The sequence below is a fragment of the Acinetobacter higginsii genome (genome assembly GCF_000369525.1).
GTDB classification, from domain to species: domain Bacteria; phylum Pseudomonadota; class Gammaproteobacteria; order Pseudomonadales; family Moraxellaceae; genus Acinetobacter; species Acinetobacter higginsii.
The window spans coordinates 338,808-447,802 of the sequence record NZ_KB850070.1; the positions used below are offsets into that span (position 1 = coordinate 338,808).

The window sequence follows — 108,995 nt, forward strand, 5'->3', positions numbered from 1 at the left end:
TTCGAGAAATTTTTACCATTCAATCAATGAAATATTTTCGATCGATCAACCAGTAAAAATCCACACAAGTTGTTCTTCTATTCTCTTAATGATCTTCTCGATGATTCGTCATCATCAAGCTAGGTCGGCTATATTACTCTCAATTTCTTAAAAGTCAACAGGTAATTTAGATATTTAGCAAACTTATCAATCAACCCAAGAATCCAACCTTTTTAGCCAAATCCTTGTTTCTCAACAAGTTTTTATCTGCATCACCGCCGATGGATGTGCATTCTACAGCATTTCAGTTCAGGTGCAAGCACTTTTAAAAATTAAATTATTCGGTTGCTTTATTTTTAAACTTTAACTTATCTAATTTACTGATTTATATAATTTAAAATTTATTAATTATCTTAAAAGTGAATTTAAACAACGTAAACAACTGTAATTTAATGGTTTTTTAATAAATACGCTTTAATTATCAGCGGGAAAACAACTTTATTTTTATATTTAGCTTTTATTTTAGCCACCCCACTTCGCTAAAAAGCCTTTCCTGCATCCTCTGCATGCTTAAAATACACTCACCCAAATAAAAACAACGGCTTTGATACGCTCAAAACCGTTGTTTTCAATATTGCATTCAGCATTTCGATTAAGACGTTGTGCCTCTCACAATATTTAGGAAGTAAAGATGACGTTCATATTGATCAATAATGTCCTGAATCAAATCTTCTTGCGTCCAATCCATCACATCATAGTTTTGCCCACCCTCACGCAAGAACACTTCTGCCTGAAAGTAATTGGCCTCATCTTCATCTGCCCGCCCTAACATAAAACTAGGGGGAACAGTGGCATGCGAAACCACTTTATAGGTAAAGTTAATTTCATGGTGATGATCGACATGCAATTGCAGACCATTTTCGATTTCACGAATCTCCACTTCCAAGTGACGGCGTTTGAATTCGCGCTGAATACTTTCAAAAGCTTTGCGGACTTGCGTGTCAATATAGTGCTGAACTTCAGTTTCAGTATGCGGATAATGCATGATTAAACCTAAACGCTGCTGCCAACTCCTTGGATTATTAATCGCTCGCGGTGTAATTCGCGCCTCTTGAATGGCATTCATTTTGGTGACATCTAGCTTCAAGGCTTTGAGTAAGCCCCAACTCATCAGCAACATAATAAAAGTAAAAGGCAATGCACTCATAATAATAGAGGATTGCAATGCAGACAGACCACCAACCAACAGCAGGATAATGGCCAAGGCTGCCATCAAAACGGTCCAAAATAGTCTTTGCCATGTTGGAGAATTCTCAGTTTTAGCGGTCAGATAATCGGTAACCAAAGCACCCGAATCCGCAGATGTTACGAAAAAGAGCATCACCAATACGGTTGCCAGCAAACTCATCACACCCGAAAATGGCAAATGATTCAAAAACTCAAATAAAGCGACTGAAGAATCCGTTTGCACGGCATGAAGCAAACTTACATTATGCTCCTGCATAATACTAAACAGTGCGGCATTACCTAAAAAGCCCATCCAGATAATGGTAAAACCTGTCGGAATCAATAACACCCCAACAATAAATTCACGGATGGTTCGACCACGCGACACACGGGCAATAAACATGCCTACAAACGGCGACCATGAAATCCACCATGCCCAATACATAATGGTCCAACCGCCAATCCAGCCATTCGGTTGATAGGCGTAGAGGTTAAAGGTCATGCCAAAGAGGTTCGACATATACGAACCCATGTTTTGAATGGTGGTTTGAAGCAGATAGATACTTGGACCAGCAATAAATACAAAGGCCAACAATACCAACGCCAAAATTAGATTGAGTTCGGAAAGGCGTTTGACCCCTTTATCCAGACCTAAAAATACCGACATGGATGCTAAAGCACTGACAAAAATAATCAGGATCACCTGAACATTGCTGCTTTGTTCAATACCAAATAGATAATGCAAACCTGAATTGATTTGCGTCACACCAAAACCTAAAGAAGTTGCCACCCCGAAAACCGTACCAATGGTGGCAAAGGTATCAATCCCATCCCCCCAAGGGCCATAGATTTTCTTACCAATAATTGGATATAAGGCGGAACGGGTTTTTAATGGCAGATTATGCCGATAAGCAAAATAGGCCAAGGCCAATCCAACCACGGCGTAAATTGCCCATGCATGCAAGCCCCAATGGAAAAAGGTAATTCTCAAGGCTTGCTGTGCAGAAGCAACACTTTCAGGATCACCACTAGGTGGGCTAACATAGTGCATCACCGGCTCAGCCACACCGAAGAACATTAACCCGATCCCCATCCCTGCGGTAAACAGCATGGCAAACCAAGAACCATTGCTATATTCGGGTTGGCTGTGATCAGGGCCTAATTTAATTTTGCCACTGGCCGAACAGGCAATATAAATCAGTAAAATCAAAAACACCGCAACAGAGAGGACATAGAACCAGCTAAACGAGTCCGTGATCCATTGCTTCAGTTGTTGTGTCAGAAATTCAAATGAACTGGGTGCGATAATGACGATTGCGATAAAAATCGCAATAATAATCACCGTGCTTAAAAACACGTTTGGATTCACATTCGCAAACTGCGAAGATGGCTTGGAAGGCATAATTCCCTCACGTTATTCTAATGATAATGGACAGGCCATGATGGCCAAAGAAGACATTCACAATGTGAATAAAAGCGAGCTTAAAGCATGTAAAACTCGATACTAATTATAAAAAATGTGAAAAATAAAGCAGTTGTAATGCTGTAACAAAGCTATTCTTTATCATTGGCGTGTTTTGGCGCATGTGCAATATACTGTAAGGCAATGAGGCGAGACACCACCACAGCCAAATACATGACCCCACCAAACATTTGCAGCATTGCCAACACTCTGGCCGCAGGGCTGATCGGGATTAAATCCGATAATCCAGTTGCGGACTGCAGACTAAAACTCAAAAACAATAAATCGAGCCAATGTTGTAAGGCTTGAGCTTGATTGGGATTTTGAAAACTATTTGGCAGGATTAACTGACAGATACTATATAAGAAGGCAAAAGCCCAAGCGATGAGGGTAAATACTGCCCCTGCTGCAAACAATTCATCTCTGGTAAGATAGCGATCCGCAAACATATAGCGCAATAAACCATAAGCCGCATAAAAGTAAGCCAAGGCTTCAAAACTATGCGCAATAATTTGTATGGTCCGATTGCCATATCCAAGAAAAATTAAAATCGAAAATAAGAACGCACCACTGACAAAGACCAAGCCCCAAAAGGTAAATACAGGGCTTTGTCGAATCACTTTAGCGATGATCAATAAGGCCAATACGCCCAGCGACCAAGTTAAAGCACGAAATTCACTGTCGCCAGTGGTCAACATATATAAAATCAACAAGGCCAATTGAACCAGCAATAACCATGCTGATGGAAGTAAGCGAAGGCTCTGCCAAAATTGTTTTAACGTTTGCATGTTGTTATTCCTAAATCTTGTTCTGGTTTTCTTATCAATCGCATCATACTGCATCTAAAAATGAAACAATCATTTTCGAGAGTTCTTGTTGTAGTCGTTGTTCTTCAATAAGAAAAGTATTTTTACTGGCATAACGCATCATGGTAAATAGAGTACTGTTAATAATCACAAAAGACTTATGTTTTAAAGTTTCAAAATCCCACTGCGGATAGTAACGACCAAATAAATACATGCCGATTTCCAAGAAGTGTTGCTCCAACACCTGTGCCGCTTCCGAGTCACTATAGGCATGCCAGTTTTTTAAGATTTCGATAAAAAAACCTTGATCAGATTTCAAAGATTCAAAGCCAAAAGCAATACTTAATGTGATGATGTCTTGAATAGAGGTTTGTTGTTGCAGCATCACCAGTTGCTTTAGGGCTTGCCCCAAGCTTTCACTTTTACGTAACAATAGTTCTGCGATGATTTGTTCTTTATTTTCAAAATACTGATAGATCGACCCAACACTAACGCCTGATTTTTCAGAGATTTTAGGCGTAGTCACCTGCAAAACCCCATATTCAGAAATACATTTCTGCGCCCCTTCCAAAATGCTTTCGACAATCATTTTGGCACGTTGCTGCTGTGGTCTTTTTCTCATAAACAAACTCGACTGGAATGTGAATTGAATGCGAATAATTATTCATATTAAGCTTTGATTAAATAACAATCACAGGCTTTATGCAATGCAAAGCATCATTAAACCTAAACGCTTGGCTGCGTTTGAAGACATGAGTCAGTCCAATATCAAAACCAGAATTCTGAGTTATATGACTCATCAGCAGGTTCAACCAAGCTATGAAGAGTATCAGGCACTGAATACCGCTCTGCAAAGTGGTGATCAACCCATGGACCAACTGCTGCTATGGGTGCTACAGAATCCAAAACAACATCGTAAATACTTTGAAACGGCGCTATATCAAGGTCTCGATAAACTGCCACATGAAATTCCGGAACTCACTACCTTCTTTCAATTCGTTGAACAAAAACCTGCTTGGTATGATCAAAACAAAATTGATACTGCACTGAAATTTACCTATCGCTTGGGAATCAATAACGGTCTTATCCTCCGAGATTTATCCCTAATGACCGGCTATATGTACCCTGGTTTTAACCAACCCTTGGTCCTGACAGGCGCATTAAAAAAACAGGCAGGTACACGTTTAGCTGAAACCACCAAATGGTGGGTCGATATCACCGAACAAAATGGTTTTGAACGTTTTAGCAAAGGTTTTACCTCAACCATTTTTGTGCGTTTTATTCATTCACTCGTGCGTCATCAACTGCAAAAATCAGAAAAATGGGATGCCGACACTTGGGGAGTTCCGATCAATCAATATGATCAGGCCATGACCAATATCGCTTTTAGCGGTGTGGTATTGCTTGGGATACGGGCTTTAGGCATTTTTCCGAGCAAACAAGACGTCGATAGCTTTTTACATTTCTGGAAATACGCAGGCTGGCTAATGGGCGTTGAAGAAAAATGGTTGGTCGATCATGAAGCCGATGGTTGGAAACTGATGTACTGGATGCACTTCGCACATCCTCAATCTGATGACAGCAGCATTTCATTGGGTTCCAGTCTTTCCAAAGAACCTTTTGAGCGAAAATATCGCTATCTACGTTCTTTCCAACAGAAACTGGCCTATAAGCAACATTTAGAAATTACCCAGTTCTTTATTGGCCGTAACAAAATGCAGAAGCTCGGTTTAGCTCCACAATCAGCCTCTTGGTTTGCTTATTATCTGATTGGTCGTAATTTAGCCTTATATACAGGTGCTAAACATATCCCAAAGTTAAACAGCTTCCTTGAACAAAATGGACGACAGCTACAACGCATTGGTTTGTCTTTATACCGCAATCAAGGGCAGCAACTGGCCAGTATGCATCAATAAGCCATAAAAAAGCCCTCAATCAATGAGGGCTTTTTATGCTTGGTTTTGATTAGTGATCTGACGCGCCAGACGCACCGATCCCTGTCATTGAACGAACAAACTGAGCATCAAAGGCTTTACGCTCTTTCTCCGCACGTGCTGATTTGTCAGTTACAGAGAAGAACCAGCAGCAGAAGAATGAGAGTGGCATTGCAAATAATGCTGGACCATTGAATGGGTTTGGCGCAGTTTCAGAAATTGCCAAAGTATCGACCCAAACCGCTTTAGACAGAATGATTAAGCTCACCGCACCAACCAAACCAACCACGCCACCAATCACCGCACCACGTGTAGTCAAACCTTTCCAGAACATTGATAACACGAGGATTGGAAAGTTTGCACAACATGCGACTGAGAATGCTAAACCCACCATGAAGGCAACGTTTTGCTTCTCAAACAAGATACCCAAGATCATGGCAAAGATTGCTAAACCTAAAGTTGCAATTTTTGACATCTTCAATTCAGATTCAGGGGTCGTTTTGCCTTTTTTGAACACGTTGGCATACAAGTCATGTGAGATCGCTGAAGCACCTGACAGGGTCAAACCAGCAACCACTGCAAGAATTGTCGCGAATGCAACCGCTGAAATGAAGCCCATGAACAAGTCACCACCCACTGCATCACTTAAATGCACGGCAGCCATGTTGTTACCACCCACCAACTCTAATTTTCCTGTTACTGCCGCTTTTGCAACATCAAGGAATTGTGGATTGTTCGCAACAAATAGGATTGCACCAAAACCGATAATGAAGGTGAGCAGATAGAAGTAACCAATAAAGCCTGTAGCCACCACAACTGATTTACGTGCTTCTTTGGCATCTTTTACTGTAAAGAAACGCATCAAGATATGAGGTAAACCTGCCGTACCAAACATCAACGCAAGACCAAGTGATAACGCATCAATTGGGTTTGCCGCGAGTTTACCTGGCCCCATGATTTTGGATGCTTCTTCCCAGCTCATGCTATGCGCTTGGCTATACACACCAATGGCTTGGTTAAACATATTGGTGAAGCTAAAGCCAACTGCTTTCATCACCATAAAGGCCATGAAAGTCGCGCCACTGAGTAACATCACCGCTTTGATGATCTGCACCCAAGTCGTTGCCAACATACCACCAAAGATCACATAAGCCATCATCAATAGACCGACGATCACAACTGCGATGTTGTAGTTCAAACCGAATAGCAATTTGATCAACTGACCTGCACCCACCATCTGTGCAATCAGGTAGAACGCAACCACAACCAATGAGCTAAATGCTGCCAAAGTACGCACTGGCTTTTCTTCCAAACGGAATGACACCACGTCTGACAAGTTATATTTACCCAAGTTACGTAAGCGTTCCGCAACCAGGAAAAGTACAATTGGCCAACCCACCATAAAACCAAGTGAGTAAAGTAAGCCATCAAAGCCTGAACTAAAAACTAAGGCTGAAATACCCAAAAATGATGCCGCTGACATATAGTCACCCGCAATCGCCAAACCATTTTGGAAACCACTGATTCCACCACCTGCCGTATAAAAGTCTTGTGCAGATTGAGTTTGCTTTGCCGCCCATTTGGTAATGAACAATGTGAAACCGACAAAGATCGTAAACATAATGATCGCATGCCAGTTAGTCGCCTGCTGTTCAGCAGCACCTAGGTCTGGGCCCGCGAATGCAATACTTGAGCAGCAAAAACTGAGCAGCGTAAACAGTATCGCTTTAAATGATGTCCCTTTCATCTCAGTGCATCCCTTTTTCATGTGCAATGGCCTCAACTTCCTTGAGGGCTGCTTCATTCAGTTGATCAAGTTTCGTATTGGCAATATAGGAATACACACCACATAATAAAAATGACAATACGATAATGCCTAAACCAAGGGGAATTCCCCATGTGGTTACACCACCGCTAAATGAACTTGCTAAAAATTCTTTGTTATAGCCAACCAAAAGCATAAACCCAACGTAGATAAACAGCATGATTGCTGTTAATGTCCAACTTAATGTGCGCTTTTTGCTGACCATCTCTTGAAACTTTGGATTTCGTAGAATTCGATCTACCTGTGAATCATCCATAATTGACTCCTTATTTTTGTGTCCAACCGTGGACCCCTTTTTCACATGGGATTTTTCATTATCCAAAGTAACAAGATTATGCTTGACTCGTAACTTAGACTTTGGTCTCTAAATGACAATCTCTACTCCTTGCTATACCTGCACTTCGGGTATGATAAAAAATGGAATTTGATCACGTGAGCAATATGAACAGCTGGCTTATTCTTGGTGTCCTTGCCCTGTATATTGTGCTGTTATTCGGCTGCGCTTTTTTTGGTGAAAAACATGCCAGCCGTTTAAGTACCCGCGGCCGTATGCTGCTGTTTAGTTTGACTTTAGGGGTCTATTGCTCATCATGGACCTTTTACGGCGCGACGGGTGCTGCGGTACGTCAGGGGGTTATTTTTCTACCGATTTATCTTGGTCCTTTGCTGTTCATCTGGTTTGGTTATGACATCTGGAAACGCTTAGGTCGGATTCGCCAACATCATGCCATTTCTTCGATTGCCGATTTTGTCGCAGCGCGTTATGGCAAAAGTGGTAGCTTGGCCGCACTGGTGACCATCCTTGCTGTGATTGCGATCGTGCCTTATCTGGCTTTGCAACTGCGTGCCATTGCCCTCAGTGCATCGGTCATTCTTGAACAAAATGCGCATATCCATACCACCACCAATAGTGTGTTAGTGCTGACTGCGGTACTGGCAATTTTGGCGATGATTTTTGGTACCCGTCATATTGCCCATACCGAACAGCACGGCGGTTTAATGCTGGCAGTGGCGTTTGAATCCTTTGTTAAACTATTTGCACTGCTCTGCGTCGCTGCTTTCTTCTTATTACAATCACCTGACAATATCAAACAGGTCAGCAGCGATGTCAGTCAGCATTTCCATGACTTGCAACAACTGGGTGTGCCTGAGACTTTTTGGGTTCAGACTCTACTTGCAGGCTTAGCCATGATTTGCTTGCCGCGTCAATTTCATGTGGCAGTGGTCGAATTACGGGATGAAAAACATATTCGTGGCGCAAGACGCTGGTTCGCGGCCTATCTGATTCTGACTGTGATTGCGATTATTCCGATTGCCAGTTGGGCTTTACACTCTTTACCTGAATCACTTGGTACACCTGATATTGCGGTATTGGCTCTGCCTTTAAGCTATCAACAAGAATGGTTGGCTTTATTGGCCTTTTTAGGCGGCTTTTCGGCTTCGACAGGCATGCTATTAGTAGCTTCGGTCGCACTGTCGATCATGCTCAGTAATGACCTGATCATGCCCGCATTATGGCGCTTTAAAATCATTTCTCGCCATGATCAGCACCTACCTCGTGTACTCAAATTAACACGTCGCATTAGTATCGTCAGTGTGATGCTATTGGGCTTCTTATTCTTCCATTTCTTTAACGATATCAATCAACTTTCAGTCTTTGGCTTATTGGCTTTTAGTGCGGTGGCACAGTTTTCTCCAGCCTTGATTGGTGGGCTATACTGGCGTGGTGCAAGTCGCCAAGGGGTTTATGTCGGCTTACTCATGGGCTTTGCCATGTGGAGCTACACACTACTGTTTCCAACAGTATTGCGTAGCCTACCAGATCACTATCAGGAATTTGCACAACACCTATTACTATTTGGGCCTTTTGATATTAATGGTCTACGTCCAGAGGCTTTGCTTGGTTTCGAATCCTTTGCTCCCCTCACCCACGGCGTGCTGTGGTCACTGGGTCTTAATGTGGTGCTGTATATCTGGGTGTCTCGTCTATATCGTCCAAGTGTGGCAGAGCAAATTCAGGCAGAAAGCTTTTTTTATTATGAAAGTAAACCACTGCCATCAGCTCAGTCCAATACGGATTTAACCGATCTACACCTGAATGCCGCACGCCTGAAAGTCGGTGACTTATTGGCTCTGGCTAAACGGGTTACGGGCGATAAGCCAACCCTTCAAGCATTCCAGCAATTTTGTGAACAAAACCATGTGGTGTTAAATGAAAATCACGTTGCCAATGGTATGTGGTGGCGTTTCACCGAGCAGTATCTGGCAGGGATTATTGGGGCAGCCTCTGCCCGTACCTTATTGACTACTGCCATGATTAACAATGGTTTGGCACTCGGACAAGTCGCCAATATTCTCGACCAAGCCTCACAATGGCAACGTTTTAACCAAAACCTGCTCATGACCATGATCGACCATATGACTCAAGGCGTCAGTGTGGTGGATAAAAATATGTGTTTGGTGGCGTGGAACAACCAATATCTCAAGCTATTTGATTATCCTAAAGATCTGGTCTACGTCGGCTGTCCAATCGCAGATCTGATTCGCTATAACGCTGAACGCGGTGAATGTGGTCCCGGACCTGTCGAAGAACATGTGCGTAAACGCCTGCACTGGATGAAAGTGGGGAGTGCACATGAGTTTGAGCGGATTCGTAAAGATGGTCTGGTCATTCAGATGCGTGGTAATCCCATTGAAGGTGGGGGTTTCGTGACCACTTTCGCTGATATTACCGCCTTCCGTGAAAATGAAGCGGTGTTGGAAGAACGTGTCAGTGATCGAACTCAGCAGCTTGCCAATGCATTGACAGAACAACAACTCGCGCTAGAACAAGCCGATAAAGCCAATCAATCGAAAAGTCGCTTCCTTGCCGCAGCCAGTCATGACCTATTACAACCCATGCATGCGGCCCGTTTATTTAGTACCGCATTAGAGCAAAGTGTACATTCAACCGAAGACCAACAGACCTTACAACAACTGGATCGCGCACTCTATGGTGCAGAAAGTATGCTCTCTGCTCTCCTCGATATTGCCCGTTTGGAAGGCGGCACGATTCAGCCAAAACGCCAAGCTTATGCACTGCATGACTTATTAAATGATCTGGAATTACAGTTCAAATCGATTGCTGCTCAACGCAATATTCATCTGTCTGTTCACGACACTAAATTTTGGGTCGATACCGATCCGCAATGGATGCGACGTATTATCCAGAACTTTGTCAGCAATGCATTGCGTTATACCGCTCAAGGTCGTGTGGTGGTTGGCGTGTTACGTTCTGCACAACGCCCAAATCATATTCGTATCGGGGTTTGGGACACAGGACCCGGTATTCATGAACAACAACGCCTGAAACTATTCCAAGAATTCGAACGCTGTGGCCATACTTCGCCTTGGGGCGAACAAGGTCTTGGTCTCGGACTTGCCATCGTACAACGTATGACCAGCCTGCTTGATTTTCCTGTGCATGTCTATTCGGAACTGGGTAAAGGCTCTTGCTTCATGATTGAAGTACCAATCGCTGAAGCGCCAAAAATTCAAATGGCGGTACCGCATGTGCCGGCACTGCAACATACCGCCTATAAAGTGTTGTGCTTGGACAATGATGAAACCATTTTAGAAGGCATGCGCACTTTACTCAGCAAATGGGGCTATCAGATTTTTACTGCAACAGAACCTGAGCAAGCCCTGCGACTGATTGAACAAGAGGATATTCAGGTCTGGCTGATCGACCAGCATTTGAACCATGATCAACGTGGTCTAGACTTCATTGAACAACATCGACTGGCCCATATTCCAGTCGCGCTGATTACCGCAGATTCGGACCCAGAACTTCCGCAATACTTAAAACAGCAGAATATTGTATTGTTGAGAAAACCACTCAAACCAGCAGGCCTGCGTGCGTGGCTATCTGGTTTAAAAATCATGCCCATGCAATAACTAGCAAAATATTTTGCAACATAGGCCAAAATGATCAAAACAATGCACTTTGCTCGATAATGAATTGACCAAAGTGCTCAAATCATTATTGGCTATGGCAAAAACGTTCACTTACATTAGTGAACGTTTGTACACTTACTTACAATTTAACAAGTATTTGTTTTTACTATTAAATTTTACCCTTAAAATTACATCTACAACTTTAGTCGTATTCTACTTGTTTTCTCGATACCGCATAAATTGATCAAGTTCAACGAAACCTAGACCTCGGCTTGTTGGGTTTCTCATTACAAATTGTCAAAAAGGACATTGATCATGAATAACAGTCACCCTTCAACTGACCATAGCTCACAACAGTTTTATCGCCAATACAGTGCGAATGCCCTGTTACCTGAACTGGACTGGCAAACCATCTTTATACACAGCAAACTGGATGACACCCATTTACGCGCATTGAATACGCTTTACCAAGCCGCTGTTCCACTGGCACTCAATGTCTTTAATCAACTCAATTTTGATGTGTTTGCACCTGCGGCCTACCACCCACAAGGTTTAGGTTTATTTGAAAAACTGGCAGAGCAAGAAGATTCTTTCTTAGACGCACTCGAAGCAGAATCATCCCATCTTGATCATGAAACACGCCATCAAATCTGGAGCATGCTATTACGTGGCGGTGCGGTATTGGTATTTAAAGCATGGTTAGGACATGTCAAAGGGGGTGAAAACCAACTGGATAAAACCCAGTTTGATGAACTGTCAGATTTACTGTTTATCAAAACGCGCCCTGAACAATTAGCGCAACGCTTAAAAGTCGATGCCAATGCGGCTTTGACGCATATTTTCTTAATGTATGAAAATGATGTGTTCTTAGACCATTTTAATAGCTTGGAAACGGCCGCTTTATTTGTTGATTTAGGCGTTTATGATGCTGCATTCTTAAGTCTGCGTGATGATCGCGTCGCAGAATACCTCAAAGCCAAAGGCTATGTGACCCAAGAACAAATCGATGACTTGCAATGTGCATTGAATCCATTGTACTGCGATAGCTTAATGCCAAAACAAGACTGTTTGGCTTAAACTCAGAAAAAACAAGGTGGCTCAGCCACCTTGTTTTTTGTTAATTAGAACTTCATGCTCATACGCATCCAGTAGTTTCGACCCGTATTATTGAATTGCTCTTCACTGGCAAAACCAAAACCCGAACTACCGGCTTTATTCAGGTGCTCGGTATAGGTCTTATCCAAGACGTTATCTACCCCTACAGAAAGATCGATATCTTTATTGAGACTATAACTACCATTCAATGAAACCGTTGAGAAACCTGCACTTGGTTTCAAGTCATAACCCACGATGTTACCTTGATGCAAGCTGATGCGATTTTGCTGATCCACTACGCGCCACAACATACCCAGTGTATATTTATCAGCAACATAACGTAGATTCACACGACCTTCCAAAGGTGCGATTTGTGGTAACGGTGTATTGTCCGTGGTATTTTTACCCCACGCATACATCGCACTCACATCTGCTTGAATGTGATCGCTAAACTGATAACCAATGCCTGCCTCAGCACCCGCAATGGTTGCATCCACATTCTTCGCACCAGCAGTAATGCCACTGCTGCCATGCCCACCATGTCCACCTGCATGCATATGGCTATGATCGTGATAATTCATCAGAATATAGTCATCAATCAACCCTGCGTATGCCGACACCCATGAGTTAAATGCCCCCTGCTGCTGAGTAAAACCAAGATCTAACTGCAAGGTTTTCTCTGGACGTACTCCATTAAAGGTATTGCTCGAACCTGCATTACCATGTTCAGGACTGAATAACTCCCAATAATCAGGCATACGTTCCACATAGCCCAAGCCCACATAACTGTTCACGCCATGCTCGGCATTTTGATTTTCCAAACGGACAAACGCACTGGGTAAGGTTTTTTCAAGCTGGGTATTGAAACCTTTGGCTTTAGAATCCGCACGCTCATCATCAACAGTGACTTGGTCTACACGAGCACCTGTCACAATCTTGTTCTGCGGGTTCAACTGATAGCTCAACTCACCAAAAGCACCATAAGACTGGAAGCGCATATCCTGACGGAAAGGTACATTCATCGATGTCATAGTCGGCGAGAACATACTGCCACCATGCTTATTAAACTGAGAATCGACCCCAGTGATTAAGCTCCATTGATCCCATTCAGAAGTCATGGCCAAACGAGAGTTCAAGGTACGGCGTGTCACTTGCATCGCCATCGGGTTTGGCATCAACATGCTGTGTCCACCATGTTGCATTTCAACCAATGGTGGTGTCCGTAGGCTATAATTATCCATAATATGGTCGTTATAGCTGTAGTTGACCTGAGCTTCAATTTTCTTGATTACATCAGTGACATTTTTCTTTTCAAAACGTAGACCTAAGCTTTCACGGGCGAATTGTGCCCCATCCATACCACGACCAGCATATTCAGCCTCACCATCCGCTTTACCACCTGTCAATTCAAGCCAAGTGTTTTCATCTGGGGTCCAGCCCAATGCAACATCGGCATTCCAGCGCTCCCATGAGGACGGGATGGTGTTGCCATCGCCATCTTGATAACTATTCGATTCAGAGCGGTTGGCATTTAAGCGGATATATTTTTTCTCATCACCAATCGCCGCTTCAACATTCTGGTCTAAACGCCCAAATGAACCCCACAATACACTCGCCTGTCCACGATAGGGTTTGTCTTGGGTGAGCTTTTCAGGTTCACGTTCAAAGATCACCGTTGCTGCTGAACCGGTATTGGCATATTGAACCGTTTGTGGTCCTTTAATCACTGAAATTCGATCATAGCTTTCAGGAGAGATATAAGAGGTCGGTGCATCCATACGAGCAGGACATGCACCAAGGTTCTCCGTACCATCGGTTAAAATCTTGATGCGGGAACCAAACATACCACGAAAGGTCACATCTCCATTGGTGCCACCGCTTTGTATTGAGTTAAAACCCATAATACTTTGTAGATAGTCGGCACCATCTGTCGCTGGGATGGGTTGAATCGGTTTCTTAGGATCGGCTTGCACCACCAAACCATTGCTCTCATTCGGTTGTTGTGCAGTGACCACAATCGGTGCCATTGAGACATGTGCCTGCTCATGCTGAACAGGTTCTGCCCACGCCATTGCGGTATTTGAAGCAGCCAAGATCGCAACCGTCAGCGGTTGTAATAAAAATTTAGGTTGAGCCATCATCGGTCTCTCTTAAAACATAGATAAAACAGAGCCAGAGTTCCAAAAAACCCTAACGAAAAGAAAGTTTTAATTTATGCAAAGAGTGGCGGAGCCCGCCCTTGAGGCAACAAGAACAACCGTTGCAGTGCAAAATAAACATGCTTAAAGGCTTGTTGATACGCAACTAAACGGATTTGGATACGGACCAGAACCTCTTTCACCCCCAATTCAGGCGGCAATACTAGATTGGCATAGACCGTACAATACTGACATTGGTGGTTAGGATCGTGATGATCATGTTGTGGCATCGACACTTGAACATGTTCAAGCTGATGCTCGTGATGCTGAGATGCATGGACCGAATGGCTATGCGAAGCTTGTAGCTTCGGTAATAACAACGCCTGAGTAATGGTTTCACAGACAGGCGCGATTTGATATTGCTTCGGAAGTAGCGGCTGCAAGAAAACCGCAATCTGTAAACAGACCGCGGTTAAAGCAAGCAGCAAGCCACAACGAAACAAAGAGAGCATCTTTAAAAAGTGTCTATCGCTTAACGTTTGACGCTTACTTTTTCTTTTTCACGTTGACGAACCACTTTTTCCACTTTCTCACGTGCACGTTGACGCTTTAATGGCGATAAATAATCAACAAAAAGTTTGCCATTTAAGTGATCCATTTCATGTTGGATACAAACAGCGAGAAGTTCGTCAGCTTCTAACACAAATGCTTGACCTTCAAGGTTAATTGCCTCGATTTTTACGCGTGACGGACGCTCAACTTTGTCGTATATTTGAGGCACAGAGAGACAGCCTTCTTCATACGGCTGAGTATCTTCGGTCAGTGGAATGACTTTGGGGTTAATGAACACCATTGGTTGGTTTTTCTCTTCAGAGATGTCCATAACAATAAGCTGAATATGATGATCAACCTGAGTTGCCGCTAAACCTATACCCGGTGCCTCGTACATGGTTTCAAACATATCTGCTGCAAGCTGACGAATATCATCAGTGACTTCTTCGACTGGTTTGGCGATGGTACGAAGGCGGGGATCAGGAAAACTTAGAATAGGTAATAAGGCCATACAGTCGTCCTCACTTATGCCATTGATCAAAAAACCAACTAAAGGGAATACTTGATCAAAAAATTGTGTGTAAAGTCGTTATTATAACGCAACTACACACATAATTTTTAGGAATTATGATAATGAAAAAGGTTTTAAACGGCATACACTCATTTCATGCCTTGGGGTTAAAAAAACAACTGATTGCCGCTGCAATTTGTGCGGGATTAGGCATGAGCATTAATTTCGCCCACGCAGCCAGCCCAAATGTCAGTCCACCTTCAGTGAAAGTCGGTGCGCCACATGTTTATGTGGTGAAAAAAGGCGATACGCTTTGGGATATCTCAGGGAAATTTTTAAGTAAGCCTTGGCGCTGGCCAGAGATATGGGCAAGCAATAAACATGTGAAAAACCCGCACTGGATTTATCCAGGCGATCGCTTGCTGCTGTGCAGTTTGAACGGTAAACCATTGATTGGTAAAGATGAGGGCGATGGCTGTGACGGTATCATTCGTCGCTATACAGGCAATACCTCAAATTTACGTCCTCAAGTCCGTGTTGAGGCCTTGAATAATAGTGTTCCTGTTATTCCTTTGGCACACATTCAGCAATGGTTAGAGCGTACCTCGGTCCTGCCAGCAGATGCGATTGCCAATACCCCTTATATCTTGGGCACAGCAGACAACCGCGTACTTGCAGGTAAAGGTCAAAGTGTTTATGTGCGTGGTAAAGGCCTTGAAAACGGTCAACGTTATGGCGTATTCCGTGAAGGTGAGCCGTACATTGTATTGGACCAAAATGGCAAGAAACAGAATCTTGGGGTTGAGCTGACGCAAGTGGCTTCGGCTGTTGCCATTCGCAATGAAAATGACATCACTACAGTTGAACTCACCGATAGTTATAACGGTGAAGTTCGTCGTGGCGATCGGGTGATGGCTGAACAGGATGCTATGCTACCAACCTTATTCTACCCAATTGATGCCAATCAGGTAAAAGACGGCGGCAAAATCATTCGTGTGATGGGATCTATTGGTACAGCAGCCAAAAATGGCGTGGTCACCGTTGATCGTGGCACCGCTGATGGCGTTGAAATTGGTCAAGTATTCAGTGTCTATCAAGATGGTGAAGTGGTCAGAGATCCAAAAACCAAAGAGAAAGTGAAACTCCCTGGACAATACCTAGGTAGCGCCATGATCTTTAAGAGTTTTGATCGTATCAGCTACGCCTATATCCTTGAAAGCGAGTTACCGATCAAGCTTGGCTCGGATATTAAGCCACCTCGTTTAGATGACTAAGTAAACGCCTATGTTGAATCAATTATCACCTCATCACTATCACACTGTGTTGGTGTGGTACTTGGTTCAGCATTCGCTGTCGAGTTTCAGCAAAATTCAGCAGCACTTTGGTGGTTGTGAACAAGCAACACAGCCTCATCGTTTATCAGAATGGTCGCAACTGGGCTTACACGCCAATCACTTAAAACGTTTAGCAGAATTTCAAAGCCCTCTGGGTCAACAACAATTCCAACAACTACTTGATCTGGTTTGCAAATATAGCGATTTTATTTTAACGCCTGATGATATTGGCTACCCAACTCAACTGCTACCTTATGCAGATCGTCCACCCATTTTATTTGGACAAGGTCAGGCGCAAGCCTTATTACAACCACAGATTGCCATGGTCGGCAGCCGAAAACCGAGTCCACATGGACGCCAAGTCGCTTATGATTTTGCCTATTATTTAAGTGAAAAAGGCTTTTATATCAGCAGTGGTTTGGCCCATGGGATTGATCAAGCCGCACATCAAGGTGGATTAGCACATCAGCGTACGATTGCAGTGACGGGTACAGGCCTCGATAGCGTCTACCCCGCTCAGCACAAACAACTAGCACAACAAATTACCCAATCTGGGGCCATCGTAACGGAGTTTCTGCCAACGACAATGCCCTTACAACAGCACTTCCCAAGACGCAATCGGATCGTCAGTGGTCTGAGTTTGGGTGTCTTAGTGGTGGAGGCTGCACTGAAAAGTGGCTCTCTCATCACGGCAAATGAAGCAGCCAATCAAGGTAAAATGGTATTTGCGATTCCTGGGCATATTTATAGTGAACACCATCAAGGCTGTCATCAACTGATTCGCGAAGGTGCCATTCTGGTCGATCATCCCGAACAGGTCATCGAAGATTTAGCGCTACCGACGCAATGGCAAACCCAACAACACTCAACAGATGAAGCCAGTACTGCTCCTCCGCCGAGCCTGCCCGCACATTTGATTGCGTTGTATCAGAGTCTGGACTGGATTGGACAAGATTTGGATCAACTGGCGCTGCACCATCCAATTACGATTGCAGAGCTGACCGCCCAATTAATGGAATTGGAATTACTCGGTTTATGCATGCAACAAGCAGGACGCTATTTACGTTGTCGCCCAATGCATTAAACTAGTCATACTCTCCCCTATTTTCACATACATCCCATGATTACGTCCTCTATTTCTGAAGCAGCTCAACTTTTAAAACAAGGACAAGTTCTAGCTTATCCGACAGAAGCAGTTTGGGGATTGGGTTGTGACCCCTTCAATGAGCAAGCGTTTCAGAACATTTTAGAGCTCAAACATCGTCCCGTTGAAAAAGGCGTGATCTTATTGGCTGGGCATTTAGACCAAGTCGAACATTTACTGCAAGGCTTGAACGCTGACCTGCGTCAGCAAGTGATCGCCAGTTGGTCGAATCGCCTTGAGACAGAACGTGCCACAACGTGGCTACTCCCAGCTGATCAAAGTATTCCAATATGGATCAAAGGCCAACACCCTTTGGTCGCAGTTCGTGTCACGACGCATCCACTGTGCATGCAGCTATGCCAGCAATTTGGCGGCTTTATTGTCTCGACCAGCGCCAACCCAGCAGGTCTCTCACCCGCACAAAGCTTAGAAGAAGCGCAGCATTACTTCAGCACTTCATTAGATTATCTCGAAGGTGATTTAGGGTTGAGCCGAGAACCAAGTCGCATTTTGAATGCACTGACAGGTGAAGTTGTTCGCGCCTAATTAGGTGAATAGCGGACAAAAAAAAGCTCAGTTATATAGGGATAACTGAGCATAAAAAGGATGTGTATAATCACATCCAGAGGGTCCGTAAATTTGGTGAGCAACCTATTCATTCTAAAAATGAATCATCTTGCTGTGCTTGCTATTATGAGGGAATCGTCCCATTTATACAAATATATTATTTATCTAACAAAAAGTGTGAAAAGCGTACCAATTTTGTCACTTCCTCATTTTCAATAAAATTATATTTATATTTTTATTCAGCTTTTTTTTGATCATAAATTTAGTAAATCTTAAAAATATATTTGCAAATCATATAGAAAGCACAGTCACCAAAAAATATTTTTGGTGCGTTTGTTGATATTTTAAACAAACGCACCATCAACTTTCACATTTAGGATGCTGACTCAGCCAGCGGAGCCGATACTTTAACCGTTTTCTTCTGCGCCATAATGATCCCCATCAGGATCATCAGACCACCAATGGTATGATAAATTGTCCAGTGCTCTGACAACCATAAACTGGCAATAATCGCAGTGAATACCGGCATTAAATTCATGAAAATACTGGTCCGGTTTGGGCCAATCGCCTGTACGGCCACCATCCATAATAACGGGGCAATCAGTGACGGGAACATCCCTGCATACAGCACACTTGCTGCATTTTCAGCATTAATTCCATCTAGGCCAAGCCAGAGTAAAAATGGGACGTGGTACAATAGCGCAAACGCAATTTGTACGTACAGGCTGGTCATCAATGGCAATTGTAGCTGCCATTTTTTCAAGAACACGCCATAAAACGCATAGAAACCAACAGCCAGTACCATCACTGCATCGCCCCAATGTCCACCCTGCTCAAACAAACTAGAAAGATGGCCTTGGCTCATGACATAGATCAAACCCGCAAAGGACAAGAGGCTGCCAAAAATCGCAAAACGGTTTGGTGCATCTTTTAAAATGAAATAAGAGATAAAGATGGTAAAGATCGGGACAAAGGCATTCACAATGCCCATATTGGTTGCTGTGGTATAGTGCGCTGCTGTATAAGAAAGACCTTGATATAACACCATCCCAAAGGCGCTCAACGCCGCTAATTTAGGAAGATACGGCGCAATTAAAGCACGTTGTTTCCATACTTTTGGCAACATAAACGGTGTCAAAATAATAAAGGCAACAAACCAACGATAAAAACTAATACTCACAGGCGAAATATAGTCCGCCACATAGCGTGTCACGGCAATATTCAACGACCAAATCAAAACCGCAATCAAGGGCAAGACAAAAGCCCATTTTTGGTACTTACTTAACCGACCCATCATTTTCTCACCCTATCTCAGCAATGAGAGTATTGTGAAAGATGTCCAAAATAATTGAAATATCGTATTTCAGACATTTATATCGCAGTCACGACATGGGGTTTAGAACAACTCCCATCCGCGCATCGCGTGTTCAACCACCTTATGCAGTTGTTCAACAGTCGCCCCATCTCGTGCTTGAATCGTCAGCCCCTGCACAACCGTTGCATAGAAGTCGGTCATTTCCTGTAAAGGCGCTGTTGCTGGCAAATCACCGTTGGCAACGCCCTGCTCTAACCGCTCAAATAGTTTTTGCTTGGTCTGCAAACGTTTTTCCAGAATATTGTGTTGCACTGCCTGTGCATTGTCCGAGCAGTTCATGGTCGCAACAACCAACATACAACCAGTTGGTTTATTGGGTTGAGCCAAACGTTTAACGTTGTCATATAAATAAAGCTCAAATGCAACTTTAGCGGTTTTGGCTTCTAAAAAAATAGGAACAATCGGACAAGCTTCATGGGCCAAATAATAGTCGATGCATTTATAAAACAGACCCGCTTTATCACCAAAGCTACTATATAAGCTCGGTGCAGTCAGCTCTAGCGCTTGTGTTAAATCGCTGATCGACGTGGCTTCGTAACCATGCTCCCAAAATAGCAACATGGCTTTTTCCAAAGCCTGCTGCTCGTCAAAACACTTTGGACGGCCACGCTTTTTTTTCAAGCTGTCATCACAGGGTGTTGGCAGAGGATCAGGTGCATTTGTCATAACAGTCACAGGTATTTTCATAACGATCACTATCAAATTAATTGACGCAGCAACATTAATCAACTATTTTATTTTATATCGATCGTTATAAAAAATTACTACTTTTCAATTTTATTGTTATCTCACTAACAATAAAGGGAATTTTTATGGAAAATCCATCTGCAACTGACCTCAGCTCACTGGAGTCAACTCCCTCACAAGGGAACTGGCTCGCATTGCTCTCTGTTACATTTAGTGCTTTTGCCTTGGTCACAGGTGAGTTTCTTGCGATTGGTGTACTCAATGATATCGCACGAGACTTTCAAGTCTCGGTTGGAACAGCAGGTCTAACCGTTTCATTGACCGCAATCGTCGGTATGTTTGCTGCAGTGCTAATTCCAATTTCGGCGAAGACACTGGATCGACGAACTCTGTTACTGATGCTCACCTTGTTAATGATTGTTGCCAATCTTCTCACAGCATTTGCGCCTAACTTTATCCTGCTATTAATCGGACGTATCATTCTGGGCCTTGCTGTTGGCGGATTCTGGGCCACTGCGGTTGCTTTAAGCGGTCGCCTTGCACCGCCTCATTTACCGATTGCCAAGGCAACGGCTTGGGTGGCCTTCGGAGTGACCTTGGCCAGTGTATTGGGTGTCCCGATGGGCACATGGTTGGCTCAGTATAATGGTTGGCAGACCTCTTTCACCGCAATTTCATTGATGGGCGTGTTACTGTTTATCTTCCAGTATCTGTATCTGCCTCAACTCAAACCCGCCTCTTCATTGCGTTGGAAAGAACTTCCGATCCTGTTGCAACATCCTGCAGCGCGTAAAGGTCTGATCATCTTTATTTTTATGGGCTTTGCACATTTTGCGGCTTATAGTTATTTTTCTGCCTTTTTTAAGCATCAGTTGGACTTCTCTGATGGTCTAATTAGTCGTTTACTGCTGGTCTATGGAATTGCAGGGATTTTTGGCAATATTTTTGCAGGCTATCTAGGTCAGAAGAATATCCGTTATACCTTTGCAGTCAGTGGTATCACCTTCTTCTTTGCCTTTCTGTGCTTACCGCTGTCTGGAGCACATGTCGTCTCTGCAATCATCTTGACTGCTTTATGGGGCTTCGCTTATGGCATTATCCCAACCGCAGTCAACATCTGGATGTTTACCCATGCGCCTGAAGCCGTTGAAAAAGGCATGCCAATGGTGACATTGACCTTTTTAATCTTGATTGCGCTGGGCAGTATGTTTGGCGGCATTATCGTTGATTATTTTAATGGTACGGTCTTATTTTTCGCCATGCTGCCATTGGTCCTCTGCTCTTTGGTATTAATTTTTACACTGGCACGGGGCCTGAATAACCCTAAAATCCATTATCAAAAGAACGGATAAAAGCAGAGATCATACTGAATCCCCCCTGCTTAGATATTTCTTCTATCCGCATCATGACTAGTCGCCTCTACACAACCTGTTAAGGCGACTCTATTGATTCATTTCCATTTGCGCATAACTTTCCCAAGCTATGCATATTTATCATAAGCCTTACAAATATTTTTATAACGATCACTATTAAATTAATTGACGCCCTTGAATTTATCTACTATTTTATTTTATAGCGATCGTTATAAAAACTTAATTTATTCTTAACCCTTTTGTCATCTTAATGACAAATAAGGACATTCACATGGAACAATCCACTTCCTCAACTGCACGACCCATCGAAACCACGCAAGGCAGTTGGTATGCAATTTTAGCTGTTGCCATTGGTGCTTTTGCATTGGTGACCAGCGAATTCTTGCCAGTAGGCGTACTGAATAGTGTCGCGGCAGATTTAAATATTTCCGTCGGGACTGCAGGTTTAATCATTACCTTACCTGGGGTGATGGCTGCAATTGCTGCACCACTATTACCTATTTGGGTCAAACAACTTGATCGTCGCTATGTATTGATCTTATTGACTGCAATTATGGTCATAGCCAACACCATTACGGCATTTGCCGATAACTTCAATGTGTTATTACTCAGCCGTCTAGTACTCGGAATTTCAATTGGTGGTTTCTGGGCAACCGCAATCGCGCTCAGTGGTAAGCTTGCACCACCCCATTTACCTATCGCCAAAGCCACTGCAATTGTGATGGCTGGTGTTACTTTTGCCACTGTCCTAGGCGTTCCAATCGGAACATGGCTGAGTGAGTTCTATGGTTGGCGAAGTGCTTTTGGCATTACTGCGGTGATTGGACTACTGGTTTTGGTTCTACAAGTGATTTTCTTACCAAAACTGAAACCTGAGTCTGCTATTCATTTACGCGACCTACCTGCATTATTGCGTACCCCCAAAGCACGTAGCGGCATGTTAATCGTGTTACTGATTGGTCTTGCTCACTTCTGTGCCTATAGCTACTTGGCACCCTTCTTTAAAAATATTGCAGGTTTTAACGGCACCACCATTAGCTCATTGCTTCTGCTTTATGGTATTGCAGGTATTTTTGGTAATGCCTTTGCAGGCTATAGTGGCAATTTAAATGTGCGCTATACCCTTGCCTTTGTCGGGATCTGTTTTGCAATCGTCTTCTTTGGCTTTCCAATCTTTGCAGTTCATGAGTTTGGTGCGATTGTACTGACCGCCTTATGGGGTTTTGCTTTCGGTGCTTTCCCGACCTCAGCCAATATCTGGATGTTTGTGCATGCCCCTCATGCAGTGGAAAAAGGGATGCCTCTGTTCGTGGGCATGTTCCAAGTCATGATTGCCATAGGTTCACTGCTCGGTGGTTATGTGGTTGATCATTTCAATGAAAATATCTTAATTTATGGTGTAATTAGTTTTGTTGCCTTAGCTTTGATTAGTATTTTTACTTTAGCCAAAGGTCTAAACAATCCTAAAGTAACTTACGAAAACTAAAATGAGCCCCTTAAATGAAGCATGATGTTGCTGAACAATTTCCCTTTTTACATGGTATAGAAGTGCATGAATTTCTATATCAAAAAGACGATATTGTCACACCTCATTCTTCACTTTGGGGTGATTTCAATTTCAGTTTGAATGGGACTTTAGAATTTGATATTGAAGGTCAATACTACCTATCACCACCGAGTTATGGATTGTGGTTACCCTCACGCACCGAACATCAATCACTCCCTGTTGAACATGAAATTCATTATATTTGTATCCGCCTGCATCCGAAGTTTGGCGATTTCTTAGGAAATACTTGTCGTTGTTTTAGTATTGAGCCTTTCTTTCGGGCATTGGTACTGCAAATCTTAGAGCAACAAAAACAAGCTGCTCCCCCTGAATATCTCGAACACCTGCTACAAGTGCTGTTCGATCAGCTCAAACAAGCACCTGCTTATTCACATTACTTACCGCAAAGTAGCCATCCCATTTTATCGCCAATCTTAGAGAAGCTGTCTGATCCTGAGTTATTTAATAGCAGTTTACAGCAGGTATTACAGAACTTTACAGTGAGCGAGCGGCATGTGCTTCGTCTGAGCCAGCAAGAGTTACAGCTGTCGCTATCAGAATGGCGCAATCGCGCCAAGATTATTTTTGCCATTAACCAAATTCGCCAAGGAATGACCATTAAACAGTTGGCCTTTGCTTTAGGCTATCACCACAGTTCCAGTTTTATTGAGTTCTTTAAGCGCTATACGGGACAGACCCCCATTCAACTTAAAAATGCCTCCCTCTAAAATAAAGGCTTGGTTTTTCTGATTATTTGTATGGATTCATATCAAGAGCATTGCACTCTGTAGCAATAGCAGTTAAAACAAACGGGTATTGTCACAACAACAAATTAGGACGTATTCCATGAGCCAATCGGTTTATCACATTCCAGTTAAGGACATCAAAGGTCAAGAAGTCGATCTAGATCAATATCAAGGCAAAGTGCTGTTGATCGTTAACGTAGCATCAAAATGTGGTTTAACACCGCAATATGAAGGTTTGGAAAAACTGTATCAAGCCAAAAAAGATCAAGGTTTAGAAATTCTTGGTTTTCCTGCAAATAACTTCTTAGAACAAGAACCGGGATCAAATGATGAAATCCAGCAGTTCTGCTCACTGAACTATGACGTACACTTCCCGCTTTTCGCAAAAATCTCTGTTGCGGGTGAGGATAAACATGCTTTATATCAAACCCTGACCCAAGCGATTCCAGAGCGTCAAGGCGAAGGTCCATGGTGGAAAGACTTAGTCGATTATGGTTTAACGCCAAATAACCCACCAGAAGTGTTATGGAATTTTGAAAAATTCTTAGTGAATAAGAATGGTGAAATTGTTGCTCGTTTTGCACCAGATATTACTGCGGATGACGAGCGTATTGTCAGCGCAATTGAAGCAGAATTAGCGAAATAATTTTTAGAAATAAATAGAAAAGAGCATTTAATCTGCTCTTTTCTATTCAAAACCTAGAAAGTCCTTCATCTCTCTGTTTTCATCAAACTGTTGCTGAATTGCAAAAATCACTTCTTTCTCCACACTTTCTCATTATAGTGACCATCTTCTTATAATCTGGTGTCGTTCAGCCATGATGGAAAATCTATCTCTCAAAGCCATTCTCTCTGTATCTACACTTGCGGTGGCATTAACGCTCACTGGCTGTGACCAAGCTCCCCAAGATAATGAGCAAGCTGAACAAACAACTAAGTTTGAACAGGCAGACACAGCTTCTGAAAATGAAGAAAGTGCAACAACAGTCACTCAAGACCCCCAACCCTTAAGTCGTGGCAATATGTTGAACATCGCCCGTGATATTGCCAAGTTGCAAATCGAGACTGATGACTACGTCACGCTGCTTAAGCAATCACAAAGCAATCTTGAACAAGCGATTCAAGATAAAAATGTGCAGAGCCTGCAACAGACAACAGGTACTTTAAGCCAAGAATTGAATGGTTTACATGATGCCTTGCTGGCACTCAATTTAAAAAGTACGGAAGTGGATCAAATTCGCCAAAGCTTATTGAGTGCAAATCAACAATTACTGAATATGCCGCTATTGCATGGTCAAACCGATCTTTCAAAAATTGATTTCGCCAAGATAGAAAAGCAGTTGAATACGATTCAAATGGATATGGTAAAACTGGCAACATTGGTCTTAGGAAATAAAGACGAGTCAAATACTTAAAAGCATCGATTGTTTAACTTCAAATTCAGGTTTCAAAATACATGAGACATAAAAAAGCCACCTTACGGTGGCTTTTTTATGTCAAACCTGCAAATTACAATGCGCGGTTTTTTATCTTACGAATCGTTTCGAGCTGACCTGCAATCTCAGATAGAGATGCGAGTGCAGCAGCAGAGTCTAAGTCACTCTTTTGATTTGCTAGCAATGCTTCAGCTTGTTTACGAGCATCTAAAATTGCAGCTTCATCTAAATTGTCAGCACGAACTGCAGTATCTGCAAGTACGGTAACAACATGAGGTTGAACTTCTAACACACCGCCAGATACATAAACGATTTCTTCTGTACCATTTTCCAACTGAACACGAATCGGGCCCGGTTGGAGTAAAGTTACGAGTGGTGCATGCCCTGGTAAAATACCAAGTTCACCGCCCGCACCTTTTGCGATTAACATCGTAACTTGTCCAGAGTAAATTGACTCTTTAACACTTACGACATCACATTGCATAGTCGCCATGAGATGATCTCCTTAAATTAGAGTTTCTCAGCTTTAGCAATCACTTCGTCAATACCACCAACCATATAGAACGCTTGTTCTGGGATGTGATCGTATTCACCAGCTAATAGACCTTTAAAGCCACGAATCGTTTCTTTAAGCGGTACTAATTTACCAGGCGCACCAGTAAACACTTCAGCTACGTGGAATGGTTGAGAGAAGAAACGTTGGATTTTACGCGCACGGTAAACAACCAATTTGTCTTCTTCTGCTAACTCGTCCATACCCAAGATTGCGATGATGTCTTTAAGCTCTTTATAACGTTGCAATACGTTCTGTACAGAACGTGCAATTTCATAATGCTCAGCACCAACAACCAATGGATCTAACTGACGTGAAGTTGAGTCAAGTGGATCGATCGCTGGATAAATACCAGAAGATGCGATGTCACGGCTCAATACAACTGTTGCATCTAAGTGAGCAAATGTTGTCGCAGGCGATGGATCTGTTAAGTCATCGGCAGGTACGTATACTGCTTGGATCGAAGTGATCGAACCAGACTTAGTAGACGTAATACGCTCTTGAAGAACACCCATTTCTTCTGCAAGTGTCGGTTGGTAACCTACTGCAGATGGCATACGACCTAACAATGCTGATACTTCAGTACCCGCAAGTGTATAACGGTAGATGTTGTCGACGAATAATAATACGTCACGACCTTTACCATTTTCGTCTTTTTGATCACGGAAATATTCAGCCATGGTCAAACCAGTTAACGCTACGCGTAAACGGTTACCTGGTGGCTCATTCATCTGACCGTAGACCATTGCTACTTTGTCAAGAACGTTAGAATCTTTCATTTCGTGATAGAAGTCGTTACCTTCACGAGTACGCTCACCAACACCAGCAAACACAGATAGACCTGAGTGAGCTTTCGCGATGTTGTTGATCAACTCCATCATGTTAACGGTTTTACCAACACCCGCACCACCGAATAAACCAACTTTACCACCTTTCGCAAACGGGCAAAGTAAGTCGATGACTTTGATACCAGTTTCTAAAAGATCAGTAGAAGCTGCTTGTTCAGCATAAGAAGGTGCTTGACGGTGAATCGGCAAACGCTCTTCAGTCGCTACAGGACCTGCTTCATCAATTGGGCGACCCAATACGTCCATAATACGACCAAGTGTCGCTGGACCTACTGGAACAGAAATCGGTGCATTTGTGCTGGTTACATTTAGGCCACGTTTAAGACCTTCTGTAGAACCCATTGCGATGGTACGAACAACACCATCGCCAAGCTGTTGCTGAACTTCTAATGTAGTTTCAGTACCGTCAACTTGGAGAGCGTCATAGATCTTAGGAACGCTATTGCGCTCAAACTCGACGTCGATAACCGCGCCGATGATCTGAATGATACGACCGCTACTCATTGCTGTCTCCTCAATTCAAACTTAATAATGTTAAACGGCAGCGGCACCGCCAACGATCTCAGAAATTTCCTGAGTAATCGCGGCTTGACGCAGCTTGTTGTAAATGAGTTGTAGGTCTTTAATCAATTGTCCTGCGTTGTCTGTCGCTGCTTTCATCGCGACCATACGAGCTGACTGCTCACATGCAACGTTTTCAATTACACCTTGATAAACCATAGACTCGATATAGCGAACCAACAAACCATTTAACAATTCTTCTGCTTCTGGTTCGTAGAGATAGTCCCAACCATAAGTACGGTTGAGGTCATCGCTTTCTTCTGCCGGTGCTAAAGGAACAAGTTGTTCAACTTTAGGCTGCTGAGTCATTGCATTGACGAAGCCATTTGATACGAGGTAGATACGATCTAATTCGCCCTTATCAAATGCATCAAGCATAACTTGTACTGAGCCAGTTAACTGTTCCAAACTCGGCGCATCACCAAGTTGGGTCGTTGCACCAAGCACTTTACCGCCGTAATTCTTAAAAAACGAAACCGCTTTTTGACCAATCAAAGCAAATTCAACTTCAATTGACTGCTCTTGCTGTGCTTTGACATGCTGCACAACTTTCTTGAACAAGTTAATGTTCAAGCCACCTGCCAAGCCACGATCTGAAGACACCACAATATAGCCAACGCGCTTAACTGGGCGTTCAACCATATAACGGTGTTTGTATTCAGGGTTTGCTTGGACTAAGTGAGCAATTACACGGCGCATATTATCGGCATACGGACGGCCCTGAGCCATGCGCTCTTGCGCACGACGCATTTTCGAAGCAGCTACCATTTGCATCGCGCGAGTAATCTTTTGCGTGCTCTTGATACTAGCTACTTTGGCGCGAATTTCTTTTAAATTTGCCATACGCTTAACCTAGTATTCGAAAGCTCTTGCGAGCTTCCGAAGGTTGATCCGTGAACCAAACTTAACTAAAGTTTTAGCTATTGCTAAAATTAGTAAGTTTGAGTCGCTTTGAAGCTCTCAATACCTGCTTTGAATGCTGCTTCGATGTCTTTGTTGTAATCACCAGTTTCATCGATCTGTTGCATTAACGCAGCATGTTCAGAACGGAAGTAAGAGATTAACGCAGCATCAAAGTCTACGATTTTCTTCACTTCTACGTCAGCCATGTAGCCTTCGTTAGATGCATATACAGAAACAGCTTGGTCAGCAATTGAGTATGGAGCATATTGTTTTTGCTTCATTAACTCAGTTACACGTTGACCATGCTCAAGTTGCTTACGCGTTGCTTCATCAAGATCAGAAGCAAACTGAGCAAACGCAGCCAATTCACGGTATTGCGCTAGAGCGGTACGGATACCACCAGACAATTTTTTGATGATCTTCGTTTGAGCAGAACCACCAACACGAGATACCGAGATACCCGCGTTCACAGCAGGACGAATACCTGCGTTGAATAATGATGTTTCTAAGAAGATCTGACCGTCAGTAATCGAAATTACGTTGGTTGGTACGAATGCAGATACGTCACCAGCTTGAGTTTCAATGATCGGTAACGCAGTTAAAGAACCAGTTTGACCAGTTACTGCACCGTTCGTGAATTTCTCAACATAATCAGCTGAAACGCGCGAAGCACGTTCAAGAAGACGCGAGTGAAGATAGAATACGTCACCTGGATACGCTTCACGACCTGGTGGACGACGTAAAAGTAATGAAATTTGACGGTAAGCAACAGCTTGCTTAGACAAATCATCATAAATAATTAACGCATCTTCACCACGATCACGGAAGTATTCGCCCATTGTACAGCCTGAGTACGGAGCTAAATACTGCATTGCTGCAGGATCAGCGGCCGCAGCTGCGACAACAGTTGTATACGCCATAGCGCCAGTTTCTTCTAGCTTACGTACCACGTTTGCAATTGTTGATTGTTTTTGACCAATCGCAACGTATACACATTTAATGCCAGAATTTTTCTGAGCGATGATCGCATCGATCGCCATTGCTGTTTTACCAGTTTGACGGTCACCAATAATCAACTCACGCTGACCACGACCTACAGGGATCATGGTATCAACTGATTTATAACCAGTTTGAACAGGTTCGTCGACAGACTGACGCCAAATTACACCTGGTGCTACTTTTTCAACAGCATCAGTTAATTTTGCATCAATTGGGCCTTTACCATCAATTGGATTACCCAAAGCGTCTACGACACGGCCAAGAAGTTCAGGACCAACCGGAACTTCTAATACACGACCTGTGCAACGAGCTTTTTGACCTTCTTGCAGGCTTAGGTAGTTACCTAAAACAACGGCACCCACTGAATCCTGTTCTAGGTTCAGTGCCATACCAAATAAGCCGCCGTCGAATTCGATCATTTCACCGTACATTGCATCTGCAAGACCGTGAATGCGCACGATACCGTCAGATACCATGACGATGGTACCTTCATTCTTCGCGGTCGCGCTGGTGTCCAGATCGCCGATACGCTGTTTAATGAGCGCACTGATCTCGGATGGATTCAGTTGTTGCATTGCGCTATTCCTCAATCTTTTTTAAGTTCAGTCTTTTTGCTATTACGCAAGAAGACGAGTCCGCATTTTTTCAAGCTTGTTAAGCGCAGAGTCATCTATCACTTGGTCGCCTGCACGAATCACAACACCTGCGATCAACGCTGGATTAACGTTAACAGTGACATGAACTGTTCTGTTAAAACGTTTTTCAAGCGCATGAGCTAAAATATGCTCTTGTGTCGCATCCATTGGAAAAGCAGATTCAATTTCTACTTCCAATGTGTTGTTGTTCTGCGATTTAAGTAGTTCATATTCTGTTGCGATTTCAGGCAGTAAAACTAAACGATCATTATCTGCAAGCAATGTCAAAAAGTTAGACACTGATTGAGTTTGATCTTCACCTAAAACCTTGGCAAAAAGACCTACTTGTTCCGCAGGAGTCAGCTCAGGGCGATTTAAATAAGCGGAAAATGCTTCATCTTGCACCGCAGCACTGAGCAGTTGTAACGCATTTGACCAAGCGTCAGTTGCATTCTGCTCAGATGCATAAGCAAATGCTGCTTTGGCGTACGGGCGTGCTAACGTCAAGAGTTCAGCCATATTCGCCTCGCTTAAAGTTTAGCAGCCAGCTGATTCAGCATGGCATTATGAGCTTCTGCGTCAACTTGTTGGTTCAGAATTTTTTCTGCACCAGCAACTGCCAAAGCAGCAACTTGTTGACGTAATTCTTCGCGAGCAGAATTGATGTCTTGATCAACAGTTTCTTTCGCCTGTTGACGAATACGCTCACCTTCAGCAGATGCTTGGGTACGCGCTTCTTCGATCAATTGTGCTGAACGACGGTTCGCTTGTTCGATCAATTGAGCCGCTTGTGCTTTTGCTGCGTCTAATTCTGCCTTTACTTGTGCTTGCGCATCAGCAAGGTCAGCTTTTGCTTTTTCAGCAGCGTTTAAGCCATCAGCGATTTTACGCTGACGCTCACTAATCGCATTGATTAGTGGAGGCCAAACAAACTTCATGCAGAATGCGACAAAGATCGCAAATGCAATTGCTTGGCCAATCAATGTGAGGTTGATATTCATTTCGCTATTCCTCAATATGTGGATTTAGGAATTAAGCTATTAACCTACAAATGGATTAGCGAAGATGAAGAACAAGCCAATACCAACACCGATCATAGGCACAGCATCAAGAAGACCCGCAATTAAGAACATACGAGTTTGAAGTTGTGGAGCCAATTCTGGTTGACGAGCAACAGCTTCTAAGAAGCGACCGCCTAAAAGACCAAAACCAATCGCAGTACCTAAAGCACCGAAAGCGATCAAGATAGCAGATGCAATTGCAACTAGACCTAAAGTGAGTTCCATGAAAAATTCCTCAGAGGTTAGGTTATTACCAAATTAAACTAAAATTTAAGCCCAACGATCAGGTGATAGTTAGGCAATACCATTAATGCTTTTCGCTTGCCATGCTCAAGTAAACGATGGTCAGCATCATAAAGATAAATGCTTGCAGCGTGATTACAAGAATGTGGAAAATAGCCCAAGGCACAGATAACGCCCACTGGATCCAGAACGGCAATAATGCGATCAAGATGAAGATCAACTCACCCGCATACATGTTACCGAACAGTCGTAGAGCTAACGAAACTGGACGAGCAAGGAAAGTTACTAATTCCAAAATTAAGTTCACTGGAATCAATAACGCTTTTGCAAATTTGTTACTTGGGTTGAATGGGTTAAGTGCCAATTCACCGACGAAACCGCCGATCCCTTTTTCACGAATACTATAGAACAAAATTAAAACAAATACAGACAACGACATACCAAGGGTAATGTTCGGGTCAGTAGATGGAACAACTTTGAAGTAAACGTGGTGAGGGTCCATACCAAATACGTTTGCACCAATCAATTGAGCTGTATACGGGATCCAGTCAACAGGGATTAAGTCCATTGCGTTCATGAGGAAAATCCACACGAAAATGGTTAATGCCAATGGTGCAATTAAACGTGATTTGCCGTGGAAAGTATCACGAACACTTGAGTCAACAAACTCGATAATCATTTCAATCGCTGATTGGAATTTAGTTGGAACACCTGCATTCGCAGCTCTCGCAACTGTCCAAAACAACAAACAGAAAATCACACCAAGTCCGATAGACCAACCCATTGAATCCAAGTGAATTGCAGTGAACCCCATCGAATGAGCTTCTTCAGCAGTCTCAGCCAATTTCCATGTACCATCAGGCATTTTGCCATAGGTCATATTGGTCAAGTGATGCTTGATATACTCGGTCGAAGTCAGGGCATGTTCTTCAGCAGCCATAAATCACACCTGGTCAATGTCAATCATTAAAAAGAAGTAGAAACGAATCAAGCGGATGGCAAAGATCCCGCCTCTACTTCCAAAAATCTCAAAATGTGTTTACTCTCGTTTTTGTAGACGTGCCACCCAAAATGGCGCGACCCACGACATCGCTTGTACGAGAATAAATCCACAAAACAATGCAACCGGTGACAGCGGTTTAACATTGCTCAAAATTAATATAAAACCCACGATCACAATCGCAAACTTACCGAGCATTCCTCGGTACATATTCAGCATGACTTGTTTTGATGCTCTTGCGCCTGCCGTTCTAAACGACTGCCAAGCAAAATAACAATGTGCCAACCAACATACCAAAGCCCCAAGCGCAGCACTCAAAGCAGCAGTTGTATCTTTCATTGCCCATGCCAGTAAAGCTGCAATAGGAATCATACATGCTTGTAAGAAGACCAAAGCTTTTGCTAATCGTCGGTCAATCATGCGACTAGTTTGGCTCATTTTTTACCCACTTACAGCAGAACTGCTTGACAAGTTTTAATCATGATCGTTTCGAATCGCAGGCATTATAGAGTTACACCCCTGAACATGCAATCTTTTCTCGACTTAAGTCTGCTTTTTTCGTTACCATATTTTTTGACGTTAGAGTCAATTGATTTTTATTTTTTTGATCAATTTTGTGCACTTATTACGCATTTATCGGTTTTTAAAGCCAATTTTTGCCATGCTGTTACAAAATTGTCTTCACCGCGCATGCTTTCATCGACCGATTGGAAAACTACTGGGTTCATTTTTTGGTACTGACTGGCACTTGCTGTCGTTTCGGCCAATAAACACATTTTATTTTGCGGACGATTGTCTCTTAAGTACTTAATCTGAGCTGCCGTCGGTGCAATATGTGGATCATCTGTTAGTGCACCCGCAAATTTTAAGTTCAAGGCACGTTCTAGATACTGATAGGCATCATGATAAGACCAATAGTTTTTGGCTTTATTAGAGCTTTCATATTGCTGTGAGGCTTGCAGCATCTGCTGAGAGAACTCTTTGGCATTGGCCATATATTTGGCTTTGTTTTCTGGATATTGCTGAGAACGTAAAGTTGCAATAAAGAAAGCGATACGCACTGCATTATTCGGATCTAACCACACATGACTATCTACCGTGTTCGCCATAGATGCACCACGCAAATTACGCAGCGGTAAAGTCGTTAAAATGCCTGAATCCAATAGCGCAATCGCTTTACGGTTCTGATTTAGCATCTTTTCAAGCGGCGCCTCATGCGCTTTCCCAAGCCAAATCACCAAAGAGGCATCTTGAATCGCTTTACGGTGTGCTGGTGTGAGTTGTACGTCATGGCCACTTTGATCTTTTAATAACAGAATCGGTTCTTCTACTCCGTCTGTTACTTCTTTGGCAATCAGATAAATTGGGTGTGTTGAAACCACCAAGCTTTGTGTCCAGCCCCATGTGCTTAACATCGAAAACAAGACCAAGACAAATAGGCGAGACATCACAACATTACTCAATTTAGCGAAGCATGTTATAATATAACAAAAGTTAAAAAATGCCTATGTCTATTTTTAGATTCGCTGCACTATCCGTCGTGCATTTAACTTATATAGATAGTTATCATAAATTGCATGTTATGATAGCGGGGCTATTGCGACACTATTCAGACACTTCATGTCAGTGAAAATTCAATAGGCTCTACAAAAACAATGAGGTCAATCTATGAGTTCTTGTTCACATGAACATGACAATGCTTTACATGGTGTTCATGGTCATCACGATATTAAAGCACGCCTTGCCGAAGCAGAAATTTTATGTACTGCGACTGGCGCTCGTCTGACACCTTTACGTAAAGAAGTACTTGAACTCATTTTAAATGCATCTGCACCGATGGGTGCTTATGACTTATTGGCTAAGATTAAAGGCCAAGCAGACCGCCCTGCTGCGCCTCCTACGGTTTACCGTACTTTAGACTTTCTATTAGAAAAAGGCTTAATTCATAGACTTACATCTATTAATGCCTATATTCCTTGTTGTCATCCACGTGAAGGCCATCAAGCGGCTTTTCTGATCTGTACGGAATGTCATTCTGTGAAAGAAGCATCAGCACAAGGTTTGATCCAGCAACTCGATCAACTTGCGTCATCAGACCAGTTTTTAGCGCAACATAGCATTATTGAAATCTCTGGAAAATGTCATCAGTGCAGCACACGCCAGTAAGCACTCCACTTATTCAGCTGGAGAAAATCTCAGTTCGTCGTGATGAGCTAGATATTTTAAGAAATGTAGATTTTGCCTTGCAAGCAAAAGAAATAGTGACGTTGATTGGTCCCAATGGCGCAGGCAAATCTACATTGATCAAAGTGCTATTGGGTATCATGCCGCCGAATAAAGGCAAAATTCACTTTTCTAAAAAATTAAAAATGGCCTATGTCCCGCAGAAGTTTAACCCTTCTGCGAGCCTCCCTTTACGCGTACAAGATTTGCTTGATCTAGAAGTCTGCGAACAAGCGTTACGCGAAGAGATTATTCGCGACACAGGCATTCAAAAATTACAGTCATCCAAAGTACAGCAACTGTCAGGTGGTGAACGGCAACGGGTGTTACTGGCTCGTGCTTTATTGCGTCAACCCGATATTTTAGTACTAGATGAACCAATGCAAGGCTTGGATATTCAGTCCGAAGCTGAGCTTTATGAATATGTCCGCAGTTTACCTGAACGCTATGGCTGTGCTGTGTTAATGGTGTCACATGACCTACAATGGGTGATGCAAGGTACCCATCGCGTGGTCTGCCTTAACAAACATATTTGCTGTAGTGGTTTACCTGAAAGTATTCAACAGCATCCAGAATACCAAGCGATTTTTGGCACCCAACGTATGTTCTATCAGCATCATCACAATCACTGTGGGCATAGTGATCATGCCGAACCGTGTTCGCACGATCCACGCCCACATATTCACCCTGAGCCAAAGGTCTAAGCCATGATGGAATGGTTACAACTCCTCCTCCCTGCTTGGATCATGGGGTCACTGTTGGTTTTTCTAACGGCGCCTCTCGGCTGCTTGATGCTTTGGCGCAGAATGTCGTTTTTTGCCGACACCATGGCGCATGGCACCTTACTTGGGGTCGCAGTTGCAGGGATTCTGAATTTACCTTTTTGGCTGGGTGTCGCTTGCCTTGCGCTGTTGCTGGTTGCTCTTCTTTGGGTTTTGCACGATTCACGCCTACCCAATGATGCATTACTCGCTTTAAGCTCAGCTACCCTCCTCTGCTCTGGTCTACTACTGATTCAGCAAGTACCAAGTTTGCGTCCTGAATTGCTTAGCTATTTATTCGGCGATTTACTCAGTATCGAGTGGGCTGATTTACCCATGTTTGCCGTGGTGATTGCAGGTGCATTAATCGTACTTTATCGTTCGTGGTCCGCACAGATTCAAATTGCGATTGATCCAGATATCGCCATGAGTGAAGGCGTGAGTGCGAACTGGCAACGTTTGATCTTCATGTTGTTATTGGCACTGTTTACCGTATTGGCATTACGTGCGGTCGGTTCATTATTGATGGGTGCTTTACTGGTGATTCCAGCCCTGAGTGCACGCTTATTGGCGCACTCACCAAAACAAATGGTGGTTTGGGCATTTGTGTTAGCACAGCTCGGTGTTACGGTTGGTCTATGGTCGAGTGCTGCACTGAATATTTCTACAGGCTTAAGTATTGTTCTGTGTATGGCACTTTGCTTTGCTGCTATTTTCATCACGCAAAAACTCAAAAGCCAAGCTCAATCTGCCTAAATCAGGCAGTCAGCTTGACTGTTGAATTGCACTTAATAAAAGTGCTGCACCACTAAACATCACCGCAAAACCACGATTTAAATATTTTTGCTGTGTTGGTGAGCGAAGCAGTCTCAATACTTTCGAAGCCAGTCCGGTATAGCCCGCCATGACAATCAGATCGATCGTCACCATCGTGACCGCCATAATTAAGTATTGCAGCCATTGCGGTCGACTCAAATCTAGAAATTGCGGTAAAACAGCCAGCAAGAATACAATGGCTTTAGGATTACTCATATTCACCACAAAGCCTTTCAATATTAAGGCTAAAGCGGATTGAGGTTGCTCCTGTCGAATCTCAATCGCCTGAATCGGTGCAGTCCACTGCTTATACGCCAAATAAACCAAATAAGTGACGCCAAACCATTTCACCACCTGAAAAGCCAAAGGTGTTGTCGCAAACAGCACACCAACACCTGCTGCCACAATCAGAATTTGTATGAGTAACGCCACTTGCAGGCCAATGACATTCCAATAGCCATGTCGAAAGCCGTAGTTGAGGCCACTCGACATTGACGCAATTGCGCCTGCGCCTGGTGAGATACTAATCACCCAGCACGCCAACATAAAAGCAAACCAAATCTGCAAAGACATAACGACTACAGTCGAACAATAAAAGGTGAATTATACCGTTTTATCAGCGCATCGCGTTGATATTTTAGGCAAGAAAATTTAGCAAATAAGCTACTCTACCCTGATAACATCAGGCACAATTATCGTTTTCCCCTTAAAAATAACTAAGGAGTTTTTAATGACTGCGCAATCTGTCATTCTTCCATTACCTTCTGACCACGCCCGCTTTATTGTTTTACGTTTAAAAGATCTAAGCATTGCCGAATTAAAACAACAGATTGAAGCTCTCCTTTCGACCCGTGACCGTTTAATCACACAACACCCCAATGACCAGATTAAAACAGCCATCGCTTTTGGTCCCGAACTTTGGGCGCGACTCAACTCGCAAACACCTGAAGGATTTAAACAGCTCGACCCGCAACAAGGTGCCTTTAATATGCCAGTGGTGCCTGCTGATGTATTTATTCATCTCGCCAGTGCCCGTGCAGATATTTGTTTTGCCATGAGCCAAACTTTTTTTAACGGCATTCAAGATAAAGTCGAAGTCCTAGATGAGCGTGCTTGTTTCCGTTTCTTTGATGGCCGTGATATGACAGGCTTTATTGATGGAACAGAGAATCCGCAATTTCCAGATGACCGTGCAGAAGCAGCATTACTACCAGAAACAGCAGGTGCCTTTGCCAATGGCAGCTTTATTTTTGCGCAGCGTTATATTCATGATCTTGCAAAATGGCAAATGCTGAAAGTCGATGCACAAGAACATGTGTTTGGCCGTACCAAACTTGAGTCAATTGAGTTGGATGATGATGTAAAACCAGAAAACTCACATGTGGCACGTACAGTCGTTGAAGACGATGAAGGTGAGGAAATGGAAATCTTGCGTCACAGCTTGCCTTATGGTGATGGAAAAGGCGAGCAAGGCTTATTCTTTGTTGCCTACACCAACAATTTAAGCATTATCGATAAAATGCTGAAACGTATGTTTGGGACTACAGGGGATGGTATTCATGACCGCTTATTGCACTTTACCACTGCAATTGATGGTGCTTATTATTTTGCGCCAAGCGATGAATTATTAGAACAGATTTTAGAAGACTAGAACCATCAGATGCTATGTTTTTCAATAACATAGCATCTGCATTACCCCCAAGTTTCTACTCACTTCAAAAAGATTTATGTGAATATGTTAATTCCGCACAAATCCCACTCCCCTTAAGCCGATAAAATTTGCTATATTGGTCGTTTTTCCGCGACATTTATTTTCGGTAACTATGAATACGGCAATACAAGCAGCTCTCGATCATGCGGTACAAACCCTGCAACAACAAGGCGTACTTCCTTCAGATTGGACCAACACGAGCCATTTAACCCGTACCAAAGACCGAAGTCACGGAGACTTTGCTTCAAATATCGCCATGATCGGCTCAAAAGTTGCAGGTATGAAACCTCGTGATCTCGCTGAAAAAATCTTGGCGGCTCTTCCTGAAGTGGCTGACATTACCAAAGCTGAAATTGCAGGTCCGGGTTTTATCAACTTCTTTTTAAATGCAGACCAACGCTATGCAGTGCTTGATCAAATCCAAGCACAAAAAAATAACTATGGTCGTAGCCAAGCCAATGCAGCAAAAAAAATCCAAGTCGAATTTGTCTCTGCAAACCCAACCTCTAGCCTGCATGTCGGTCATGGTCGTGGTGCAGCGTATGGCATGACGGTTGCGAATCTATTAGAAGCAACAGGTGCAACAGTTGATCGTGAATACTATGTCAACGATGCTGGTCGTCAAATGGACATTTTGGCGACTTCAACCTACTTACGTTATTTAGAATTGACCGGGCAAACACTGGTTTTCCCGAAGAATGCCTACCAAGGCGACTACGTCAAAGAAATCGCACAAGAAATTATTGATAAAGATGGCAATGCACATGTTCGTGCCGTTGCTGACATCTATAAAGATGTACCAGAAGATGTTCAATACGCTGAAGAACTCGATGCAGAAGGCAACAAAGTCGTGCTTTCTGGCGATAAAGAAAAACACATTGATGGTTTGATCGCAAACTCACAACAACACTTGGGTGCGGACTACCGTGTTTTCCATCAAGCAGCGTTACATGCCATCTTAGATGACATCAAAGATGACTTAGCTGACTTTGGCGTGACCTTTGACAAATGGTTCAGTGAAGATTCTTTAACTGACAAAATTGATGAAGCGCTTGAGACTTTAGACCAGCGTGGTTACCTCTATGAAAAAGAGGGTAACATTTGGTTTAAATCAACTGCGTTTGGTGATGAAAAAGACCGTGTTGTAAAACGTCGTAATGGTCAAACCACTTACTTCGCCTCTGACATTGCTTATCACTTGAATAAACTACAACGCGGCTATACTGACCTGATTGATATTTGGGGTTCCGACCACCACGGTTATATTTCACGTGTCAAAGCTGCCATTGATGCAATGGGCTATGACTCGAAGAAATTGACTGTGCTTTTGGTTCAATTCGTAAGCTTGTGGCGTGGTGGTGAGATGGTACAAATGTCATCTCGTTCGGGTCAGTTCGTGACTTTACGTGATCTACGTAAAGAAGTGGGTAATGATGCCGCACGTTTCTATTATGTGATGCGTAAGTCTGAACAACACATCGACTTTGACCTTGATCTTGCGGTTTCACAAAGCAAGGACAATGCGGTGTATTACATTCAATATGCTCATGCACGTATTTGTCGTATGTTAGAAAAAGCAGCCACTACAGGGATCAGTTTTGATGCTGTTTCAGCGCGCGAGCAAGCCAATCGTTTAGAACTTGATGCTGAAACAGAAATTCTGTCTAAGCTTGCTGCTTATCCTGATATTTTAGTCCGTGCGGCAAATGTCTATGAACCACACCAAATTGGTAACTATCTTAAAGAGTTAGCTGCCCTATTCCATGCTTGGTATAATGAGCATAAAGTATTGGGTGATGATGTGGCACTGACACAAGCACGTTTATTGCTTTCAATCAATGTACAGCAAGTTTTACACAATGGCTTAGAATTACTCGGTGTCTCCGCTCCTGAGACCATGTAAAAAGTGAAGCGAAAGCTTCACACATGGTCGCAAGACGGAGGGCTGTGCCCGAAGTAACCATGTAAACAGCAAAGCAACGCTTTGCACATGGCTGCAAGACCGAAAGCTATGCTTGAGGTGGGCTGTAAAACAGCAAAGCAACGCTTTGCACATCGTCGCAAGACCGAAGGCTATGCCTGAGGTAGAACGGCAACCAGTAAATCAAAGCTTAAACACATGTAAACTTAAACCATGATTGTTAAACAATATGGTAAACAAAGCATTATTTTTAAACATAATGCTTTGTTTTTAAGCAGATTCAAGTTACAAATAACCTAATAGGATCAAGAGGAATTTCTGGTGTTTGGAAAAACGCAACGTGGTGTATCTGAACGACCAAACAAGCCCAAAAAACCACTCATTCCAAAGTGGTTAGGAATGCTTGTCGCAGTTCTCGCGATCCTGTGCGCTGCCGTGATGCTCATGCTTTGGCAACCATGGCAGCCTGTTCCTGCAAAAAATCAGGTAACGTCTGAACACTATGAAGAAGAAAATACCAATAAAGACTACCGTTTTTATGACTTACTTCCGCAACAGCAAGTAACCCCAATTCCTGAACAAGCCGTACCAGAGTCTAAACCTCAGGGCAATGTTGTGATTATCGAGTCACCAAAACCTGAAACTACAACGACAGAAGATCCAAGTGGCATCACCCCAAGTGAACAAGCTGCAGCACCTGCACATGCGACTTATATTTTACAAGTACGTAGCTACCCTGACCCAGACAGTGCCGACGCACGTCGTGCTGAAATCATCCTGAATGGCCTATCTGCAGATGTGGTGAAAAGTGTTGAAAATGGTCAAACTTGGTATCGCGTATTCTCTGGTCCTTATGACAGTCAAGAGTCCGCTTTGGCAGCACAACAAACCCTGCAACACAGCGGTATTGATTCAATTGTGATTAAGCGCTAAACCAATTCATAATAAAAAAGGGAACAATCAGTTCCCTTTTTTATGCTTAAAAATTTATGCGCATTGAGAATGCAGTGTTCCTTGTTCAGCACGTTGAAAGGCTGGGCGTTGTTGAACCCGTTGCACAAAGGCTTGAATGTGTGGATATTTACCGTGTAAACGGTTTTGGATGGCAATCAGCGGAAAGGCCATTTGAATATCGGCAAAAGAAAAATCACCTGCAAAATAATCATGTTTTGACAAATAATCCTCAAGATACAAAATATGTTCTTTCACTCTTGGACGGACAAAGCCAGCTTTAACACCATCGGTAATTTTTTCCGCAATCGGACGAATCACCCAAGGAACGTGTTTGCTGACATTATTCATCACAAGGGTCATGACCAATAAAGGCATCAATGAACCTTCGGCATAATGCATCCAGTACGAATATTGACGTTGATCAGATGCCTGTTGAGGTTTAAATTTGCTTTGAAGATCATACTGCTGTTGTAAATAATCGAGGATCACAGCAGATTCAACAATGACATCATCCCCATCGACCAAAATAGGTGCTTTACCGAGAGGATGAATTTGTTTAAGGCTTTCTGGCGCTGCGTAACTGGCTGACCTTTGGTAATACTCAACTTGGCAATCCACACCAAGTTCTTCTAACGCCCACAATATGCGGAACGAACGTGAGCATTGTAGGTAATGTAAGGTAATCATTTTTGTGCCTGCTTTTTAGCTGCGTAACTATGGTTTTAGTCCCTCTCATAGCTACGCTTAGAATTATGTTTTGCCCAAGCACAATAGCACTTTAGTCTTAAAGAATCATGGTCTGAATGTCTAAACTACGTAACAAAGTTTTAGTAACAGGCGTTTTGCTACAGACATTGAGAAGCTTTTCTTTTAAATCTTGTGAAACAGGTTGTTTAAATATTACACGGCGTTCGATCCGTTCCTGTTGTTCACGATTGGTATGAAAATCGACTTCAACAGTAAATTCACCTAAATCCATTTCCTTATGCTGCGCATACATTCGCAAGGTAATCATCGTGCAGGAGGCCAGACTTGTGGTAAGGAAATCATAAGGTGCAGGACCTGTATCATGTCCACCAAACTGTTCTGGCTTATCGGTAAGAAATTGATGCGTACCACTCTTCACTGCCCCCTTCCAAGGTTCTGGCAAAGTCTGGACTGCTGCACTGGCAATAATACTCATTTTGATGCCCTCATTTGATCAGGTAACACTGGCGCTTCTAGGCGTTTACCTTGGTAATCTGGAATTTCCCCAAAACGAGCATCGTGATTAATCCAGTCTTCACGCGCTTGCTTTAACTCTTCCATGGTACGCCCTACAAAATTCCACCACAGTAAAATCGGAGATTCAAACGGTTCACCACCAATCAATAACACGCGGTGACCTTGAGTTAACTCGACTTCAATTTCAGTGAGTCCAGTTTCTAAAACCACCATATTATCAGCAGTCAGTTCATGACCATTGACGCGAGCCGTGCCTTCTAAAGCCATAAAGGCATATTCAAATTTTGGATTGAGTGGAATACGGGTTTTGGTATCGGCTTGTGCAGTCAGATCTACACCCACCAAAGGGGTATGCACGTGTACAGGTGAGGTTGTATCGAGGAAATCTCCGACCAGTACTGTAAATTCAACCTGATCTTTATTCACAATCGGTAATTCTGGATAGTGCTCAAACTTAGGCGACATATTCAGCTTGTCATCTGGTAATGCAATCCAAAGCTGCGCAGCATGCATTTTGGTTTCGGTATCAGGTGCAACTTCGGTATGTGAAATTCCGTGACCTGCCGTCATCAAATTGACTTGCTTCGGGCGAATTAATTGTTTTGAGCCCAGACTATCGGTATGCATCATGGTGCCTTCAATCATCCATGTGAACGTCTGCAAACCAATGTGTGGATGCGGTCCCACATCTAAACCATCGCCCGCTGGAAAACTCACAGGTCCAGCATGATCAAGAAAACACCATGCTCCGACCAAGCGTTTTTGTCGACTTGGCAGAGCACGCTTAATCACGGTTCCCTTACCAATTTCGGCAGAACGAATGGTAAATTCTTGAATGAATTGATTAATATATGTTTCGCAGTCTTTTGAATCAGAAATATCGTAGTCGTTATTATTGCTCATGATATTGCTCTCTTTTACCTATGCTATTGCAATGAGTTGATAGCTTGATCTTATCAATACAATCATTCAGCAATATAGTCTTTTAGTAATACACAGAGTGTTATTCATGAGACAATCTTGATATAGGCTTAATATCCTTCAATAAAATACCACTTCATTAGGTTTATGGCTTAGCTTGCATATCGACAATCAAGCCTGTTAAACGCCGTACCACAGGCAATAAAACCAAGACCAATGGATAAGCGATCAACCAAGAAAACATCCATGTTTCCAACCAGATCATGGTAAATCCTGAAATAAAGCCCGTTCTCATCCATAGATTAACGAGTGATAAAGTCCCACTCATAAAAAAAGATAAAATCAGCGGTAAGATCCACGCTGCATACTTCGCGGGTAATTTTGCAATCAGTCGTGGGCTTGCTTTCAATTCTTGCATTTTTAGCTCGTTTTAATAAAAACAATCTTTAGTTAATTTTAATAATTTATAACGTCATCAGCATGATCCATAAATGATACACAGGATACTATTTATGCAACAATCTATTGCTGAATGCATCATGGACTTTGTTTTAAAACAACCTTACTCAGGATTGTCTTTCTTCACGTGCTGTTTTAAATTTTTCATAAACTGACCAAACTGAGGTAGAAAAGTTTCAAATAAAGGATGATCTTTGTTTTCCAACATCACTTCACTAAACAGCTTTAAGCCCACTGCAAATGATTTGGTGGTTTGATCATCAAAAAAATCGGCTTTCTTCAAACGTTCGACAATCTCGAAGATATCGTCATGGTTGCCTGTATAAAACTCTAAACGCTCGCGATAAGTCGAAACCTGCCCTTTCGCATCCTTTAGATGTTGTACTGTGACATGATATTGATGTTGTTTCATGCTTCTGCTCCAAGAGGCTTTAAGCACTCTCTTTAATTTCAACCTGCATCAGGTCGACTTGAAATTGATGAAATACCGCAGCCAACGACTGTAAAAATGCGGTCTGTTTCGCTGTGGTTAAATCGGCACAACGAATATGCAACATTTGACTGTTAGGGATTGAAGGTAAATTAAACTTAGTCTCAGCACGATGAAACTGATAACTGGCAATCAAGCCGACCTGCACTAGATCACTGACCACCCGATACACTGTGGCCAAACTCAGTTGCTGTTTCTGTTCATTCAGCCGTTGATAAATCTGCTTCACCGTAAGCTCTTCTGATTGTTGTGCCAGCACAGACAATATCGCCATACGTGGATGAGTCACCCTTAGACCCGCCTGCTTGATTTTCTGTTGTAGCTCTAACATATTTCGCTCCCAACTTATAAACGTCCAATTGCGATGGCGGCCTGATCAATTTGTTCCGCAATTTGATGAATCTGTTCTTGTTGCAAATCTGCAATATTCAGCTTTAAACGCAATGCGGTTTTAAGATTTTCCATCGCGCGATGGATATCAATCAGCTGATCATTATTATGAATTTCACGTCTTAGTCGCAGCTTTTGTAGAAGTGCCAACAGCATGTCTTGCTGCTCTTTTAAATAGCTGTCGCCATAGTCGGTAATCTGATATTGCTTACGTTCAGCATCCAGCACGCGAATCAAATTCATTTCTTCCAATGCAGTTAGTGTTGGATAAATTGTTCCTGCACTTGGGGTATAACCATCGCCTACCAGATCACTAATTTCTTTAATAATTTCATAGCCATGTTTGGGGCTTTGTTGAATCAAATGCAGCACCAACAGTTTCATACGACCTGATTCAAATAAGCGACCACGACGGCCTGAACGGTGATGTTCTCGATGTAATAAAGCCGCCTCGGCTTCATCATGGGAATGCTCGGATTGATGTTTCATCTGTTATTTTTCTCTATATTTGCTTAATTTACGAATATTAAGATATATCTTAATATATCTTTTATCAAGTTAAGATATAACTTAATCTTTAATGGTTTGATATTTATGGGGTTATTTATTCTCAAAAGAACTTTTGGAAGAGTAAGTAATAAAAAAGAGCTGCTAAGCACTCTTCTTTTTTTGGTAGTAAGTATCGGAATTGATCAAAAAGAGGTCTATTTACTTTAAATATAGTCTCAACAGCAACATAAGATATTGATAATAAATATAGTTATTGTTCATCCACTTTTCTTTGGGATATTAGACCTATATTCACATTGGTTTAAATTATAATCCCAAGCCCCACCAGAATCCGCACAACTATCTTTCCTTGCTGCGTTGTCAAAGAACGTATCCGCAATAAATGCGATTACACCTAGCAATACTATTAAAGCTATAAGAAAAATTAAAAATCATTTTAGTTTTATTAAGAATTTAATACCTATATATTTAATAAATTCCATTTTTGAAGTCTCTTAATTTAAGCATCTAGGTTAAATTATTTTAACAATTTATTTTTAATTAAAATCTTCTAAAGTCGACATAATATAACTCATGTAAATTAACTCAGACTATCCAACATAAATCAAATATTTAAAAACCAACCTCCACGATATAAACAATAAAAAAGAGTGCTCAAACACTCTTTTTTACAACCTTGAATATGATTAAAACTGCTTCGTATAGTTCACAAATAAACGATCTTCACCAAAGTCATTGCCATGTTTGACCTTGTAATCAACACGCAGATATTGAATGGCAAAACCCTTTAAATAAGGCTGCTGAAAGGCATAATTGATCAAGACATTGGATTCAGTTTCATGATTTTTCTCACCATTGGCGGTTTTAAAATCATGACCATAAACATACTTAACCATGGCATTTAGCCCAGGTACATAATCTTTAAAATCATAGCCATACATCAAATGATAGGACTTTTCATTCTGCTTAAAAAAGCCTGTGGCATTCCAGTTAATAAAATACAACTCAGGCAAAAAACCATCAGGTAAAGGATAGGCCGATTCACCAACAATCTGTTGATAGCCCAAACCAAAGCTCTGATTGTTCACTTTCAACATTTCTAACAGCCCGATATTTTGCGCATCAATCTCAAAATTATTGCCATCATTTTTGGCATTAAAATATTTCAACTTGGAATTGAGTGAAAAAGTCGGCTGTTTCCACGTATGCTCCAAGCCTAGATAGTGTTTGTTATATAAATCTTCTAAATTGCCAAAATAGTATTCAGCTTTCAGTGCCGGTGTCAGTTGATAACGTAGATCTAGATAATTTAAGCCATCGGAATAGGCCGTTTTGCCTCTGGCGGTAAAGGAAAAGCGATGAAAATCCTCCTCATTGCGTGGAGATACTTTTTCCACTCTACCTAGTTCGGCATACAGCTGTTCCGAAATCTGTGATTTTAAATTCGTTCCCCAATACGAGGTAATAAGCTGTCGACTCGCATCTGAAGTGGTGACAGGTAAATCTAGCCATAACTCCCCAATACTCAGCAAGGTTTTGTCATAACCCAGTTTTAAGGTTGCCCCATATTTTGAATAATCAGCGGCTTGGGATTGTGTTTTGGAGTCAAAGGGCAGCACCATATCACTGACATGCCGATCTGCACTTAAACGTACGGCATATTGCACCGAAGCGTCCGCGCCAATACGAATCGGCTTGTCTGCGATCACTAAAGGCGTGTCGTGTAAATTTGAAGTATAAAATAAAGATGCCCCTTGCGACCAACTGCCAAAATTTTTGGCATTCGGATTGTCATAATCCCGATATAGATAGGCATTCTTTAGGTTAAATTTCCATTCATCTTGAATAGCTTGGGTTGGATCTGCTGCCCATAGCACCGAACTGCTTCCTGACATCACCAACAGTAGGCTCAGCGTTAACGTTTGTGTATTTAAATGGTTCATAGAGGGAATCATCCATCGCTGGGGCTGTGCCATCCATTGGCACAGCAATCTATTTTTATGCGGAATATCTTTGCTTTCAGCCTAGCGTTGTCACAACGACAGGCTGTTCTTTTTTAAGACGTTTAATCAGCAATAATGAAATGGCTGCACAGAAGGCAGGAATAGCAAGAATGCTCAGAATGGCAAAACTAGAAAGATCCAATGACATCAGCCAGCCGCCCATGATAGAGCCGACAACCGACCCTACACGTCCAATCGCATTGGCCCAACTCACGCCAGTTGCACGACAATGTGTTGGATAAAAGCTGGATGAAAAGGCATTTGCGCCAACCTGTGAACCGCTGATCCCCACACCCACACCAAACATAGCAAACATCAGCAATATGGTATTGGACTGTTCAATCCCGAGACCTAAACAGATCAGGAACAACCCACCAAAAGCATAAGCTGCACTTAAAATTTTAGTCGCATCCATTTTATCCATCAGCAAGCCTAAGACGATGGCACCGATTGTTCCGCCAATCTGAAAGATCGAGGTGAGCCATGAGGCATTGGATAAGTTAAAACCTGCGTTGGTAAGTAAAGTCGGCATCCAGCTTGAGATCATATAAATGATCAGCAGACTCATGAAAAATGTAAACCAAATCAGAAAAGTACCTAAAGCAAGACCTTTACTAAATAGGTCTTTAAGACTAGATTTTGCCACTTCATTTGCAGGCGGGACCAAGCTTGGAATCTGCGTGATATGCGGTGCCATACGACGAATGATGCTTTCAATGTGTTTGGCACTTTTTTGTTTCAAAACCAGAAACCGCAGCGATTCAGGCAAGAGATAATATAAGAAAGGCACTGTACATAAAGGTGCAATTCCCCCGATCAATAAAATGCCATGCCAACCGATATGTGGTAGCAGTTGTGCCGATAGAATCCCACCCAGCGCAGAGCCAATAGTAAAACCACAAAACATCATGGTGACCAAATTGGAACGGCGGGACGTCGGTGCATATTCTGACGTTAAGGTAATGGCATTCGGTAAAGCACCACCTAAACCCAGTCCAGTGAGAAAGCGCCAAATAATCAGCGTTTGCAAGTCCGATGAGAACGCTGCAAAAAGACTGGCACAACCAAACATGATTACCGAGCCAATCAAGATCGGTTTACGCCCAAGTTTATCGGACAAAGGGCCAAAAATAAGTGCGCCTGCCATTAAGCCAAATAAACCTGCGCCAAATAACGGTGCCAGATCAGTGGGTTGTAAACCCCACTCGGCTTTCAATGCAGGCGCAATAAAACCGACTGCTGCGGTATCGAAGCCATCAATTGCAACAATCAAAAAGCACAACCACATGATTAGCTTTTGCAAAGCTGACAGTGGTATTTCATCAATGAAATTTTGTACATCTATGGTTTTCTGAGACATAACGACTCCTTTTGCCAATACCTTGGCCAGTGCAATCCTTAGCAAAGGTGCTCAACTCTATTTATTGTTCAGTTTGAGCACCTGTTTAAACCACTCAGATCAAGTGAGTTATTTCACATTCACGGTGATGCCTGTTAGACCTGTAATCTCCGCACGCATCACATCACCTCGCACCACAGCACCGACCCCTTCAGGCGTACCTGTAAAGATCAAGTCACCTGCTTTCAGTTCAAATAAGGTCGATAAATTGGCAATGGTTTCAGCAACTGACCAGATCAAATGGGTGATATCACTGCGTTGTACCGTTTCACCATTCACGGTCAAATGAATATCAGCCTGATTGATTTCACCAGTTTCCGTCATCGGGTGAATGGGGCCAATCGGCGCAGAAAAATCGAATGCTTTACCAATTTCCCATGGACGCCCTTTTTCACGCATACTCATTTGCAAGTCACGGCGAGTCATGTCCAAACCAACCGCATAACCATAAATGTAATTTACGGCATCTTCGACTGAAACATTTTTAGCATCGCGTCCTATCGCCACCACCAACTCAATTTCATAGTGATAGTTTGAGGTTTCGGTAGGATAGGGAAGATCTACCGCATCCTGATTAACGGGTACGATCGACTCTAGATCGTTCGGCTTACAAAAGAAAAATGGCGGCTCACGATCTGGATCAAAGCCCATTTCACGTGCGTGGGCAGCGTAGTTACGCCCGACACAATAGACACGACGTACTGGAAATTGCTGATCTGAGCCATGAATAAACAGGCCCGCGGGTGTCATTGGCTGGAAAATAAAAGTCATGGCATATTCCTTGTTGATATAGGTTAAATCAGAGCCTTAAAACGCATCGGCCTGCTGTTCAGGCGCAGCTTTCTGGAATGCGTCAAGGGTCATACAATGCTGATAAATTTCATTAATTTGAGGATAAGCCGACAGGTCGACCTGAAAGCGCTGTGCCGATACCACTTGTGGAATCAAATATGCATCGGCAATGCTGACTTGCTTGCCATAGCAGAACTTTTCCCGAGTTGGATCTTCAGCCAATATGTGCTCTAAGGCTGAAAAACCATCCTGAATCCACTTGGCACACCAAGCATTGATCTGATTCTGATCCAGTCCAAGCTGGCGTAAATACTCCAGTACACGCTTATTGTTTAAGGGATGAATATCGCATCCGATCAAGGCTGCAATGGCACGTACTTTCTCTTTACCCAACGCATCTGCTGGCAGCAGAGCAGGCTCAGGGTATTGCTGTTCTAACCATTCGATAATGGCAGGGCTTTGTAACAGCATCCCCGCCTCCGTTTCCAGGACGGGAACAAAACCCTGTGGATTTAGCCTTTGAAAAGCAGCTTGATGATGCTCATTTTTCGCCAGCGATACATAGCTCGCCTCATAATCCAAAGCCTTGAGATTCAGGACAATGCGGGTACGGTGCGAGGTGCCACTACGAAAAAATCCATACAGTTTCATGGGCTCACTCCTTCAGCATGGCGTTCACGTACCGAATACAAGCCTAATTTACGTTGCAAAGGTGCCTCATCGGCAATAAACACATAGCATGGCTGCGCAGATGTATTGATTAAATCAATAACAGCAAAACATGGTGCACATGCGGTATCCGCTTGGGTTAAATGGAAATCCTGTTGATCAATCTGAATGGTCAGACCACCTTCAATCACATGAAAGACCTGTGCAGTGGAACGTAAAGGCAAAGACAGCGTTTCATTCGGACGCAGAAGTAAAGCTGAATAACCCAGAATGTTCTGACAGTCTTTACCTGTTTCAGGATTGACATAAGCCACTTGTAACGGGTCCTGATAGCCAGCTTTTTCAGCCAAGGCATCCAGTACCTTTTTAGTGTCTTTCCAGGCATAACGCATCATCGGATAAGGCGCATCTTCACGACTAAAATGTGGTGTAGGCACGATACCCGCTGCATATTGAGGCGTAGAGCCTTGATTAATCCGATCCACTTCCTGACGGCGACCCTCTTCAACAAAAGAGGCTTCCATGTAGTAAACCAGCGGTAAATCTAGGATATCCATCCAGATCACAGGTTGATCACCATCATGTCCATGCTCATGCCACAAACCAGATGGCGTCAGGATCATGTCGCCATGTTCCATAATGCATTTTTGCCCTTCGACCGTGGTGTAGGCACCCTCTCCTTCAACAATGAGGCGCACCGCATTCGGTGCATGTCGATGAGCAGGCGCCCACTCTTGCGGAAGCAGCAATTGCATACCTAAATACATGGCTGGGCTGACTTTCATATTCTCCAAACCATGTCCAGGGTTGGCGAGTGCCAAGACACGACGCTCTGCCTTTTCAATCGGTGTTAACTCACCTGCTTCTAACAACAGTGGTTTGATCTGCTGGAAATACCAAGCCGTTGCAACCGTTTGCGGTCTTGGTTTATGAGGTGGAATAAAACTTCTTAGATTGGGCCACAATGGCACCAGATTGGATGCATTCAGTTCTTCACGATAACGTTCTGGTAGCTCTTCGAGCGTGCCTAACTGTTCCATATGTCATTCCTTTTTCTGCCCATGGAGCACAATACTAATGACGATAATTTCATCAATATTCGGTGTTGGCTCAATGTAGCAATCAGGATGTGTTGAATCTATGCACAAAAAACAATAGGCTGTATTGATAAAATCAATACGGTAGTTCATCGACATGTTTGATCTGGATACAAGACTGCTGAAAATTTTCTTTGAAATTTATCAGCACAAAAGTATTTCTAAAGCAGCGGAACAGCTTGGTATTGGTCAACCCACCTTGAGTATTGCACTGAATAAACTCAGAGCACATTTTCGTGATCCATTGTTTGTGCGTATTGAAAATAAAATGCAGCCCACTGAGCTTGCTCAACAGATCTATCCGATGGTGGTAGAAATCTTAAACCGCCTGAAGTTAGTCCAGAATTACAATATTGACTTTGATCCACAGACTTCGACTTATCAATTCCGTATCAGCATGACCGACATCAGTCATTTGGTATTTTTACCACGTCTAATGAATTACATGCGGCAGCATGCCCCCTCAATTCGTCTGGAAATTTTACCAATTGATAGCCAAACCGCACCAATGATGTCGAATGGGGATATTGATCTCGCCATTGGATTTCTCCCTCAATTGGAAGCTGGTTTTTACCAACAAACCCTGTTTCAGCAACATTACACCTGTATCGCCAGTCAACAGCATCCGAGACTGACAGGAACCAGTCTGTCTGCTTCAGAGTTTGCTCAGGAATTACATGTCGATATCTTGGCGACTGGGGGACATTATGTTGTGGAACATGAGCTACAAAAACACGGCGTCAATCGAAATATTCTGGTGCGTCTACCGAGCTATTTGGGAGTTGGTCTGATTGTCCGAGATACGGATACCATTGCGACAATCCCTCACTATCTAGCGCGGGTCTTTATGACCCAAGGTGGACTCAAGACTTTTGAACCGCCTTATAATTTCCCTCAATTTAGTGTCAAACAACACTGGCATTCACGTGTCCATCAGACCCCAAGTAATCAGTGGTTAAGGCAAATTTGCTTTAAACTGTTCTCGGCCTAATGCTTAGAGCAGGGTTAAAATAAAATAGCGCATCGAAATCGATGCGCTATTTGATATCTGATTCAATGACGAACAGAACACCTATTCCACTCTAGAAATACCGGTTGAAATGGTAATGTGCTTATATTCAATAAAGTCATCCATCGCCGCCATACCATTCATTCGGCCAAGTCCAGAATTTTTGAAACCGCCTTCCTCAAACTCATCATAAACCACAGCCCAATCATTGATCCAAACCGTGCCCGCTTCCATTTCCGTCGCCACCCGCAATGGTAAATCCACATCACGACTCCAGATTGAAGCCGCTAAACCATATTGGTTGTCATTGGCGAGCGCAATCGCTTCCGCTTCCGTATCAAACACCTGTAAAGTCAGCACTGGCCCAAAGGTTTCTTCCTGAATGATTTCCATCGAATTATCATTCACTTCAAGCAAGGTTGGGCGGTAGAAAGCCCCTTTCGCCAACTCACCCTTAGTGATCGGCCCACCACGGACAATGACCTTCGCTCCTTCGGCAATCGCTTTTTCAACCACCGCATCGACTCGTGCTACATTATTTTTGTCGATCAATGGTCCCATATCACTGCTTGGATCAGCAGCAGGGCCAACTTTAATCGCTTCCAAGCGCTGAGCCAGTTTCTGTTTTAGTTCATCAGCTAGCTCACGCTGCACCAATAAACGTGAACCGGTCATACAGAACTGCCCAGCGAAGATGGTGAGTGCTTTTTCTAACTTCGGCAAGACCAGATCAAGATCAGCATCTTTAAACACGATCATCGGCGTTTTACCCCCTAGCTCTAAGCCAAATCGTTTCAGATGTTGTGCACCTGTTGCCGAAATGGCCTTACCAGTTGCCGTGCTGCCGGTAAAGCTAATCACAGGAACATCTGCAGATTCAACCAATAGGCGTGCTCCCCCTCCAGTCGACTCACTAAAAAGATTGATCACACCCTGTGGTAATGAAGGAAGCTCAGAAAAAATTCTGGAGATCACAGCATTGGTTTGTGCAGTTTGTCCCGGCATCTTAATGACTGTTGTGGTGCCCGCGGCCAATGCAGGTGCCAGTGACCGAATCATTAAAACCACTGGAGAATTCCACGGCACAATAATTCCAGACACACCCATCGGTTCACGCAAAACCATGGAATAGCTGCCTGGCTTTGGTTCTAATGCTCGACCGTACTCGGTCAGGGTTAATGCCGCGTAATAACGTAATTTGGCAGGAACCATCGTCACTTCAAAGCTGGCTTCTGCTTTAATTTTTCCATTTTCAGTGGCAAGGATCTCAATCAACTCATCTGCATGGCGTTCAAAAGCATCGGCCATTTCATTGAGTACTTTTGCGCGTAACCGACGGTCACGCTTCCAATCGTTTTTTTTAAATGCGGTCTTTGCTGCCCATATAGCAGCTTCCACCTGCTCTACTGTTGCATTGGCATATTGCCCGATCACTTCATATGTTGCTGGATTAATCGACTGTATATGCTGATGAGAGTCCACCCACTCACCATTAATCCAGTTTTTAGCTAGTCTATTCATCTGCACATCCTAAAATGAAAATAAGAGAAGATCGGTTGAGTCCTCAATCAAATATCGGTTTGCTAGCGTGTTCACCATCATATTTCACTCACAAAATCAACAATCTAAGTAAGTGCCAGACTGCAACCCATGCTATTTCTAAACAACACTTGCAAGTTACTTTGGATTCATGGGTTCGACTTGTGATGGCAATTCATCGCGAGCGTAAATGCGGATTGAATTCTCGATCTTCTGAGATCACCCGATATCAACAAGGGTTAAAGCGAGGCAAACACCCTACCAAATGATGATTTTTGTTCGCTAGACCACAAAAAACAAAACTATGATTCGCTTTTTCCGAACATTCCCTTAGGACGACTGCCGCAAAATGTTCTGAATCTGGCTATCCCAAGGTGCAGGATGACCAATTTTTGTGGATAGAAAATCAACCAAAGCTTGAATTTTAGGTGAAGCTCGATTCGACAAGCGGTAAACCACAGAAATATTGCCTCCCGAAGGTGAGAACTCAGGTAGAATCACCTTGAGTTGCTGCTGGCAAATGGCGTCTGCGGCAAGAAAGCTTGGTAAAATCGCAATCCCCAAGCCCAGCTTGGCAGCTTCCAATAATTGATGACCACTATCTGTACGTAGATAAGGTGAAATTCGGAAGAATGCCTTCTTACCGGCGACAGGGAGCTGCCACATGCCGTGCGGTTCTCGAGGTAGGTACAACAGACCACGATGGCGCAACAGCTCATTCGGATGTGTTGGTCTTCCATATACTTTTAAGTAGTCTGGACTTGCACAAATATAATGATGATTCGGTGCAATGCTCTGGCTGATCAGGTTGGAGTCAGGTAGCTCCCCCATCCGAATCGCTGCATCATAATGACCATTATTCAAATTGACGAATTGATCACTCGACTCAATATCCAGCTTGAGCTCAGGGTACAACTGCATGAATTCCGCCAAATAAGGCGCGAGAAATTGAATGTTAAATGCTTGTGGTACCGATAAACGAAAACTGCCACTCAAATGCTCATGCCGAGCACTAATGGACGCTTCCAAATCACTTAACTCCGCCAGAATCTTGGTCGACTGCCGATAAAATTCCTGCCCAGCCTCGGTGAGCAACATACTCCGACCACGATGAATCAGTGCGGCAGATAAACGCTGTTCCAATTGTTGAATCCGTTGACTCACCACCGATTTGGTAATGCCCAGACGTTTCGCTGCATGGGTAATACTGCCTGCTTCAACCACTGCGATATAAGTTTGCATTTCAACAATCTGGTTCAAAAGGCACTCCCCATCAGGGTTTAGTCATAGACTGATGTTAGGTCTAATCATGCCTACTTGAATAGTCTGTTCTTGCAATACTAAGTCTTATCCATGCAACAATCCAAGCAATGTCCTTTACTGTTTATTATTTATGTATTTTTTTGTTCTAAAAGCACTTTTATTTTCATACTGAGGAAATCAACAACAGGACCTAAAGCCTGATGTTGTTGTTGCCAATTTTGCTTTCCAATCTCACCTTTATATTCTTGGATCATGCGCTGCAGAACAGGCTGATGTTGCGGTAGTAACTGAGCAACCACCCATTGCGCAGCCTGATCTTTAGGTGCAATCTCATTCGTCATCAAACTAAAATAAATACGGCATAAGGCCAAAATTTGATTACGCTCATCGGCATCCTCATCCCAATGCGCCACAATCAATGGATAGGTGTCTGCCATCGCCTGCCAGAGTTGCTGTACAGGAATCTCAGCTGACCACTGTGTCAAACTTGGCCCGAACAAAGTACGATGATGCATTTGTGCTTTCTTCAGCAAAATACTCAGATCTGGGTCTGCATGTTCGCTAAGTATATCACCTTGGCTTAACTCATCTCGTAACCACTCCCCGAACTGTAGTTCGTAACTGAGTGGATAACTTCCTGAAACAACATGATCTTTGCGTACGATGGTGACTTCAAGTGCACGTTGTGCAGCACCAATCGGATGCGAAATGTGTAATAAGGTTTCTGCCAGTTGCTGTCGTTGCTGGAGTGTCAGTGCTTGACTCACCACAACCAAAACATCCAGATCACTTTCTGGACCTAACCCGCCATCAACAGCTGAACCATACAGATAAATGGCAAACAGGGACTCACCCAAAAGCTGCTGTAGAGATGCTGTTAACTGTTCGAGTTGCAAGGTTTCGGACATGCTTTACCTCTTTGTCAATCGCATAAAAAAGGCAGGATTTTCATCCTGCCTTTGGTCTTATTCCCACTCAATCGTTGCTGGTGGTTTAGATGACACGTCGTAGACGACGCGTGAAACATCTTTAATTTCGTTCATGATACGGGTTGAGATTTTATCAACCAATTCATATGGAAGATGTGCGAAGCGTGCTGTCATAAAGTCAACGGTTTCCACGGCACGAAGTGCAATCACCCATGCATAGCGGCGACCATCACCAACAACACCCACTGATTTTACAGGTTGGAATACTGCAAATGCTTGTGCAGTTTTATCGTACCAACCGCTGTCACGCAGTTCTTGCATAAAGATGTCGTCAGCAAGACGAAGAATATCAGCATATTCTTTTTTCACTTCACCCAAGATACGTACGCCCAAACCTGGACCTGGGAACGGATGACGGTAAATCATGCTATGCGGTAAACCAATTGTTGTACCTAATTTACGTACTTCGTCTTTAAACAAGTCACGTAATGGCTCAACCAATTCAAACTCTAAGTCATCAGGTAAACCACCCACGTTGTGGTGTGATTTAATCACGTGTGCTTTACCTTGTTTACTTGCAGCAGATTCAATTACGTCTGGATAAATCGTACCTTGTGCCAAGAATTTCACGCCATCAAGTTTACGCGCTTCTTCGGCAAAAACTGCGATGAACTCACGACCAATGATTTTACGCTTTTTCTCAGGATCAACTTCACCTGCCAACGCAGTTAAGAAGCGCTGTTCAGCATCAGCACGGATCACACGGATACCCATGTTTTCTGCAAACATTTGCATCACTTGATCGCCTTCGTTTAAACGAAGTAAACCATTATCTACAAATACGCAGGTCAGTTGATCGCCAATAGCTTTATGCAATAACGCAGCAACCACAGATGAATCCACACCACCAGACAAACCTAATAGAACTTTTTCATCGCCAATTTGTGCACGTAACTGTTCTACGCGTAAGTCGATAATGTGTTCAGGTGTCCAAAGACCGCGACAACCACAAATCTGATGTACGAAGTTAGACAGTAATTCAGCACCTTTTGCCGTGTGAGTCACTTCTGGGTGGAACTGAACGCCATAGAAACGACGTGTTTCATCACTCACCGCAGCAAATGGACAGCTAGGTGTGCTTGCAGTGACTTGGAAACCTTCCGGAATCGCACTTACTTTATCGCCATGACTCATCCATACGTGAAGCTGGTTCTCGCGATCTTGCAAGTTACCAATCAAATGATCACGTACTAGAATATCCACTTCTGCATAACCAAACTCATGTACTGTACCTGGCTCAACTTTACCGCCAAGTTGTTCAGACATGGTTTGTAAACCATAGCAAATACCCAACACTGGTACGCCTAATTCAAATACAACTTGCGGCGCGCGTGGGCTTCCTTCTTCATGTACGCTCTCAGGGCCACCTGATAAAATAATCCCGTTCGGATTAAACGCACGAATGTCTTCTTCAGACATATCGAATGCATACATTTCAGAATAGACACCCGCTTCACGTACACGACGTGCAATGAGCTGGCTATATTGAGAGCCGAAATCCAGAATAAGGATACGATCTTCAGTAATTTGAGTATTGGTCGTCATGGTTCATCTTAAAGGCAAATGAATTAAGCGCCATATTCTAACATTTTTCACGCTTTGGCGCATCGCAATTCATCATCTATCTTGTTTTTTCATTGAACAGCTGAATCAACACTGATATTTAAACTAAAATTTCAGAGCAAAGCACAAAATAAGGAGAGTTAAATCAATAATTCTTGCCCATTCTGCTCAACACAAAGCAAAAATTGGTGCTAAGATGACGAGTCAAGATATGTATTACCACGGAAAGGTATTCAATCGACGGCATCGTTGCCTTTTTATACGATTGTGATGTCCTGATTCAAAGGAAAAATAAAAGGGTAACTCAAAAATTAATGGTCTTGGTGTTTCATCAACGACCGAAAATATTTCACTATCATCTAGCGCTTGCCCGACCACGAGCAACAATTAGGACTTGAAGGACCAATAAAATAATGTTTCAAGAAATGATTGCGGATTTTCAACAGAATTTCTGGTTATATATTTCAATCCCCTTTATCAGTGGCTTTATTGGTTATGTAACCAAGGTCATTGCCATTCAAATGATGTTCTCACCACTTGAATTTAAAGGATTGCGATTATTTGGTCTTCCACTCGGATGGCAAGGGATTGTTCCCCGTAAAGCAGAGAAGATGGCCACCACAGCTGTGGAGTTGATGACCTCCAAGCTGATTAAACCCGAAGAAATTTTTGCCCGACTCGACCCAAAACGTATTGCCCAAGAAATTGAAAAACCGTTGATGGCAGCAGCTGAAGACATTACCCGAGAAGTGGCACAACAATACCAACCCGGCCTATGGGAAGGCATGCCTGAGTTTGCACGACAAAAACTGATTAAGCGTGTCCAAGCCAAAGCGCCAGAGATTGTTGAACATATTATGAGTGAAGTACAAAAGGATGTTGCCAAGTACTTCGACATCAAACATATGGTGGTCAACAACCTACTCAAAGACAAACGCCTGCTCAATGAAATCTTTAAGAAAGTCGGCAAACAGGAATTCAAATTCTTTAGTAATGTCGGTTTCGTCTTTGGCTTTGCGATTGGTGTGGTACAAATGCTGTGCTGGATCGTGACCCAAGGTAAATATCCATGGATGCTGCCGATGTTTGGTGGCTTTGTCGGCTTCTTTAGCGACTGGATGGCCTTGCAAATGATGTTCCGACCGTTATATCCGAAAAAGATTATGGGTTACACATGGCAAGGTTTATTCATTAAACGCCAAAATGAAGTTGCCGCTGATTATGCTGCGTTGATTTCCAAGCAACTACTGACATCACGTAATATGATGGAAGAGCTTTTTTCAGGCACGCATTCGGATAAAGTCATTGAGCTGGTCAGCCGTCAAGTCAAACAAGAAATTGATTTACAAGCTGGTATTGTCCGTCCATTAGTGGTCTATGCGATTGGCGGTGAGAAATATCAAAACCTGAAAGCCGAAGTCGCAGAACGTATTTTAAAACAACTTCCAGACACCATGCGCTATGTGGAGTCATATGCTGAAGATGCGATGAATGTGCGGAATACCTTGGTTGAGCGTATGCAGAAACTGAGTCCAGAAGAGTTCGAAGGCATGCTACGTCCTGCCTTCAAAGAAGATGAATGGTCATTGATTATTGTCGGTGCTGTGCTGGGTTTCCTCGTCGGGGAAATGCAGATTCATTTCATGCTCTAACACTTTCATCTAAAAAGAAAAAAGGAAGCTTATGCTTCCTTTTTTATGCGCCTATCGATGCGTGTATTTTTCAACTTTAATCACTTCAATATCGGTTGGTTTATAGCGATGAGTATCCACTTCACCCACTAAACGTACATGATCACCCACTTTTAGCCCTGCCTGACGCCAAATATCATCATCAATTTCGACGCTGATCGTACCACTCGAATCTTTAAACTCATAATGGTCGCTTTTCAAGTGTTTGCTAATCTGGCCCGTCAGAGTGACACCGGTTTCATCGGCCAATTTCGCGACTTGGCTTACCGTCACCACATTCTTTGTCGCTTCCTGTACCAATACATGATCATCCTTACCTGCCCATGCTAGGCTCGATAAACCTGTAACGACCACCAACCCACAACCGATCAACATTTTTTTCATTTTCATGTCCTATTTGTTTTAACCATTTATGATCTAAACAGAAATAAGCACGGCTGTCGGCTTCAGTTTGTAAGTAAGCGAGTGAGACATACGAATTCCCCGCGACTGGGCACGGGGCAATCTCTCATGAGCTTATTATTTTTCAATCAGATGATCGAGGCTGATACGACCTGCGCCATAGAGCATCAGCATAAAGAAGCCACCCGCCATCGCGAAGTTTTTCATCAAGTTAATGGCATCTTCTGCACCGCTATGGAAGATAAAGGCCGTAATAATACTAAAAAGCCCTAAACCTAAAGATGCAAAACGTGTTTGGAAACCAAATAGTAGAGCCAAGCCACCACCAAACTCAACCAAGATCACCAAAGGTAATAAAGCACCCGGAACACCCATGGATTCCATATAACCCACTGTACCCGCATAGCCTACAATCTTGCCCCAACCTGCAACAAGAAAAATATAAGCCAATAACAAACGAGCAATCAAAGTGACAACATTAGCCACGCCAGACTGTGTTACGATATTTTTTACAACAACATTCGGATTAAACATAATCAATTCCACACTGTTTGTTTTTTAACATGCTAGCAGTTTATGCATCTTTAATTTTGCAATAAACACTAATTTAGTTAACATATCGTTCCTTATTTGCAACAATAAAAATATTTTTCAGGTCCCCAACCTCTCCTCATCTATGCTGAAAAGTTACCAATTAATTTGCTTTTTATACTGACTTTCTACAGAGGCACTGCTAGGATTTAGTCCACATTCATAGTGTTAACACCTTCATGGAACTCATTGATTTTATTCTGCACGTTGACGAACACCTTTTAGAATTTATTACCAATTATGGCGTTTGGATTTATGCCATTTTATTCTTAATTATTTTTGTTGAAACTGGTTTAGTGGTGATGCCATTTTTACCAGGAGATAGCTTGTTATTTGCTGCTGGTGCATTAGCAGCATCTACAGGCGCAATGGATCCATGGGTGCTTGGCATTCTATTATTTATCGCTGCCGTTTTAGGTGACACCTTAAACTATCATATTGGTCGCTATATTGGACCACGCGTATTTGAAACCAATTCACGTTTTATCAATAAACAACATTTGATTAAAACCCAAGAGTTCTTTCAGCGTCATGGTGGTAAAACCATTATTTTCGCTCGCTTCATCCCTTTTGCACGGACCTTCGCTCCCTTTGTGGCGGGTGCGGGTAGCATGAACTATAAGTACTTCCTGACTTATAACGTAGTAGGTGCATTCTGCTGGATCGCATCTTTCATTACCCTTGGCTATTTATTCGGGAATATGCCAATCGTAAAAGATAATTTTACCCATTTAATTTTCGGTATCATTATTATCAGTGTATTACCGGGTGTGATTGGATTTATTCGCCAGAAAATGAAGGGCGCCAAAGCGGAATAAATTGAAGCTTGGTTTAAAACAAACGAAAGATCATGGGCAGCATACAAATCAGTAATAACATGGCCGATCCTTTATATAAATGATCGGCTTTGATTCCAACCAAACTTCCCGCCAGTAAAGCACGTCCAAACAACATCCAGAAAATACTGACTGGAATCAGAATAAGACTAAAAATCGCAAAAACCAACGCGGCTTGCTCAATCGAGTTCCATGTTTCACTTGGGAAAATACCAGATGCCAACAACACCGTTTTCGGATTTTTGAGTGTAGAGAGAAATAACTGTCTTTTACGGATATGTTGGTGATGTTGATCTAGTTTTTGTAGATGTGAGCCTTTCCACAGATGGAATGCCATCCACAGCACATACAGCAAACTGAGCGTATGTAGAATTGCGCCAATTGCGGGCCAAATCGGATCAAATAAATGAATGAAAAGCGCCCATAAACTAATGCCATACAGATAACCCAACCATTCAATTGGGATAAAAGTCATCGTTTTAGGTACACCGTGTTGATGTGTTGCACTGGCAAGCAAAGCATTGGTCGGACCAGGTATTAACAATACCGCCAACATCGCCAAAACAAAAAACCAACTCTCAATCATACACATACCGAACGACTATACATGGGCGCCACCTTAAACGAATTTAGTGCAAAAACACAAATTTTAGCAGTGTGACCGAACGAGATAAATCAATAAGTTATGGGGTGTTACCAATTCAAGCATTTGATTTTTATCATTTTATTTTGAAACATTTTGCTATAATTTAGTTACTAACCGCCATCTTGTGCGATGACGATCAGTTCTCAAAATTTACGATTTTGGGCGTTGTTTTACAATGATTGGGCAACCTTTGAATTTTGCTGCCTGTACAATCGCATCTTGTTGACCTAATACATTAGCAAGTTCAGTATTTTTGGTATTCATCGACTGTCCCATATTCACCGAGATCGATGGACCAAAGCCCCAACCGCCTCTGCCCCAGCCACCACCAAGGCCAAGACCGACACCCACACCTGTACGTTTTGGCGTTTGCACACCATTTTCGATATAGAGCTGAATACGGTTGTACTCAGCTTGCAACTGCTGGCAATTCAGTGCTTGATATTGTGTCGGCGATACATAAGCTGGCTTAACCGTTGATGCACATGCACCCAATAACATGCTCGCAGCCAAAACAGGCATCCAATATAAGCGTTTCATAAGATTCTCTTATTTCTTTGATTCAATCTCATTGAACAGGGTCACATAAGCGACGGTCAATTTGTGGTCAGATGCCAAATGAATCAAGGGTAAATTCTTTTGATGTGATTCTTTCATCAAGATCGATGGCGGCAACATGCTATCCAGCACAGGCAAACCTTCATCTTTTAACTGTTGAACCACTTCACGAGGTAATTTTGCCTGAGATTGGAACTGATTGACCACAATTCCCTCAATCTCCAAGCGATCATTATGATCATCTTGGGTTTCGAGCACATTTTCAATCAAAGTTTGTAACGCACGTTTTGAAAACACGTCACAATCAAATGGAATCAGCACGCGATCTGCTGAAATTAATGCAGATAAAGTAAAGAAGTTAAACGCGGGCGGCGTATCAATAAAGATGCGGTCATAGCGCGCACTCAGAGACTGGATCGAATCACGTAATTTATAAATTTTGTGCTTACTTTCCAGTGCATGCTCCAATGCACCTAGGCTTGGGCTTGCTGGAATCACATCCAGATTGTCAAAAGAAGAACGGTGGACATAGCTGTCCAAGCCTTTGCCACGTGGTGCTTTCAGGATTGAACCAATCGCATTGCCGATCAAGCCCTTTTGCTGCGTACTACCTAAAATATCATCAAAGAAGTTTTCAATGTTTGGCTCTAAAGCTGCTTTATCAGCAGAATAGGTTGCATCTTCACCTAAAAGGTATTGGCTTGAATTCGCTTGTGGATCAAGGTCAATCACCAAGGTTCTGAATCCCTGTTTCGCACTAATCGCAGCGAGATTGACTGTAATACTTGATTTCCCCACACCACCTTTTTGGTTAAACACCACACGCGTTAACATGATTTCCCTCTATAATATTTTTGTAAACTGCACGCAGTTTAACCTAGTGACAAAACAATTACTCAAACAATGTGTCGAACAATCAGGCAAAAACAGGCTTAATCATCACCAAACCAAGAATCCCCACCATCGCCACTGTCCCGATGAGTAATCCTGCACGGCGTTGTTCCAATAAAATGCTGCTGTCCTTTTTATAGGTTTTGATCAAAGACGACCACAACACAAAAAATAAAATCAGTTTGGCATAGAACCAAGGCTGCACCTCAAAATTATTCATGAACAGTAAAACCGCACCCGTCACAATAATTAAGGTCAAAGATAGATGTTGTAATCCCACCAAGCCTTTATGTGCTTTTGGATTGGGTTGTTGATCTTGTACACCAACAAAGAGTGTTGAACCACGTAATATAAAAGCAATGATCAATAAGCTCACTGCGGACATATGCACAATTTTAGTGAGTAAATGAATATCCATCATTGATCCTTAGCTTTTTGGTGCATGTGCACATTCAGGGCTGGCAGGTGCTTGGCCTTGCCATTCACTCGGTACATAAGCATGAATCGCAAGTGCATGGATTCGACCGGGACTCATCAACTCTGCTGCAACAGCATAAATTTTTTGATGACGTTGTACTAAACGTAGTCCTTGAAATTCATCACTTACCACGATGACTTTAAAGTGTGATTCTTTACCCGGGAAATATCCGCCATGCCCTGCCGACTCATTAATCACTTCAAGATGGGTCGGTGCGAGGGTGTTTAAATGTTCAATCAACTGTTGTTCTAAGTTCATCAGTCACTCTGTAAGGTCAGATTGAGATAGCTCATTAGTATACATGAGCGCAATCTGAGGGAAACTTTTGTACAAAAATTTGCTTCACCATGCTTTTTTTGCATGAAAATGCTTTAATTTTATGCAAATAATCAATTTCTTTGCATAAAATTATTGACCCTATTTTTGCATAATGTATTATACACGGCATGCGGGAATAGCTCAGTTGGTAGAGCATAACCTTGCCAAGGTTGGGGTCGGGAGTTCGAGTCTCCTTTCCCGCTCAAATTTTTTAGTGTAAGTTTTCGTAAAAACTGCTCAATTAGCGGGAATAGCTCAGTTGGTAGAGCATAACCTTGCCAAGGTTGGGGTCGGGAGTTCGAGTCTCCTTTCCCGCTCCAGATTCAGAAAAGCCCTCATCGAAAGATGGGGGCTTTTTTCTTATTGATTTTTAAGATTATTTTCTCATAAAAATTAAAATTTCTAGCTTTATAAAAGTACTAAATATTTTAGATAAATGTTTTCATAAGTTGACTGCGTGACCAAAAGTGACCAAAACGTGCCCTAGCCCATAATATACAGATCTATAGATTCATTATTTTGATATTTATTTTATTAGTTTCATTATCAATAATCAGGATAGTAAACTTCAAGAAAACTGAACTCCCTTCTTTTTCTCTATTTTAGTATTTTTAACTTCATATATTCCCAAGGTGACCAAATTTGGTCACCAAAAAATATTAAATAAAACAAATATTTAACCTATATAATTATAATTCAGACTTTATTTTTCTTAAAAATCTTGTTCATCATTTTGCTTAATTTTTAATAAATCCCCCACTTCAACATTCAGTAATACGCATAACTTTTCTATGGTTTCAAAATCTATTCGAGTTGATTGACCATTATATAACTTATGTAGTGTGGTCTTACTCATCCCTGTCTCTCTAGCAACATCTGCTACTTTCATTCTTCGTTCTGCCAAAAGAACTGGCAAGTTACAAACTATCATTAATTACCACCATTGTGTAATAAAGTACTTGCATGATGTATTAAATGCATTTATTATCGCATTGTGATCTTAAATAACATCATTGTGATACTTCATAAAAGGATACAAATATGAATCTTACTTATATTACTACAAAAGAATTGGCTGAACGAATCCATTATAACGAACGTACCATCCGTAATCAGTTAAAGGATAGCGTTTTGATTGAAGGTATTCATTACATTCGCCCTTTTGGTGGTCGCAAAATTTTATATGTATGGGAACGCATTGAAGAAGATATGACTAAAACCACTTTAGGCTCGCTACACAGCCTACAACTTCAGTAAGGGGGAACATTATTATGGCTGCTATTCGTACTAGATACGGTAAATTATGTGTCGATTTTCGATACTTAAACATCCGTTGCCGTGAAACAACAGCTCTTGAAGACAATGCTCAAAATCGCAAAAAGCTTGAAAAAGCGATTGAACGAATGGAGGCAGAAATCTTATTGGGCATTTTTGACTATGCTAAATACTTTCCAAAAAGTTCTCGTTTGAAAGAAATCAAAAACGCAGAAAACAGAGTAAATGAAATCAGCTCAAAAACACCTCTATTTTCTAAGTTCTGTGAAATTTGGTTCACTGATAAAGAAATAGAGTGGCGTACAAGCTACAAGGGAAAAATTCAAATTGTGATCAAAAAGTACTTAATCCCTTTTTTTGGCACAATTCCGGTTATTACTATTAAAAAGTCAGACATTCTTGGATTCCGTTCATCCCTCGCCAAAGTGACTCACGGGAAAAACCAAGAATGCCTTTCACCATCAAGAATCAACCAGATTATGATAGCACTTCGTATGATACTCGATAGTGCTGCAGAACGATATGATTTCGACAGCCCTTACAAGAATATCAAGAACTTAAAGCAAGGAAAAATTGAAGTCACGCCTTTTTCATTAAAGGAAGTACATGCAATTTTGGCCACAGTTCGTGATGATTTTAAACCTTATTACACTATTCGATTTTTCACGGGTATCCGCACCAGTGAGATCGATGGATTGCAATGGAAAAATGTGGACTTGCAACGTCGGGAAATCCATATTCGTGAAGCCTTGGTGAATGGGGAGCTGGGTGGAACCAAAACCTATGGTTCTGACCGCACAATCCAGATGAGTGACCGGGTTTATCAAGCCTTTCTGCAACAGAAAAGCTTAAATAATGGTAAATCAGAGTTTGTATTCTGTAATCGTGACGGTGGACCTCTCGATTACCGTTTGGTGAATAAACGTGTCTGGCATCCGATCTTGCGGTTACTAGGATTAAAGCCTCGTCGTGCTTATCAAACACGCCATACCGCTGCAACATTATGGTTATCTGCAGGCGAGAACCCGGAATGGATCGCACGCCAGCTGGGACATTCAACCACTGAAATGCTGTTCCGGGTCTATAGCCGCTACATTCCGAATGTTACGCGTCGCGATGGTAGTGCTTTTGAAGCCATGCTGGAGAGACTGAATACAGAGGAGCTTGCCCATGAACAGTAAAGCTTTCTTTGGCGGCGTAGTCGTTAGCCCAGAAGCAGATATGGTCGCGCGTGAACTCATTCATGAGTTACACATTCCTAAACTGCACAATCTGGCCTTTTTGCTGGAAATCAATAAATGCTTCGATGATCACCAGGCTTTAAGGCTTTGGCTACAACGACTGCTGGATGATGGGCAAGCCCATTACGATGATTTAGCCCGCCAGGCCCGCATCCGGTTAATGAGCCTAGTTCCCTAATCAAACAAATATATAAGGTCATCTAATTGATGACCTTAGCCCTTCTATACCTATAAAAAGGTGAAAATATGCATAAAGATATTTCAATTTGGATGCCACTCTATATTGGCGATTTACAGGCAAAATTCGCACGAATGACTGCAGAACAAATTGGTGCAGCACTGCTGTTAATGATGGATTTCTGGAAAAATGGTGCTATTCCTCATGATCTAGCGACGGTCTGCAGCATCACGAAATTACCGCAGCAGACCAAGGCTAAAACTTTGTTGAATACGCTGATGTCATTGGAATTGTTTGAAATCAAATCTGAACAGATTCATTCAAATTTTTTAACCAGTTTAAAAAGCCAGGCTTTACAAAATCAGCAGATGAAATCTGATAAAGCTAAAAATGCAGCACAAGCACGCTGGAATAAATCCGCAAGTAATGCTCAAGCATCTAACAAGCAAGTGCAAAAAAATGCTCAAGCATCCTCTGAGGATACCCCGAGCATTGCTCCGACCAAGCTCAAGCAATGCCCTTCATCTTCATCTTCATCTTCATCTTCATCTTCATCTTCATCTTCATCTTCAAATTTTGAAGAAAAAAATGAGAATTTTTTAGAAAATTCAAAATGGATTTAGGAGAACGACCATGAATACCATGCTTAAAACGCTCCAGATTCACGCTGAAGCAACGGAAACGTTTTGTCCTACCCATCATACACCCCTGATGGAAATTGCCGGTCACAGACTCTGTAAATTGTGTGCAAAAGAAACCGTTCGTCATTCACATGCAGCCTATGAAGATGAATTGCAGCAGCGCTTACTGCAGCAGAAAATCAAGAACTCAGGACTCAATAAACGCTACCTAGACTGTGGCTTCAAGAATTATGTGATTGCATGTCCTGCACAAGACAATGCCATCAAGCTATGTCAGGCCTTTGCACAACAGATTATTTCCGACCATCATCCAAACCTGCTGCTCATCGGCACACCGGGTACAGGAAAAACCCATCTGAGTGCATCAATCATTCGCAACATTATGCATAACAGTACGAAATCTGCACGCTACTATACCAGTGCAGAAATTGCTCAAAAAATGATGGACACCTGGTCAGATACTTCACGCTCTGAAAAAGAATTAATCGACCATTTTTCCAGTTTTGATTTATTGGTGATTGATGAATATGGCCTGCATGACCGGCATGAGAAACGTCTGGAAATGGTACATAAGGTTTTATATAGTCGTTATGACAACATGAAATCCACACTACTGATTTCCAATTTCACATTACAGAATATGCAGCGGGATTTAGGAGTTCGGTTATGGTCGCGGTTACATGAAAACAATTTAATTGTAGTGCCGTGTTATTGGGATGATCAACGAATAACCGGATAAGAGAACCCTTTACTCAAGCCAATTATCTTACTGAGATAGTTGGCTTTTTAGTTACTGAGGTTCCCAGAATAATGACCTTTATTATGTAAAATATAGACAAAATATTTCCAGAAGAAGGGATGAAATCCTTTCATTTTTAAGTTGAAGCTCACAAAGTCCATTAAGAATTGCCTTTATTAATATAATTACTACCTAATGGCTAAACTATTAAAATAAAGCACAAGCGATTCAACGACATAATTTGACGTATATAGTGATTATTTTTTTGAAAACTAACACTTCCAGATGTATCATCAAAATATAATCGTAGATTTAAGTAGAAGATGGTTTATTTAGACTTTGCTGCTTCGACCCCTTTACTCCCTTCTGTTAAAACCGAATTATTTCGTTCTTTTCAGGAAGATTACTCAAATCCTTCTTCAGCTCATCAAATGGGCCGATCTTCTTCTGATAAAATAGAAATTGCCCGTGAAAAAATTGCGGAGTCGATTGGAGCATATAAAAGTGAAATCGTTTTTACGAGTGGAGCATCCGAATCAAATAATTTAGCAATCAAAGGTTATCTACTTGCTAACACAAAAGCAGGTAAGCATATTATAACAAGCACTATCGAACATAAGTGTGTCTTATCTATTTGTAATTTTTTAAAAAAAGAATTTGATTATGAAATTACTTATGTTGCACCACAAGCAAATGGGATTGTAAAAGCACAAGATATTATTTCACATATGCGTGAAGATACAGCACTTGTCAGCATTATGCATGTAAATAATGAACTAGGATCTATTCAACCTATCAAAGAAATTGGCGATGCTTGCTTCAAAAAAAATATCAAATTTCATGTTGATGCCGCGCAATCATATCTAAAAGTAAAAATTGATGTAGATGAATTAAATATTGATTTTCTTTCACTTTCTGCACATAAAATTTATGGTCCTAAAGGTATTGGGGCTTTATATATCAGAGATATACGCGAAACTAAACTCCACCCTATTATTCATGGTGCAGGTCAAGAATTTGGATTACGTGGAGGCACTCTTGCAACCCCCTTAATTCTTGCTTTTGCCACAGCGGCAACTGACGAGATGTTATCTCAACATCAAGGATATTTTGAGGACTTATCAAATTATTTAAAAGGAAAAATTTTAAATTTAGGATGGAAATTAAATACGCCTGTCGAAAATGCAATTCCACATATCATTAACTTCACGGTACCACATTTAGAAAGTCAATTATTTATCGCTAACTCAAAAATTCTTTGCTCAAATGGATCAGCCTGTTCATCACTCAATGTAGAAGTTTCTTATGTCCTGAAAGAAATAGGACTCTCTACAGAAGAAGGACTATCTACAATACGAGTTAGTTTAGGTTTCACGACTTCAAAAGAAGATATTGATAAACTTTTGAGACACTTAATACATTAATTATACCTTTTACTTTGAAATAATTTTTTGGGACAAGAAAAAATGACTCTTGACTTTATAAGCTATTTAAATTCCTTACATAATTTAACGCCAGCTGGAGCAAATGCTTTAGCAGAATCACAAATAAATACGATATATTTTAATGAAATTTACTCAGAATTTCCTATTGTTCAACATATCTATAATCTGCTTACAAAAGATAAAAATAACATCATTATTATTACTGGACATGCTGGTGATGGTAAATCAACCATTGCATTTGATTTAATTAAACGTTTAGATGAAAAATTTCAGCAGCATACTTTTCAAAAACATGAATATTCAGAAAAATATAATTTAAACATCTTAAAAGATATGAGTGAGTTAAGTCTATCCGAACGGATAAAATGGCTCTCTCAAGCATTTAATGAAACAGACAATTGGTTGATTGTAAGCAATACAGGACCTTTACTTACTTCTATTACTGAATATCTAAAATCTATTGACTTAACACAAGATATTGAATCTGAAATTTTTAGTTTATTAGATAAAGAAATCTATATTTCTGATCAATTAGAAAGTTTAGACCATTTAAATTTAAGCCTCAACATTCACAATAAAAAGCTTTTCATTATCAATATAGCTAAATTAGACAATATTGAGGTTGCACTATCAATATTTAAAAAAATTATTCAACATAGCTCATGGCATGAATTAGTTGAAAGCCACCCTCAACATCCCATTATTCAAAACTACCTTTCTATCAAAAATAACATAGAAAATGTCATCCATAGTATACGTTTACTTTATTTATATTTACTCAATTATGAAAAACGTTTAACCCTTAGACAAATGCTTGCTCATTTCTGCGCATCATTGACAGGTGGTTTTCAACTTGAAGACTCCCCTATACATCCTATTATTTTCAGTGACTTATTTTTTGGATATCAAAACCATCTTCCATGGGAGAATGCATTTAAACTTCCTGCGATTCATTTACTTCATACATTAAACTTCGCAGGTTATCGCAGTTTAGAAATCGAAAAACTTATGGCTGATCTTAAAAATTTCGAAGGTATAACCCCATCCTTGCACAGCATAATCAAAAACTATATTCAAAAAGATCAAGATAGTGATATACATCTTTTTAAACCTGCTTTAAGACGTTTAATATTTATCTATAATTTATATCCAACCACATATACCAATGCTCAAGCACAATTTCTAGGATCCCCTAATATTGAAAAATATAGTGAGTGGCGTTTAGATACTCAAAAATTTATGGCCGAGGATGCTCGTCAAATTAAAAAAATGAGTTTGCAAGCTCTTAATTTATTTTTCAGCGGTATAAGTGAAGATAAATATTTAAACATTACATTAAAACGATCAGATAGTTCTATATTTCAAATCGCACAAATTAAAATTTGTAGCTTTATGGAAAAAGAATTTATTGTTAATTACTGTAATAATAAACAACAACCCTATTTAACTCTCAAAAAGGAAAATGAAGTCCGCTTAGAGTTAAGCTTACCTTTACTTGACTATATTCAAAATATTATTAAAGGTGATATCACAGAGTCTCTTACACCTATTTATAAAACTCAATTAGAACGATTTAAATTAAGTCTTATCGAGTATTCAGAAATTGATCATGAAGATGAAATTACGCTAGTACGTACTTTATCTAATGGTGATATTCAAGAGAATATTATTAAAATTGAATTAGACTTAAAACAAAATAAAACTTTAACTTTAGAGGATTAATTCGTTGAGCACTTTAAATACATATAGTTATTTTCCTAAGAAAAACACCCCCAATCAAAATCCCTCTAATACTGACAAAAAACCTAATATTGCCTTAGATATTTTTGGACGCCGATTTTATGCAGATCAAACACCAACAGAATATTTATCAGAATTTTTATTAGTTTTTAACTCAGCAAAAGCAGATGAAAATAAAAATACTTTTGGTGAAAATAGTTTTCAAGTGAATGATCAAACAACTCATTATTGCCCATCTACACGATTAGCATTAAAATTTTTTAGTTTTTTTAGTCAATCAAAATTAGAAACTCGTCATCCTGTACATCAAATTGAGTTTTTAAATGCGATTGAACAATTAAAGAATAGAATGAGCCCTTCTATTTCTGCGACAGAAAAAAATCAACTTGTACAAACTTTGCAAGCTTTACTTTATGGTTTTGTAGGTGTTGCAAAAAATCGAACGTGGTCAACTTACAATTTCCTGCCGATCACACCTATGCTATTAGGTCGTGAAATTACTTGGTCTCATACGACTGAAAACTTTAATGATTGGGAAGAGAGTACTGTAAAATTCTCACTCAGCGATCATAATTTCATGGCTCGTGGTGGTGAGGTTTTATTTTTACAATTAGGTTATCTCTTCTCAAATATCACTGAAAATACAGATTTCATTCAAAAAATGGCATCTACAGACCAGTATAAACATCTTGAATTTAATTTAGAGAGCCTACAACAACAACTTGAAAATGAGCTCAATAAATTATTCAGAAGTGAGACACAATCAATTGAAAAAATTTGTGATTTTATTGAAGATGCTCTAGAAGATTTCGACCTTCCAAAAGCAAAATTATCGCATGCAAAATTAGCAACCATACCCAAGAGCTATGTGTTTGAAGCATTTTTATTTGCAAACGAATTATTGTCATTATTGAAATCTAATATTAGTAAACTAGAAAAAATTGAATTATTACAACTACTTTGTGTGATGCAAGTTCTACGTTCTATTATGGCACGCTCAAGACAACTTGATACAACAGCCCATGAAACAAAAAACTTTCATGGTCATTATGCTTGGGTCGCTTGCTCACCGACAGCAATAACATCCGATCCTATTCGCAAATATGCAGAAAATTCTTATCAAAAAAGTGAAGAAATTATTTATCGAATTTTGCGCGCAGAAGGCAAAAAACATGGTGTCCAAGAAAGTGAATATACCAATATTGACAAACATAGTTTTGATGTCTTTAAAAAAATGGCTAAAACCATTGGTCTGGTGATTCCTATTACAGGTGGACATCAACGTTTTGTCTTGAATGCGAATATGATTCGCCTCTTTGTTTACACTTTAATTCCTGCTGGAAAACGCATTCAGATGACTGAGTTTTTAGCCAGAATTCAAACTCATTTTGCAATCTCATTTTTTGGTGAGCAATTACAAGAAGCTTTGCAATGGCAATATGAACAGTTAAGTGATCCTACAACTGATATTAAATTGAACTGGTTTGAGGAAAGCTTAAAACAATCAGGTTTACTGATCGAGTTATCAGACTCTGTTTCTATTGTAAAAAACCCTTAAATTTGAGAATAAAGATGAAAACCGACTTTTTTTTAGAGAGTTATAAAAACTTTTTAGTTAATACTATTCAAGAAAATTTTCTTAAAACCAATGAATTGAGGATTGTTACACAGAGCTTGATGCCTCATCAGGTTTTTACGATTTTTTCACATTTAAGTCAGGTATTTCCTTTACATGATCAGTTTAAGAGCTATTTTAAAGTTGCCCATGGACTCATTCATTATTGGGAAAATCAAAGCTTAAATCCTTTAGATCAACAAGCTTTTTCTGATTTACAAGAAAAGGGCTGGTTAGATCATGAAGATAAACTGACTTGGTATCGTAATCGTACGTTGAATGATGAACATGTTGATCAACTACTTATACTTTTAGTTGGTCTAGATCATACAACTGATAAAGGTGGGCTTTCTGATTTCTTTATCTGCGATGATGAAAAAATTTGGTTGTCTTTAGATAAACAATATCAAACTTGGTTAACTGCCGCCTTTGAAGACTTAGACGTTTATATTTCTGATACACAACTTCAGCAGTTTAATTCAACTATTCAACACATCAATCAATTGATCCCTTTAACTTTAAATCAACGTAGTCAATTATTGATACAATGCTTCTCAAGCATAGGGGATAATTCCGAATTCAAAGATATTTTTTCACATTTTTTCAAAGTACTTCCAAACATTGGGATTCCCTATTTAAATATCGAAAATGATCTCAAAACCTTTCAAAACAAAAAAGGCTTACAATATCTAAAAAATGCCTATGAATTTATTAGTCATGCTCGCTATAAAGCGAAAGCACGTAAAAAGAAAGATTATCAAAAAATCTATACGCATTTAAATCAAGATCCTTTTGAAGTTAAAGATATTGATGGTATTCATCATACTGAAATACATACTTATTTGAAAAATGTAGAATTATTTATTTTTAATGCTCATCCAGAAGCAAAGCACTACTTAAAACAAATTGATCTCCTACCTCTAGTAAAAGCATTGGGGCTAAAGGAGGAAAAAACGTCAGAACCTAAACAAAGTATTCCGCTTTACCGTGGTCATAGTCTTGAAGCTATTCAAAAAGGCTTACATTTTGCATTACAGCAATACCAAAAAAACTATGATTTTTCAGAAGTTACGCGGGTCAATATTGCGGTTAAAAACTTCCAACATGATTTATCAGATCATAATAATTCAGCACAGAATCTTTCTCATAAAGCACTTGCACGTGTACTATTACACGGTGCATTAGGTGGTATTGAAGAGCAAATCAATCATCTTGATTTAGGCTTTAATGAAGTCGAACTACATTTTTCACCTTTATTAACACCCGATGCACAAGACACAGTTGAATATTCTTTTAAAACAACCAATCCAGTTGTTTTATTTAAAATCACTATCTCGGGTGAAAAAGAAGAAGAATATGCCTTTAAATGGGCTTTTTCTGAGTATCAAGTCGAACGTATTCATGTCAGTTTAGCCAATATTTTACATCGTCATCTTCTCGCTTACTCTGACTACACTTTGCCTGTTTTTACTTTACCTGAACAAATTTTCAAAGCTATTTACTATGCAACTGATGAGCAAGAAGCATGTCGTTTATTAAGTTTAGGCTTAAATAACATGACTATATATGATGTATTCCATGACTTTTCTCTAGAAAACCATTCTGATATACAGCATCTTTGCATTGAATTAAAAGCAACATATATCCAATTTATTCAGAACTATTTAGATCATGGTCGTTATTTCGCACAGACCAAAGCGCATTTACTGATTACAGCCTATACGCAACTTTGTGAACGACTTAAATCTTTAGCAACTTTTGAAGCAAAAGAAATGATTGAGCGTGTCTATTATGCATTCTGCTTTGTAGAGCAATCTGAACGCCTTGACCTTCATAATATCAATCAAATTTTACTGTCAGCATTTCATCCAAGTGTGTTTGAACTTATTCAAGCGCAAACAAGATTTATTAATGAAGCTATTGAACTTACTCATCAAGAATCTGAAGATCTACCGAATGCCTTGACCTATGATCGCATTTGTAATCTTGCTGAAATTCAAGCACCATTATTGGCTTTAAAACAAAAGCAAGGCATCAGCACCCAAATTAAATCTTTCTCATGGCTTCATTTTATTGGTAGTGAACCTACAGGTGAATTGGACTTATCTATTCAGGCATTATTACAAGATGATGATATTGACGAAGATGATGATGTTAAAGAAATCGTTAAGAAAGTACCTGAACAAGACATTATTTATAATGTCTTGACTGATTACGCCTTAGCGAATCATCATGTTTGTAATGGCTTGAGAATTTTAGCCATCAATGTTTCTAAGTTATCAACGCTACTCTCTGGCTTACAACAGTATTTAAGCCAAGAGATTTTGAAAAATATAACATCCTCACCTTACTATACTGTACATTTAACCATTTATACCGTTGGTTTATCTCACTTAAATGCAGTGAACACCTTGCAAATCTGGCATAGTCATTTGCTTGATCAGTTTAGCAAACTAGATAAAAAATTAGATTTACGAATTAATCATTTTGTATCAAAACGTACAAATATTCAGCAAAGATTATTGGTTGACGCAAGCAAACAATTATATCCTTGGACAAGCTATGATCTCGCATTTAACTTTGATTTTCTGCAAGCTCAAGCAATTGGTAAAACTGAAGCAGCGCCAATCTATGAGTTTGACGCATCAGCAAATCGTTTAAATATTTATCCAATTATTTACTATCCGAAACCAACTTATCTACAAACGGCTGATCGTCGTCAATTACTCTTAAGTAATCGACGTATTCAAGTTCAATCTAAACACAGTGATTTAACTGCACGCCTAGAAGTCACCGATCGTAAAGATTCAGAACAATTTTTTGTTATTTCTGAAACTCAGTATGATGAAAATTCAAAACAGCTTATTGAACAATTACACCAAATGGCACAATGGGTGGTAAATATTGATCAGTATTTTGATCATCACTTACTGAAGTTACATCAAACCGAATATACTCATAAAGTTATCAGCTTTAGTTCAGGCTATGGTGCATATGGTGAACTTAATGTTACTGTTTCTGCAGACCAAAAAGCGCATGACCTATTAAAAACACAAATTCGTAGTCATCTCTCTGCAAACATGCCTTTTTTACGTGAAAGCAACTTAAAACCTCTCGTTGAAAAAATTACAGCATTAAATGAAGGCTTATCTGGTGTAGCTTCAATCAAAGCCATTTTAGGTGAATCAGAAATTATTCGTAATCTATACGGCTATGCTTTAACAATGCAAACAACACCGTGTATAGATTCATCTATACTTGAGCAATGGATTCCTTTAGATGCCTTCCCTCATTGGTTTAAAGATCAAGAGTATCGCCCAGATTTACTCAAAGTTTCATTACAAATGGATGAAAATAATCAACCCATCATTCATGCAAAAATTATTGAAGCAAAAGTAGGCGCTGGAATAGAAACTTTATTAACTAAAGCTGAAGCGCAAATAGAAGCAGGACTATTACATTTAAAGTACCTTTTCACGCCTATTCATGAAACACAAAAAAATCGTTATGATTGTCGCTATTGGTGGGGTCAACTCTATCGTGCAATTGTATTACGTTCTCAGCTTGACCGTGCGCAAGTCTGTTTAAATGATCTTAATATTGCGCTTGAAAAGCTGTCTGAAGGTGATTACCAAATTCATTGGTCTTCTGAAATTGTAATTTGCGATACAGAGACCAAACTAAACCTATCTAAATCTAAAGAGCTTTTCTTTACCCATGATTCACTGCATGGAAATGAAAAAAAATATCTTGTTCGTCAATATTCTGCCTTAAGCTTTGAGCAGGCTTTACTTGATGGTATAGATTTAGAATTCACTTATATAGATGACACTCAACAACCAACAGTAACTGAAAATACAGATCTTTTAGAACAAGAAGATATTTCAGATTTCAGTCAAGATAATACACAAGATCGAACATCAAGCTCTCATTTAGACTTAACTGATTTTCAAACAATAGATCATTCTGATACTTCGACAAAAATTTCATTAATGGTCAACATTGCTACAAATGAAGTGACTGAAGAATGCTCTCCCCTTCCACTTGTCAAACAAGATATTAGTTTTGGTACAACGGGGAAAATGTTGACTACTGTGAATTGGCCATTTCATCATAAACAATTAAATAACCGTCATATGCTGATTTTTGGCTCTTCAGGTTCAGGCAAAACCTATGCCATTCAATGTATTTTATCTGAGCTTGCTCGGGCGGGTTTATCATCCTTTATTGTAGATTACACAGATGGATTCTTGACGCATCACACAGAAAAAGTCTATCAAAAAGTATGTACACCTAAAGACTATTATGTGGTTGTCAATCCATTACCGATCAATCCATTTAAAACCTATAGCAATGAAATCGCTCCAGGAGTAGAGGTACAAGAAAAGGCTTTTAATGTTGCGACACGGGTAAAAAATATTCTCTGCTCTGTCTACAAAGATTTTGGAAGTCAGCAACAAGCCATTATTGATAAAGTATTAGAACAAGGTTTAGAAAAAAATCCTCAATATCACTTAACGGATTTCTTAGAAGATTTAGAAGCTGATAGTGCTCGTGGTGAAAGTGTCGCGAATAAAATCAGAACACTTGTCAAAGTGAATTGTTTTGATACAGAAGCATCCGAAAATTTATATGAAGATAAACTCCGCAATGAGTTCCCTGTGCAAGTCATTCAGCTCACTAACATACCTCGTGACTTACAAAGAATTATTACTGAATTTATTCTCTGGGATATTTGGGCTTATGTACAAAAACATGGTAGCAAAGATAAGCCTATGACTATTGTGCTGGATGAAATGCAAAACTTAGATCATGCACCAGATTCACCTATTGATAAAATGCTCCGTGAAGGGCGTAAATTTGGTATTAGCTTAATTTTAGCCACGCAAACAATCAGTAACTTTGATAAAGAGCAGAAAGATCGTCTCTTCCAAGCATCGACTAAATTATTCTTTAAACCTGCAACTACGGAAGTCGATAGTTTTGCCAAACTTCTTAGTCAAGTCAGCTCTGATTATAATGCAAATGATTGGCGTGACAGATTAAATAAGCTAAATAAAGGACAATGCTATTATTTAGGTTATGTCGAAGATCAACATGGTCACTTAACAGAAAAAATTATTCTTACTAACATCACCGCACTTGAGCAACGAGGTTTTAACATATGAACCTCACTTACAACTTTCCACAAACATTTAAATTAGAGCCTCTACTACTTGCTGAATTACTCATTAAAACTAATGAATGTCATATTTTACATGGCACGATACATGAAATTTCAGAGTTAACAGGTATTCCTACAGGCGCTAGTTCAGGAAAAGTTGAACCCACTATCGCCTATGGTTTTAGCAGTGGTTTACTTTCAGCTGAAAAAACACAAAGTATTTGGGCTTTAGAACTTACACCTTTAGCTAAAACTATTTTGCAAGAAGATAGCATGTTAAATGAAGATGTAAGTTTATTCATGATGCATTTAATGATGAATCGTGTTGACCCACAACAACCGCGAGAAGGTCTAAATTCAGCTTGGTTTGATGTCTGTATTTCTAGTAAATATCAAATTTCCGATACATTTTATTTAGATCAACTTGAACAATATATAAAAGATAAACGTGGTGACCAAAAATATCTGAATAAGCTTCTTCGCCTCATTCTTACAAGCTATGATCAAAACAATGTAGATGCTCCTTTTTATAAAATCCCCGTATTTCAGGTTGAGCAAGCTCAAACACAACTTGTGATTAAACGCTTAACAGCACCTTTAGAATATAAATTTTTCCCTGCTTACAGTTCATTTTTATTTCTTGAATGGGATCGACTATTTTCATCACAGACACAAATTAGTTTTGATGATTTTTTGACACAAACCCGTTGGAATTTATTAATGAATTGGTCCAATAAACACTTTAACCGTTTATTAGATTGGATGGCAGAAAAAGGGTTTATACAAATCGATCGCCTAACAGGAAATGCTCTCATCCTTAAATTGGTTTCTACTGATCGTGTTTTAACAGAATTTTTTAGTGAGCTTGTGTAATCATGAAATTACAAGAATTAGTACAGTTTAATCAACAAAGTTTTTTCGAGGGTGCAGTACAACTTGGTTGGTTTCAAAATCGTATAGATCAAGCCAATATTGCAGCAGAATCATTTATTTTTCATGGCCCCCATTACCATGGTGCAGTCAATGAACAAGACCAACATTTACTTAAAGATACAGCTTCACTAGTTGTTGAACTCCTTGAAAGTCTTTCACTTGCAAAACAAGGGCGAGAAGATAATCCCTATTGGTTAGCAACTGCAGGTTATGGTGCGGGTAAATCACATTTAGCTGTTACATTAGCGACATTATTATCTAAACCTAATACACCTTTAGCACAAACAATCTTAACGCATATAGAGCGTGTAGATGCTACTCTCGGACAACGTGCAAAGTCCTGTTTTGAAACCTTTACAAAACCGAGCCTAATTATTGCCTTAGATGGCATGGGTAATTTCCATTTAGGCAATCAGCTTAACAAAGTGGTACTTAAGCAACTTGATATGCATGCGGTTGATGCTCAAGCTGTACGAGATTTATCACCACGTTTTAATAAAGCACAACGTTTTGTTGAACGAAGTTATCAAATTTATGCTGTAGAATTTCAAAAAAAATTAGCACAATTTGATCAAGCACAAATTTTTCAATTACTCACTGAAAATAATGAAGATGTTTACGCTGCTGTTGATCAAATTTTCTTGGATGTTACGGGCAGTGCAATCCCTGTAGATGGTCAAGAATCTGCACAAGACCTACTACAAACCTTATGTGATACCTATTGCGGTACAGATAAACCCTTTGAAAATATTATTTTACTCTTTGATGAATTTGGTCGTTATCTTGAATATGCTGCGGATCGCCCTGACCTTGCTGGTGATTCATCGCTACAGCAAATTTTCCAAGGTATTCAAGATAATGCTAATAAGATAAGATTTATTGGTTTTATTCAGTACGATTTAAAAACGTATCTAAAACGCTTTAATGCTAAAGATTCTAGACAATTACAACGCTATATCACACGCTTTGATACTGCCAATAAAGTACATCTTTCTTCAAATTTAGAAACTATTTTTGCCAATCTTATCCAAAAAGATACGCAAGAATTAACTCGCTTATTTCAACAATATCCAAGTGAAGATAACTTCCATCAATCTTGGTTACGTCTTGCACAGTATTTACCTAAAACTAAACTATACCCTGTCTGGCACGATGAAAATTTATTTAATCAAGTTATTGCAAAAGGTTGTTGGCCATTACATCCATTTGCAACATGGTTACTCACACGCCAAGAGCATACTGTACAATCACGATCAGCACTGACGTTTATCCGAGATTTACTACAAAAATCTGCACAATTAGATGTCTTCAGCCAACCTCAACTTTTCCAAGTTTCGGCTGCTGACCTTGTACATGATTATTTACTCGATGAAATGCTTGCAGCTGAACGTGATACAGGTGCAAATGTCATTGAAACATTGCAAACGCTCTTACAAAAATTTCATAGTGGTTTTCAAACCAATAACCCAAAAACCTTAACTGCTATTGCGATTTTAGAAACCCTAAAATTACGTCAACTCAATCAATCTCAAGCCAATGAAATTCTACAAGAATTGACTAATTTTGATGCAATTCAACTTCAAGAGCAAATCATGAGCTTGTCTGAGTTGGGTGCAACTGAGTGGAATTCAGACTTAGGGCGATATGAGCTCTTAACAGATGGAGCAAGTCGAGCGAGTTTCACTGCATGGATGAAAAAAACAGCTGCTCAATTCACACAACAGGATATTGGTGAGCTATTTATTAGCAAATCTTATGATATTGGCTTAGGTCAAATTGAATGTGACTTTGCACAAAAACGTAATATTTCAACTCCTGATTGGGTATTCCAACCCAAAAGCTATGTTGCCGAACAAATTTCATGTGAGAATTTAGAAATTCTGATTCAAGATTGGCAAAATAATATGACCTATAAAGATGCAAAAGGTCGTGTTATCTATATCTATCTCAATAGTCAGCAAGATTTAGAGCTATATCAAACCAAAATTCAACAAATGCTAGAAACAGTTTTAGCAAAATATAAATTAAACAAATTACCTTTCTTATTTTGCTATCTCAATGATCAAAATGATGAACTCCGTACTGCTTTAGCACGCCTGAAATCTTTTGAAATAATGTCTCCTGCTGATCAACAGCAATTTATGCGCTTTATACAAGAAGAAAAAGATGATGTGCTCACTGTATTAAAAAATACTTCATCAAAACTAATGAAACAAAAGGAATTTTTCTCACCTTACTATCCAGATTTACCTCTAGGCTTACTCAAAAATGTTGCAACAGCATTGTTTGAACATAACTATAAAAATACCATTCCTTTTGTTTTTGATGGCTTCCGTTTAAATACTGCAACAGCACCTTCGGATATTGCAGCACTCTTTAGTATTATGGTGAATCGCCAATTCTCTATTGCATGGTTACAAGGGCAAAAGACACCTTTACAGAACCGTTTTGACACCTTGTTTAAAAAAAATTGGCAAGCCGTAGATACCATGACGGGGAAATTTGCGCTCCCCCAACAACAAAATGTTAAAAGTTTATATAACTTTATAGAAACAACATTTGCGATTAAACCTGACTTAGATTTAAAAACGCTGTATCAAAAACTCGTGATGCCAAGTTATGGTTTAAATGACTGTTCATTTGCGCTCATTCTAGGTATCTACCTTGCGCAAGAAACACCACAATATAGAATCCTTCATCAAGGTAAGCCAAAGAATCTTGCTGAATGGCTGAACTTAGTTCTGAATAAAAAAACAGGGACTTTACTCAATTTAGATATTTTGGCACATACTCAATTACAAAAAATGGAAATGAGTACACGTGATGAATGGATTCTACTATTCAAGCAGTGGAGCCAAGAGTCAAATCCTAAGAAAATGATTGATATCTTTCAATCTATTGAAAATAAAAAGAAAGTAGACCCGATTCCGTTAGATTTAGAAATTCAATATAATTTGTTATTCGATAAATTCAAAACAACCTATGAAGAGCATAAGAAACAACAGGATAGATTTGATGCTACTTTTACCCAAATGCTAAGAGGTCTTGAAAGCTCAGATATCCGAGACTATAGCAAATTATTACAAGCAACTTCAGCTTTAATTAAATTTGCCAAAGACCTTGATCTCAAAAAAAGTCATATTGAATTACCAACAAAATCGACCTCTTTAGTTGAATACATTTCACAAGGCAAAAACACATTATCAGTCAAATTTAATCGTTTTTTTGATAATCTTGTTCTAACCTCACATCATGAAATTATTAACTTCCGTGAAAAATCGGAACAATATCAACGTGCTTTTATCACCTTACAAATGCAACAAGAGGCAAATAAAGTACAAGATAAAACAGCTCAACTGATTCAAAGAATTGAAGAAAAAGAACGTTTTAAGTATCTCTTGCAAGATATTGAGAGCTATATTCATACTTCACCAAATAAAACAATGAAAAAGAAAGAGCTTGAAACATTAATTAAAGAAGGTGATCGTCTTTTAATTGATATTGACAATAAACCCTCTATTTTTGATTCAGTACAAACCCTTGTTGAAAAACAAAATGGAATTCGGACTGTACAAAATGATTTTAGACAAAGAATTACTGATGTCAGTCAACAATTTGCAAATTTGTATGGTGGTTTTAATGAATTAAATGACCTCAAAATTCGCTTATTGGATGCTGAAGAATTATTAAAATTCTTTGTATCGACAGAGGAATATGAGGAAATTTTAAAAATCCAGAAACAGCTTCAATTCGCTTTTGATCGTACCCAATCTTGGATTACACAAGGTTTACCGAGTCAAAAAATGTTCGCTTTTTTAAATCAAACGATAGTTAAAGATCAGGAAGCTATGATGGCTTATTTGAGTGAACAACAGATTGATGCAGAGTGGGATTTTATTGAGGAAATTTTTAAACCTATTCGTGATGGCTATGTTAAAAAGGCACGATCAACAGCTGAACATTGGTTAACACAAACACAAACACAAAATGAACTTTCTTTCACACAGCAGGATATTTCTATTCTGCGGAAACTCGTTGATAAAGTTGAAGTGGCACCAGAAATTTTTGATGAAGATCAAATAATTCTTTTGCACTCTTTAAAGGATGAAATTCGTCATCAATTTAATCAATGTCATATGCAGATGTTCCAACGTTGGTTTGTGAATCTTGAAAGTGAATTTATGTCAACATCTCAAAATCAAACAGGGTTAATGCAATTACGTACTAAACTCAAAAATGTTCCCCACATAATTTTGCCATTATTAGATGAACAAGAACAAAAGATCATCACATTGCAAAAACAAATAGCTTCTGCTTTAGATCTTATTTCATTAGAAGATTTAGCTGAACGGATTAATACCCTAAGTCCAGACTTAAAACAAAAACTACTAAAAATGTTAAATTAAATAAAGCCCGTACTCAGCTAGATACTGAGTACGGGCTTTATATTATTTCTATCTAAATCAATATGAGACTGAGATTTTTATTTAGTACTAGCCTATTTATAACATGTTACACATGCCCCACCACCTTCAATATCATCATATACGGCATCCAAATCGACCATTTCGATTAACTGATCATCATGCAATATATTACGACGGCGTTTTTTCTTAAACTTTTCCATCTTTTTTTCATGGTCTGCTTTAATTTGAGCAATACGTTCAGGATCTTCAAGGGTACTTAATGGTGTGTCTTTTCCCATCCAATAATAGGTTTCACCATTCGCTGATTTGTCATCTTCAAACTGCTTCTCATACGCTTTTGCTTCTTCAAATTTTTCAGGATGGCGCTCTTTTAAACGTACCCATTCAATTTTCCGTTGATAGAAACAAAATGTGCACCCACTGCGCGAACGCCACTCATAATATTTTGGTAATCCTAAACCTGTACTTTCTAAGAGAGCAATAATATCTTGCTTCACTAAACCATCTTCAGCAAATGGCATCTTAGTCGTCAAATATTTTTGGGTAGGAACATATCCTTCACGCCAAGGTTCATCTGCACGAATACCAACATAGCTAATAATTTCATAGCCATCATCTAAAAATGGTTTAACCCACTGCTCAAATGGAACCAATTTCATCTGTACCGTACACCAACGTTGATGTCCTGAAGGTAGGAAATGATTGTATTCTTTTAACCAATAATCAAAATCTTTATCAGAACCTAAACGCAAAATTGGCTTACCTAAATAAGACTCTAACTGATTAAGATATTCCATGACCTCAGGAAGTTCTTTTCCTGTGTCCGTAAAGAAATATTCGATATCTAGTTCAGGATAGTGATCTCTCATATATACCGCGAGAGCTGCACTATCTTTTCCACCCGAAAGACCAAGGACATGCTTTACTTTTCTGTCAGACATGTTCGCCTCCTTTCTCAGAATGTGCTAAATCTAGATACTCTTTTAATAATTCATATAAAAGAATCGCTTTAGTATCTTTATTTAAATCACGACTATCTAGATATTCTTTAAATGAACCTATCGCAGACGATACTTTTTCCTCTGTTTCGGATGTAATCCGTACATCTCGATTATATTCCTCAAAGCCTTGAGGCGTATTTACAATAATGGCTAAATGTTTTTGCTCATCCAACGTATTTAACTGAGGATGACCATTTTTGACAAAAAAGCAGAGTTGTTTAAATCGCTGTGTGTAATTTGGAATATTTTGAGATGCCTTCTTAAGACTATCATCTGTCCAATCTCGCTCAGGTATTTGAGATAATAATGTAATGATATTACTGAGCCATTGCTTAGATGCGTCATTACTCTTCATTAAATGAAAGGCAAATTTTTGTAACTGCCAATCCGCAGCAGAATGACTAATAATCTCTGCTTGGGCAAGTAGTTCAGGCGTCAAATTTCCTAATTCATGGATTAACTCAGCTTCAAATGTTTGTAATAAATGCGATTTTGCTTGATCTAATTCTAAAAACAAGTTGCTCATATCTGATTGAATAGAATCATTTTTTGCATGTTCAGCATCTAATAAGTCATATAAATCCTCAAATAACAACTTAAAAGGATCATCTGCCATTAAAATAGCAGCGCGCAATTTTTGTGTTTTTTCACTAAAAAAATTGGCATTACGTGAATGCTTAATCCATTTTGACTTTTTCATTAGTGCAGAAACAATGAAACGAGCTACTTGTAATGCTGAAGCCTCTATGGGTTTTCCATAATTTGCTTCAATACTATTTGCTAAAAGATTAATAAACTGTTGTTTCTCAACCTGACCTTTTACATATTTTACTGCGATTTCATGAGGACGTTTGATCAACTTATTGATAAATTCCTCATCAATATCACTAATAAAACGGAACTCATTCGTTACATCTTGATCATAAAATGCAAGAGTTTCTTTCTTAGCTTGCAATAAAGCGAGTGCAAATATAGGCAAAATACCCTGTGGTAAACCAAAAGGTGCAACCGTCCATTTTGCTTTCTCATAAAAGTCTGCAAGGGTAATTAAACCTTTATTTTCTTTAATAACCTTAAAACCGTTTTCCAACAGAATATGCGAATTTGAGTCTTTCGCCTCATGTGGCGTCGGAATTACAAAAGCCCATTCCTGTGTTTCACTATTCAGCTGATGAAGACCTAACCGCTTCAAACAAGATAAATAAATCGCTTTCTCAGCAGGAAATTTCTCAATACCCAGGTTTTCCATTTCTGGACTATGAAGCATTTTTTCTAAAAGCTTTCTTCGCCCAGAAGCTGCGGAACTTGAAATTTCATTTCTTACCACAAGTTCATTAAACATCTTTGGACATTGATCAAAAATTTTGTCAGCAAGTTCAGAAGCAATCACTGAAAGTTGCTTTTGGGCTTGTTTTTCACCTTGGTAGAACCACGTAGCAGACTCAAAAGCATGGTTAAACAAAAAGGTTAATTGTTGATAAATATAATCACAACGATGCTGATATTCTTTCTTCGCAACCTGATCAATCAATAATTTAGGCTGTTCTTTTACAATTTGCTGTAATACAAAAAGTTCTTTCGCCCAATTTTCAATCTCATTATAGTTATTTAAACTCGCGATCACTAAGTTTGAATGAGTTTGAGACAACTTCATCAATTGCCTATCTGTTAGTGAGCTTTCAGCAATCAATACAAAGTCCCTGTATGACTGATTACTTTGATGTTCTAACTCTGAAAATTGTTTTAGTTCATTCACATTATAAATAAGATATTGCCCCATCCAACGCATTATCCCTCTTTCCTGATAATGACGTTTCGCTAAAACAACATTTGCTTTATAACCTGTATATTGCAAATAATTTTGTTTTGGATTTAAGGTTTCTAGCTTGTCCTGAATTAACTGCTGCACATTTAAATCTGATGTCGTCACAACCTCATAGGATTGTGTGCTATTCCAGAAACTCAGAATTTTCCATTCTGTTAGTTGAGTTAAACATTCCGTGATGGCTTTAGTTTCTTTTTTACTCGCATAAAAACTAAAATTCAGCAAATCACGTGTTGGATATACGCCTAGGGACTTACCAAAAATATTCAACATCGCAATTGCTTTAATTAAATTTGAATATAATTGATTCTTAGCAATAGAAAAATTTTCTTTACTCGTTTTTTGACTCACTAAAGTCAAAGCTTGCTCAACAAGACTCCAAGCATGTCCTTCTTTAGAACTTAAAATTTGATGTTGTAAGTTATGACTTAGATAGTCCCATAAATCTACGATAGAATACTTTTGTTCCAATACTGTATTAGCATCTAAAAACTTTCTTAAACTATATGGTTCTGCTGAAAGTAAAAAGCTAAAAATACTGCGTTCATTTTGGCTAAAGCTACTTTTTGAAACAGCTCCAAGCAAAACAGTTGTAAGTGGATGCAAAGGCAATGCATTATAAAAATATTGTTTTACTTTTGGGCTATTTTCTAAGAGACGTGAACCAATAAATTTTTGAATTTGATCAATTAAATCATGATCATTTTTATCTACTGATTGAGGTATTTTAGCATCTGTTCTTTTTAGAGTTTTCGAAACTAAAGCAATTGATTCATCTAAGGATATGCGATAAGAAATATCGACATATCTACCTTGGATTTTTGCCCACTCTAAAGCAATTTGATGACTTAGGCCTTTTGCATAATCAGCAAATGATTGATGCAAAATACCAATAAAAATAAAAGGGCATTCAGGTTGAGATAAACGATTAATTTTTTCCGAAAGATCCTGAAAAAAATGTAAATTGCCAGAACCTCTTGCCAAAGTTTCTAGCAGTTTACCCATTTCATCTAAGATGAATAATGTTCCCGAGATTTTACCTTGTAACTCTGAAAATACTTGAATAATCCAATCTAAAAGTTGTGCTTCAGTTTCAGGATACTGTTCTAATAACATAGACTGTTTAAAATATTTTAATAATCCTGCAACCTGTACAGCATCAACTACTGAACGATAAAATAACTCAATTGGTGAGATAATACCTGCCACCGCTTTGATTATAATCCACGGTTTTTTTTCAATATTTTCAGTTTTAAATACAGTTTCTAATTTTGCTGACAATATGGGATCGGCAATCATTTTATTGACTGCATCACGAACATTTTGATCAGAATGTACAAAACCAGTCAAAATTGCAGCTAAGGTTGATTTTCCTGTACCGTAACTACCTGTAATCGTAAATGTAGAAGATTTTGAATCCACTACAGTAGCCAAAGCATTGTATGCTGTGCCATGGAAAATAATTTTATCAAAAAATTCTTTTGAAATATCTGTATCTAAACGCGTAGAAAGTAGATGATTCACATTAATTTGGTAGTATTGATTCAAATTAGTCGTTGACATCTTACTCACTCTCACTATAAATTTTTTCTAATAAATTATCTAAATCAAAAGCTTGAATATCTTTGCATGCTAGGCTTCTAATACCTAATGTGTCCGACCAAAAAAATCTTTCATCAAGTAATGAACATTGATTTAAATAAAAATCGATACCGATATTATTGATTCTAAATAAACGTCCAGGGCTTCCGGGCATAGTTAAAATACTATCGACACTAATCGTCGAAGTATTCTTAAAAAATGTTTGCCAAAAATCCACTAGACAGTATAAAAATACTTCAGGTTTTAAACTTTTTTGTTCAGTAAAATCAGACTTAAATTTATTAGCTTCCAAGTGATACAGTAAACCTAACTCATTTAAAGGAGAGATAAAACTATCTTCTCCTTTAAAGGTTTTGCTTAGTTTTTTCCCATAACAGAGTGCAAAACAATCAAAATCTTTCTGTAAAGTTGCAAGCGCAGGGATTTTTAAATTCTCTGTGTTTAACCAATCCATTAAATCTAAAATTAAATCATTTTTATCAAAAAACTGCTTATTTGAAAAATTGAAATACCATCGAGCAAACGTCAATTCTGAATAATTTTTTTGAATATAATAATGCAAAAGCCAGTTTGATACCGGTTTCTCTAAATAAGAATCATATAACTTAATAACTTTTGTAATGTCCGAAATGTACCTTTTTTTTTGATCACTAACTTTAAGCGGTTGTAAACCTGAAATTTCGGTCCAATATTTAATACTATTGACCATATTTTTACCTACACCTAGGTCGACAACCAAATTTTCTTCATTTTTTTCTTTATAATCTAATGAATTATACGACTTATTAAGCCATCCATATCTTAATGCAAAAGTCTCATGACCCGAAAAGCGTAGTGTAAAACTCATAGTCTAGTCGTCTTAAAAACAGATTTACTGGAAGATTGTCTCCAGTAGCTTATACATCATTATAATTTTATTCAAGGAATAACTCCATTGATACGACACAACCTGTCTTCCTAAGCAGTACATTTAAGTATGAATATATTAATCCAAGATATTTATACATACGCTCTCACACAAGTAAAAAAAGTATGAAAGTCTACAGTAGGCCACTTACACTTTACTCACGACCAAAACATCTTAATATATTGAAAACATTTATAAAATAAATCCACCATCCCCACTGCTCATTAAAAAATTTAATCGCTAGATCGTATTAATATTATTAAACTTACTTCAATCCAAACCCATCCAATGTCGCTGGGTCAAAATTTTCATCAAACATAAACTCATCTACTCTCTCTTTTTTTAACGTCGCTAGGGTATAAAAGAAACATTTCTCACATAACTGCAACTCATATCTTTCCCCATCATGCGTGGAGCCATACCCCCAATTCGCTGATAAAGTTCCAAACTCCAGTTGCGTTAATTGATTACATACATCACATAGAACATCTGTAACGACTTCCTCCTGTTTCAGTTGTTTGATTTCCATATGCAGCTCCTTGTATCAATCAAGTTAAACTCATCTACATGTTTACTAAAAACTTATTCCTGTTTGGCTTTAATTACCATTAAAAATTGAGCTTAAAGCAAGTTGATATGCAATCCCGCACTGGCATTTCAAGGCAGCAGTACCAAAAACTGTAAAGTCAGGGCAATCCACGATTAGAGATCTTAGAAATTATTGCGGCAGAATTAAATGCTCAATTGATGCTCATTCCTGATGATAAAGTTTATTTAATTTACAGTCTCGACAAAAAGACTAGCCAAAAATAAAATACTAAAATTTCTCAAATAATTTCATCACATCATTTTCCGTAAGTTTCGCTTCGCCCTCATGATCGGCGCTTAGAATAGACTGTGCCAGTTCTGCTTTATTTTGCTGCAAGGCAATAATTTTTTCTTCTATACTTTGATTGGTAATCAGCTTGTACACAAATACCGGCTTGTCCTGTCCAATCCTCCATGCACGATCTGAAGCCTGATCTTCAGCAGCAGGGTTCCACCATGGATCATAGTGAATGACCGTATCCGCTGCTGTCAAATTCAAGCCTACGCCTCCAGCTTTAAGGCTGATTAAAAACACAGACACTTGTCCAGACTGAAATGTAGTAATGACTTCATCTCGTTTTTTGGTCTTTCCAGTCAGTTTGACATAGCCAATTTCCGAGTGATTGAGTCGCTGCTCAATCAATTCCAACATTGAAGTAAACTGAGAAAAGATGAGAACTTTTCGTCCCTCTTCCACCATCGGGACGACCATATCCATCAACTGTTCAAGTTTGGCAGAATGTGCCTGCCCGGTTTTAACCGAATCCAGTTTCAGCAAACTAGGATGGCAGCACACCTGACGTAGTTTCAACAAGGCATCTAAAATTTGAATTTGACTACGTTTAAAGCCTTTTTCTGCCACAATTTTCTGAATGTTTTCCTGCATCGTGGCGCGAACAGCCTCGTATAGCTTGGATTGCTGTTCATTCATGTCAATATTGACTTCAATCGTGGTTTTTTCAGGCAATTCTTTGGCGACGTCAGTTTTCAAGCGACGTAAAATGAAGGGCTTAATCCGGTTGACCAGCTTTTGCCTTAACTCCTGATCACCGCGTTTTTCAATCGGATAGCGGTATTTTTTATTAAAGATTTCTTGTGAATATAAAAATCCTGGCATCAGAAAATAAAATAGTGCCCACAGCTCACCCAAATGATTTTCCATCGGGGTACCGGTTAGACACAGACGATGTCGCGCTTTTAATTGCCGTACTACCTGTGCAGCTTTGGCACGCGGATTTTTGATATTCTGTGCTTCATCCAAAATGAGTTGATGATATTCATATTGCTTCAGTTGTTCTTCATCTCTCGCCAGGAGCGGATAGGTGGTTAAAACAATGTCATATTGCGGAATCTGTTCAAAATACTGATGGCGGTCCGGCCCTTGTAGCAGCAGCACCTTGAGCTCAGGGGTAAATTTTTCCGCTTCTTTGAGCCAGTTATGCATCAGCGATGTAGGTGCAACAATTAAGGCGGGGCTGTCCTGCAAATGTCCAGCCTGCTTTTCCATGAGCAAATGCGCTAAAGTTTGTGCTGTTTTGCCCAAACCCATATCATCTGCCAGAATCCCGCCATGCTGGGTTTCTCTTAAAAACTGCAACCAACCTAAGCCCTGCTGCTGGTATGGTCGCAATTCACCTTGAAAACCTTTGGGTGTCGGCAATTGTTGCTGATAGCCTTGTTTAAATCGCTGCGCAAATTGCTGCAGACGATCACTAACCTGCCACGCCATCCCAAGATGATGCTGTAGTTCCAATAGTTGACTTGCATCATAGCGATCTAGGCGACGTTCATCCTGCTGTAAAATACCGCGGAGATTTAACAATACCGGCTTAATATCCTTGACGGATAGAGCCAAATCGGGTTTATCCAATGCAGTTTTCAGGGTGAAAATTTGAGTGTCATCAAGATCATTAAAAGCCTGCGGATCAAGTAACTCAGGCTGCTGTTGCACCAAAACTGCGATTACATCAAGCAGGTCATAGCAATTGCCTGCACTGTCCTGAACGGTCGCCCCGATATTGAACCAGTCCTGCTGGCTTTCAGATTCAGTGATGGAAATATTTAAATTTTCTACATATTGCAGATTAAATGGGCTGTGTTCCAGATGCTCTATCTGCCAACCCATCGACTCAATTTGATTGATGGGCATCAGCTGTTTGATCCAGTCTCCATAGAAAGCAAAAACCATAGAATCGAGACGTTGTTTATCCAGTTTTAATGGCTGATCATAGCTAAGATCTTTCACCCACTCCAGCGATTCGACTGACAGCTGTAAACGCTGGATTGCCTGTTGTTCCTGAATTAAGTCCCGAAGCTGTCGCACTATTTTTCCATGCTGCTCACCAATAAAACTGTCACCTGATGTACCTGCTTTTATTCGCCCACCTGCATAGGAGAATTCAATTTCAGCACAAACAGACTCCTCTAATTTCCAATCAAATTTACCTAAAACACCAAAGCGTAAAATTGGCTGGGGACTACCCTCAAGGACATCAATATGCTGAATAGACTCGGGCTGAGGCAGATTTTTCACGTCTGAATATTGATGAGTCAGTTTCTCAAACTCTGGCAAGAGCATAGATGGAAGATCAGGCATCTGTAAAAAATGGTACAGAAGATTTGCCGTATATTCACCATATAACTGGCCCACCGTGTTCTGTTGAATATCCACATAACACGGTGGCTGGCTCGCGAGAATCTGAATATGTGGATTTGATTTTAAATCGAGTCGAATATCACCATTGACCAATTCAATGTTTAAATGCTCTGTCTGTTTGTTTATACCTTGTTGCCAGATCAGCTCGATGTGATAGCCTTGTTCTGACCATTGAAGTGCAGTATGGCTCTTTTTTTGCCAGTACACATCGCCACTTTGAATAAAAGATTTGAAGTGCTCCAATAAAATGCTTGAGATATCAAGATTGCTTTGATAAAAGCGTTCGTCACTGTTTATTTTGGCATAATAATAAATCTGGTTAAATAATTGTCGTTTTTGTTCAGGTAAAGTCAGATGCTTTCTGGTGATATTTTCATATTGGGTATAATAACTTTCCCCCGCAATTGAGCCGTTTTTATTGCGTCTGGCTTTCTGAACATCAACTGTCAATTTCTTTAAGCTGACAGACTGATCTAGCAGGTAAATTAAATAATTGTTTGTTTTGACAGATTGCTCTGGTTCAGTCTGTTGTAAATACCGTTTAAAATCATTCAACCAGCGCTGCGCCTGATCATCCCCCCGTTGGCGTTTTGCGATTCCCTGCGGGGATTGAGATTCAGCATAACGCTGTTGAAATTCCTGACGATATTCTTGAAAGAATAACCGCGCTAAAGCAGCAGCATGTTTACAGTTATATCCAACCGGACAAGTGCAGTCGTCATCGATTAAACGGTCTTTTTTAAGATTATAGGTAATCGCGGTATCGTAATAATCTGTCCCTTCAATTTGGGCATACATCGTGACATCGTCTTTTTCCTCAAAGAACTCAATCGTTTCCCTATCAATGTGTTTAGCGTAGCTCAGACTGCGCTGAATAGTTGCGGTACTAAAGCGAGATAGAAAATTGATCAATGAAGACATGATTACCAGACACTAAAAATGTTTATACAATTATAACGGACAAAGCTGTCATTTCAGAAAAGTAGCCGAGCTGCTCAACCTGAGCATAAATTGGACTCACTCAATAGGAATATTGTGACTAAAGACAATCAAATCAGAGAAGTTAAACAGATCATTGAGGTCGAAAATATTCTGATAGAAAGTTCTCATTTCTTCACGACAGTTAATTTTAAACCAAATGGGGCTAAAAGTTTTAGCATTGTTTCTAAGGTTGGATTTGCATCTGATCGCTCGAGCTTCTGTAAAGTTTGAAGCGAAATTTTAGTGATCTTGGACATTTCATGTAATGTCAGATGCAGCTCTGTTCTAATGAATTTTGCAATGACATGTATCGGCCAGTCTGGATTAAGCTGAATCATTTCTAAGACATATTGTCTTTTTCTAATTTGCTCTATTTGAGAGAGTGGAATAAAACGTTTATCCATAACAAATCTCCTTTAATTGTGCGCAAATACCTTCAATGCGATATGCACAATTTTCTAGAATTTCATCATCTATCCCGATAGATTTCATATGGGTTAAAAGCCCTTTATACAAAGGTAATTGTTCAGAAAATAAAGCTTTTATTTGTTCTATGGTTAAAGAACTGCATTCTACAATCTGATGAGCAATTGAAGCCCAGTTGTTATCATCTTTTTCCCATCGAGTAGATCGCGCGATTCCATCAGGATGTAGCCACATAGGGGCAAAATCAAATAAAGGCGTTAATTGAATATCGCCATTGTTAAGCCTTTGAAATGCCGTATTACGGGTATGATTATCTTTATTTCCTAAAGCGATATTGGCTAAATCTCTTTTTACATATTCAAGAATTTCTGTTTCTGGATCCGTACAATAATTCATGATAATTTTGCAGACTTCGTTATGAGACATTTTTACTCCGAAGCCAGCTTTTCCACTAAAAGAAGCTAAACTTTCTTGGGCTATTCTTTCAACACGGTTATCAACCACTTGCCGATCAAAACGTGGAATAAATAAAGTTCTTCCATGTAATTCTAGAGGTCTAAACACTCGCAATCCTAAATATGCTGCTATTTGCATATATAAGGGTTCTTGATTCAAAATTTTGTTTAGACGTTGATCCGTTCCTCGGCTAAATTTAACCAACCAGTGCTGTTTAGCCATTTCATCAGGTAACGTATGATCAAGATAAAATAACTCATCATGACCTTGTGTGAGTAATAGTTTTGGCCACTCACCTTGAACACCAGATGATCCAGAGATAAATAGTCCAAAAGATGATAATGACTCAAGAAACTCTTCACTACGTTTGATAATTTCCTGTATTGAAAATCCTTGTACTAACTGATCTGAATATTGAGTTAAAAGCCATTCATGAGCTTCTTTTATTCTTAAGTTACCAATAGGGTTGCTCGCTCCTACTTTAAGCAATGGCCAATCTGCTGACTCTTCTTCATACTCAGGGCGGCCAAGTTTTTTTAATAGTTCTTTTCGACCATATCCTTGAGGTAATAGATCAACTAGAAAAGCTGGCCACGTAGGCTCAATATTGCTTTCTAAATTAATCGGATAATGGTTTGAAACAGCATGACCATCTCGTAATCCCATATGTTCAATTGCGTAATCCATTGAATAATATGTTCCGCAGCTAGCTTTCCAACCTTTAGCTTTTTCACCTATTACTTCAATAGTGGCACAATCGATCCATTGATTATTCAGAAATATTTGGACAGAGCAAAAATCATTCATAATTCTATTTAAATAGTAAAGTATAGTTAGTTTTCCCTATTATATACCTATTATAGTAGTAAAGTATTATTTTTATCCAAGTGAGTTTTCAAAATTTATTTTTTATTTAACATAAAATCTCTACTTGGGAAAACAACACAAAAACCCGCATCTAAAAAACTGAAATAAAAAATGCGCCATCCAAACTGTTCAGCTAGGGGCGTAATATCTTTTATAAAAATTCCATTTTTCCCATCGGGCGTGAGGAAAAAAGTAAGAGAGCTAGCTAGCCCAGTCTCAAACATACCTAAAATTTGTTTAGCCAGTTCTGTACGTAGAATGCCAAGGGTCATTGGAGATGGTAGTCATCTCAATTACGCAGCAACGCTTGGTTCATTGCAATAGATTCTATTAGATTGGAAATGTCTAATGAGATTTCTTTAATCTAATAGGATCTAATCAGCCAATAAAGTACCTCATTACCGATCAACTGGCACAGCTCATAACTCCATTATTTTGTGGCTTAATAGCCATAACTAAATATAAGACACAATATTATGGATTTAAAACTCAGAAAACCTGAAGAAGTTGTTGCGTTATTATGTGAGAGGCTTCGTAAAGAACGACTTTATCTAGAAATAACTCAAGCAGACGTTGCTGGTATTGGTGTGAATACAGTATCTAATCTGGAAGCTGGTCGAAATGTTTCATTTGAAAATTTAGTACGCATTAACTACCAGCTCAGCCGAATCATCTATTGCATCAACTTGATACCCTCTACTTTTGAAATCCAAAGTGTCATCACCCGACCCACAGCCCAAGTCCAAGTCCAAAATCTTTACTTGTGTAGGGAAATACTTAAAAAATGGTTCGTACAAACTCTGCATGTCAACTCGGTATGTACTATCAAAAAAATTTGAGCATTGTTATTGTAATAATCAACTATACTCATCCCTACTGTATTCATTGTAATCTGCTATGTGAACATCATAATAGAAACATGATATTTTTTGCCAACTCACAAATATAGCTAACTAATAGTGAGTATCTAATCGAGGAGGAAAATTTGAAACTTTCAATAATAAATAAACTTTAAAAACAAGGAAAAAATGATACCTCCTGCCATATTCAAAAACTCTAAATATACGTGAATATTGCTGTATTATTTTTATTCAATAGCACACATGGATCTGACATCTGAACTACTTTTGAAGTTTCCAGCAACACAGATAAGTACTCTAAAAAATTTCAAAAAAAGCAGAATCACCATTCATCCACAAGCGTATGGTTTCAACTTATGCTACTTAAATATGTTTAAAAATCTCACTGCAGATTTAGATATTTCTAATCGCATAAAAGAACTCCATGTGTGGAAAACTTCAGAATTTGATGACTACTCCATTTTCAATAATATTAACTTATATCTTAGCTATTTAAAGCAAGATATTAATGAAGTCACTTTAATTATTCATCATCAACAATCTTTTTCAGAGGATGAGTTAGCATTTCTGATGGAGTTATGCAGTCGTGAATTTATTCAATTCATCAAATCTACAAAATTTGATATTCGTTCGTTAAATCCACGAAAAACATTGCATTTAATTAACACACATCTTTCACGTCAAACACTATTGACCCTTAACAAAGAATCATCTTTAAAGCCACATCATCAAATGAGTCTGGAACTGCTAGCACAACTACTTTCATGTTCTCGAAATCAACTGAATCAGCGTACTAAAAATATCAAACAACAGCGTACACATATTTTTAATGAATTATCACTCAACAGCAGATGTGTAAAAGAACTCGTTGATCACTCTGATAGTTGTATAAGTACAGAAAAAATTTGGAGATCATAATGTTGAATGATCTAAATGAACATATTAATTTACCTATCATTTCGCTCCAAAAAACAATTGAAAAATTATTTGGTGATGAGCGATTTGAACGTGCACAACACATCAACTTTGTAATTAAACTATTGTCTTTGCAACAGGCTGACAACTTTTTAGATGGTCTCAATCTCGATTACTTTAACGTCGATGTAAAATTTCAGTCAAATCTGCCCAAACCTTCAGTAATCTCTTTTTCTAAAAAAGTTAAGATCAGCAATCTACCGATCACTTCATATATCAATTCAGTTGCGCAATTATCTGACTCACAAACTCATGCGCAACATTGGAATATTCTAGTTTTAAAAGCGGCAATTTATTTAATTGCTCTTCCTGAGCTTAAACCAGAGCTTTTTAAACAAGCACACACAGAACACTTCAATACCGTAAAGCGCTTATTCCAGCGCTTTAGGACTGCAAATAAAAATTTAGATACTGAAAAAAAATATCAAAATACAGAAGAGTATCAACGTCTCTGGAGTACCTATCTTCAAGATCCAACACAGAGCTTAGAACAATTTATTCAACATCTGATCACATTAGATACGGATGAATTGCCTGAGTTTGATCGCAATCTACTCAATGATATTCGCATTACTTTTAACTACGTTTTAAAAAACAAAGCGAAGATTGCACGTGCAAGTATCGATACACAGCTTCAACATCAGTTTCTTGATGAAGAACAATTCATTGAAGAAAGTATCGAAATCAAAAAAGGGGCTAAATCTAAAGCACTGAATATAGAAACCTTAATTGATGAGCCGATTAATCGGCAAATTGTTGTCAATCCAACTGACGTCACACCACTCGCAGCACATTCAGAAACGAGTCAAAGCTATGTTCTACCGCTTGTTGCAAAACATATTCAACGCAAAGAACATTTACTCACGTCGAGTAGTTTTTTTCCGAATCCATCTAGCGTGAACCATCTCCTGAAAAGACTTCATGTGGACTACTCTGAACATCAAAATAAAAGTGCTTTGATCCTGATGCTCGCATTTTTAACAGGCAACAGTGTGAATGAGTGGCTATATATACAAAGCAAGCGAGCTAAAAACTTAAATAACCGCCAAAAATTGATCCATAAAAATGATCAGTTCTTCTTAAGCAGTAAATTTAATGTATTTGAGAACCGTGATTTTGAGTATTCAAAAAGCTTGCTTAATCAGACGATCTATTTAGACATTCCAATCCCGAATCTATTCATTGAGGATCTCCGCAAAATGGATTCGGTTAGTTTCGATGATATACAGCAATATTTACGCAAATTAAGACAAGAATTATTGATTCCAAAACTGTCTGTCGTAAAAGTGAGTTCTCTACTGCATCATATGGTTCTTGCAAAAACAGGGAATAAACAACTCGCAGATTTAATCACAGGGATTGATGCCAATCAGTCATCATCTGTTTCTTATTGTCATCAGAATATTCCACGATTACATGCACAATATGTTGATATTCTAAAATCACTTTGTGCAGATGTAGCAAGCACATATGAAAGTTGTGTACCTTCGCTCCCTGCTTCAATAATTCATTTTGGTAGTCGTAAAGCTCCAAAACCACAGGTCATTACAGAGATTTTTGCTGTATTGAAATTTAATATTTTTTCACAAGCTGAAGACGATCTGATTGCTATATACAACCACTACAACATATGGATGTGGCATATCCTCCTTCTTTTTACAGCAGCACGCCCCGTTGCTGAATTCCCTGGATTTCTTAAAAACTTTAATTTAAAACGCCAAATTTTGATGGTTTCTGACAAAGAAGTAGGCGGCCGCAATGGATTCGGACGTCTAATCCCACTTTGTTCATTTTTAGTTGAAGAGATAAAAAAATTCCTTAAATTTTTAGAATATTTTTCGACTCAAATCATGATGAGTCATCCAGCTTTAAATGATGTTATACAACAAATAGAAGCAAGTAAGCTGCCCTTTTTGGGAATCATCCAAGATGATGAGTGGAAACCACTAAGTCCTTCTACAGTCAAAAATTTCCATCCTGAATTAGGACTTGATCATGCAAATTGGCATCGCCATACAGCTCGTGCATTTTTGACTCATAAAATTACCGAACCTGAGATTTTAGCTCTCTTTGGACATGAGCTCATGCAACAAGAAGCAGCACATCCTTTTTCCAGTTTATCACTATCTCAATTTTCTAAAATTGCGAATGTTTTAGAGCAAATGAAAGATCAATTTAAAATTAGCGGGATTGAAGTTCATGTCATCATTCAATAAAAAAATCCCAAAAAAACGCTATGCTGAAGATAGACGTCAACTTCAACGTAATGAATTAGAAAAGAACCTACGAGCTGATGCAGAACAAGAGCTCCGACAGTACTTTGATGAGCAAAAATTCTCAAATGAAGACTTAATTCAAGCTTATCCTGCAATTTATGAGTTTATTAAACGTAAAGCACCGAATCTTGCCTGGAAAAAATATGCTCATGAATTCTTCCGAACATATATCGAAGACCTCAATAAAAGTAATAACCTAGACCTCCCACTACCTTATCTCACCTTTGAGATGAAACGCGATGAACCAATTTTCACCCTAGATTGGATCCAAGCCGGTCATGAAATTGACATCATCCTCGAAAAACTGTGGGATTACTGGATTCTTGCTCAAGATAGTTCCGCTTTTTCTGATGATGAAATTATTGGGAATATTCTGCTTTGCTCAATGTTATACGGTGGATTAAATCAAATAGCTTCATTAAATGCTTTGCTCGAACATTTAAAAAACCCTGAAAAAATCCAAAAAATTTTCGATTTTAATATCATCTTTTTAGAGCCACTTTCTCCAAGCTATGGCGATCTATTTGTTGATGAAAAAACAATTCGAAAATCACGTAATTTTATCCCAGATCAACTCACACGACTCTGGCTCATTCACTTCAATACAAGACAAATTCGTGACATCAGTCTAGACGTGAATGCGTATCTGCATCTCATTTTTCAAAAAATAAAACATCCATACACCAACAAGACTTTTAAGTTTTTACGTGACTACGCCAATTTTAATTGGCTACAACTGCAGAATGCAGATGTTGATCCTGCCCTTTCACAATGTTTGTTAGAAAACACTCTCACGTGTGGTTTATCAGAACATGAGTTTGAAAACTTTGCATTCCCAAAATTTAAAACTCAATTAAGTGCTGAAATCGAACGAAATGTCTCTTCTACAGCCAAAGTCCTACCAGATCTCAATACGTCTGAAGCAGTAGAAAATGTGATATTTATTCATAAAAACTTGCTGAAAATTATGCGCACATCAACGGACCAAGGCACTGCTAAACTCATTATTGATTTTTGCCTGCGTCACCAAGAGCAGTTTAATGAGTTTTCTAAACGTATTATTTTGTGGCTCATCAGTCTCTATCGACCAAGTTCAGAGCAAATAAAAAAATTATCAGCCACCTTTGATTTTGATACAACTCAGTACACGAAGGCATTTCAAGACAATCAAAAACTCGCAGATAGTTCAATCTATACATATTACACCCGGATCGCAGAACCGTTTTTAACTCATGCCTTACAATACATCGATGCCGACGATGACATTAATGATCTGCTGAACAAAATCTATCAACAAATCATTAGCAATACACGACTTGCTGATGAAGTAGATCAACCTGAGTTTAAAAAATCTAAAGACCAAACAATCCACATGTTGAAACGCTTTCATACCTTTCAACAAATTGTTTTTCAAGCAGAAGATTTCGAACTTGAATTTATTGCATCGCAAAGTCGACCACGGGCACGCATCATAGGTCACACAGCCTTCCAGGTCATATTAAAGAAGTTAAATCAGCTCTTACATAACCAATCCATCTCAGACCATCACTATAAATTATTAAAAATCATTTATATTTTGGCTTACCGTACTGGTATGCGTATTAACGAAATACTCGGGTTACGTGTAAAAGATATCGAGGGTTTAAATCAATTTTCTATCTGGGTTCAACCTTATGGTTCAAAAAAACAAGGGAATCAACATCTGCTCAAAACGGATAGTGCGGAACGGATTGTGCCTGCATACGCTTTGCTAAAAGATGATGAGTACCAATTCTTTAGCGATTTTGTTGTTGAAAAACGCTTAGAAAATAAGAAAAGTTTATATTTATTCAGCAACTTGAATGAAAATAAAAAACTGAATAAACACACTGTCACCGCACCCCTAAAACTGATATTAAATCAGGTCTTTAAAGGGCATCATTACTCCTTTCACTCTTTTCGTCACACTACAGCGAATCATTTATCGCTTTTACTGAACTCTGAATATGCACCACTTGTGCAAAAGCTAACTGACTATAGCGAAAACGAATATCAAAAAATTCGAGCCGAGCTACTTCAAAATCAACATGGACAAAACCATTGGTTTGTTATCGCCCATCTCTTAGGACATATAGAGCCAGTTGAAACATTCAAAAGCTATATTCATTTAAGTTATCTCATAGCTGGTCAAAAACTACTAAAACATCATCCAGATATGCCTAATGAATTGGCTAAAAAAATTATGGGCCACAATGCAACGTTTAAAAATTTGCAAATAACAAATGATGAAAAAGACTTTAATTTTGAAAAAAACCAGGCCGTTCTAGCAACTATATTATTAAACGATCAAACAAAATGGCTTCAAAGTAATGCTACTGACATTTTAGATGAACTGTCGTTACAAATAGATCAATCCCATGATTTTTTTGCTTTCTTTGTTGGAACAGAAGATTCTAAAATTTCACTTCAACGCTTCTATGAAACGCTCAATATATTGGAGACTACTAACGATCCTAAAAGTGCAGCTCAACGTATGTGCTTACCAGAAGAGCTTGTCAATTATTGGTATGAAAATGCCCTAAATTTAGCAAACATTAAATCAAAAAAAGGGAATCCCCGTTTATTTAGTATTGATAGCTCAACCCACTTAAAACCAGCAATGCTTGATAGCGCTGAAGAGCTTCATGCAGTGACTTATTTTTTTGAACATCTACAGAAAATAGCTCGTAAAAAACCAACACAAATTGCATACGTCCTGAATGTATTTTTAAATCGAGTGACTGCTTCACATACCGGTATCCATTATCGCTGGAAGGATATCGATCAACTCGAACATTTTTACTCCCAAGTTAAGGCTTTATTTCCCCATCAATTTTGGCATTTACTTGGACAAGACTTGGTACAATTGTTAGATAAAAAGAAACAACCTTTATTAGTAAAGCTGGCTAAATCGAGCACAACAGATCATCCTACGACTCAAGAGGAATTTCCTCGTCTACAACTCTACTCAGTAAAAGATGGTCATGCTCTTGCTGCATTTAAATTTTGCTTACATCTAGCTTGTATTGGCAGACCTCGATCTCTTGAACTGCAAGTTGAAGGTCTAAAAATCACTACATGCGGTTAAATAATTTAACCGTTGCTTCCTTATCTAAAGCCACATTTAATATATCTTTAGCAAAAATTGGATATCTAAGAAACAATAAGAAAATAGTATAAATTCTATGTATCAGTAACCTCTGAAACAGAGATCAGTTATGCGTAAAACATCAGAAAAAATTGCAAAACAAAAAAGGTATTGGCTAAATCTGTTTTATCAGCTGCAAAATAACTTAGTTTGACACAGGACCAGCTTGCTATCGTTCTCAATTTAGATTCAGTGGAAACTTTAAATTCGCTTGAGTTAGATCCCGATTCAAGTCAGGGAGAACTCGCAATTATTTTAATTCGTATTGCGATATCATTAGATGCTCTAACAGGTGGAGAGGCTAAATGGATGCAACATTTTATGAATGTTACCCAATAAATTGTTGAGTGGTATTCCAATAGAACAGATTCAGAACCCTCAGGGATTGACCTCTGTTTTACAATTGGTGGAAGGGCTTCAGGCTAAACTTTAAGATAAGCAAAGTATTACAGAAAAATTTGAAAGTGATAGTCCTCTCCAATAATTCAAATGCGAGGTATAAGAATCCCCTCTTCTTCTCAAGATGTATATGTCTGGCCTAATTCCGTCAATAATACAGTCAGCAAAGCTGAATGGGCTTGATCCGTATGCCTATTTAAGTGATGTGCTGAAAAGGTTGCCCACACATAAAGTGACCCAAATAGAAGAATTACTGCCACACCGCTGGAAACCTGAATCGAATTAAAAAATAGCTATGGGGTTCAGCGGACGCTTACGTATTAGATTCCTTTAGATTTTAAATATCTAATTGGACTTCTTTAATCTAATAGGATCTAATCAGCCCATAAATCACCTCATTACCGATTAACGAGCAAAGTTAATAACTCCATTATTTTGTGGTTTAATACATATATATAGACATAAGATACAATATTATGGATTTAAAATTCAAAAAACCTGAAGAGGTTGTTACTTCATTATGTGAAAGGCTTCGCAAAGAACGACTTTATCTGGAAATGACTCAGGCAGACGTCGCTACACGTGCTGGTGTTAGTGTGAATACAGTATCTAATCTGGAAGCTGGTCGAAATGTTTCATTTGAAAATTTAGTACGTGTTGCCATGGTATTAGGCCGATTAAAAGAATTAGAGGAACTCTTTAAACCTCATTTAAACAGTGTAAATGACATTCTCCGCTATGAGAGCAATACGGCTCGCCAACGTATCAAAAGGAAATAAGTCCATGCTCAAAAAACTTAATGTTTACTACAATGGATGGGGTGAATATTGGCTTTGGGGTACACTGGTCTCCTCAACCGCAATCACAGGTCGGCCATTAATCGCCTTTGAATACAGTCCAGAAGCGATCAGTAAAGGTTTAGAACTTTCCTCTTACCTACTTCCGTTAAAAGGTGACTCATTAAGAACGAACTTTCCTGCACATCAAATGGGATTGCCAGGTCCTACATATGATGCCTTGCCCGATGGTTGGGGCATGCTTCTTATGGATCGCTTATTTAAAAAAAATGGATTCAATCCTGCGCGGATTGGGCCATTAGAAAGACTCACGTATATTAATACACATGCGATGGGAGCATTATCCTTTGAACCTTCAGCAACTGAGTTCGCATTAACTGAAAATATCCCACTGATTAAACTCGCTCAAGAAGTTCAGGAAGTTCTCAAAGGAGAAGGTGCAGAATTTTTACAGCATTTATTAATTATGGGTGGATCTCCACAAGGTGCAAGGCCAAAAGCGCTCATCTATCGTGATCCTGTCACCAACGAATTCTCAACAGTTAGCTCACATCAACATGAAGCTTGGCTGATCAAATTTCCCGCTCAGCAAGAGCATCCTGAAGTTTGTGCAATTGAAGCTGTTTATGCAGAATGTTTGCGTCATTGTCATATTGATACCCCTGACACTCAATATTTTACTCTTCCGAATGGATTAACCGCATTTGCATCAAAGAGATTTGACCGCCACGATGGCATGCGTATCCCTATGCAAAGTTTAGCGGCCTTCACCGGAGCTGATTTTAAATCACCAGGGAGTTTAGACTACAGTAACTTTCTTCGCGCTGCACACTTTTGCACCAATGATGTTCGCGAAAAAGCAATTGCATTCAAGCGAGCTGTTTTCAATGTAGTCTTCAATAATCGAGATGATCATTGCAAAAACTTTTCATTTCTGATGTCCCAAAATGGGCAATGGAAACTATCCCCTGCCTATGATGTTACTTTCTGTGAAGGGCCAGGTGGATATCATCAAATGGATATCATGGGTGAGGCACTGGATATTCCTCGACAAGCTCTTGTAAAACTTGGTACTCAGGAAGCGGAACTTTCTGCCCAAGAAGTCGATGAAATTATTAGTTCGATTTGTAAGGTTGCAATCCGATTCAGCAATATCGCTCATGATCTATTACCTGGACAAATTCAAGCAGAGACTATCCAAATGATCCAAAATAGGATTGAGCATAATATCAATTTATTGCACTAAATAGCTTTTACAAAGTGAACCGTACCGGGTTTGTCGGAGACCAAACTTTCTGAGATGAGACGCATTGCTTCGCAAGACGTAGCGAAGCGTAGTGATCCGATGAAAAACCTAAATATACCCCTGAAATCAGAGATAGAGCGGTTCAATTATTGATTGAATTTGAAAAAGATTATCCATCGAATTGGGCTGCGATTGCGCCTAAAATTGGTTGCACTCCTGAAACTTTACGAGTTTGGTATCAAAAATATTTAGATCAACAAAATTCAATTAAAGTACAGCAACTTCCATATCAAGAACGTATTAAACAGCCCGAACGTGAAAATAAAGAAGTGCAACGTGCGAATGAAATTCTCCTTAAAGCAGCCACTTTTTTCGCCCAGGTGGAGCTCGAACGCCCACACAAATAATGCTGGATTTCATCCATAACAATAAAGACCTATATGGCGTTGAGGCGATTTTTAAGATTTTTTCCGATCGCAGCTTCTACCTATTAATTTAATTAAAAATGGGGGTATTACCCCTAGATCTAGTTGATGGGAAGCTTCGCTTTGCAAGGGAACATCAAACTAAGCGAGATCTACATGATTTGCATCATGCTGAATAAATTAAAAGAATTTGGAAAGAAAGCTCCGGGCGTTATGGCATTTTAAAAACATCAGACAGCCTATTTAAGAGATTATTTATTGGTCTACTATGATAAGACTAACCCGTTAAGCTAGGTGGCCTAACTTAAATAAAAAAGTCTCCGACAAACCCGGTACAGTTCAGCTGCTTAATGATTAAATCCTTATTCCGTCTGTCTTTACGTATGGTCACTGGCTTTGTGCAAAGTCTGATTAAACTTTGCGAATTAAATTGGATAGCTCCAGATTACACCACGCTTTGTAGAAGACAAAAGCATATTGATATTGTAATCAGCTACCAAAAAAGTAGCGATGGGCTGCATCTACTCATGGACTCTACAGGCATGAAGTTTCTAGGTGAGGGCGAATGGAAATGCAAGAAACATGGACCTGAATATCGTCGCCAATGGCGTAAACTTCATATTGGTATAGATGCTAAAACCCTACAAATACGAGCAGTTCAGCTTACAACCAATAATGTCAGTGATTCACAGGTGCTTGGTGATTTACTTAATCAGATTCCACAAGATGAGCAGATTAACTCTGTTTATACCGATGGAGCTTATGACACCAAGCAATGCCGTCAGGTCATTGCAGATCGGCAAGCGCATGCGGTGATTCCACCTAGAAAAAATGCGAAACAATGGAAAGATACAAAGAGTAGCTCGCTAGAGCGAAATGAATTACTTAGAACAATTAAACGTTTAGGCAGGACACTATGGAAAAAATGGTCAGGCTATCATCGTCGAAGTTTGGTTGAAACTAAGATGCATTGCATCAAATTATTAGGAGATAAACTCAGTGCAAGGAGTTTTGATAGCCAAGTGAATGAGATCCATGCACGTGTAGCAGTCCTTAACAGATTTACGGAATTAGGTCGACCACTTACCCAAGTTACGCCTTAAATTTGGCTCAATTAGGGGCGCTTTGCATTTCAAATCTTTGTGCAACAAAGCCGAGAAAATATGTAAAAAACTAAATATTGAACTTACTCCCCATGGATTGAGGAGATCATATAAAACGTTAGCTATTTGGGCAAAAATCAATGAAGGATCTTTAGCACAGATATCAGGTCATAAACCAAGTGCATTAGTTGAAAGGCACTACATCGTACGACCTATGGATATGCTACAAGAAACACTACAAGAATATGAGGATTGGATTTTACAACAAGTGCGAAATGGCATTAATTGAAATACCTCGACACGGCCTAATGCCAGTCAGTTAAGAAATTGACTGGTATTCTCTTGGGTATTTCTGCGGTTTTCCCTTCACAACCCTAGGGCAACTTCTCGCTCTTCTCTCAGGTAAAATGTATTTCTTGGCTTTTCCAGTAAATTTTCAAAATGCTTGGGTAAATTACCTGCTGAATCCAATGAAGTGAATCTTTAAATATTCAGAATACTAATGGATGCAATATGAAAGCTGATTCTCAGAGGACTAGCTTTTGCCCGTTGAGCCATATATTTCATTTGATACTTTGGATGAAGTACAAGATTATGCAGCAAATTGGCTGTGGCATTACAATCATGAAAGACCACACCAGGCCAACAAAGGAAGGCCTCCTCTAATGGCTGCTTAACCTCTACTCTTAACTTCGGTTATTTATGGGAGGATTACCTAGTTTGTATCTTAATTTGCTTAAACTGCCTTGGTTAAAATCATTTTTACTTTCTAAACCTCTTAATTTTAAGGAAAAAGAGTATATAGTTACTTTATCAGCACAATATACTCCATTAATTCTTATTACCAATTAACATTTACTCGGCGATTTGGTGCTAAACATTCCACAGTTGAAGTAGATTTGGTTTGACCTTCACACTCTTTATAAATTCGGGTTGTTCCATTGGCATCGACTTTAATGTAATTCGGATCAATCCCCAGTTGAGCTAGCAAATAAGCCACGGTATTCGCACGCTGTGCAGATAAAACCTGGTTATAGTTAAAGTTACCCAATTTATCGGCATAACCCGTCACAGTAACCCGCTGGCTGCCGGACTGCTTAATGGCCTCTGCAATTTCTTCCACGCGGCTAAAGTCACGGTTAATCGCAGACTCATCATAACGGTCAAAGGCGAATAGTACGCTAGCTTGTGCAACTTGGGCATTCAGTCCTCCAACAACCAATGCATTTTTATCTACAGGTTGATTGTTGGCACCATATTGCGCCAAGCCCTGACAGGCTTCACCCTTCCAATAATATGCCTTGGCCAAGTAGTCTTTATCAAAGTCGATACGTAACTGGCAGCGTTTGTATTGCTGGGTTTCAGGCACACGGATATCCAATACATAGTTCCATTCACGAACCCCAAACACGCCTTCGCTAAAATGTGGATGGCCCAAAATATAACGAATTTGGTCTTTGGTTAAGCCATTTTCCAGACGCAGTACCTGATCATATTCATAACGGTGAACTTGATCTAGGTAACTTTTTTTCACTTCTGGAAAAGAAACGGACTCATCAGCCATCTGTAAATTAATCTGCTCTTTTGCATGTGTTAGACCACTCAACACACCAGTTAAAAATACACAGCTTACAATTGTTTTTAATAAAGTTTTCATTGTCATCTCAATTCTTGATTAAATTTAAAAAACAAGTGGGAAAGAGCCACCATGCTCTTTCCCCACCATGCATTAATCAATTACACCACTGATACCAACACGTACACTTGGATCACCTGATGAACCGGCAGCAACACCACCAGTCAATGACCAGCGACCGTTATCCGCAGTTTTACGTAAAGTCAAACCAATTGCATTTTCACCGCCATGATAGGCAGCACCTGCCGCATAAGTGTATTTACCTGGAATGTACGGTGCATTTTCTAATGCCATTGCCGCAGCAATACCTGCATTGGCTTTTTTCTCAACATCATCAATACGTTGATTTGTTGAGTAGAATGCTTGTTGTAACTGATCACCCAAATTTGTAATACGGTTACCCAATGCCTGATCGGCCTGATTTAGCGCACCTAATGCATCACCGACATTGTTATAAGAACCACCATTGACTTGATAATTTGGCGCATCAAAACTTTGCGTGATGTTGTTATAGCCAGCACCGCCGCCTAGGTATTGAGACAACTGCCCCATATTCACAGCATCGCTGTTTTGCACGCCATTGCTGACATTACTCACTACTTTACTGCCTGCATCAATACCGGAAGCGGTCACAGATGGACCATTTTTAATGCTCAAGCCACTGCTATCAACAGTGGTATTGCCAGCAACCACCTTATCAGTCGTTACAGTACCTGCATTAATATCCTTCGCTGTAACACTGTTCAGCGTAATATCATCAGCTGTTGACACCGTATAATTAGTACTGCCATCTGCATTTGAATTGCTCACAACTTTGATATTGCTGCCTTCAGTCACAGTCGATTTAGATTGAACTGCGGTTTTGTTTACTGCTGCAATAGCATCGTTAATATTGCTTTGACCTGTACCACCAATATTACTGAGATTTCCATTGGTGTCATAAGCACCAGCACCCATCATGTCGTGAATTTGACCACCATTCACAGCATCTTGAGAATCGGCAGTAATTTTACCGTCAGCAACATTGGTCACTTTTTGTTTGCCCGCATCGATACCATTTTTGGTTACGCTTGGACCACCCGCAATCGTTAAACCATTATTATCAATTTTGGTGTCTCCGGTCGTTACACTACCAGCTGCACCCAAATCAATATCTTTGTTTAAATCGACAGTAATGTTATTGCCCTGATTTGAAACTGTGACATTGCCATCTTTATTACTGAAATCAACAGTATCGTTTGGCTTCACATTGTTTGCTGTACCGCCATTGGTGCTAACATTCCAGCCTTTATTGGCATTATTAGCCACTTGATTGACTGATTTGATTGCATCATCAATAGTACTTTCACCAGTACCACCAATATTCGACATGCTGAGCAGGCCACCGTTATTGGCTGCATTACCGCCTAAAATAGATGCGACATTACTTTGCGCCCGGTTCAGCTGCTCTTCAGTCGCTGCGCGGCCTTGAGATGCAAAATCACCACTTCCAAGTGTCTTATTACTCAAACCAGTCAATGTACCTTTCACTGAATCTAGCACCAGTGTGTTAGTGCCTTTTACAGTCAATTTACCTGCTTCAAGACTACTGCTGCTCAAGGTATTTCCAGTTGCATTCATTTCAGCTACAAATAAACCCGTATTACTTAATGATGCAGATTTTTTTCCATCCTTGTCTTGTGTAATTATGCCTGTTGCACTCAGAATAGATGTATTACCTAATATATCTGTCGATGTCACCCTGTCAAATATCACATCTTTCTTCGTTGCTACAGTGACCTTATTCCCTGCCTGTTCAACCGCAATGTTGTCACC

General features: G+C 39.8%; 91 protein-coding genes, 2 tRNA genes and 9 pseudogenes. 46 read left to right on the plus strand and 56 right to left on the minus strand.

Annotated features, from left to right (window positions below; all coding sequences use genetic code 11):
- Nucleotides 1-631 precede the first annotated feature (631 nt).
- From F902_RS02145 to F902_RS02155, 3 genes are all read right to left on the minus strand, one after another.
- Nucleotides 632-2,608: a BCCT family transporter gene (locus F902_RS02145; RefSeq protein ID WP_005200674.1), complete on the minus strand. Its 1,977-nt coding sequence runs from the start codon at nt 2,606-2,608 to the stop codon at nt 632-634.
- A gap of 152 nt (nt 2,609-2,760) precedes the next feature.
- Nucleotides 2,761-3,456, minus strand: a complete 696-nt coding sequence (locus F902_RS02150; protein ID WP_005200676.1) for an ion channel — start codon at nt 3,454-3,456, stop codon at nt 2,761-2,763.
- Between the two features lie 43 nt (nt 3,457-3,499).
- Nucleotides 3,500-4,096, minus strand: a complete 597-nt coding sequence (locus tag F902_RS02155) for a TetR/AcrR family transcriptional regulator (RefSeq protein ID WP_005200677.1) — start codon at nt 4,094-4,096, stop codon at nt 3,500-3,502.
- Between the two features lie 85 nt (nt 4,097-4,181).
- Here F902_RS02155 and F902_RS02160 point away from each other — a divergent pair, with 85 nt between their 5' ends.
- Nucleotides 4,182-5,390, plus strand: a complete 1,209-nt coding sequence (locus F902_RS02160; RefSeq protein WP_005200679.1) for an oxygenase MpaB family protein — start codon at nt 4,182-4,184, stop codon at nt 5,388-5,390.
- 49 nt (nt 5,391-5,439) lie between these two features.
- On the opposite strand, the gene F902_RS02165 is transcribed toward F902_RS02160, so the two are convergent.
- Together F902_RS02165 and F902_RS02170 are read right to left on the minus strand one after the other, a co-directional pair.
- Complete coding sequence (locus tag F902_RS02165) at nt 5,440-7,155, minus strand: cation acetate symporter (RefSeq protein WP_017402153.1); 1,716 nt, start codon at nt 7,153-7,155, stop codon at nt 5,440-5,442.
- 1 nt (nt 7,156) lies between these two features.
- Nucleotides 7,157-7,489 (minus strand): DUF485 domain-containing protein, encoded by a 333-nt coding sequence (locus tag F902_RS02170; RefSeq protein WP_004802016.1) that lies wholly within the window; start codon nt 7,487-7,489, stop codon nt 7,157-7,159.
- Between the two features lie 185 nt (nt 7,490-7,674).
- Here F902_RS02170 and F902_RS02175 point away from each other — a divergent pair, with 185 nt between their 5' ends.
- Nucleotides 7,675-11,169 carry a hybrid sensor histidine kinase/response regulator gene (locus F902_RS02175; RefSeq protein ID WP_162180591.1) on the plus strand — a complete coding sequence of 1,165 codons (3,495 nt, stop codon included), beginning with the start codon at nt 7,675-7,677 and terminating at the stop codon, nt 11,167-11,169.
- 315 nt (nt 11,170-11,484) lie between these two features.
- The gene (locus F902_RS02180) at nt 11,485-12,246 is read left to right on the plus strand and encodes a hypothetical protein (RefSeq protein WP_005200683.1); all 762 of its coding nucleotides are present in this window, start codon (nt 11,485-11,487) and stop codon (nt 12,244-12,246) included.
- Between the two features lie 44 nt (nt 12,247-12,290).
- On the opposite strand, the gene F902_RS02185 is transcribed toward F902_RS02180, so the two are convergent.
- The 3 genes from F902_RS02185 to def form a co-directional block, all read right to left on the minus strand.
- A complete protein-coding gene (locus tag F902_RS02185; RefSeq protein WP_026057519.1) occupies nt 12,291-14,402 on the minus strand; it encodes a TonB-dependent copper receptor in 2,112 nt (703 codons plus the stop codon).
- A gap of 74 nt (nt 14,403-14,476) precedes the next feature.
- Complete coding sequence (locus F902_RS02190) at nt 14,477-14,914, minus strand: DUF2946 family protein (RefSeq protein ID WP_004656476.1); 438 nt, start codon at nt 14,912-14,914, stop codon at nt 14,477-14,479.
- 20 nt (nt 14,915-14,934) lie between these two features.
- A complete protein-coding gene (gene def, locus F902_RS02195; RefSeq protein ID WP_004802009.1) occupies nt 14,935-15,465 on the minus strand; it encodes a peptide deformylase in 531 nt (176 codons plus the stop codon).
- A 122-nt stretch (nt 15,466-15,587) separates the two neighbouring features.
- Here def and F902_RS02200 point away from each other — a divergent pair, with 122 nt between their 5' ends.
- The 3 genes from F902_RS02200 to tsaC are packed head-to-tail and all read left to right on the plus strand — an operon-like array spanning nt 15,588 to nt 18,489.
- Nucleotides 15,588-16,739: a LysM peptidoglycan-binding domain-containing protein gene (locus F902_RS02200; protein ID WP_004802007.1), complete on the plus strand. Its 1,152-nt coding sequence runs from the start codon at nt 15,588-15,590 to the stop codon at nt 16,737-16,739.
- A gap of 10 nt (nt 16,740-16,749) precedes the next feature.
- Nucleotides 16,750-17,883, plus strand: a complete 1,134-nt coding sequence (gene dprA, locus F902_RS02205) for a DNA-processing protein DprA (RefSeq protein WP_005200687.1) — start codon at nt 16,750-16,752, stop codon at nt 17,881-17,883.
- A gap of 36 nt (nt 17,884-17,919) precedes the next feature.
- The gene (gene tsaC, locus F902_RS02210; protein WP_005200688.1) at nt 17,920-18,489 is read left to right on the plus strand and encodes an L-threonylcarbamoyladenylate synthase type 1 TsaC; all 570 of its coding nucleotides are present in this window, start codon (nt 17,920-17,922) and stop codon (nt 18,487-18,489) included.
- A gap of 394 nt (nt 18,490-18,883) precedes the next feature.
- Here tsaC and F902_RS02215 read toward each other — a convergent pair whose 3' ends face one another.
- Both F902_RS02215 and F902_RS02220 read right to left on the minus strand, forming a co-directional pair.
- Nucleotides 18,884-19,804, minus strand: coding sequence for a DMT family transporter (locus F902_RS02215; protein ID WP_026057520.1), 921 nt, complete (start codon nt 19,802-19,804; stop codon nt 18,884-18,886).
- A gap of 102 nt (nt 19,805-19,906) precedes the next feature.
- Nucleotides 19,907-20,560 (minus strand): TetR/AcrR family transcriptional regulator, encoded by a 654-nt coding sequence (locus F902_RS02220; protein WP_412781861.1) that lies wholly within the window; start codon nt 20,558-20,560, stop codon nt 19,907-19,909.
- Between the two features lie 137 nt (nt 20,561-20,697).
- Here F902_RS02220 and F902_RS02225 point away from each other — a divergent pair, with 137 nt between their 5' ends.
- From F902_RS02225 to F902_RS02245, 5 genes are all read left to right on the plus strand, one after another.
- Nucleotides 20,698-21,924, plus strand: a complete 1,227-nt coding sequence (locus F902_RS02225) for an MFS transporter (RefSeq protein WP_005200691.1) — start codon at nt 20,698-20,700, stop codon at nt 21,922-21,924.
- A gap of 292 nt (nt 21,925-22,216) precedes the next feature.
- The gene (locus tag F902_RS02230; RefSeq protein WP_005200692.1) at nt 22,217-23,431 is read left to right on the plus strand and encodes an MFS transporter; all 1,215 of its coding nucleotides are present in this window, start codon (nt 22,217-22,219) and stop codon (nt 23,429-23,431) included.
- A gap of 14 nt (nt 23,432-23,445) precedes the next feature.
- Nucleotides 23,446-24,219 (plus strand): AraC family transcriptional regulator, encoded by a 774-nt coding sequence (locus F902_RS02235; protein ID WP_005200693.1) that lies wholly within the window; start codon nt 23,446-23,448, stop codon nt 24,217-24,219.
- Between the two features lie 118 nt (nt 24,220-24,337).
- Entirely contained in the window at nt 24,338-24,883 is a 546-nt protein-coding gene (locus tag F902_RS02240) for a glutathione peroxidase (RefSeq protein ID WP_004801991.1), read from the plus strand.
- Nucleotides 24,884-25,055: 172 nt separating this feature from the next.
- Nucleotides 25,056-25,652 carry a hypothetical protein gene (locus tag F902_RS02245; RefSeq protein ID WP_005200694.1) on the plus strand — a complete coding sequence of 199 codons (597 nt, stop codon included), beginning with the start codon at nt 25,056-25,058 and terminating at the stop codon, nt 25,650-25,652.
- Nucleotides 25,653-25,746: 94 nt separating this feature from the next.
- Here F902_RS02245 and F902_RS02250 read toward each other — a convergent pair whose 3' ends face one another.
- The 10 genes from F902_RS02250 to F902_RS02295 form a co-directional block, all read right to left on the minus strand.
- Nucleotides 25,747-26,166: a F0F1 ATP synthase subunit epsilon gene (locus tag F902_RS02250; RefSeq protein ID WP_005200695.1), complete on the minus strand. Its 420-nt coding sequence runs from the start codon at nt 26,164-26,166 to the stop codon at nt 25,747-25,749.
- 17 nt (nt 26,167-26,183) lie between these two features.
- Nucleotides 26,184-27,578, minus strand: coding sequence for a F0F1 ATP synthase subunit beta (gene atpD, locus F902_RS02255; RefSeq protein ID WP_004656517.1), 1,395 nt, complete (start codon nt 27,576-27,578; stop codon nt 26,184-26,186).
- A 30-nt stretch (nt 27,579-27,608) separates the two neighbouring features.
- Nucleotides 27,609-28,478 (minus strand): F0F1 ATP synthase subunit gamma, encoded by an 870-nt coding sequence (gene atpG / locus F902_RS02260; RefSeq protein WP_005200697.1) that lies wholly within the window; start codon nt 28,476-28,478, stop codon nt 27,609-27,611.
- A gap of 89 nt (nt 28,479-28,567) precedes the next feature.
- On the minus strand, nt 28,568-30,112 hold the full coding sequence (gene atpA / locus F902_RS02265; protein WP_004656522.1) for a F0F1 ATP synthase subunit alpha: 1,545 nt from the start codon (nt 30,110-30,112) through the stop codon (nt 28,568-28,570).
- A 42-nt stretch (nt 30,113-30,154) separates the two neighbouring features.
- Entirely contained in the window at nt 30,155-30,691 is a 537-nt protein-coding gene (locus tag F902_RS02270) for a F0F1 ATP synthase subunit delta (RefSeq protein ID WP_005200699.1), read from the minus strand.
- Nucleotides 30,692-30,702: 11 nt separating this feature from the next.
- Nucleotides 30,703-31,173, minus strand: a complete 471-nt coding sequence (locus tag F902_RS02275) for a F0F1 ATP synthase subunit B (RefSeq protein ID WP_004801977.1) — start codon at nt 31,171-31,173, stop codon at nt 30,703-30,705.
- A 39-nt stretch (nt 31,174-31,212) separates the two neighbouring features.
- Nucleotides 31,213-31,458 (minus strand): F0F1 ATP synthase subunit C, encoded by a 246-nt coding sequence (gene atpE, locus F902_RS02280; RefSeq protein ID WP_000424060.1) that lies wholly within the window; start codon nt 31,456-31,458, stop codon nt 31,213-31,215.
- An 82-nt stretch (nt 31,459-31,540) separates the two neighbouring features.
- Nucleotides 31,541-32,416, minus strand: coding sequence for a F0F1 ATP synthase subunit A (gene atpB / locus F902_RS02285; RefSeq protein ID WP_004801976.1), 876 nt, complete (start codon nt 32,414-32,416; stop codon nt 31,541-31,543).
- A gap of 99 nt (nt 32,417-32,515) precedes the next feature.
- Nucleotides 32,516-32,914, minus strand: coding sequence for an ATP synthase subunit I (locus tag F902_RS02290; RefSeq protein ID WP_005200701.1), 399 nt, complete (start codon nt 32,912-32,914; stop codon nt 32,516-32,518).
- A gap of 170 nt (nt 32,915-33,084) precedes the next feature.
- Nucleotides 33,085-33,924, minus strand: a complete 840-nt coding sequence (locus F902_RS02295; protein ID WP_005200703.1) for a metal ABC transporter substrate-binding protein — start codon at nt 33,922-33,924, stop codon at nt 33,085-33,087.
- Between the two features lie 220 nt (nt 33,925-34,144).
- Between F902_RS02295 and F902_RS02300 the strand changes: the two genes are divergently transcribed.
- From F902_RS02300 to znuB, 3 genes are read left to right on the plus strand one after another with little or no spacing between them, the layout of a single operon-like run.
- Nucleotides 34,145-34,642: a transcriptional repressor gene (locus tag F902_RS02300; RefSeq protein WP_004801969.1), complete on the plus strand. Its 498-nt coding sequence runs from the start codon at nt 34,145-34,147 to the stop codon at nt 34,640-34,642.
- Entirely contained in the window at nt 34,615-35,403 is a 789-nt protein-coding gene (gene znuC / locus F902_RS02305; RefSeq protein ID WP_005200711.1) for a zinc ABC transporter ATP-binding protein ZnuC, read from the plus strand. The genes F902_RS02300 and znuC overlap by 28 nt, the downstream gene beginning before the upstream one ends.
- Nucleotides 35,404-35,406: 3 nt before the next feature.
- Entirely contained in the window at nt 35,407-36,216 is an 810-nt protein-coding gene (gene znuB, locus F902_RS02310) for a zinc ABC transporter permease subunit ZnuB (RefSeq protein WP_004801966.1), read from the plus strand.
- A 9-nt stretch (nt 36,217-36,225) separates the two neighbouring features.
- Here the strand turns inward: znuB and F902_RS02315 are convergent, their stop codons facing one another.
- Nucleotides 36,226-36,849 (minus strand): LysE family transporter, encoded by a 624-nt coding sequence (locus F902_RS02315; RefSeq protein ID WP_005200715.1) that lies wholly within the window; start codon nt 36,847-36,849, stop codon nt 36,226-36,228.
- 157 nt (nt 36,850-37,006) lie between these two features.
- On the opposite strand from F902_RS02315, the gene F902_RS02320 reads away from it, so the two are divergent.
- The 3 genes from F902_RS02320 to F902_RS02330 all read left to right on the plus strand — a co-directional run bounded on the left by F902_RS02320 (nt 37,007) and on the right by F902_RS02330 (nt 40,841).
- A complete protein-coding gene (locus F902_RS02320; RefSeq protein ID WP_005200717.1) occupies nt 37,007-37,927 on the plus strand; it encodes a Dyp-type peroxidase in 921 nt (306 codons plus the stop codon).
- 172 nt (nt 37,928-38,099) lie between these two features.
- Entirely contained in the window at nt 38,100-39,890 is a 1,791-nt protein-coding gene (argS, locus tag F902_RS02325; protein WP_005200719.1) for an arginine--tRNA ligase, read from the plus strand.
- Nucleotides 39,891-40,229: 339 nt separating this feature from the next.
- Nucleotides 40,230-40,841, plus strand: a complete 612-nt coding sequence (locus F902_RS02330; RefSeq protein ID WP_004801958.1) for an SPOR domain-containing protein — start codon at nt 40,230-40,232, stop codon at nt 40,839-40,841.
- A gap of 54 nt (nt 40,842-40,895) precedes the next feature.
- Here F902_RS02330 and F902_RS02335 read toward each other — a convergent pair whose 3' ends face one another.
- From F902_RS02335 to F902_RS02390, 12 genes are all read right to left on the minus strand, one after another.
- Nucleotides 40,896-41,549 (minus strand): glutathione S-transferase family protein, encoded by a 654-nt coding sequence (locus tag F902_RS02335; RefSeq protein ID WP_005200721.1) that lies wholly within the window; start codon nt 41,547-41,549, stop codon nt 40,896-40,898.
- A 97-nt stretch (nt 41,550-41,646) separates the two neighbouring features.
- A complete protein-coding gene (locus tag F902_RS02340; protein ID WP_004801954.1) occupies nt 41,647-42,045 on the minus strand; it encodes an OsmC family protein in 399 nt (132 codons plus the stop codon).
- Nucleotides 42,042-42,989, minus strand: a complete 948-nt coding sequence (locus F902_RS02345) for a pirin family protein (protein ID WP_005200722.1) — start codon at nt 42,987-42,989, stop codon at nt 42,042-42,044. The genes F902_RS02340 and F902_RS02345 overlap by 4 nt, the downstream gene beginning before the upstream one ends.
- 163 nt (nt 42,990-43,152) lie before the next feature.
- Complete coding sequence (locus F902_RS02350; protein WP_004801944.1) at nt 43,153-43,425, minus strand: DUF2798 domain-containing protein; 273 nt, start codon at nt 43,423-43,425, stop codon at nt 43,153-43,155.
- A gap of 144 nt (nt 43,426-43,569) precedes the next feature.
- Entirely contained in the window at nt 43,570-43,878 is a 309-nt protein-coding gene (locus F902_RS02355) for a DUF3861 domain-containing protein (RefSeq protein WP_005200725.1), read from the minus strand.
- Nucleotides 43,879-43,897: 19 nt separating this feature from the next.
- Nucleotides 43,898-44,287, minus strand: a complete 390-nt coding sequence (locus tag F902_RS02360; RefSeq protein WP_005200726.1) for a Fur family transcriptional regulator — start codon at nt 44,285-44,287, stop codon at nt 43,898-43,900.
- 14 nt (nt 44,288-44,301) lie between these two features.
- Nucleotides 44,302-44,835, minus strand: coding sequence for a PadR family transcriptional regulator (locus F902_RS02365; protein ID WP_005200728.1), 534 nt, complete (start codon nt 44,833-44,835; stop codon nt 44,302-44,304).
- A gap of 707 nt (nt 44,836-45,542) precedes the next feature.
- Nucleotides 45,543-46,751, minus strand: a complete 1,209-nt coding sequence (locus F902_RS02370; protein ID WP_412781862.1) for an OprD family outer membrane porin — start codon at nt 46,749-46,751, stop codon at nt 45,543-45,545.
- A 124-nt stretch (nt 46,752-46,875) separates the two neighbouring features.
- Nucleotides 46,876-48,219, minus strand: a complete 1,344-nt coding sequence (locus F902_RS02375; protein WP_005200732.1) for an MFS transporter — start codon at nt 48,217-48,219, stop codon at nt 46,876-46,878.
- A 108-nt stretch (nt 48,220-48,327) separates the two neighbouring features.
- Entirely contained in the window at nt 48,328-49,029 is a 702-nt protein-coding gene (locus F902_RS02380; RefSeq protein ID WP_004801930.1) for a fumarylacetoacetate hydrolase family protein, read from the minus strand.
- 36 nt (nt 49,030-49,065) lie between these two features.
- Nucleotides 49,066-49,701, minus strand: coding sequence for a maleylacetoacetate isomerase (maiA, locus tag F902_RS02385; protein WP_005200734.1), 636 nt, complete (start codon nt 49,699-49,701; stop codon nt 49,066-49,068).
- A complete protein-coding gene (locus tag F902_RS02390) occupies nt 49,698-50,759 on the minus strand; it encodes a cupin domain-containing protein (RefSeq protein ID WP_004801928.1) in 1,062 nt (353 codons plus the stop codon). The genes maiA and F902_RS02390 overlap by 4 nt, the downstream gene beginning before the upstream one ends.
- A 154-nt stretch (nt 50,760-50,913) precedes the next feature.
- On the opposite strand from F902_RS02390, the gene F902_RS02395 reads away from it, so the two are divergent.
- The gene (locus F902_RS02395; protein WP_005200736.1) at nt 50,914-51,807 is read left to right on the plus strand and encodes a LysR family transcriptional regulator; all 894 of its coding nucleotides are present in this window, start codon (nt 50,914-50,916) and stop codon (nt 51,805-51,807) included.
- Between the two features lie 81 nt (nt 51,808-51,888).
- Here the strand turns inward: F902_RS02395 and F902_RS02400 are convergent, their stop codons facing one another.
- The 4 genes from F902_RS02400 to guaA all read right to left on the minus strand — a co-directional run bounded on the left by F902_RS02400 (nt 51,889) and on the right by guaA (nt 57,161).
- Nucleotides 51,889-53,346, minus strand: a complete 1,458-nt coding sequence (locus tag F902_RS02400; protein ID WP_005200738.1) for an aldehyde dehydrogenase family protein — start codon at nt 53,344-53,346, stop codon at nt 51,889-51,891.
- A 348-nt stretch (nt 53,347-53,694) separates the two neighbouring features.
- Nucleotides 53,695-54,624 (minus strand): LysR family transcriptional regulator, encoded by a 930-nt coding sequence (locus F902_RS02405; RefSeq protein ID WP_005200739.1) that lies wholly within the window; start codon nt 54,622-54,624, stop codon nt 53,695-53,697.
- 131 nt (nt 54,625-54,755) lie between these two features.
- Nucleotides 54,756-55,535 (minus strand): ANT(3'')-II family aminoglycoside nucleotidyltransferase, encoded by a 780-nt coding sequence (locus tag F902_RS02410; protein WP_005200742.1) that lies wholly within the window; start codon nt 55,533-55,535, stop codon nt 54,756-54,758.
- Between the two features lie 57 nt (nt 55,536-55,592).
- Complete coding sequence (guaA, locus tag F902_RS02415; RefSeq protein WP_005200744.1) at nt 55,593-57,161, minus strand: glutamine-hydrolyzing GMP synthase; 1,569 nt, start codon at nt 57,159-57,161, stop codon at nt 55,593-55,595.
- Nucleotides 57,162-57,604: 443 nt separating this feature from the next.
- Between guaA and F902_RS02420 the strand changes: the two genes are divergently transcribed.
- Nucleotides 57,605-58,831, plus strand: coding sequence for a DUF445 family protein (locus tag F902_RS02420; protein WP_171061146.1), 1,227 nt, complete (start codon nt 57,605-57,607; stop codon nt 58,829-58,831).
- 51 nt (nt 58,832-58,882) lie between these two features.
- On the opposite strand, the gene F902_RS02425 is transcribed toward F902_RS02420, so the two are convergent.
- Both F902_RS02425 and F902_RS02430 read right to left on the minus strand, forming a co-directional pair.
- Nucleotides 58,883-59,254, minus strand: a complete 372-nt coding sequence (locus tag F902_RS02425; protein ID WP_005200746.1) for a NirD/YgiW/YdeI family stress tolerance protein — start codon at nt 59,252-59,254, stop codon at nt 58,883-58,885.
- A 135-nt stretch (nt 59,255-59,389) separates the two neighbouring features.
- Nucleotides 59,390-59,806: a DoxX family protein gene (locus tag F902_RS02430; RefSeq protein ID WP_005200748.1), complete on the minus strand. Its 417-nt coding sequence runs from the start codon at nt 59,804-59,806 to the stop codon at nt 59,390-59,392.
- A 236-nt stretch (nt 59,807-60,042) separates the two neighbouring features.
- On the opposite strand from F902_RS02430, the gene F902_RS02435 reads away from it, so the two are divergent.
- Complete coding sequence (locus tag F902_RS02435) at nt 60,043-60,681, plus strand: DedA family protein (protein ID WP_005200750.1); 639 nt, start codon at nt 60,043-60,045, stop codon at nt 60,679-60,681.
- A 13-nt stretch (nt 60,682-60,694) separates the two neighbouring features.
- On the opposite strand, the gene F902_RS02440 is transcribed toward F902_RS02435, so the two are convergent.
- From F902_RS02440 to F902_RS02460, 5 genes are all read right to left on the minus strand, one after another.
- A complete protein-coding gene (locus F902_RS02440; RefSeq protein WP_005200752.1) occupies nt 60,695-61,285 on the minus strand; it encodes a LysE family translocator in 591 nt (196 codons plus the stop codon).
- Nucleotides 61,286-61,495: 210 nt separating this feature from the next.
- A complete protein-coding gene (locus F902_RS02445) occupies nt 61,496-61,885 on the minus strand; it encodes a hypothetical protein (protein ID WP_004801913.1) in 390 nt (129 codons plus the stop codon).
- Between the two features lie 9 nt (nt 61,886-61,894).
- Entirely contained in the window at nt 61,895-62,737 is an 843-nt protein-coding gene (locus tag F902_RS02450) for a ParA family protein (protein ID WP_004801912.1), read from the minus strand.
- Between the two features lie 82 nt (nt 62,738-62,819).
- On the minus strand, nt 62,820-63,212 hold the full coding sequence (locus F902_RS02455; protein ID WP_005200754.1) for a SirB2 family protein: 393 nt from the start codon (nt 63,210-63,212) through the stop codon (nt 62,820-62,822).
- A 9-nt stretch (nt 63,213-63,221) separates the two neighbouring features.
- Nucleotides 63,222-63,530, minus strand: coding sequence for a BolA family protein (locus F902_RS02460; RefSeq protein WP_004801908.1), 309 nt, complete (start codon nt 63,528-63,530; stop codon nt 63,222-63,224).
- Between the two features lie 190 nt (nt 63,531-63,720).
- Between F902_RS02460 and F902_RS02465 the strand changes: the two genes are divergently transcribed.
- Both F902_RS02465 and F902_RS02470 read left to right on the plus strand, forming a co-directional pair.
- Nucleotides 63,721-63,793: transfer RNA gene (locus F902_RS02465), tRNA-Gly, on the plus strand.
- Between the two features lie 41 nt (nt 63,794-63,834).
- Nucleotides 63,835-63,910, plus strand: a tRNA-Gly gene (locus F902_RS02470).
- Between the two features lie 392 nt (nt 63,911-64,302).
- Here the strand turns inward: F902_RS02470 and F902_RS02475 are convergent.
- The gene (locus F902_RS02475) at nt 64,303-64,521 is read right to left on the minus strand and encodes a helix-turn-helix domain-containing protein (protein ID WP_004668076.1); all 219 of its coding nucleotides are present in this window, start codon (nt 64,519-64,521) and stop codon (nt 64,303-64,305) included.
- Between the two features lie 110 nt (nt 64,522-64,631).
- Here F902_RS02475 and F902_RS02480 point away from each other — a divergent pair, with 110 nt between their 5' ends.
- The 11 genes from F902_RS02480 to F902_RS02530 all read left to right on the plus strand — a co-directional run bounded on the left by F902_RS02480 (nt 64,632) and on the right by F902_RS02530 (nt 82,967).
- A complete protein-coding gene (locus tag F902_RS02480; protein WP_001054887.1) occupies nt 64,632-64,847 on the plus strand; it encodes a hypothetical protein in 216 nt (71 codons plus the stop codon).
- A 14-nt stretch (nt 64,848-64,861) separates the two neighbouring features.
- Nucleotides 64,862-66,046: an Arm DNA-binding domain-containing protein gene (locus F902_RS02485; protein ID WP_004668075.1), complete on the plus strand. Its 1,185-nt coding sequence runs from the start codon at nt 64,862-64,864 to the stop codon at nt 66,044-66,046.
- The gene (locus F902_RS02490) at nt 66,036-66,284 is read left to right on the plus strand and encodes a hypothetical protein (protein ID WP_004668074.1); all 249 of its coding nucleotides are present in this window, start codon (nt 66,036-66,038) and stop codon (nt 66,282-66,284) included. Before F902_RS02485 ends, F902_RS02490 begins: the two co-directional genes overlap by 11 nt.
- A gap of 68 nt (nt 66,285-66,352) precedes the next feature.
- A complete protein-coding gene (locus tag F902_RS02495; protein WP_005200758.1) occupies nt 66,353-66,907 on the plus strand; it encodes a DUF1376 domain-containing protein in 555 nt (184 codons plus the stop codon).
- A 10-nt stretch (nt 66,908-66,917) separates the two neighbouring features.
- Entirely contained in the window at nt 66,918-67,664 is a 747-nt protein-coding gene (locus tag F902_RS02500; RefSeq protein WP_004668072.1) for an ATP-binding protein, read from the plus strand.
- Nucleotides 67,665-67,987: 323 nt separating this feature from the next.
- A complete protein-coding gene (locus F902_RS02505; protein WP_004668067.1) occupies nt 67,988-69,088 on the plus strand; it encodes a cysteine desulfurase family protein in 1,101 nt (366 codons plus the stop codon).
- A gap of 42 nt (nt 69,089-69,130) precedes the next feature.
- On the plus strand, nt 69,131-70,831 hold the full coding sequence (locus tag F902_RS02510; protein WP_005200761.1) for a hypothetical protein: 1,701 nt from the start codon (nt 69,131-69,133) through the stop codon (nt 70,829-70,831).
- A gap of 4 nt (nt 70,832-70,835) precedes the next feature.
- Nucleotides 70,836-72,407, plus strand: a complete 1,572-nt coding sequence (locus tag F902_RS02515; protein ID WP_004668062.1) for a hypothetical protein — start codon at nt 70,836-70,838, stop codon at nt 72,405-72,407.
- A 14-nt stretch (nt 72,408-72,421) separates the two neighbouring features.
- The gene (locus tag F902_RS02520; RefSeq protein WP_004668061.1) at nt 72,422-77,632 is read left to right on the plus strand and encodes an ATP-binding protein; all 5,211 of its coding nucleotides are present in this window, start codon (nt 72,422-72,424) and stop codon (nt 77,630-77,632) included.
- Nucleotides 77,629-78,501 carry a hypothetical protein gene (locus tag F902_RS02525; protein ID WP_004668059.1) on the plus strand — a complete coding sequence of 291 codons (873 nt, stop codon included), beginning with the start codon at nt 77,629-77,631 and terminating at the stop codon, nt 78,499-78,501. The genes F902_RS02520 and F902_RS02525 overlap by 4 nt, the downstream gene beginning before the upstream one ends.
- Before the next feature lie 2 nt (nt 78,502-78,503).
- The gene (locus F902_RS02530) at nt 78,504-82,967 is read left to right on the plus strand and encodes a hypothetical protein (RefSeq protein WP_004668058.1); all 4,464 of its coding nucleotides are present in this window, start codon (nt 78,504-78,506) and stop codon (nt 82,965-82,967) included.
- Between the two features lie 92 nt (nt 82,968-83,059).
- Here F902_RS02530 and F902_RS02535 read toward each other — a convergent pair whose 3' ends face one another.
- The 4 genes from F902_RS02535 to F902_RS02550 all read right to left on the minus strand — a co-directional run bounded on the left by F902_RS02535 (nt 83,060) and on the right by F902_RS02550 (nt 88,852).
- The gene (locus F902_RS02535) at nt 83,060-83,929 is read right to left on the minus strand and encodes a phosphoadenosine phosphosulfate reductase family protein (protein WP_004668057.1); all 870 of its coding nucleotides are present in this window, start codon (nt 83,927-83,929) and stop codon (nt 83,060-83,062) included.
- Nucleotides 83,922-87,377: a hypothetical protein gene (locus F902_RS02540; RefSeq protein ID WP_004668056.1), complete on the minus strand. Its 3,456-nt coding sequence runs from the start codon at nt 87,375-87,377 to the stop codon at nt 83,922-83,924. The genes F902_RS02535 and F902_RS02540 overlap by 8 nt, the downstream gene beginning before the upstream one ends.
- A 1-nt stretch (nt 87,378) precedes the next feature.
- Nucleotides 87,379-88,263, minus strand: a complete 885-nt coding sequence (locus F902_RS02545; protein ID WP_004668054.1) for a DUF4007 family protein — start codon at nt 88,261-88,263, stop codon at nt 87,379-87,381.
- Nucleotides 88,264-88,588: 325 nt separating this feature from the next.
- Nucleotides 88,589-88,852 carry a hypothetical protein gene (locus F902_RS02550; protein ID WP_004668053.1) on the minus strand — a complete coding sequence of 88 codons (264 nt, stop codon included), beginning with the start codon at nt 88,850-88,852 and terminating at the stop codon, nt 88,589-88,591.
- An 86-nt stretch (nt 88,853-88,938) separates the two neighbouring features.
- On the opposite strand from F902_RS02550, the pseudogene F902_RS21960 reads away from it, so the two are divergent.
- Nucleotides 88,939-89,112 (plus strand): annotated as a pseudogene (locus F902_RS21960) (transcriptional regulator); the annotation flags it as partial.
- Between the two features lie 28 nt (nt 89,113-89,140).
- Here the strand turns inward: F902_RS21960 and F902_RS02555 are convergent.
- The 4 genes from F902_RS02555 to F902_RS02570 all read right to left on the minus strand — a co-directional run bounded on the left by F902_RS02555 (nt 89,141) and on the right by F902_RS02570 (nt 94,569).
- Nucleotides 89,141-92,488: a DEAD/DEAH box helicase gene (locus tag F902_RS02555; RefSeq protein ID WP_005200765.1), complete on the minus strand. Its 3,348-nt coding sequence runs from the start codon at nt 92,486-92,488 to the stop codon at nt 89,141-89,143.
- 185 nt (nt 92,489-92,673) lie between these two features.
- A complete protein-coding gene (locus tag F902_RS02560) occupies nt 92,674-92,952 on the minus strand; it encodes a helix-turn-helix domain-containing protein (protein WP_005200769.1) in 279 nt (92 codons plus the stop codon).
- Nucleotides 92,945-94,237, minus strand: a complete 1,293-nt coding sequence (locus tag F902_RS02565; protein ID WP_005200771.1) for a type II toxin-antitoxin system HipA family toxin — start codon at nt 94,235-94,237, stop codon at nt 92,945-92,947. Before F902_RS02565 ends, F902_RS02560 begins: the two co-directional genes overlap by 8 nt.
- Before the next feature lie 95 nt (nt 94,238-94,332).
- Nucleotides 94,333-94,569: a hypothetical protein gene (locus tag F902_RS02570; protein WP_005200773.1), complete on the minus strand. Its 237-nt coding sequence runs from the start codon at nt 94,567-94,569 to the stop codon at nt 94,333-94,335.
- Between the two features lie 204 nt (nt 94,570-94,773).
- Here F902_RS02570 and F902_RS23095 point away from each other — a divergent pair.
- Nucleotides 94,774-94,968: pseudogene (locus F902_RS23095) on the plus strand (helix-turn-helix domain-containing protein); the annotation flags it as partial.
- On the opposite strand, the pseudogene F902_RS23100 reads toward F902_RS23095, so the two are convergent.
- Nucleotides 94,942-95,168: pseudogene (locus F902_RS23100) on the minus strand (class I SAM-dependent methyltransferase); the annotation flags it as partial. The pseudogenes F902_RS23095 and F902_RS23100 sit on opposite strands and share 27 nt — an antisense overlap.
- 232 nt (nt 95,169-95,400) lie before the next feature.
- Between F902_RS23100 and F902_RS02580 the strand changes: the two are divergent.
- From F902_RS02580 to F902_RS21985, 11 genes and pseudogenes are all read left to right on the plus strand, one after another.
- The gene (locus tag F902_RS02580; RefSeq protein WP_005200777.1) at nt 95,401-96,075 is read left to right on the plus strand and encodes a hypothetical protein; all 675 of its coding nucleotides are present in this window, start codon (nt 95,401-95,403) and stop codon (nt 96,073-96,075) included.
- On the plus strand, nt 96,075-98,348 hold the full coding sequence (locus F902_RS02585; RefSeq protein ID WP_005200779.1) for a hypothetical protein: 2,274 nt from the start codon (nt 96,075-96,077) through the stop codon (nt 98,346-98,348). The genes F902_RS02580 and F902_RS02585 overlap by 1 nt, the downstream gene beginning before the upstream one ends.
- Nucleotides 98,332-101,514, plus strand: coding sequence for a tyrosine-type recombinase/integrase (locus F902_RS02590; protein WP_005200780.1), 3,183 nt, complete (start codon nt 98,332-98,334; stop codon nt 101,512-101,514). The genes F902_RS02585 and F902_RS02590 overlap by 17 nt, the downstream gene beginning before the upstream one ends.
- A 130-nt stretch (nt 101,515-101,644) precedes the next feature.
- Nucleotides 101,645-102,007 (plus strand): annotated as a pseudogene (locus tag F902_RS23030) (MbcA/ParS/Xre antitoxin family protein).
- 108 nt (nt 102,008-102,115) lie between these two features.
- A pseudogene (locus tag F902_RS21970) lies at nt 102,116-102,259 on the plus strand (transposase domain-containing protein); the annotation flags it as partial.
- A 190-nt stretch (nt 102,260-102,449) separates the two neighbouring features.
- Entirely contained in the window at nt 102,450-102,752 is a 303-nt protein-coding gene (locus F902_RS02600) for a helix-turn-helix transcriptional regulator (protein ID WP_004681114.1), read from the plus strand.
- Nucleotides 102,753-102,756: 4 nt separating this feature from the next.
- The gene (locus F902_RS02605) at nt 102,757-104,016 is read left to right on the plus strand and encodes a type II toxin-antitoxin system HipA family toxin (RefSeq protein WP_004681116.1); all 1,260 of its coding nucleotides are present in this window, start codon (nt 102,757-102,759) and stop codon (nt 104,014-104,016) included.
- Between the two features lie 125 nt (nt 104,017-104,141).
- Nucleotides 104,142-104,701: pseudogene (locus tag F902_RS21975) on the plus strand (transposase); the annotation flags it as partial.
- Between the two features lie 84 nt (nt 104,702-104,785).
- Nucleotides 104,786-105,544, plus strand: a pseudogene (locus F902_RS02615) (IS5 family transposase); the annotation flags it as partial.
- A gap of 49 nt (nt 105,545-105,593) precedes the next feature.
- Nucleotides 105,594-105,833, plus strand: a pseudogene (locus F902_RS23035) (integrase); the annotation flags it as partial.
- Nucleotides 105,834-106,110: 277 nt separating this feature from the next.
- Nucleotides 106,111-106,221: pseudogene (locus F902_RS21985) on the plus strand (integrase core domain-containing protein); the annotation flags it as partial.
- A 164-nt stretch (nt 106,222-106,385) separates the two neighbouring features.
- On the opposite strand, the gene tpgA reads toward F902_RS21985, so the two are convergent.
- Entirely contained in the window at nt 106,386-107,201 is an 816-nt protein-coding gene (gene tpgA, locus F902_RS02625; RefSeq protein WP_004681119.1) for a trimeric autotransporter adhesin/peptidogylcan-associated protein TpgA, read from the minus strand.
- 72 nt (nt 107,202-107,273) lie between these two features.
- The gene (locus tag F902_RS02630) at nt 107,274-108,800 is read right to left on the minus strand and encodes a YadA-like family protein (protein WP_026057577.1); all 1,527 of its coding nucleotides are present in this window, start codon (nt 108,798-108,800) and stop codon (nt 107,274-107,276) included.
- Between the last annotated feature and the right edge of the window lie 195 nt (nt 108,801-108,995).

Coding starts and splice junctions, on each gene's coding strand:
- F902_RS02630 (WP_026057577.1), bottom strand. CDS start 108,800: ATGAATGCAACTGGAAATACCTTGAGCAGCAGTAGTCTTGAAGCAGGT.
- F902_RS02560 (WP_005200769.1), bottom strand. CDS start 92,952: ATGGATAAACGTTTTATTCCACTCTCTCAAATAGAGCAAATTAGAAAA.
- argS (WP_005200719.1), top strand. CDS start 38,100: ATGAATACGGCAATACAAGCAGCTCTCGATCATGCGGTACAAACCCTG.
- maiA (WP_005200734.1), bottom strand. CDS start 49,701: ATGAAACTGTATGGATTTTTTCGTAGTGGCACCTCGCACCGTACCCGC.
- F902_RS02355 (WP_005200725.1), bottom strand. CDS start 43,878: ATGAAACAACATCAATATCATGTCACAGTACAACATCTAAAGGATGCG.
- F902_RS02435 (WP_005200750.1), top strand. CDS start 60,043: ATGGAACTCATTGATTTTATTCTGCACGTTGACGAACACCTTTTAGAA.
- tsaC (WP_005200688.1), top strand. CDS start 17,920: ATGATTACGTCCTCTATTTCTGAAGCAGCTCAACTTTTAAAACAAGGA.
- F902_RS02290 (WP_005200701.1), bottom strand. CDS start 32,914: ATGAGCCAAACTAGTCGCATGATTGACCGACGATTAGCAAAAGCTTTG.
- F902_RS02200 (WP_004802007.1), top strand. CDS start 15,588: ATGAAAAAGGTTTTAAACGGCATACACTCATTTCATGCCTTGGGGTTA.
- F902_RS02540 (WP_004668056.1), bottom strand. CDS start 87,377: ATGTCAACGACTAATTTGAATCAATACTACCAAATTAATGTGAATCAT.
- F902_RS02250 (WP_005200695.1), bottom strand. CDS start 26,166: ATGGCGACTATGCAATGTGATGTCGTAAGTGTTAAAGAGTCAATTTAC.
- F902_RS02570 (WP_005200773.1), bottom strand. CDS start 94,569: ATGACCCTTGGCATTCTACGTACAGAACTGGCTAAACAAATTTTAGGT.
- F902_RS02360 (WP_005200726.1), bottom strand. CDS start 44,287: ATGTTAGAGCTACAACAGAAAATCAAGCAGGCGGGTCTAAGGGTGACT.
- F902_RS02525 (WP_004668059.1), top strand. CDS start 77,629: ATGAACCTCACTTACAACTTTCCACAAACATTTAAATTAGAGCCTCTA.
- F902_RS02150 (WP_005200676.1), bottom strand. CDS start 3,456: ATGCAAACGTTAAAACAATTTTGGCAGAGCCTTCGCTTACTTCCATCA.
- F902_RS02400 (WP_005200738.1), bottom strand. CDS start 53,346: ATGAATAGACTAGCTAAAAACTGGATTAATGGTGAGTGGGTGGACTCT.
- atpA (WP_004656522.1), bottom strand. CDS start 30,112: ATGCAACAACTGAATCCATCCGAGATCAGTGCGCTCATTAAACAGCGT.
- F902_RS02390 (WP_004801928.1), bottom strand. CDS start 50,759: ATGGAACAGTTAGGCACGCTCGAAGAGCTACCAGAACGTTATCGTGAA.
- F902_RS02485 (WP_004668075.1), top strand. CDS start 64,862: ATGGCTGCTATTCGTACTAGATACGGTAAATTATGTGTCGATTTTCGA.
- F902_RS02520 (WP_004668061.1), top strand. CDS start 72,422: ATGAAAACCGACTTTTTTTTAGAGAGTTATAAAAACTTTTTAGTTAAT.
- F902_RS02340 (WP_004801954.1), bottom strand. CDS start 42,045: ATGAGTATTATTGCCAGTGCAGCAGTCCAGACTTTGCCAGAACCTTGG.
- F902_RS02275 (WP_004801977.1), bottom strand. CDS start 31,173: ATGAATATCAACCTCACATTGATTGGCCAAGCAATTGCATTTGCGATC.
- F902_RS02505 (WP_004668067.1), top strand. CDS start 67,988: ATGGTTTATTTAGACTTTGCTGCTTCGACCCCTTTACTCCCTTCTGTT.
- F902_RS02295 (WP_005200703.1), bottom strand. CDS start 33,924: ATGTCTCGCCTATTTGTCTTGGTCTTGTTTTCGATGTTAAGCACATGG.
- F902_RS02300 (WP_004801969.1), top strand. CDS start 34,145: ATGAGTTCTTGTTCACATGAACATGACAATGCTTTACATGGTGTTCAT.
- F902_RS02450 (WP_004801912.1), bottom strand. CDS start 62,737: ATGTTAACGCGTGTGGTGTTTAACCAAAAAGGTGGTGTGGGGAAATCA.
- F902_RS02460 (WP_004801908.1), bottom strand. CDS start 63,530: ATGAACTTAGAACAACAGTTGATTGAACATTTAAACACCCTCGCACCG.
- F902_RS02510 (WP_005200761.1), top strand. CDS start 69,131: ATGACTCTTGACTTTATAAGCTATTTAAATTCCTTACATAATTTAACG.
- znuC (WP_005200711.1), top strand. CDS start 34,615: ATGTCATCAGTGCAGCACACGCCAGTAAGCACTCCACTTATTCAGCTG.
- atpE (WP_000424060.1), bottom strand. CDS start 31,458: ATGGAACTCACTTTAGGTCTAGTTGCAATTGCATCTGCTATCTTGATC.
- F902_RS02235 (WP_005200693.1), top strand. CDS start 23,446: ATGAAGCATGATGTTGCTGAACAATTTCCCTTTTTACATGGTATAGAA.
- F902_RS02170 (WP_004802016.1), bottom strand. CDS start 7,489: ATGGATGATTCACAGGTAGATCGAATTCTACGAAATCCAAAGTTTCAA.
- znuB (WP_004801966.1), top strand. CDS start 35,407: ATGATGGAATGGTTACAACTCCTCCTCCCTGCTTGGATCATGGGGTCA.
- F902_RS02565 (WP_005200771.1), bottom strand. CDS start 94,237: ATGAATGATTTTTGCTCTGTCCAAATATTTCTGAATAATCAATGGATC.
- F902_RS02425 (WP_005200746.1), bottom strand. CDS start 59,254: ATGAAAAAAATGTTGATCGGTTGTGGGTTGGTGGTCGTTACAGGTTTA.
- F902_RS02345 (WP_005200722.1), bottom strand. CDS start 42,989: ATGAGCAATAATAACGACTACGATATTTCTGATTCAAAAGACTGCGAA.
- F902_RS02335 (WP_005200721.1), bottom strand. CDS start 41,549: ATGATTACCTTACATTACCTACAATGCTCACGTTCGTTCCGCATATTG.
- F902_RS02215 (WP_026057520.1), bottom strand. CDS start 19,804: ATGGGTCGGTTAAGTAAGTACCAAAAATGGGCTTTTGTCTTGCCCTTG.
- F902_RS02315 (WP_005200715.1), bottom strand. CDS start 36,849: ATGTCTTTGCAGATTTGGTTTGCTTTTATGTTGGCGTGCTGGGTGATT.
- F902_RS02600 (WP_004681114.1), top strand. CDS start 102,450: ATGGATTTAAAATTCAAAAAACCTGAAGAGGTTGTTACTTCATTATGT.
- F902_RS02175 (WP_162180591.1), top strand. CDS start 7,675: ATGAACAGCTGGCTTATTCTTGGTGTCCTTGCCCTGTATATTGTGCTG.
- F902_RS02160 (WP_005200679.1), top strand. CDS start 4,182: ATGCAAAGCATCATTAAACCTAAACGCTTGGCTGCGTTTGAAGACATG.
- F902_RS02545 (WP_004668054.1), bottom strand. CDS start 88,263: ATGAGTTTTACACTACGCTTTTCGGGTCATGAGACTTTTGCATTAAGA.
- F902_RS02500 (WP_004668072.1), top strand. CDS start 66,918: ATGAATACCATGCTTAAAACGCTCCAGATTCACGCTGAAGCAACGGAA.
- F902_RS02455 (WP_005200754.1), bottom strand. CDS start 63,212: ATGGATATTCATTTACTCACTAAAATTGTGCATATGTCCGCAGTGAGC.
- F902_RS02165 (WP_017402153.1), bottom strand. CDS start 7,155: ATGAAAGGGACATCATTTAAAGCGATACTGTTTACGCTGCTCAGTTTT.
- F902_RS02585 (WP_005200779.1), top strand. CDS start 96,075: ATGTTGAATGATCTAAATGAACATATTAATTTACCTATCATTTCGCTC.
- F902_RS02475 (WP_004668076.1), bottom strand. CDS start 64,521: ATGATAGTTTGTAACTTGCCAGTTCTTTTGGCAGAACGAAGAATGAAA.
- guaA (WP_005200744.1), bottom strand. CDS start 57,161: ATGACGACCAATACTCAAATTACTGAAGATCGTATCCTTATTCTGGAT.
- F902_RS02395 (WP_005200736.1), top strand. CDS start 50,914: ATGTTTGATCTGGATACAAGACTGCTGAAAATTTTCTTTGAAATTTAT.
- F902_RS02245 (WP_005200694.1), top strand. CDS start 25,056: ATGATGGAAAATCTATCTCTCAAAGCCATTCTCTCTGTATCTACACTT.
- F902_RS02555 (WP_005200765.1), bottom strand. CDS start 92,488: ATGTCTTCATTGATCAATTTTCTATCTCGCTTTAGTACCGCAACTATT.
- F902_RS02270 (WP_005200699.1), bottom strand. CDS start 30,691: ATGGCTGAACTCTTGACGTTAGCACGCCCGTACGCCAAAGCAGCATTT.
- F902_RS02550 (WP_004668053.1), bottom strand. CDS start 88,852: ATGGAAATCAAACAACTGAAACAGGAGGAAGTCGTTACAGATGTTCTA.
- F902_RS02535 (WP_004668057.1), bottom strand. CDS start 83,929: ATGTCTGACAGAAAAGTAAAGCATGTCCTTGGTCTTTCGGGTGGAAAA.
- F902_RS02155 (WP_005200677.1), bottom strand. CDS start 4,096: ATGAGAAAAAGACCACAGCAGCAACGTGCCAAAATGATTGTCGAAAGC.
- F902_RS02230 (WP_005200692.1), top strand. CDS start 22,217: ATGGAACAATCCACTTCCTCAACTGCACGACCCATCGAAACCACGCAA.
- F902_RS02445 (WP_004801913.1), bottom strand. CDS start 61,885: ATGAAACGCTTATATTGGATGCCTGTTTTGGCTGCGAGCATGTTATTG.
- F902_RS02190 (WP_004656476.1), bottom strand. CDS start 14,914: ATGCTCTCTTTGTTTCGTTGTGGCTTGCTGCTTGCTTTAACCGCGGTC.
- F902_RS02420 (WP_171061146.1), top strand. CDS start 57,605: ATGATTGCGGATTTTCAACAGAATTTCTGGTTATATATTTCAATCCCC.
- F902_RS02375 (WP_005200732.1), bottom strand. CDS start 48,219: ATGTCTCAGAAAACCATAGATGTACAAAATTTCATTGATGAAATACCA.
- F902_RS02365 (WP_005200728.1), bottom strand. CDS start 44,835: ATGAAACATCAATCCGAGCATTCCCATGATGAAGCCGAGGCGGCTTTA.
- F902_RS02410 (WP_005200742.1), bottom strand. CDS start 55,535: ATGTCCGAAACCTTGCAACTCGAACAGTTAACAGCATCTCTACAGCAG.
- F902_RS02495 (WP_005200758.1), top strand. CDS start 66,353: ATGCATAAAGATATTTCAATTTGGATGCCACTCTATATTGGCGATTTA.
- F902_RS02145 (WP_005200674.1), bottom strand. CDS start 2,608: ATGCCTTCCAAGCCATCTTCGCAGTTTGCGAATGTGAATCCAAACGTG.
- F902_RS02490 (WP_004668074.1), top strand. CDS start 66,036: ATGAACAGTAAAGCTTTCTTTGGCGGCGTAGTCGTTAGCCCAGAAGCA.
- atpG (WP_005200697.1), bottom strand. CDS start 28,478: ATGGCAAATTTAAAAGAAATTCGCGCCAAAGTAGCTAGTATCAAGAGC.
- F902_RS02430 (WP_005200748.1), bottom strand. CDS start 59,806: ATGTTTAATCCGAATGTTGTTGTAAAAAATATCGTAACACAGTCTGGC.
- F902_RS02370 (WP_412781862.1), bottom strand. CDS start 46,751: ATGTCAGGAAGCAGTTCGGTGCTATGGGCAGCAGATCCAACCCAAGCT.
- def (WP_004802009.1), bottom strand. CDS start 15,465: ATGGCCTTATTACCTATTCTAAGTTTTCCTGATCCCCGCCTTCGTACC.
- F902_RS02240 (WP_004801991.1), top strand. CDS start 24,338: ATGAGCCAATCGGTTTATCACATTCCAGTTAAGGACATCAAAGGTCAA.
- F902_RS02225 (WP_005200691.1), top strand. CDS start 20,698: ATGGAAAATCCATCTGCAACTGACCTCAGCTCACTGGAGTCAACTCCC.
- F902_RS02440 (WP_005200752.1), bottom strand. CDS start 61,285: ATGATTGAGAGTTGGTTTTTTGTTTTGGCGATGTTGGCGGTATTGTTA.
- F902_RS02180 (WP_005200683.1), top strand. CDS start 11,485: ATGAATAACAGTCACCCTTCAACTGACCATAGCTCACAACAGTTTTAT.
- F902_RS02530 (WP_004668058.1), top strand. CDS start 78,504: ATGAAATTACAAGAATTAGTACAGTTTAATCAACAAAGTTTTTTCGAG.
- F902_RS02185 (WP_026057519.1), bottom strand. CDS start 14,402: ATGGCTCAACCTAAATTTTTATTACAACCGCTGACGGTTGCGATCTTG.
- F902_RS02605 (WP_004681116.1), top strand. CDS start 102,757: ATGCTCAAAAAACTTAATGTTTACTACAATGGATGGGGTGAATATTGG.
- F902_RS02320 (WP_005200717.1), top strand. CDS start 37,007: ATGACTGCGCAATCTGTCATTCTTCCATTACCTTCTGACCACGCCCGC.
- atpD (WP_004656517.1), bottom strand. CDS start 27,578: ATGAGTAGCGGTCGTATCATTCAGATCATCGGCGCGGTTATCGACGTC.
- dprA (WP_005200687.1), top strand. CDS start 16,750: ATGTTGAATCAATTATCACCTCATCACTATCACACTGTGTTGGTGTGG.
- F902_RS02480 (WP_001054887.1), top strand. CDS start 64,632: ATGAATCTTACTTATATTACTACAAAAGAATTGGCTGAACGAATCCAT.
- F902_RS02350 (WP_004801944.1), bottom strand. CDS start 43,425: ATGCAAGAATTGAAAGCAAGCCCACGACTGATTGCAAAATTACCCGCG.
- F902_RS02590 (WP_005200780.1), top strand. CDS start 98,332: ATGTCATCATTCAATAAAAAAATCCCAAAAAAACGCTATGCTGAAGAT.
- F902_RS02380 (WP_004801930.1), bottom strand. CDS start 49,029: ATGACTTTTATTTTCCAGCCAATGACACCCGCGGGCCTGTTTATTCAT.
- atpB (WP_004801976.1), bottom strand. CDS start 32,416: ATGGCTGCTGAAGAACATGCCCTGACTTCGACCGAGTATATCAAGCAT.
- F902_RS02580 (WP_005200777.1), top strand. CDS start 95,401: ATGGATCTGACATCTGAACTACTTTTGAAGTTTCCAGCAACACAGATA.
- tpgA (WP_004681119.1), bottom strand. CDS start 107,201: ATGAAAACTTTATTAAAAACAATTGTAAGCTGTGTATTTTTAACTGGT.